The organism is Streptomyces sp. NPDC048416 (assembly GCF_043200435.1).
In the GTDB taxonomy this organism is placed as follows: Bacteria; Actinomycetota; Actinomycetes; order Streptomycetales; family Streptomycetaceae; genus Streptomyces.
This window is the reverse complement of the sequence record NZ_JBICXU010000009.1, coordinates 1-115,343: the sequence shown is the minus strand read 5'-3', so window position 1 is coordinate 115,343 and position 115,343 is coordinate 1. Positions and strand designations below refer to the sequence as shown.

Here is a 115,343-nt window from a genome sequence, read left to right as displayed (position 1 = left end):
CGCCGACGAGGATGGCGGCCCAGAAGGGGAAGTGGACGCCGAGGCTGGAGGTGCTTGCGCCGGAGACGAGGGCTGCGGCGTAGGCGCCGACGCCGAGGAAGGCGACGTAGCCGAGGTCGAGGAGGCCTGCGAGGCCGACGACGACGTTGAGGCCGAGGGCGACGGTGGCGAAGATGAGGATGTTGGCGCCGATGAGGGCGTATTCGTCGCTGGATTGGGTGAAGGGGAAGCAGATCGCGGCGGCGAAGGCGGCGCTGAGGGTGATGGTGCGGTGGTGTGCGGTGAGTGCGGCGAGGCGGGCGAGGAGGCCTGCTTGGGTGAGGGCGGCGAACGTGAATACGGCGGTGATGAGGAAGCCGATGAACAGTTCGGTGTAGGCGGTGTCGATGCCGTAGGCGAAGACGTAGAGGCCGATGGCGAAGGCGGCGACGATGATGAGGATGCCAGCCCAGTCGGGGATGTTTTTGGCGGTGCGGGGGCTGGGGGCGGTGAGGGTGTGGCGGATGCGTTGCCAGGGGTTGTCGCCGGTGGTGTCGGTGCCGGGTGTGTCGCCGGGGAGGGCGAAGGCGGCGATGAGGGCGATGAGGGAGCCGGTGCCGGAGACGTAGGCGCCGGGTTCGAGGTTGACGATGCCGCCGAGGTCGCTGGAGATCGCGCCGAGGGTGTAGCCGGTGGTGGCGAAGGTGGCGAGGGCCAGCAGGCGCAGGGGGGCGTTGGTTCCGCCGGGGGTGAGCCAGCGCAGTCCTTGGATGCCGTAGGTGGAGAGGGTGAAGAGGAGGGTGAGGGCTGCGGCGGTGAGGGTGAGGAGTTGGAGGCCGCCGGGGTAGCCGGTGACGGTGAGGTCGCCGGGGAAGTCGCTGGTCCAGGTCCAGGCCATGAAGGTGCCGATGAGGGCGATGGTGGCGCCGGCGGTGAGGGTGTGCCGGGCGAGGCTGGTGGGCAGCGGGATGAGTGGGGTGCCGCTGTCGCGGTGGGTGGTGTTGGTGGTCATGGTGTTCACGCCCTGTCCGCGACGCGTTCGCCGAGCAGGCCCTGGGGTCGCACGAGGAGGACGACGATGAGGAGGACGAAGGCCCATACGTCCTTCCAGGCGCCGCCGCCGAAGAGTTCCATGCTGGGGATGTTGCCGACGTAGCCGACGGCGAGGGCTTCGGCGAGGCCGAGGACGATGCCGCCGAGCATGGCTCCGTAGATGTTGCCGATGCCGCCGAGTACGGCTGCGGTGAAGGCTTTGAGGCCCATGATGAAGCCCATGCGGAAGCCGACTTGGCCGTTGTGGAGGCCGTAGCCGACGGCGGCGACGGCGGCGAACGCGGCGCCGATGGCGAAGGCCATGACGATGATGCGGTCGGTGTTGATGCCCATGAGTTTGGCGGTGTCGGGGTCCTGGGCGGTGGCTTGCATGCCGCGGCCGGTGCGGGTTTTGGCGACGTAGAACCCGAGGGCGATCATGCAGACGGGGGCGGCGATGAGGATGAAGAGGTCGCCGCGTTGGATGTTGGCGCCCAGGACGTGGAAGGGGGTGCCGTCGAACTGGGGGAAGGAGCGGTCCTTCTTGGCGTCGGGGTACCACTTCCATACGGCCTGTTGGAGGGCGAGGGAGAGGCCGATCGCGGTGATGAGGGGGGCCAGGCGGGGGGCGCCGCGCAGGGGCCGGTAGGCGAAGCGTTCGGCTGCGGTGGCGACGAGTACGGAGATGATGACGCCGCCGATGATCATGAGGGGGATGGCGGCGAGGAGGGAGAAGCCTGTGGGGAGTGCGAGGAAGACGGTGAGAGCCCCGAAGCCCCCGACCATGAATATCTCGCCGTGGGCGAAGTTGATGAGCTGGACAATGCCGTAGACCATCGTGTAGCCGATCGCGATGAGTCCGTACATCGCGCCGAGGATGAGTCCGTTGGCCAGCTGTTGCGGCAGTTCGTGCACCGCGGGGCCTCCGTGAATGTGAGCAGATATGGCGCCGCGCGGGAGCGCTGGTGGCGCTCCCGCGCGGTCCTTGGGTTGCGGTGGGGCGGGATTCGCCGGGTTACGGCTTGTAGGCCTCGCTGAGCTCGGGCTTCCAGGCGCCGTCGGTGACCTTGTAGGCGGTCATCATGGTGTTGGTGGTGTCGCCGTACTCGTCGAAGGAGACGGGGCCGGTGACTCCGTCGAACTTGACCTTGCCGACGGCGTCGAGGACCTTGGCGCGCAGGTCGCCGCTGGGGAGCTTGCCGTTGTTGGCGGTGACGACGTCCTTGACGGCCTGGATGATGGCCCAGGTGGCGTCGTAGGTGCCGCCCCCGTAGGCCTCGTAGGCGTCCTTGAAGTTGGCTGCCTTGTAGTTGGCGATGAACGTCTTGGCGGAGTCGAGCTGCTCGACGGGCTTGCCGACGGAGGTGGCGAGGTCGCCCGTGGCTTTCTTGTTGAGCTTGATGAAGTCGGCGCTGTAGATGCCGTCGCCGCCCATGAGTGGGATGTTGGTGCCGCTGTCCTTGAGCTGCTGGGACAGGGGGCCGGCGGCGGGGTATTCGCCGCCGTAGTAGAGGGCCTTGGCGCCGGTGGACTTGACCTTGGCGACGATGGCGTTGAAGTCGCGGTCGTCGGGGTTGATGTGGTCGCTTCCGACGATCTTGCCGCCGAGCTTGGTGAAGGTGTCCTTGAAGGACGCGGCGAGGCCGGCGCCGTAGGTCTTCTGGTCGTCGATGAGGTAGACCGAGTCGATCTTGGCGTTGTTGAACAGGTACTTGGCGGCGAAGGCGCCCTGGACCTGGTCGGTGGTGGCGGTGCGGAAGAAGGTCTTGTAGGGGCGCTTCTTCGTGCCGGTCTTCCAGCCGTCGCCCTGGGTCAGTTCGGTGCCCGTGTTGGCGGGGGATATCTGGGTGAGGCCGGCGTCGTTGAGCGGTTTCTGCATGGACTGCGAGACGCTGGAGTTCAGGGGGCCGACGACGCCGACGACGCTCTTGTCGCCGATGAACTTGGTGGCGTTCTGCTGGCCGACGGAGGGCTGGGCCTGGTCGTCGAGCGGCTGGGTCTTGAACTCGACGCCGGGGACGAGGTTCTGCTTGTTCGCCGTCTGTGCGGCGAGGTCGGCGGAGTTCTTGATGCCGAGGCCGAGGGCGGACAGGTCACCCGTGAGGGGGGCGTCTACGCCGATGACGACGGTCTGCTTCTTGCCGCTGCTGTCGCCGCCGCCTTTGTCGTCGCGCGAGCCGCAGGCGGTGAGGGTGAGTGCGCCTGTGGTGAGCACTGTGGTGAGGATGAGCAAGGAACGGTGTCGCACGATGGGTCCTTTCCCTGGCGCGGCCTCCTCGTGAATGAGGTGCCGTGTCGGTCGCCGGGCCGTACTGGGTGGTAAGGGCCGTGCAGCAGTCGCACCCGGCGGCGCGGTGACTGGCCGTGACTCTAAGCGCAGCCGGGGAGGGTGGGGAGCAGCCGGGACAGGATGTGACTTTCTTGTTATGCCAAGGCCAAACCTTGGTGGTGCAGGGCGGACAATTTGTACGTTTCATGACACGGGGATTTCTCGCATGATGAGAACCCGCAGTTCCGCTAAGGGGCTTGAGGGGATCATGGTGCTGACAGGGCCCTCGCTGTCCGGAAGCCGGTCGATGGCCGGGAAGGCGCCGCCCGAGGGCCGGATGTCACTCCCGGACCCCCGCCCGATTGTCACGCAGCGTCACGATGATCGGGTGGGGGTGGGCAGCTTCGTCTGGGCCCAGGGGCCCGTCGTGGGCGTGCCGTTGCGATAGCGCTCGGCGCAACCGCGCTGCGCGCTCTGCCCGATGACCCGGTCGCCGGCGGCCGCGCCGTGGGCCGCGCGTTCTCGGCGTGCGGCGGCCAGTGTGGTCAGGAGGATGGCGTTCTGTCCGTCGGACAGGCCTTTCTCCTGATAGTCCAGGCCGGAGCCCTTTCCCTGGTCCAGCTCCTGCTGCGCCCAGTAGGTGACCAGGTGGGTGCAGAGCTCGGTGGGCGAAGTGACGTGCGGGGACGGCGAGTTGACCGAGGAGGCGGCGGGGGTGGCGGCGCCGGAGGGTTCCACGTGCCCGTCGTCGCAGCCGGTCAGTACGGCCGCCACGGCGAGGGCGCCCGACAGGACGAGGCGTGCCCGTGGCCGTCCTTGGGTCCTCATGGCACGAAGTTAGGGCGCGGAGCGTGAGGTGACAATGGCCGACGAGTCGTCAACTCGTCGGCCATGAAACGGACTTGGGCCCTCCGCGCGGGGCTTCCGGGCGGGGGCGGTCGGGCGGAGTTGCCAGGCGGGGCTTCCGGGCGGGGGCGGTCGGGCGGAGTTGCCGTGCCGGGTTGCCCGCCGGGGCGGGGTCACCGGGGGGGGCACCGGGGGGGTGCCCCGGGGCGGGGTCACCGGGGGGTGCCCCGGGGTGGGGTCACCGGGGGGTGCCCTGGGGCGGCCCGGGCCCCCCGGCGGGTTCAGTCCTTGAGGCCCGCGGCGTCACGCAGCAGGCAGGTCAGGCGGGCCGTGCAGACCCGCTTGTCCTGCTCGTCGGTGATGACGATCTCGTACGTGGCCGTCGAGCGGCCGCGGTGCACGGGCGTGGCGACGCCGGTGACCAGGCCGCTCTTCACGCCCCGGTGGTGGGTGCAGTTCAGGTCCACCCCGACGGCGACCTTGCTGAGGCCGCCGTGGAGCATCGAGCCGACCGAGCCCAGCGTCTCGGCGAGGACCGCGGAGGCGCCGCCGTGCAGCAGCCCGTAGGGCTGGGTGTTGCCCTCGACGGGCATGGTGCCCACGACGCGCTCCGCCGAGGCCTCGACGATCTGCACGCCCATGCGTGTGCCCAGATGCCCGGCGGAGAACATGGCGTGCAGGTCGACGCCGAGGGCGGCGTACTCGTCGACGACTTCCTGCGGGAACTTCACGCTGCTCTGCTCGCCCATGGGCCACGGCTCCGTTCATCTGCGGGTACTGCGCTGTACTGGCGCTGTCCGCTCCGTCATACCAGATGGCTGAGCAAACGCTTAGGGCGCAGCTCTCATTCCCGCGGGCCGCCCTCCTGCCGCGTACGCTCGAAACGCACCACCACCGACTTGCTCGCCGGGGTGTTGCTGACATCGGCCGTGGAACCCAGCGGCACCAGCACGTTCGTCTCGGGATAGTAGGCGGCGGCGCAGCCGCGCGCGGTCGGATAGTGGACCACGCGGAAGCCGGGCGCGCGCCGCTCCACGCCGTCCCTCCACTCGCTCACCAGATCCGTGTACGCCCCGTCGGCCAGGCCCAGTTCGGCCGCGTCGGCGGGGTTGACCAGGACGACGCGACGGCCGCCCTTGATGCCGCGGTAGCGGTCGTCCAGGCCGTAGATGGTGGTGTTGTACTGGTCGTGCGAGCGCAGGGTCTGGAGCAGCAGCCGGCCCTCGGGCAGCTCGGGGAACTCGACGGGCGCCGCCGTGAAGTTGGCCTTGCCGGTGGCGGTGGGGAAGCGCCGCTCGTCGCGCGGGGCGTGCGGCAGCTGGAAGCCGCCCGCGTGCGCCGCGAGCTGCGCGTTGAAGTCCTCGAAACCGGGCACCACGCGGGCGATGCGGTCGCGGATCGTGGCGTAGTCCCGCTCGAACTCCGCCCAGTCGATCACGGACCTGGCGCCCAGGGTGGCCCGGGCCATGCGCGCGACGATGGCCGGCTCGGACAGCAGATGACGGCTCGCGGGAGCCAGGTTGCCGCGGGAGGCGTGCACCAGACCCATCGAGTCCTCCACCGTCACGAACTGCCGGCCGCTCTTCTGCACGTCCTTGTCGGTACGCCCCAGGGTGGGCAGGATCAGGGCGCGCCGGCCCGTCACCGCATGCGAGCGGTTCAGCTTGGTCGAGACGTGGACGGTGAGCGAGGCCCGGCGCATCGCGGCCTCGGTGACCTCGGTGTCGGGGGTGGCGCTCACGAAGTTGCCGCCCATGGCGAAGAACACCTTCGCCCTGCCGTCGCGCAGCGCCTCGATGGACCGCACGACGTCGAAACCGTGGTGGCGGGGCGGCGCGAACCCGAACTCCTTCTCCAGGGCGTCGAGCAGCGCGGGCGCGGGCCGCTCGAAGATGCCCATGGTGCGGTCGCCCTGCACGTTGGAGTGGCCGCGCACCGGGCAGACCCCGGCGCCGGGACGGCCGATGTTGCCGCGCAGCAGAAGGAAGTTGACGACCTCGCGGATGGTGGGCACCGAGTGCTTGTGCTGGGTCAGACCCATCGCCCAGCACACGATGGTCCGCCGGGAGGCCAGCACCATCGCCAGGGCCTGCTCGATGTCGGCGCGGCTCAGGCCCGTCGCGGTCAGCGTCCGCTCCCAGTCCGCCTCGCGCGCTGCGGCCCTGAACTCCTCGAACCCATGGGTGTGTTCGCGTACGAACAGCTCGTCGACGGCGCCCTCGGTCTCCAGGATCAGCTTGTTGAGGAGACGGAACAGCGCCTGGTCGCCGCCGATGCGGATCTGCAGGAACAGGTCGGTGAGAGCGGCGCCCTTGATCATGCCCTGCGGGGTCTGCGGGTTCTTGAACTTCTCCAAGCCCGCCTCGGGCAGCGGATTCACCGAAATGATCTTCGCCCCGGCGTTCTTCGCCTTCTCCAGGGCGGACAGCATCCGAGGATGGTTGGTCCCCGGGTTCTGCCCCGCGATCACAATGAGATCGGCCTGGTGGAGGTCGTCAAGGGACACACTGCCCTTGCCGACACCGATGGTCTCCGTGAGCGCGGAACCGGACGACTCGTGGCACATGTTGGAGCAGTCCGGCAGGTTGTTGGTGCCGAACTCCCGGGCGAAGAGCTGAAGCAGGAACGCGGCCTCGTTGCTGGTGCGCCCCGAGGTGTAGAACAGCGCTTCGTCGGGGGAGTCGAGCGCCGTCAGCTCCTCGGCGATGATCTCGAAAGCCCGTTCCCAGGCGACGGCCTCGTACCGGTCGGCGCCCTCGGGCAGATACATCGGCTGTGTGATCCGGCCCTGCTGACCCAGCCAGTACCCACTGCGCGTGGCCAGATCGGAGAGCGGATGCGCGGCGAAGAAGTCGGGCGTGACCCGGCGCAGCGTCGCCTCCTCAGCGACCGCCTTCGCCCCGTTCTCACAGAACTCCGCCGTGTGCCGCTTGTCGCCCTCCGGCCAGGCGCAGCCCGGACAGTCGAAGCCGTCCTTCTGGTTGACCTTCAAAAGCGTCTGCGCGGTGCGGCGCACACCCATCTGCTGCTGAGCCATGAGCAGGGTGTGACCGATGGCGGGGAGCCCGGCGGCGGCATGCTTGGGCGCGGCGACCTGCGGCGCGTCCTGGACCGGATCACCTGCGGGCGGCTTGCTGGCCATGGCGCTGCTCCCCTTCGAGCGAACACGAGATGCGTACATTCCCGATCCTGTCACGCGCCACTGACAGCCGCCCCACCGACGGCCCCCGCCGCCGAGGAGGCCGCGCGTCCAGGGCGGTCCCGTCGCCGAAGGGCCGCACGCCGGGGGGCCGGTCCCGGTGCCGAGGAGGCCGTGGGTCCAGGGGCCGGTCCCGGTGCCGAAGAGGCTGTGCGTGCAGGGGCCGGTCCCGGTGCCGAGGAGGCTGTGTGTCTGGGGGCGGTCCCCGGGACTGGCCAGGATTGTCAGTGGGGCGTGGCAGGATCGGGGTCATGGCTGAGACAGCATCGAAGAAGACCCCGGACAACCGACCGCGCCTGCTCCTCATGGACGGGCACTCCCTGGCGTACCGGGCGTTCTTCGCGCTGCCCGCGGAGAACTTCACGACCGCGACGGGCCAGCCCACCAACGCGGTCTACGGCTTCATGTCCATGCTCGCGAACACCCTGCGTGACGAGGCGCCCACGCACTTCGCGGTCGCGTTCGACGTGTCCCGCAAGACGTGGCGCTCCACGGAGTTCCCCGACTACAAGGCGAACCGGTCCAAGACCCCCGACGAGTTCAAGGGCCAGGTCGAGCTGATCGGCGAACTGCTCGACGCGATGCACGTCGACCGGTTCGCCACCGACGGCTTCGAGGCCGACGACATCATCGCCACCCTGGCCACGCAGGCCGAAGCAGCCGGCTACGAGGTCCTGATCGTCACCGGCGACCGCGACTCCTTCCAGCTCGTCTCCGACCACGTCACCGTCCTCTACCCCACCAAGGGCGTCTCCGAGCTGACCCGCTTCACCCCGGCGAAGGTCGAGGAGAAGTACGGCCTGACCCCCCAGCAGTACCCGGACTTCGCGGCGCTGCGCGGCGACCCGTCGGACAACCTGCCGGGCATCCCCGGCGTCGGCGAGAAGACCGCCGCGAAGTGGATCAACCAGTTCGGTTCGTTCGCCGAGCTCGTCGAGCGCGCCGAAGAAGTCAAGGGCAAAGCCGGGCAGAACCTCCGCGACCACCTGGACGCGGTCAAGCTCAACCGCCGCCTGACCGAAATGGTCAAGGATGTCGCACTGCCCAAGGGCCCGGCCGAGCTGGAGCGCGCCGCCTACGACCGCGCCGCCGTGACCGGCGTCCTGGACGTCCTGGAGATCCGCAACCCGTCGCTGCGCGAGCGGCTGCTCGCCGTCGACCCGGGCGCGGCCGAGGCACAGGCCCCCGAGCCGGCCGCCGGGGTCGACGTCGACGGCACCGTCCTGGGCGCGGGCGACCTCGCCCCGTGGCTGGCCGAGCACGGCGGGCAGCCGCTCGGCGTGGCGACCGTCGACACCTGGGCGCTCGGCTCCGGCAGCGTCACCGAGGTCGCGCTCGCCGCGGCCGGCGGAGCGGCCGGCTGGTTCGACCCGGCACTGATCGACGAAAGCGATGAGCGGGCCTTCGCCGCCTGGATCGCCGACCCCGCCCAGCCCAAGATCATGCACAACGCCAAGGCCGCGATGCGGGTCTTCCCCGAGCACGGCTGGAGCATCGCCGGCGTCACCATGGACACCGCGCTCGCCGCCTACCTCGTCAAGCCGGGCCGCCGCTCCTTCGCCCTGGACGCCCTGACGATCGAGTACCTGGGCCGCGAGCTGGCCCCCGCCGGCGCCGCCGACGGACAGCTCGCCTTCGGCGCGGACGACGAGGCCGAGGCAGCCGCCCTGATGACGCAGGCCCGAGCCGTCCTCGACCTGGGCGGCGCGTTCACCGAGCGGCTGAAGGAGGTCGGCGCGACCGATCTGCTGCACCACGTCGAACTGCCCACCTCCCTCCTCCTGGCCCGCATGGAGCGGTACGGCATCGCCGCCGACCGCGCCCACCTGGAAGCCATGGAGCAGCAGTTCGCCGGCGCGGTGCAGCAGGCCGTGAAGGAGGCCCACGCCTCGGTCGGCCACGAGTTCAACCTGGGCTCGCCCAAGCAGCTCCAGGAAGTCCTCTTCGGTGAACTGGCCCTGCCCAAGACGAAGAAGACCAAGACCGGCTACACGACGGACGCCGACGCGCTGGCCTGGCTCGCCGCCCAGACCGAACACGAACTGCCCGTCGTCATGCTGCGCCACCGCGAGCAGGCGAAACTGCGGGTCACCGTCGAGGGCCTGGTCAAGACGATCGCCGCGGACGGCCGCATCCACACCACCTTCAACCAGACGGTCGCCGCGACCGGCCGCCTCTCCTCCACCGACCCCAACCTGCAGAACATCCCCGTCCGCACCGACGAGGGCCGCGCCATCCGGCGGGGCTTCGTGGTCGGCGAAGGCTACGAGTCGCTGCTCACCGCGGACTACAGCCAGATCGAACTGCGCGTGATGGCCCACCTGTCCGAGGACGCGGGCCTCATCGAGGCGTTCACCTCCGGCGAGGACCTGCACACTACGGTCGCCTCCCAGGTGTTCGGCGTGGACAAGTCCCAGGTCGACCCCGAGATGCGCCGCAAGATCAAGGCGATGTCGTACGGCCTGGCCTACGGCCTGTCCGCCTTCGGCCTCTCCCAGCAGCTGAACATCGAAGCCGGCGAGGCCCGCGGCCTGATGGACACCTTCTTCGAGCGTTTCGGCGGCGTACGGGACTACCTGCAGCGCGCCGTCGAGGAAGCCCGCGCGACGGGCTACACGGAGACGATGCTCGGCCGGCGGCGCTACCTTCCCGACCTCAACAGCGACAACCGCCAACGCCGCGAGATGGCCGAGCGGATGGCGCTCAACGCCCCCATCCAGGGCACGGCCGCGGACATCGTCAAGGTCGCCATGCTGAACGTGGACCGCGCCCTGACCGAGGCGGGCCTCACCTCCCGGCTGCTGCTCCAGGTCCACGACGAAATCGTCCTGGAAATCGCGCCGGGCGAGCGCGAACAGGTCGAGGCCCTGGTGCGCCGCGAGATGGCGGGAGCGGTGTCACTGCGCGCCCCGCTGGACGTCTCGGTGGGCTCCGGCAACGACTGGGAATCGGCGGCACACTGAGGAAGGGGGCGGGGGACCCTTCCCTTCCGAGGGGGCCCCGCCCCGCCTCCGCTCCTGCCCCGGAGCTGCCCCGCCGTCGCCCTGCGCCGCCCCTGCCCCGGGCCGGCTCCTGCCCGGGGCCGCTCCTGCCCGGGGCCGCGCCCGGGAGGCGTCCGTTAGCCGTCCGTTAGCGGTGGGCCATTGAATGTGAGACGTCATCCGGACATCGGATGACCGATGACGGCTGTCCCGGAGCACGGGGCCGGTGACGTGCGACAGATGACCGCTACCCAACGTCAACCGACAGACATCAGTACCTGTCAGTGATCAACGGCGTTCGGTATGCGGAGCCGGTTCCTCTGTCGTCCGCCGGCACGGGGCACGTGGCGAATCAGTGAAATCCGGTCATGCGACGGTGTCATGGCGCCCTTGGTTGCCGTAGTGTCACCTGAGTTCTCGCGCTGGGGAGCGCGAAGGCCGAGTACCGGGGAGGGACTTGACGTATGGCACCGCAGCACATGGGCCGACGACTGCGCAAGGGAGCGGGGACCACGGCTGTGGCCGCGCTGGCGGTGGCGGCGCTTTCCGCATCGCAAGCGCCTGCGGTCGTGCACGCGAGCAGCCCGACGGACCAGTCGGCCTCGGACGTGACGCCGACCCCCACACCGAACGCCCCCGCCTCGGGCAACTCGCCGTACTACACGGACCTTCCGCCGCTCACCTCGCCGACCCCGCCGAACGCGGTGAACCCGCCCGCGGGGACGACGCTTGTCGGTGACCAGCAGGGCATACCCGCCACGGTGCTCGACGCGTACAAGAAGGCGCAGGCGGCGCTCGCGACGAGCCGGCCGGACTGTCACCTGCCCTGGCAGTTGCTCGGCGGTATCGGCAAGGTCGAGTCGGGCCACGCGAACGGCGGCCGGGTCGATGCCAACGGCACGACGCTCACCCCGATCCTCGGCCCGGTGCTCAACGGCGCCGGGTTCGCCAACATCACCGACACCGATGGCGGCGCGTACGACGGTGACAAGGTGCACGACCGGGCGGTGGGGCCCATGCAGTTCATCCCGTCGACCTGGGCGCACTCGGGCCGCGACGGCAACGGCGACGGCGTGAACGACCCGAACAACGTCTACGACGCCGCGCTCGCCGCCGGGTTCTACCTGTGCGGCAACGGCCGCGACCTCGCGGTCAAGGCCGATCTCGACAGGGCGATCCTGAGCTACAACCAGTCGCAGGAGTACCTGACCACCGTCACGACGTGGTTCGACTTCTACCGGCGCGGCAGCTTCGAGGTTCCCGACGGCACGGGCTCGCTGCCCGGGCACCGCAGCGACCAGACCCCGAGCACACGGCCCCCGGCCACGTCGAAGACGCCGCCCAGCACCACGCCGGCCCCCCGGCACACCACCAAGCCGACTCCGAACCCGACCCCCACGCCGCCGGCCCCGCAGACGAAGCCGCCGGTCGTTCCCACCAAGCCGGGCGGAGACGTGACGCCGACACCGGTGGCGCGGCCGACGACCCTGGAGGACGCGGGCACCAAGGAGCTGACGGCGTTCTCCGGTGGCGCCTTCGCCGGGCAGCCGACGGCGCGGGTGAAGGACGGGGCCGGCAAGGCCATGGCCCAGGTGACGGTGAAGTTCGAGATCGTCGGCGACACCGACACCCGGTTCGCCAACGGCTCCACCACCGCTTCCGCGCCGACCACGGCGGACGGTACGGCGGTGGCGCCGGCGCTGAAGGCGGGCGAGAGGACCGGCACGTTCACGGTGCGCGCCACCGTCGTCACGTCCGCGCTGCCCGCCGTCGAGTGGAAGGCGACGGTCCTCGCCCGGCAGGCCGATGGGCTGGTCCGCGGCGACGCCAAGGAGTTGACGGCCGCACCGAACGGTGAGTTCGCGAACGCGGTGTCGGTCAAGGCGACCTACAAGGGCGCCGCGGCCTCCGGTGTCGCGGCATCCGCGACGATGATCGCGGCGCCGGCCGCGGGCGCCGACGCGAAGGCCGCGCCCAAGGTCAACGACAAGGGCCCCTACTTCAAGGACGCCAAGAACAATCCGGTCCGCGAGCTGAAGGATCTGAAGACCGACGCGAACGGTGTTCTGGTCCTGCCGAAGATGTACGCGGACGGCGAGACCGGCACGTTCCTGCTCCGCATCACCACCGAGGGCGGCGCCACGCTGACCCTTGAACTCAAGGTGGCCGCCACTTCCTGAGGGCAGTCCCTGTCCCGTACTTCGGCGTCCCGTACTTCAGCAGCCCCTTTGCCGTCCGACGGCAGAGGGGCTGTTCGACGTGTTCTCATCTGCGCCGGGCGTTGCTACCGTGCCCCTTCCTGACGGCCCATCAGTTCACTGGAGGTCGAGCATGCGCGCCCTCATAGCCGCCGCGATCGGGCTGGCCGCCGCCCTCGCCCTCGTCCTGACCGTCTCGGCCATCGGCGCCCCCGACGGCACGACCTCGCCGAAGCCGCTGCTCACCACCGTGCCGAGCGCCCCGGGGAAGATCACCCAGACCAAGTAGAGGAAGAGCAGGTCCATGCGCCGCAAAGCCAGTCTCGTCCTGCTCGCCCTTGCCGTGTTCTTCGCCGCCCTGTCGCCCCTGCTCCGCTGGTACGCCTTCCCCCGGCTGGCCAAGATCCCGCCCGGCCAGTACCAGGAAGCGGTCCTCGAAGCGAAGAACGCCACCCTCATCGACTACGCCACCATGCAGTCCAGAACGGTCCCCAAGGTGACGGTCGTCCAGACACTCAAGGGCAATGTCGAGGCCGCCAAGCAGATCGAGAAGAGCGCGGGCAACGACGTCGTGGTGTGGGACACCCTCTCCTACATCCAAGGACCGGACGGCAAGATGGTCTCCGAGATACCCGAGCGCTACATCTTCGACGCGCACAGCCAGGCGCCCGTCCACGCCACCGGCGAGATGGTCGACGGCGACGCCGTCCAGCGCAAGGGCATCGAGTTCAAGTGGCCGTTCCTGACCGAGAAGCGGGACTACGAGTACTTCGACTTCCAGGCCCGCACCTCCGCGCCCATTCACTACCGGGGCACCCGGACGTTCCACGGACTCGACGTGTACTACTTCGAGCAGACGATCCCGTGGACCAAGGTGCCCTATCCGAAGAAGATGCCGCTGCCCGGTATCGACTCCAGCACCCTGGAGAAGACCACCGGAACCTCCCTCTGGTACACCACCACCCGCAAGTTCTGGATCGACCCGGTCACCGGCGCCCCCGTCAACGGCGAGGAGATGAACCAGGAAGAGATGCGCGGCGGCACCCTCCTCGGCGGCCGGGACAAGGTGACCGTGTTCGCGGGCGACGTGAAGATGCGTGCGGACTACGTCGACTACACCGTCGACCTGGTCAAGAAGAACCGCAGCCTGGTCCTGATGCTCACCTCCTATCTGCCCTGGGGATTTCTCGGCCTGGGGATCGCCCTGCTCGCGCTCTCCCTGTGGCTGGAGGCGCGCGCCCGCCGCCCCGGCGGGCCGCCGCCCGCCGTCACCGAACACCTCGATCCCGTCACTGCTTGAGCCGGGCCTTGGTGAACCGCGTCGCCTGCGCCGCCGTCGGATCCTCCGGCCACGGATGCTTGGGATAGCGCCCACGCAGCTCGGCCCGCACGGCGCGGTACCCCTCCCGCCAGAAGTTCGCGAGGTCGGCGGTGACGGCGGCCGGCCGGCCCGCCGGGGAGAGCAGATGGATGAGGACGGGCACGCCGGCGACCTCCGGTGTGCCGTCAAGGCCGAACATCTCCTGCAACTTGACCGCGAGGACGGGCTGTTCACCCCCGTATTCCACCCGTATCCGTGATCCGCTGGGCACCTGGATGCGTTCCGGAGCCAGCTCGTCGAGCCGGGCCGCCTCCCCGGTCGCCCACGGCAGCAGCCGGCTGAGTGCGGCGCCCGCCTCGATACGGCCCAGATCGGACCGGCGCCGGGCCCGCGAAAGCTCCGGCTCAAGCCACTGCGATGCCGCGTCGAGCAGCGCCGCGTCGGCCACATCCGGCCAGGGCTCCCCCCGCACCCGGTGCACGAACGCGAGCCGCTCCCGCAGCCCCTGTGCCTCACGGGTCCAGCGCAGAAGCCCGAGCCCTTCGCGCGTCAGGCCCTCCAGGAGCGCGTCCCGCACGAGTGCGGGGTCCGGGTTCTTCAGCGGCCGTACGGACAGCTCGACCGAGCCGAGCCTGGCCACCCGGCGGGCCACCACGTCGGTGTCCTCCCAGCGCACCTCCTCGCCCTCGCTCACCAGGTGCCCGGCGGCCAACCGGGCCGTCGGCTCGTCGATCACCGCGGCCAGCCGGATCCTGGCGGACGCCGCCTGCACGGGCCGGTCGGCGACGGCCACCGCCAGCCAGTCCGCCGTGCTCAGCCCCGAGCCCTGTGCCGCCTGCGCGCCGGTGCCGGACACCATGAGGAACGAGCCGCCGCCGCGCGCCCGCGCCACGCGCTCGGGGAACGCAAGGGCCGCGACGAGCCCGGCCGCCGCATCGGCCGAGCCCTTCTCGGGATGGCTCCCGGCGAACGCGGTGAGGCGCCGCACCTCCTGGAGCCAGCGCGCCGCGTACCCGTCGCCGCCCCGGCGTGCCGTGCGCCAGGCCGCCGCCAGCTCGTCCCCGTACTCGCGCGGCGGCTCCTCGCTCAGCAGGGCCACCATTTCCGCGGCGCGCCGGCCGCCGACCTCCGAAGCGCCGTCCAGGAGGGCCCGGGCGAGCCGGGGGTGCAGCCCGAGCCGGGACATCCGGGCGCCACGGTCGGTGGCGCGGCCCTGTTCGTCCACCGCCCCGATCGCCGTCAAAACGGTGCGGGCCGCGGCCATCGCACCCGCCGGAGGCGCGTCGAGCAGGGCGAGGCCTTGCGCCGACGGGTCGCCCCAGCAGGCGGCCTGCAGGGCGAACGCGCAGAGGTCGGCGACCTTGATCTCGGGGGCAGGGAAGCGCGGCAGCCGGCTGTTCTCCGCCTCGGTCCAACAGCGGTAGACCACGCCAGGGGCCTCTCGCCCCGCCCGCCCCGCGCGCTGGCGGGAAGCAGCCTGCGAGGCCCGTACGGTGGTCAGCGCGCCGAGCCCCCGGGCGTGATCCACCCGCGGCTCGCGGGCCAGCCCGCAGTCCACGACCACCCGCGCCCCCGGCACGGTCAGTGAGGACTCGGCGACCGACGTCGCCAGGACGACGCGTCGCCCTGCGGACCCGGTGAGCACCGCGTCCTGCACGGAAGCCGGGGCGCGGCCGTGGACCTGGAGGACTTCGATGCCGTCCAGATCGCTCAACTGCCGTGCCACCCGGGCGATTTCGCCCACGCCCGGCAGGAAGCAGAGCACATCGCCGTCCCGCTCGGACAGTGCCCGACGCACCGTGGCGGCCACATGGGAGAGCAGCGCGGGGTCCACCCGCATGCCGTGCGGGGGCCGCACGGGCTGGGTGGGCGGCGCCCACACCACGTCCACGGGGTGCGCCACTGCGGCGGCCTCCACGACCGGTGCGTCCCCGAGCAGCCGGGCCCAGCCCTCGGCGTCGGTCGTCGCGGACGCCGCCACCAGGCGCAGCTCGGGCCGCAGCGCGGTCCGTACGTCCATGAGGAAGGCGGCCACCGTGTCCGCGTCCAGGTGACGTTCGTGGCACTCGTCGATGACGACGACGTCGACACCCGCCAACTCCTGGTCGCGTTGGAGGCGTTGGAGCAGCACGCCGGTGGTGACGACCTCGACGACGGTGCCGGGCCCGACGGAGCGTTCGCCCCGCACGGTGAAACCGACCCGCTCGCCCGTCCGCTCACCGAGCAGCCAGGCCATCCGGCGCGCGGCCGCCCGGGCCGCTATCCGGCGGGGCTCGGCGACCACGACCCGGCGCACCGGGCCGTCGCCAAGCAGGCCGGCGAGGACCAGCGGCACCAGGGTGGTCTTGCCGGTGCCGGGCGGGGCGCACAGCACGGCCGTCCCGTGCCCGTCGAGCGCGGCCAGCAGCTCGGGCACGGCCTCGCGGACCGGGAGGGCGTCGAGTGCGTCGGTTCGGATCATGCGCTCAGTGTCGTACGTCCCGCCGGACCGTGCGGCGCCCTGTCCACAGGGCCGGTGGGCTTGTATGACCGGCCGGGATGGCGGGCGCCGGGCCGAGGCCGGGCGGGACCCGTCTCGTACGGCCGGTCCGGGCAGCGCCCCCGGACGCTCGGCTCCCCGGACACCGGGCCCCCTTGGCCCCGTCCGCAGACGCCGGGTCGCCTCAGTCCCGTGCTCAGACGCCGGACCCCTTCAGTCCCGTCCGCGCAGGCGCCGGGGCCCCCTCTTAGCCCCGTCTTCAGACGCCGGGCCGCCTCAGTCCCGTACGCACACGAAGATCGCGGTCCCGGGGATCAGGTTGCCGCGCAGGGGGGACCAGCCGCCCCACTCCTGGGAGTTCCAGGCCGGCCACTCCGGTTCCACGAGGTCTGCCAGGCGGAAGCCGCCCGCGACCACGTCCCGCACCCGGTCGCCCAGCGTGCGGTGGTGCTCCACATACAGGGCACGGCCGCTCTCGTCCTGCTCGACGTACGGCGTCCGGTCGAAATAGGAGGCGGCGACGGACAGGCCCTCGGGGCCGGGCTCGTCGGGGAACGCCCAGCGGATGGGATGCGTGACCGAGAAGACCCACCGGCCGCCGGGCCGCAGCACCCGTCGGACCTCGCGGAAGACCTTCACCGGGTCCGCGACGAAGGGGACCGCGCCATAGGCCGAGCACGCCAGGTCGAAGGAGGCGTCCGCGAAGGGCAGGGCGCCCGCGTCCGCCTCGACCAGGGCGAACGTGCCGCCGTCGATGCGCAGCGCGTGCTGGAGCTGCCGGTGCGAGAGGTCTAGGGCCACCGGGCGCGCGCCCTGGGCGGCCAGCCAGCGCGAACACTGGGCGGCGCCCGCGCCGATCTCCAGCACGTCGAGCCCCTGCAACGACCCCTCGGGGCCGAGCAGCCGGGCCTCCGCTTCGTCCAGGCCCTCGGGACCCCACACGAAGCGGTCGTCGCCGAGGAAGGCCCCGTGATCGCCCTGGTACTCGTCGGCGTTCCGGTCCCACCAGCCGCGGCTCGCCCGGCTGCTCTCCGTGTCCCCGGCGGCACGACGCGTCGCCTCCGGCTCGGATCCGGACCCGTTCTCGGACTCGTACGCTTGGATCTCTTGGCTCATCGTGTCCGTCGTTGTAGTTTGCGCGGAACGCGACCTCGTGTGCGCGCAGGTCTCGAAAGAGGTCGCGGGGGCCCATCGTGGCCTCGGGGAACCTTAGTTGTGCCGGGATTGCGGGGATCCGCCCCGGGTGTGCGCCTTCGCGCATTGACCCTGTCCGGCTGCCCCCGTATGCTACAAGTTGCGCTGCGAGCCTGCGCACCTCAGACCTAGCAGGCGCGCTTCCATCTGTTGTATGTCCCCTCGGTTTGTCGAGGCGCCATCCGGACCGACCCGGACAGGCGCTTCCCTGGCTGTCCGGCTTCTGCAGAGGCGATACGGGCTCTCGGCGTGGCAGTACCTACGACTTTCTGTCCGTAACCGGAGCCCTTTCCCACATGACGAGCAGCACCGAGACCACCTCTACCACTCCGCAGGTAGCGGTCAACGACATCGGTAACGAGGAAGCCTTCCTCGCCGCGATCGACGAGACGATCAAGTACTTCAACGACGGCGACATCGTCGACGGCGTCATCGTGAAGGTCGACCGGGACGAGGTCCTGCTCGACATCGGTTACAAGACCGAAGGCGTGATCCCGAGCCGTGAGCTCTCGATCAAGCACGACGTCGACCCGAACGAGGTCGTCAAGGTCGGCGACGAGATCGAGGCCCTGGTTCTCCAGAAGGAGGACAAGGAAGGCCGTCTGATCCTGTCCAAGAAGCGCGCTCAGTACGAGCGTGCCTGGGGCACGATCGAGAAGATCAAGGAAGAAGACGGCATCGTCACCGGTACCGTCATCGAGGTTGTCAAGGGTGGTCTCATCCTCGACATCGGCCTCCGTGGCTTCCTGCCGGCCTCCCTCGTCGAGATGCGTCGTGTCCGCGACCTCCAGCCCTACGTGGGCAAGGAGCTTGAGGCGAAGATCATCGAGCTGGACAAGAACCGCAACAACGTGGTCCTGTCCCGCCGCGCCTGGCTTGAGCAGACCCAGTCCGAGGTTCGCCAGACGTTCCTCACGACCCTGCAGAAGGGTCAGGTCCGCTCCGGCGTCGTCTCCTCGATCGTCAACTTCGGTGCGTTCGTGGACCTGGGTGGCGTCGACGGTCTCGTCCACGTCTCCGAGCTGTCCTGGAAGCACATCGACCACCCGTCCGAGGTTGTCGAGGTCGGCCAGGAAGTCACCGTCGAGGTCCTCGACGTCGACATGGACCGCGAGCGTGTCTCCCTGTCGCTGAAGGCGACGCAGGAAGACCCGTGGCAGCAGTTCGCCCGTACGCACCAGATCGGGCAGGTTGTCCCCGGTAAGGTCACCAAGCTCGTTCCGTTCGGTGCGTTCGTGCGCGTCGACGAGGGCATCGAGGGCCTGGTCCACATCTCCGAGCTGGCCGAGCGCCACGTGGAGATCCCGGAGCAGGTCGTCCAGGTCAACGACGAGATCTTCGTCAAGGTCATCGACATCGACCTTGAGCGTCGCCGGATCTCGCTGTCCCTGAAGCAGGCCAACGAGTCCTTCGGTGCCGACCCGGCGTCGGTCGAGTTCGACCCGACCCTGTACGGCATGGCCGCGTCCTACGACGACCAGGGCAACTACATCTACCCCGAGGGCTTCGACCCCGAGACCAACGACTGGCTCGAGGGCTACGAGACCCAGCGCGAGGCGTGGGAGGGCCAGTACGCCGAGGCGCAGTCGCGCTTCGAGCAGCACCAGGCCCAGGTCATCAAGTCCCGCGAGGCCGACGAGGCCGCCGCTGCCGAGGGCGCTGCCGCTCCGGCCGGTGCCCCGGCGGGCGTCTCCGGCGGTTCGTACTCCTCGGAGTCGGACGACAACTCCGGCGCCCTGGCGTCGGACGAGGCGCTGGCTGCCCTGCGCGAGAAGCTGGCGGGCGGCCAGAGCTGACGCTCCGACCCCAGCCGGTAGATAGCTGAACGTAAGGCCCGTTCCCCCTGGGGGAGCGGGCCTTACGCCATGTCGGGCGCCGTACGGCACACCCACGGCGAGGGCCCCCGGGCCGGGGCGAGGGCCCCAGGGCCACGGCGAGCCGCGGCCGGACGACGCCGCTGTAAGGGGGCGGTGCGTGAACGCGGCCGCGCCACGGCCCAGTTGACCGCCGACGTGGGCCGGCCCGCAGCGACCCGGCGGACCACGCGGGCGGCGCCGCCCGCGAGATCCCGCGTCCGGCCCGCGGCTTTCCGTCAAAGCGCCGGGGACGGGAATGCCCACGTCCTGAGCGTCGTTCTTCCTGGTGAACACGAGGAGGAGCGGTAATCGTGCTTGAAGCGCAGGATTTGTACGCATGGGAGCCCAAGGGCCTCGCCGTCGTCGACATGGCGCTCGCGCAGGAGTCGGCCGGCCTGGTCATGCTGTATCACTTCGACGGCTACATCGACGCGGGCGAAACCGGCGAGCAGATCGTCGAGAAGCTGCTGGAGACGCTGCCCCACCAGGTGGTGGCCCGCTTCGACCACGACCGGCTCGTGGACTACCGCGCCCGCCGCCCCCTGCTGACGTTCCGCCGGGACCGCTGGACGGACTTCGAAGTCCCCGCCCTGGAGGTCCGCCTGGTGCAGGACGCCACGGGCGCGCCCTTCCTGCTGATGTCGGGCCCCGAACCGGACGTCGAGTGGGAGCGCTTCGCGCTCGCCGTGCGCCAGATCGTCGAACGGCTCGGGGTGCGCCTGTCGGTCAACTTCCACGGCATCCCGATGGGCGTCCCCCACACCCGGCCCGTGGGCCTCACCCCGCACGGCAACCGCACGGACCTGATGCCCGGACACCGTTCGCCGTTCGACGAGGCGCAGGTGCCCGGCAGCGCCGAATCACTGGTCGAGTACCGCCTGATGGAGTCCGGCCACGACGTCCTGGGCGTCGCCGCGCACGTCCCGCACTATGTGGCGCGCTCGTCCTACCCCGACGCGGCGCTGACCGCCCTGGAAGCCGTCACGGCCGCCACGGGCCTGGTCCTGCCGAGCGTCGCGCACGGCCTCCGTACGGAGGCGCAGCGCACGCAGACCGAGATCGAGCGCCAGATCGGCGAGGGCGACGAGGAACTGGTCAGCCTGGTCCAGGGACTTGAGCATCAGTACGACGCGGTGGCGGGCGCCGAATCGCGCGGCAACCTGGTCGCCGAACCGGCGGACCTCCCCTCGGCGGAGGAACTGGGCAGGGAGTTCGAGCGTTTCCTCGCCGAGCGGGAGGGCGACGCCTGACGGCGGCGCCTAAGCTCGGCTCATGCTGAAGGTGGGTTTGACCGGCGGTATCGGCGCCGGCAAGAGCGAAGTGTCACGGCTCCTCGTCTCCTACGGGGCCGTATTGATCGACGCGGACAGGATCGCGCGGGAGGTGGTCGAGCCCGGCACTGCGGGCCTGGCGGCCGTGGTCGAGGCGTTCGGCCCCACCATCCTGTCCGAGGACGGCACCCTCGACCGGCCCAGACTGGGCGGCATCGTCTTCTCCGACCCCGACCGGCTCGCCACCCTGAACAAGATCGTGCACCCACTGGTCGGCGCACGGTCGATGGCGCTGGAGTCGGCGGCCGGCCCCGACTCGGTCGTCATCCACGACGTGCCCCTCCTGACGGAGAACGGCCTTGCGGCGCTGTACGACCTGGTCGTCGTCGTCGACGCCGCCCCCGAGACCCAGCTCGACCGGCTCGTGCGGCTGCGCGGCATGACGCCCGACGAGGCCCGCGCCCGCATGGCAGCCCAGGCCGACCGCGCCCAGCGCCTCGCCGTCGCCGACCTGGTCATCGACAACGACGGCGCCCTTGAGGCCCTTGAGCCGCAGGTGCGAGAGGTCTGGGCGGAACTGGTGCGGCGGGCCGGACGCTAGGCCCCGGCCCCTGAGCCGGTCGCCCCGAGCCGCCGCGAACCCCTCCCGCCGGGCTCCGGCGTACGGGTGCCCTACGAGGCCGAGTGCCCAGCGGACCATCGTGCTCATCGGCCGCGGACGCACTGCCGTGAGCCGGGCGTTCAGGGCTGCGGACGCACTGCCGTGGGTCGGGCGTTCGTGGCTGCGGACGCACCGCCGTGGGCCGGGAGTTCAGGGGCGTTCAGGGCCGCGGACGCACCGCCATGGACCGGGCGTACGTGGCCGCGGGGGCGGCCATCGCCCGCTGCTCGGGCCGACCCCGGCGGCGGCCGCGCGCTGAGCGTGCGCCCCCGCGCGCGACCGCCCCGGCACGCATACGGAATAGCCGGGCCGGGCATGGCGTTGACATCGCGCAGCAAGGGAAAGGACAGGCACGTGGGCGAGAGCACCCCCGAGACGCACGTCATTGATTTCCGCGCCGCCGAGCAGCTGCTGGCTGCCCGGGACCCGCGTGGTGCCGTCAGACTTCTCGACTCGGTCATCGCGGCGCACCCCGAGAACACCGCGGCCCGCCTGCTCCGGGCCCGCGCGTTCTTCGCCGCGGCCCAACTCCGTTCCGCGGAACTGGAGTTCCAGCTGGTCCTGGAACGCGAGCCGGACAACGCCTTCGCCCACTTCGCCCTGGCCCGCACCTATGAGCGCCAAGCCCGCCCCGACCAGGCCACTCGCCACTTCCGTCTGGCGGCGGCCCTGGACCCGAAGCCGGAGTATCTGACGGCGGCGCGGTTCGAGGACGACGCGCCGCGGTAGCCGGCGGGCGCGCAGGCGTGGCCTTGCCGGGCGCGGGGCGGCCGCGCGACGTCAGCGTGAGCGGGGCGGCTCGTACGGCGGGATGTCGCGGCCCGGCTGATAGTGCGGGCCCTGCCGGATATGGCGGATGATCATGACGAGGTCGACGACGATCAGCGCCGCCAGCACCGCGCAGGCCGCCATCCACCCCGGCCGCCCCTCCAGGGCGAAGCCCGCCGTGCCGCCGAGAGCCCAGATCAGGCCCCAGATGCTCAGCCACAGCCGCATCCGCAGGGGGCTGCGGGCGGTGATCGGTTCGTTACCGGTGCGCAGCATGATGATCGCCTCTATGGGGGTGTACCCGCTGGGACGGAGGTGAAGCCGCCGACGCCCCGCCGATCCACCGATCCGCCGCCCCGCCGATCCGCCGATCCGCTCATTCGCTGATCCCTAATGCGTATGCGACGAGACGTGGGCCTCGGGGCCGGGCCGAACGCCCAGGCGCAAGGTGCACGGGATGATTAGGGTGGCCGCATGCTGCCCGTCGACGACCTCCCCGAGACGCTGCTCGACCTCGCCGTGCCACACGAGGACATCAACGAACTGACCTCGCTGGCCGCCCGGTTCACCGCCGAACCCGAGCTCGGTGACCTCCTGGAGGAAGCGGTGCGAGCCCTCGTCGAGGACATCGGAAGCATCGGAGTCCGCCGGGAACCGCCGGCCCTGCCCGAGGGGATGGGCGACCTGGAGCGCTGGTTTCCCGTGTTCACCGCCGTCGCGGCGCTGCCCTACACCAAGGCGTACCACCGCGAGCGGGGCATTCCGCAAGACGTCTCACGCCGTACGCTCGCCGACCTCGGGCGGCACATCGCGCTGCACCACAGGCGGTACGGAATCGGCGGGCTCGCCGCGCCCCACTGGCTGCGGCTGCACGTGCGCGGGGAGATCTACCAGCTCGGCCGGCTCCAGTTCCAGCGCTCGGAGCTCGGGCAGCGCACGGGCCGCGCCGTGCGGGCTGCGGGCTTCGACGCCGGGCCCGGCGACCTCTGCCTGAACCTTCACATCCCCGACTGCAACGGCCCGCTGACGCCACGGGCGTGCACCGACTCCATCGCCCGGGCCAGAACCTTCTTCGCGCGTCACTTCCCCGAGGAGCGCCACCGGGTCGCCGTGTGCCACTCCTGGCTGCTCGACGAACAGCTGCGGGACCACCTGCCCCAGGACTCCAACATTCTTCGATTCCAAGGTTTGTTCCGCAGCGCCTACAAAGACGACGAGCCGGCCGACCGTGAACCCGTCGGCTTCGTCTTCGGCGACCCGGAGCTGCCCCTGGGGGACCTCCCGCAACGCACCACCGTGCAGCGTGCCGTCACCCAGCACCTCCTGCGCGGCGGCCACTGGTACCGGGGCCACGGCTGGTTCGCGCTGTAGACACCGGCACGGACGGCGGCCTGATCACCGCTCAGTGCACAAAGCTGTAGCTGCGCCAGGGCGCGGCCTTCGCCGCCACGTTGTTGGCGAGCCTGCTGCCCACGTACGTCGTGTCCTTGCCCGTGCAATCCGGCGTCCTGTACATGACCATGTCGACGAGCGTGTTGTTGGAGATCGCGGTCGTACCGGCCGGGGGCAGCCGATGGCAGCCCCTCACCTTGGGGCTGGTGAACGTGACGACGCGGTCCGGCCCCGCCGTATAGCTGATGGTGCCGATCGCCGTCCGCCCGAGGCTGGAGCAAGCGGTGGCGGCCAGGGTGAGCAGCACGGCTCCGGCGGCGATCCGGGTCCGGTGCCGGCGACGGCGGCGCGAGGTCGGGGCGGGGGACTGGGACGCGGGCACGGACATGAGCGGTCCTCGTCTGTACGGCATGGCTGCGGCGGTCAGTGCCGCCAGCCTGCCCCCTGTCCGCGTCCGCGGCATCCGGTGTGCCCCACGCATAGCCCGCCCGGGCGACCGCGCCCCTGTACCGGGCGATGACGCCCCTGCGCCGGGCCACCAAGGCCACGCCCCGGCTGCCCCGCGCCCCGGCCGCGCCGCCCCGCGCCCCGGCCGCCGCTTGTCCGGATCCGCCGTGTCCGGGGGCTTTACGCGAGAGCCGGCGGCAGGGTACGAGAGATTGCGGTGCCCGGAGCCGGGCACGCGGTACCTGTCGAACGCGCGAAGGATTGCGGCACGGCACTGCTCGAACCCCGTCGGAAGGCGCACGAAGCTGATGGAACCCATCCGTACGACCCGCCAGGGAGCGGTGCGAGGACGGCTCGTCACCGACGACGTGGCCGCCTTCCTCGGCATCCCGTTCGCCGCGCCCCCCTTCGGGGAGGCACGCTTTCGGGCACCGGCACCGGCCCTCCCCTGGGACGGTGTGCGAGACGCGCTCTCCTACGGAGTGAGCATGCCCAGGGCGCCCTACGCGCCGCCCTTCGACACCCTCATCCCGGACGACGGCCCCCAGGACGAGGACTGCCTCAACCTGAACATCTGGAGCCCGCACCCGGCGCCCGGCGGCGGGCTCCCGGTGATGGTGTGGATCCACGGCGGCGCCTTCGCCAACGGCTCGGGGTCCGCGTCCTCCTACGACGGAAGCGCCTTCGCGCGCGACGGCGTGGTCTACGTCAGCATCAACTACCGGCTCGGCGCCGACGGCTTCCTGAAGCTGGAGGACCGGCCGGACAACCGCGGGCTGCTCGACCAGATCGCCGCCCTGGAATGGGTCCGCGACAACATCGAGGCATTCGGCGGCGACCCCCGCCAGGTGACCGTCTTCGGCGAGTCGGCGGGTGCCATGAGCATCGGCGCCCTGCTTGCGCAGCCCCGCGCCCGCGGCCTGTTCCGGCGCGCGATCCTCCAGAGTGGCGCCGCCCACCACTTCCTGCGGCCCGCGTCCGCCCGGCTGATCACGGCCAGGCTCGCGGAAAAACTCGGCATCGAGGCGACCGCGGAGGAATTCGCCGCCGTCCCGCTGGAGAGGCTGCTGCCCGCCCAGGCCGAGCTGCGGGGCGAGATCGGGGCGCGCCCCGACCCGGCGCTGTGGGGTGAGGCGGCGCTCAACATGATGCCGTTCGAGCCGGTACTCGACGAGCTCGCGCCCCCGGCGGCGGACTGCGGGGTGGAGTTCCTTGTGGGCAGCAACCGCGAGGAGTACCGCCTGTTCCTCGTGCCCACCGAACGCATCGACGTCCTGCCGCAGTCCAAGCTCCGGCTGGCGACAGCGGCGTACGGGCTCGACCCCGACAAGGCACTGCCCGTGTACGCGGACCGCCGCCCGGACGCCGTGCCAGGCGAGCTGTTCGACGCGGTCACCACCGACTGGTTCTACCGGATCCCGGCCCTGCGCGTCGCCGAGTCGGTACCCGGCTCGTACGTGTACGAATTCGCCCGGCGCTCCCCGGCCCACGACGGCCGGCTCGGCGCCTGCCACGCCTCCGAGCTCGCCTACGTCTTCGACCGGCTCGACGACCCCGCCTACGCCCCGATGCTCGGCCCGCGCCCTGCGCAGCCGCTCGCGGACGCGATGCACGGCGCCTGGGTGGCCTTTGCGAAGACGGGCGATCCGGGCTGGGCTCCCTACGACGCGGAGCGCCGTACGACCCGAATCTTCGACACCGCCCCGAGCGTGGAGTGCGACCCGCGCGGCGACGAACGTGCCTTGTGGGAGGGGGTGCGCTGAGGCCGTGGGGCTCATTGTCAGACCTCGCCCGTAAGGTCGTAGACCAGTCGCGAAGCACGCGACGCGTCACGACCGCGCGGACGAAGGAGGTGACCGGCGATGGACCGGCCGACACCGATGCGGCACGCCGAGCGGGAGCCGGTGGCCTCCGGTGACCGGGCGCCCGCCCGGTGGGAGCAGCCCCACCGGGAGCCGGAGCGCCCGGGCATCGACCGGCGGACCGCGGCGCCCGCGGCCCGGGCCGCGGGCGGCGTCGAGCAGGCGGCCCCGGTCTGGCCCGGTGTCACGGCGGCCGCCGTGTTCCTGCCCGCCGGGCTGCCCCGCGACGGAAAAATCGCCTTCTGGGATCCGGACCTGGGGCCGCTGCCGCACGGCCCGTCCGGGGCGCCGGGAGAAGTGTCCGAGCTGACCGTGGTGCGCCGCCAGGGCGGCGGCGCCCGCAGCCGCACGGTCGCCGCCCTGCTCGTGCCGGTCGCCGACGCCCTTCCCCTGCTGATCGACGCCCGGCGCCACCCCGCCGCGCATCCGGCCGCCGCCTGCTGGGGCGCCGCGGCCCTGCACGCCCTGCACCTGGTCGCGCGCGGCCGGCTGCTGCCCGGGCTCACCCCCACAAGCCACGACGCCTGGCGGGCCGGCCCGCTGGACGCGGACGACATCGCCCAGCTGCGTGCCATCGCCGCCGCCATGCCGTACGAGGCGTACGGAGTCCCCGTCCCCGGCCGAGGCGCGCTTCAGCTGCCCGAGCCGCAGGCCCTGGTGCGCGCCTTCCTCGACGCGGTCGCCGACAGCCTGCCCCGCACCCCCGCCGCGGCATACGCGGCGGGGGCGCCCTTCGCGGCGCCCACCGCCCAGCACCTGCCGGCCGCCCACGCCTGGGCGGCGGAGGCGGCCGCCGGTATGGACGCGGGCGTACGCATCTCACTGCGTCTGGACCTCGCGGGACACGAGCTGTTCGACACCGCATCCGAAGAAGAGGGCGAGGCGCGGCGCGCGGGCTCGGCGATCGTCCAGGTGCACAGCCTCGCCGACCCCACCCTCGTCGTCGACGCCGCCCACCTGTGGTCCGGCGAAGCCCCCGCAAACCCGGCGGCCACCACGGCCGGACCAACGGGCGCCGCCGGAAGCGGAAATGAGGCCTTCGGGCCGCGCGCCCGCGTCGACGCGCTGCTCGCCCTGCGCCGCGCCGCCCGCGTCTGGCCGCCACTCGGGCTCCTCCTGGAGCGCGGCGTGCCGGACGTACTGGCGCTCACCGAGACCGAACTGTACGAGCTGCTGGGTGAGGCATCGGCGCGGCTGGCCGCGGCAGGCGTCGCCGTCCACTGGCCGCGCGAGCTGGCCCGCACGCTCAGCGCCACCGCCGTCATCCGCCCCGCCCCGGGATCGGCCACCGACGGCACGTCCTTCTTCGACGCCGGGGAACTCCTCGCCTTCAACTGGCAGTTGGCCCTCGGGGGCGAACCGCTCACCGACGCCGAGATGGACCGCCTCGCCGAGTCCCACCGCCCGATCGTGCGGCTGCGCGACCAATGGGTGATCGCCGACCCCGAGCTCGTACGCAAGGCCAGAAAGCGCGACCTCGGCCTCCTCGACCCGGTCGACGCCCTGTCCGTCGCACTCACCGGCACCGCCGACGTCGAAGGAGAGACGGTCGAAGCGGTGCCGACCGGAGCGCTCGCCGTGCTCCGCGACCGCCTCCTGGAAGGCCCCGCGACCGCCGGACAGCCGCCCGGGCTCGACGCGACCCTGCGCGACTACCAACTGCGCGGCCTGGCCTGGCTCGACATGATGACGTCCATGGGGCTCGGCGGCTGCCTCGCCGACGACATGGGCCTCGGCAAGACCATCACCGTGATCGCCCTGCATCTTCGCCGCGCCCGCCGCGAGCCCACCCTGGTCATCTGCCCGGCCTCGCTGCTCGGCAACTGGCAGCGCGAGATCGCCCGCTTCGCTCCGGGCGTTGCGGTACGCCGCTTCCACGGCAGCAGCCGCACCCTGGAAGCCGGCCAAGGAGGCTTCGTCCTCACCACGTACGCCACCATGCGCGGCAGCGCACCCCAACTGGCCGCACACACCTGGAACATGGTGGTCGCCGACGAGGCACAACACGTCAAGAACCCCTTCTCGGCGACCGCCAAGGCGCTCCGCACCATCCCGGCCCCCGCCAGGGTCGCGCTCACCGGCACCCCGGTGGAGAACAACCTCTCCGAGCTGTGGGCCCTGCTCGACTGGACGACCCCCGGGCTGCTCGGCCCCCTGAAGGCGTTCCGGGCCCGGCACGCCCGCCTGGTGGAGAACGGAGAGGACGACGACGCGGCGGCCCGCCTCGCCCGCCTGGTCCGCCCCTTCCTCCTCAGAAGGAAGAAGTCCGACCCGGGCATCGTGCCCGAGCTGCCCCCCAAGACACAGACCGACCACCTGGTGACGCTGACCCGCGAACAGACCGCCCTCTACGAGGCGGTGGTCCGCGAAGTGATGGCAGCGGTGGAGGCATCCGAAGGCATCGCCCGCCGCGCCCAGATCATGAAGCTGCTCACCGCACTGAAACAGATCTGCAACCACCCCGCGCAGTACCTGAAGGAGGAGTCACCGCGCCTGGTGGCCCGCTCCGGCAAACTCGCCCTGCTCGACGAACTCGTGGACACCATCCTCAGCGAGGACGGCTCGGTCCTCGTCTTCACCCAGTACGTCGCGATGGCCCGGCTGCTCAGCCGCCACCTCACCGCCCGCGGCGTGCCCTCCCAACTGCTCCACGGGGGAACACCGGTGGCCGAACGGGATCGCCTGGTCGACGCCTTCCAGGCCGGCGAGGCCCCCGTGTTCATCCTCTCCCTCAAAGCCGCCGGCACCGGCCTCAACCTCACCCGCGCCGGCCATGTCATCCACTACGACCGCTGGTGGAACCCGGCCGTGGAGGAACAGGCCACCGACCGCGCCTACCGCATCGGCCAGACCCAGCCGGTCCAGGTCCACCGCCTCATCGCCGAGGGCACCGTCGAGGAACGCATCGCCGACATGCTCGAACACAAGCGACGCCTCGCCGAAGCGGTCCTCGGGTCCGGCGAGAGCGCCCTGACCGAACTCACCGACCGGGAACTGGCCGACCTGATCGCCCTGCGGAGAGCCCCATGACCACACGCCCCGGCCACCGCACCCCGCGCCACGACGACCGCCGCCGCACCTACCCCGCCCTCGGCGCCCGCACCGAGCGCACCGGCACCTGGTGGGGCGACGCCTGGGTGCAGGCCCTGGAAGAACTCGCCCTGGACGCCGCCCGGCTGGCGCGCGGGCGCGCCTACGCACAAGCGGGCCACGTGGACGCGATCACCGTCACACCCGGCCGCATCACCGCCTACGTACACGGCTCACGCCCCCGCCCCTACCGTACGGAGCTGAGGCTGCGCACCCTGCCCGACCAGGCATGGGAAGACTTCCTCGACGCCGCGGCCCAAGCGCCCGCACACATCGCCGCGCTCCTCGACAAGGACCTGCCGCACGACCTGGCCGACGAGGCGGCGCTGCTGCCCGCCTCCGGCGACCTGATCCCCGACTGCTCGTGCCCCGACGACGGCTTCCCCTGCAAACACGCGGCGGCGCTCTGCTACCAGACCGCCCGCCTCCTGGACGAGGATCCGTTCGTGCTGCTGTTGATGCGCGGGCGGGGCGAGCAGGAAGTCCTCGCCGCGCTCACCCGGCGCAACGCCACCCGCATGGCCGTGGAGCGGGCGGCCCCGCTGCCCCAACTGCCCACCGTGCAGGCCCGCGTGGCGATCCAGCCACGCACCCGGCCGCCGCTGCCACCACCGTTCCCCACCCCGCCCAGACCCGGCCACCCACCCGCTTTCCCCGAGGTGCATGGCGGCCCCGACCCGCTGTCCCTGGACCTCCTCGCCACCGAGGCGGCCATCCGCGCCCACACCCTGCTCACCACCGGCCAGGACCCCATCGCGCCGCTCTCCACCTGGCAGGACGCGGTGCGCCTTGCCGCCGCACACCCCGGCTCCGGGCTCACCTCCACCACCCGCGCCCTCTACACCTCACTGGCCCGGGCCACCGACCGCACCCCCACCGACCTGGCGCGCGCGGTGGCCGCATGGCGCCAAGGCGGCACCGAGGCGCTGGCCGTCCTCGAAACGCCCTGGGACCCGCCGGCCGGCCCCTTCGACCGGGCCCGCCCGGCCCTCAGCGCCGCAGGCTTCCCCGGCTTCCGCCCCCGCCGCAACCACCTGTCCACCCCCACCATCCAGCTCCGCTACGGCCGCGACGGGCTCTGGTACGGATACGAGTCCGACCCGGACCGGGAGGACTGGTGGCCCCGGGGCAGCCCCGACCCCGACCCGGTCGGGGCGCTCACCGCCCGGCTGGGCTGACCCGCCGACGGCCCGGCCGCCCGGCGGGTCGGCCCAGCCCGGCGGCCGTGGCGTCAGACGGAAGCCCCCGGGGCGCCCGCCCCGCGCTGAGCCGCCCGCGGCCGCTCCAACCGCGTCACCACATGGGAGTGGAACAGATCAACGGCCGCGTCGACACCACGGATGAACCCGGTCTCGGCATTGCCGCGCGTACTGCCCACGCTCTTGGAGAGCGACAGCCGGAACCCCGTGATCACTTCCGGCCCCTTCGGCAGCAGATCACCGGGCTCGGGCCGCAGCTTCTCAAGGGTGCCGCGCGGACCGACCGCGTCCCCTTCGAGCAGCGTCTGCACATAAAGGTCGGCCGGCGCCTCCGCGAGCTGCCTCATCAGCCGCTTCACCCAGGACAGCGGATACCCCTGTTCGGGGGCCGGGATCTCGACGGACGTCCTCAACCGCCCCATCCGCAGATCGGCGACGACACCCAGGATGCCCGGCGCCCCCTCCACCCGCATCTCCGCCCGCAGCTGGCCGTCCACACAGAGACGGTGCGCCAGCTCCGCCCGGCGCGAGTGCGGATCGGTGCCACGCTTGGCACGCTGCACCGGCACCACCTTCACGCCGAGTTCACCGCCGAGCCGCAGACAGACCTGGCGGATCAACCGCTCCCAGCTCTCGACGACCTGAACGGAACGGGGGTCGCCCGGCGTCAGCGTCTCCTCGTCGATCCCGTTGCGTACCGGAACCCAGGCCGGCCCCATGTTCTGGAAGCCGTGGCAGCCGGAGTTGTCGTGCTGGAGGTAGTGCAGGAGCTCCTGGAGGAGCCAGGCGTGCGCCTCGTTGCGTACGCCTTCGTGGCGGATGAGGAGCTGCGCCTGATGCGTCACCTCCGCCCAGGACAGGTGCCACAGCGCGACCTTGTGCTTGCGCCTCCCGTCGGTCTTCACCTCGACCAGGGAACTTCCCTCCAGGGCCACGTCGTTGGAGAGAGTGATGACCGCTTCGTAACCCCGGCGGGCAGCGATGTCCATATAGGCCTGGATCTGCTCGCTCTTCAGGGCGTTGCCGTTGGTCTTGGTCTCGACGAGAGCCGTCCACAGCTTTCCCGCGCGCTCCACGCGGATGACACCGTCGGGCCGCTTGGGGCTGTCGCCGTGGGGGAGCGAGACCTCCGTGAACGTCTCCATCCGCCCGGCCGGCGCACCGAAGGCCGCGGTGAGCCGCCGCCCGAACTCGGGCACCTGACTCATCACCGCCAGCAGCACGGACGTCGCCCGCACCTCACGCTCCCGGTCACTCTTCAGGGAGGACGCGGGGAACAGCCGCGCGGCGCGCCACGCGTCGTTCTCCGCGAGCGAGGCCTTGGGCGCCTTGGGCAGCGTGACCTTCTTCTTGGCCGTACGCAGGCGGCGCGCGGGGGCGGCAACAGCGGGCGGCCCCGCGGCGGCCACGTCGGCGCCGCGCTGGACGGGCACCCTGAGGATGGCGGCTGCGGCCGGCCCAACGGGCTGCTCCGGCACGGCAGTCGGGACCGCCGCCGCCTCGACGCCGAGCCCCGCGCCGTCGACGGATGCCGGGAACGCGCCGAGCCCTTCGGGCCCGGGGAGCCCGCCGGCCGCACCGGCCTCGCCGACGCCGCAGGCCGCACCCGGCGCGGCGGTTTCGCCGGACGGGGCGGCTCCGCCGGACTCGCCGACCTGGGAGCCGGCCTGAGGGCTGACCTGGTCGCTCTCCTGGTCGCTCTCCTGGTCGTCGTCCTCGTCGATGCCGATGCCGTAATCGGTCGCGAGTCCGGCGAGCCCGGAATCGTAACCCTGGCCGATGGCCCGGAACTTCCACGCCTCCTCACGCCGGTAGATCTCGCCGAAGACGAACGCGCTCTCCGTGCTCGCCCCGTCGATGGAAAAGCCGAGCAGCCCATCGCCCGAACCGTCCGTCACCACCAGGCGGATGTTCTCCAACTCCCCGAAAGGAGCCCGCCGATGGCGGCTCGCCGCGATGATGACGCGATCGACCTCCCCCGAAATCGCGGCCAGATCGAGCCGAATCCTGTCCTCGCTGCCGTTCTGCGTCGGGGCCGCGCCAAGGAGGTGCACCGTGCCGTCGGCGGCGGCAGGGTTGTTGTAGAAGAAGAAGTCCGCGTTGCCACGGACCTTGCCGTTGGCGCCGAGCAGCAGCACGGACACGTCCGCGTCGCCCTCACCGCTCGGACTGCTCCAGCTCAGGCTGACGATGACGGAGTCCGCGTTCTCGCTGAGCGCGGACAGCCCGACGTTGGCACCCTTGACCATTTCATGCATACGAGATCCCCCCACGGGATGGAGGGCGTCACGGGCAGGGCCGAACTGCCCTCTGTTCACGGAAAGTTATGGCTCTCCCCAAGAGCGCGACGTTCAGCCTACTGGTCGACGGCCGCGCCACCAGCGAGAAGAGGGGATTGACGTAGAAGAAACAGACGCCCCCGGCGTGGTATCGCTGCGCCGGGGGCGCGGACAGAAGGGGCCCCGGGGGAGCGGGCAGGCTCAGACCTCCGCGGCCCACCGGGTCAGCCTCGCGAAATCGGCCTCGCGCAGCCCCCGCCGTGGATGCACCCGCACCAGGAGGGCCGACGCATCGTGGTGATCGCGCACATACGCCTCGTCCAGATCGGTGATCATGTCGTCCACCCAGGCGAACGGGCGTCCGGCCGCCCACGTCAGCAGCGGTCTGGTCTTCCAGTAGAGGCCGTCCGGGTCGGTGGCGAAGAGTTCGGGCCAGGCGATGAAGGGGAGGCCGGGCGGAAGGCCGATGACGGGACCGATCATCTCGTTGGCCTCGTTCATCCAGGTGGTGGCCCACACCAGTTCGTAAGGCAGCGAACGGAGCCGGGAACCGTGCGCCGGGTTGAGGCGGACCCGCAGGCCGCGCCGGTGGGAGCGAGAGCCTGCCGCCTGGTGGGAGAGCCAGATCGACGGGTGGCACCGGTGCGCGCGATAACCGCGCAGGCGGGGCAGGCGGGCGGCATACGGGTTCAGGGGGCCATCCACGTCGAGGAGCAGCAGGGGACGGTCCGGCGGCGTAGTCGTCATGGAGGAGCCATACCCGTGGCGCAACAGCAACTCCCCTGCGGGGATGGGCTGTTGCGGAGCTCATCAGTCCACTGCGCTGCCCCGGAGGCCGCCGCTGCCCCGTGTGCCGTGCGTCGTGGGCCGTGCGTCGTGTGCCGTGAGCCGTGCGTCGTGAGCCGTCTGCACTCCGCCGTACCGTACGCCGCCCGCCCGGAACCTACGCGGCCGGAGGCAGGCGTTCCGAAACCCTGGACGGCACTTCTTCCGGCGCCCATGACGCCAGCACGGCGTCGATCGCGGCGGCGACCCTGGCACGCGCCCGGTTGTGCGGCACCCGCGCCATGAGCAGCGCGTCGTACTCCGTGTCCAGATGACGGACGGACGCGCGGACGGCCGCCGTCACCGCGGCCTCGTCCAGGGCCCGCCCCGCCGCCGACCGGCCCACCCTCCCGCTGCCGCGCACCGAGGCGTGCTCGGCGATGTCGCGGGCCCGCGCCGCCGGACAACGCGGAAAAAGCCGCAGGATCTCCTGCGCCATGGCCGCCGTGAACCGGACGTCCTCGGCGGCCCGCCGCTCGGCATCCCGGGCACGCCGACGGGCACGGGCCTCCCCGTCGGCCAGACAGGCGGCCTCGGCCGCGGCGAGGGCACGCTCCTCGACGAACACACCCTGGCGCTCGTAGCGTCGTCGGCGCCGGTTGAACCGGACGACGACGGCAGAAAGCGAACTACCGGCGCGGGCACGGCGGGTGAGGGCCGTGTCGCCGCGCGGCAGGAAGACCAGATGCCCCAGATCCGAGCAGTCGAGACATCGCGGGGAGCCGGACTCCAGGACCACATGCTTCAGCGGGCCGCGATCACACGCGGTGCAGCGATGGTGGCGGCGGGATTCGATGACGAGAATGGCGGCAGCCCTCCTTACGCGCCCCCCAGCCTCGGGCCGGCCCCGAACCGGGTCTTCCGGCGCCGGGCAAGGCGCCCCGGGATGCTTTCCTTTCTCTGATTCCCCGCCCGGCGACCAGCGGAACAGCCTGGACGGGGCCGCGTGGGTCGCACGGGGTGCGGTCGTGACCTGGCACCCTAGCGATCGCGTGCGGCCGTCCCTGAGCGGATTGTTCGAGGCTTCGGCCCGGGCGAGGAGGTCGCGCACACGCGAGGCCGCGCCCCAGGACCCGCGGGTTCCAGTACCGCGCATGATGGGGACGTGCGATTCGAAGCGATCACTTGGGAACGGCTGACCGACGCCCTCGCCGAACGGGCCACGCACGCGAAGCCCGCCGACGGCGGACCCTGGCTGCGCATCGGCGTCGACGGCGCCCCCGCGGCCGGCACGGCGGAGCTGGCGCGACGTCTGGCGGAAGCGCTTCGTCTGCGCGGCAGGTCCGTTCTCGCCGTCTCCACCGAGGGCTTCCTGCGCCCCGCCTCGCTCCGTTACGAATTCGGGCGTCAGGATCCGGACACGTACTACGACGGCTGGTTCGACACCGGCGCCCTGTGGCGCGAGGTGTTCGGGCCGCTGGAGTCCGGCGGGAGCGGAAGGGTGCTGCCGGATCTGTGGGACCCGGTGACCGACCGGGCGACCCGGAGCCCCTATCAACTCCTCCCGGAGGGAGGGATACTGCTCGTGCACGGACCCATGTTGCTGGGCCGCTGGTTCCCCTTCGACCTCACCGTGCATCTGCGCGTCTCGCCGGCCGCCCTGCGTCGTCGGACCGAGGAGAGCGCCCGCTGGACGCTGACGGCCTTCGAGCGGTACGAGTCCGACGTGCGGCCGACGGAAGTCGCCGATGTCGTGGTGCGGGCCGACGATCCTCGTCATCCGGCGTGGCGGGAAGGCGGGGGAGGGGCGACGGACTTGGGGTGAGCGATGGCAGTCGGGGGCTGACAGAATCTGACCGCTGACCGCTGACCGCTGACCGCTGACCGCTGACCGCTGACCGCTGACCGCTGGTCGGCGACGGTCGGCCCCTGTCCTTTGTCGACTGTCCAGCCATCGGCCCCGGCCTCGCCAGGTGCCTCCCGGCCCCCGCCTCCCCCCTCACCCGACCGGTGGGCGTCCTCCCACCAGTGTCACCGCGAGCGCGCCCGCCCGGCACCCGGCCTCCGCCGCCTCCGTCGGGGTCGCGCCCCGTAGGCGGGCGGCCAGGAAGCCACCCGTGAAGGCGTCGCCCGCGCCCGTGGAGTCGAGGGCTTGCGCCCTCGGCGCGGGCACCGTGGCGACGGTCTTTCCGGCGGCGGCCACCAGCGCCCCGGCCGAGCCGAGGGTGACCACCACCAGGGGGAATTGTCTACTCAACTTGGCCGCCGCGTCCGCCGGTTCGGGCAATCCGGTCAGGAGACATGCCTCGGCCGCGTTGGGCAGCAGGACGTCCGTGCCGTCGGTCAGGGTCAGGAACCGTTCGATGCCCAAGTCGGTGAGGAAGCCCGCCGATGCCGGATCCAGGCTCACGGTGACTTTCGCCCGACGTGCCGATTGGCGCGCCAGTTCAGTGAGTTGGCGGCTCTGGTCGGCAAACAGCAGGTATCCCGAGAGGTGGAGATGGGCCACGCCGTCGAGGAGCCCGGGCGACCAGTCGGCGGGATTCATGCGGGTGACGGCGCCGCTGTCGGTGAGGAAGGTACGTTCCGCCGTCGCCGCGTCGACCAGCGCGATCACGGTCGAGGTGGGCGTGTCGGCGTCCGTGACCAGCAGGGGGCGTACGCCCGAGCGTCGCAGCCGCAGGTCGTGCCAGCCTGCCGCGTCCTGGCCCACCCGAGCGAGCAGCCGTACGTCCGGGCAGCCCGAATGGGCCGCCCAGCAGGCCGCGTTGGCGCCTGCCCCGCCCGGCACCGTACGAATGTCGGCGGCGGTGTCCGTGGCCGGCCAGAGCGGGCCGTGGTGCCGGGCGACCACGTCGGTGACCACGTCCCCGACGACGAGGAGGCCGCCCCCGGAGCGGTCGCGCCCGGCTTCGTTCACAGCGCCGCCGCGATGTCCGCCGCGAGCCGGACGTTGCCGCGCACGGCGGCCACATTGGCTTCCAGGGACGCGCCGTCCGTGTGCTCGACCAGATGGGCGAGCAGGAAGGGAGTCACCGCCTGGCCCGTGATGCCGGCGGCGCGGCAGGCGGCGAGACCGGACGCCAGCACCTGGTCGTGCAGCAGCGGATCGAGCTGTGCGGACTCCGGTACGGGGTTGGCGACGATCACGGCCGAGCCGAGTGCGAGCGAGCGATGGGCCCGCAGTACGTTCGCGGCTTCCTGGGGCGTTCGTACCGTCCAGTCGACCGGCTCGCCCGAACTGGACAGGTAGAACCCGGGAAAGCGGTCCGTGCCGTAGCCGACCACCGGGACCCCGAGTGTTTCCAGACGCTGGAGCGTGGCCGGTACGTCGAGGATCGACTTGACGCCCGCGCACACCACCGCGATCGGCGTCGTGGCGAGCAGCCGCAGATCCGCCGACTCGTCCTGCGTACGGTCCCATTCGCGGTGCACGCCGCCCAGCCCGCCGGTCGCGAAGACGCGCAGCCCGGCGCGCTCGGCCAGGAACGCGGTGGCCGACACGGTCGTCGCTCCGCTGGCTCCGGCCGCCAGTGCCATCGGCAGGTCGCGGTGCCCGAGCTTGCGCAGCTGCTCGTTGGCCACGCGCTCCAACTGCCCCGTCTCCAGGCCCACTCGGGGTCGCCCGTCGAGTACGGCGATCGTCGCGGGAACGGCTCCCGCGGCCCGTACCAGCTGCTCCAGTTCGTGCGCGACCCGCAGGTTGCGTGGCCGGGGCAGGCCGTGCGAGATGATCGTCGACTCCAGGGCCACGACGGGCCGGTCCTCCTCCAGGGCGGTCCGTACTTCTTCCGAGATCGCGGTCGCGTCAGATGCGTCGTCACAGGGCATGTCCCATCACTGGCGCGGCCGGACACCGGATAAACGCGTGCGGTGCGGGTGGCGGGACGCGCTGGACAGACTGTCGCGCCGGGACGCGCAGACGTGGCCGCACTGTCGGTCATGGCTTCGTCGCGACGCGGCTAGATTGACCGGCCATGAGCACCATGGACGAAGCCCCCGCCTCCGCCCCGGCACCCACGCCTGCCGCTTCCCTCCCTTCCGGGGCTTGCCCGGCCGCCCCCGCGGCCCCGGACCAGGGCCCCGTGGCCGGCCGGTCCGCGCAGCGGCCCGCGTCCTTTGCCGTGCGCGTTTCGGACGCCGAACTGGAGCCGGAGCCGCTGGACCCCGGCCAGATCGTCTCCGGCACCCCCGAGGTGACGGGGAAGGTGCTGTGGGAGTCCCCGGACGGCAAGCAGATCCGTGGCATCTGGCAGATCACCCCGGGCGTGGTGACCGACACCGAGGCCGACGAACTCTTCGTGGTCGTCAGCGGACGCGCCACCGTCGAGGTGGCGGGCGGCGACACCTTGGAGATCGGCCCGGGCGACGCCTGCGTGCTGCGCGAGGGCGACCGCACCACGTGGACCGTTCACGAGACGCTGCGCAAGGCCTACCACATCAGTTTGTAGCCCGGGCGGCTCATGGGCGCCCGGTCCGGACACGCGGGCGGAGCGCCACCGCTCAGAACAGAGGCTGCGGCAGAACACCTTCGAGCGCGAGCAGCTGCCGCTTGGTCTCCAGGCCGCCACCGAATCCGCCGAGGCCGCCGCCGCTCTCCACCACGCGATGGCAGGGCACCACCACCGGCAACGGATTCGCCCCCATCGCCGCGCCCACCGCCTGGGCCGCCTTGGCCTGACCGACCCGGCCGGCCAGATCGCCGTAGCCCACCACCGTCCCGTACGGCACTCCCGCGGCCAGCTCGCGCAGCACCTGCCGGTTGAATCCGGACGCCAGCGACCAGTCGAGGGGCAGGGTGAACGCGCGCAGCCGCCCGTCGAAGTAGGCCGCGAACTGGCGTATGGGCTCCTCCAGGAGGACCGTGCGGCCGGGCACGGCCCGGACGGGCTCGGTGCCGAACCGGGCGGCGAGCGCCCGCACGGCCCGGTCCCGCACCGCTTCGTCGGCGTGGAACACCACGTTCACCAGACCCTGGCCCGTGGCGGCCAGGAGCAGCGGGCCGATGTCGCTCCCGACCACGGCCCACTCGACGAACTGCGCGTTGCTGTCCATGCCGACCACGGTACGGCCGCCCACTGACAACGCGTCCCGGCCGACCACCCCGCCGGCCCCGGCGGCCACCCTGCCGCCGGCTCCCCCGGCTACTCCGCCGGCCCCGGCGGCCACCGTGCCGGCCTCCCCGGCCGCCCCCTCGGCCGGCCGGCCGCCCCTCCTCGGACCCGCGCCCATCGGGCGCCCTCGCGCTCGAAACGAGGTCCCCAAAGCGACCAAACCACTCCACATCGGGCGCCCAGCGGCCCCGGGGTCGATAAATTGCCCGGAAAATGTTTGCCTGTCGCGCGGTGAGCCCTAATGTCGCCCCGAACCAGGGCCGCAACAGGAGTAGGGCCTCTTCAGTCGGTACGGGGTGAAGGGCACACGGGTATGCACGGGACGGTCGACGGATTCAGCTATGGCCTTGTGACGCCGGTGGCGGCGTTCATCATGGCCTGTCTCGGCGGGGCGCTCGGGCTGCGCTGCACCGCCCGGTCGGTGCTGAGCGGGCGGTCCTTCAAGGCCGCCTGGCTGGCGCTCGGCGCCACCTCCATAGGCTCGGGCATCTGGACCATGCACTTCATCGCGATGATGGGCTTCACGGTCCACGAGATGCCGCTCGGCTACGACCGGGGCATCACCTTCGCCAGCCTCGTCGTGGCGATCGTGATGGTCGGCATCGGCGTCTTCATCGTCGGCTACCGGGGCGCCACGCCCATGGCCCTGGTCACCGGGGGCACCATCACGGGGCTCGGGGTGGCCACCATGCACTACCTGGGCATGGCCGGGATCACGATGAACGGGGAGTTCGAGTACAACACCTTCGTCGTCAGCGTGTCCGTGGTGATCGCGGTGGTGGCCGCCACCGTGGCGCTGTGGGCGGCCGTCTCCGTGCACGGGTTTCTGGCGAGCCTGGGGGCCAGCCTGGTCATGGGCGTCGCGGTCAGCGGCATGCACTACACCGGCATGGCCGCGCTCAGCGTCCGGCTGCACGGCGGTGCCTCCGGCACGGCGACCGGCGGCGAGTCGCCCGCCGCCCTGCTCGCGCCCATGCTGATCGGCCCCGTCGCCTTCCTGGTGCTGGCCGGGGTGGTGGTGATGTTCGACCCGCTGGTGGTGATGGGCAAGCCGGACTGGGACAAGCGTCCGCCGCGCCAGATCCCCGTGCCCCGGCACCGCCCGTCCTTTCCCGAGCGCACCAGCTGGGCGGCGTCGGAGCCGCCGCGCGAGGGCTCGGCCTCGCCGCACGACTGGTGACCTGGAGGCGATCGGACGCCGGTTGTCAGTGGCGGGTCGTACGGTGGTTGCATGCGGCCCGTTTCAAAGATCGAACGTACGGTGGCGCCTTTCGAGGTCGTCAGTCCCTACCAGCCCAGCGGTGACCAGCCGGCGGCCATCGCCGAGCTGGAGAAGCGCATTCGTGCAGGTGAGAAGGATGTCGTCCTGCTCGGCGCCACCGGCACCGGAAAGTCGGCGACGACTGCCTGGATGATCGAGAAGCTGCAGCGCCCCACGCTCGTCATGGCGCCGAACAAGACGCTCGCCGCCCAGCTGGCGAACGAGTTCCGTGAGCTGCTGCCCAACAACGCCGTCGAGTACTTCGTGTCGTACTACGACTACTACCAGCCCGAGGCGTACGTCCCGCAGTCGGACACCTACATCGAGAAGGACTCCTCGATCAACGAGGAGGTCGAGCGGCTGCGCCACTCGGCGACCAACTCGCTGCTGACCCGGCGTGACGTGATCGTGGTGGCGTCCGTCTCCTGCATCTACGGTCTCGGCACCCCGCAGGAGTACGTCGACCGGATGGTGCAGCTCAAGGTCGGTGACGAGATCGACCGCGACCAGCTGCTGCGTCGCTTCGTCGACATCCAGTACACCCGCAACGACCTGGCGTTCGCGCGCGGCACGTTCCGGGTGCGCGGCGACACCATCGAGATCTTCCCGGTCTATGAGGAACTGGCCGTCCGCATCGAGATGTTCGGGGACGAGATCGAGGCGCTGTCCACCCTCCACCCGATCACCGGCGAGATCATCAGCGAGGACCAGTCGCTCTACGTCTTCCCCGCGAGCCACTACGTGGCGGGCCCCGAGCGCATGGAGAAGGCCGTCACCGGCATCGAGAAGGAGCTGGAGCAGCGCCTGGCGGAGCTGGAGAAGCAGGGCAAGCTCCTGGAGGCGCAGCGGCTGCGCATGCGCACCACGTACGACCTGGAGATGCTGCGCCAGATCGGCAGCTGCTCGGGCGTCGAGAACTACTCGATGCACTTCGACGGCCGCGACCCCGGCACCGCGCCGAACACCCTGATCGACTACTTCCCGGAGGACTTCCTGCTGGTCCTCGACGAGTCGCACGTGACGGTGCCGCAGATCGGCGCGATGTACGAGGGCGACGCCTCCCGCAAGCGCACCCTCGTCGACCACGGCTTCCGTCTGCCCTCGGCGCTGGACAACCGGCCGCTGAAGTGGGAGGAGTTCCTTGGCCGGATCGGGCAGACCGTCTACCTGTCGGCGACGCCGGGCAAGTACGAACTCTCCCGTGGCGACGGCTTCGTGGAGCAGATCATCCGCCCCACCGGCCTGGTCGACCCGGAGGTCGTGGTCAAGCCCACCGAGGGCCAGATCGACGACCTGGTGCACGAGATCCGCAAGCGCACCGACAAGGACGAGCGCGTCCTGGTCACCACGCTGACCAAGAAGATGGCGGAGGACCTGACCGACTACTTCCTGGAACTGGGCATCCAGGTGCGGTACTTGCACAGCGACGTCGACACCCTGCGCCGTATCGAGCTGCTGCGGGAACTGCGGGCCGGTGAGTACGACGTGCTGGTCGGCATCAACCTGCTGCGGGAAGGCCTCGACCTGCCCGAGGTCTCCCTGGTGGCGATCCTGGACGCCGACAAGGAGGGCTTCCTCCGCTCGGGCACCTCCCTGATCCAGACCATCGGCCGTGCGGCACGCAACGTCTCCGGTCAGGTCCACATGTACGCCGACCGCGTCACCCCGGCGATGGAGAAGGCCATCGAGGAGACCAACCGGCGTCGCGAGAAGCAGATCGCGTACAACAAGGAGAAGGGGATCGACCCGCAGCCCCTTCGCAAGAAGATCAGCGACATCGCCGCGAGCATCGCGCGCGAGGAGGTCGACACCGAGCAGCTGCTCGGCACCGGATACCGCCAGGGCAAGGACGGCAAGGCCGCCAAGGCGCCGGTGCCCTCGCTCGGCGGCAAGGCGACGAAGGCCGCCAAGGGGGCCAAGGGCGCCAAGAAGGAGCTCACCGACCGGCCGGCGGCCGAACTGGCGGGCATCATCGAGGAGATGACCGACCGGATGCGGGCCGCGGCAGCGGACCTGCAGTTCGAGGTGGCGGCCCGGCTGCGTGACGAGGTCGGCGAGCTGAAGAAGGAGCTCCGTCAGATGAGGGAGGCCGGGCTCGCCTGACCGGCGGGCCGCGGGGCGGCCGCGTGGTGTGCCTGTGTTGCAACACCGCCACAAAAAAGCCCTCGTGGGAGCGCGCGGCCCGCGCCACTGCGTAGGGTCGGGCCGGAGAACGTGCAACAACGCAAAGCGTGTCAAGAACGACACATGGGGAGAGGGGACAGCGCGTGACGGTCAATCTGTCCAAGGGTCAGGCCATCAGCCTGGAGAAGCAGGGTGGCGGCACCCTGACCGCCGTGCGGATGGGGCTCGGCTGGCAGGCGGCGCCGCGCCGGGGCCTGTTCGGCAAGCGGACGCAGGAGATCGACCTGGACGCGTCGGCGGTGCTCTTCGCCGACAAGCAGCCCGTGGACGTGGTCTTCTTCCGCCACCTCGTCAGCGACGACGGCTCGGTGCAGCACACCGGTGACAACCTCGTGGGCGGCGCGGGCCAGGGCGGTGACGACGAGTCGATCCTGGTCGACCTCTCGCGCGTGCCGGTCCACATCGACCAGATCGTCTTCACGGTGAACTCGTTCACCGGCCAGACGTTCCAGGAGGTGCAGAACGCGTTCTGCCGGCTGGTCGACGAGACCAACGGCGAGGAGCTGGCCCGCTACACGCTGGACGGTGGTGGCCAGTACACCGCGCAGATCATGGCCAAGGTGCACCGCTCGGGTGCCGGCTGGCAGATGACGGCCATCGGCAACCCGGCCAACGGCCGCACCTTCCAGGACCTGATGCCGGCGATCCTGCCCCACCTCTGACCGCGCCGGCCCGCGACACCGCAGCTCCCGGAGGCAGGACGCCGCCGGGAGCTGCACCGCACCCGCGTACGCACCACGCGCACGACCCATCGACCACCGCACGCGCCGCATGCACCAAACGCGCCGCATGCACCACACGTGCCGCATGCACCACACGTGCCGCATGCACCACAGGCGTCGCATGCGCGCCGCACGCACCTCACGCGCGCACGCGCCACACACGCACACGTACCACCATCAACTCGACGAGGGGACAGAGGCGATGACGGCCGAGTTGGTACGGGGACAGAATCATCCCCTGCCCCAGACCCGCCTGGAGATCCGGGTGTCGGCCGGCACCCCGGTCGTGGCGGGTGCCACGCTCGGCGACGAGCAGGGCAGGGTGCGCGGCGTGGAGCGGGTCGCCCACCCCGGCTCGCCGACCCTGCCCGGCATCGAGGTCTCCCGGCAGGCGGCGGCCGACCACCGCCTCGCCGTGGACCTGGAGGCGCTGGGCCAGACCGTGCATCGTGTCAGCGTGCTCCTCGCGCTGCCGCTCGGGGCGTCGGGGCCCAGCCGTTTCGCCGCGGTCGCCGCTCCCTTCGTCGCGGTCACCGCCCTTGACGGCACCGAGATCGCCAGCTTCACCCTCACCGGCCTCGGCGCCGAGACCGCCGTCGTCGCCCTTGAGCTCTACCGTCGCCAGGGCGCCTGGAAGGTCCGTGCCGTCGGCCAGGGGTATGCGGGCGGCCTGCCCGCCCTGCTCGCCGACCAAGGGCTGCCCGAGGCGGGGCAGTTGGCCGCAGTCGTCCAGGAGGCGATCGCGCTCGGCGTCTCCCGTTCGGTGGCGGCGCCCCCACCCCGTACGAGTGATGACGCCCGGGTGCGCGCCCCGGGTCCCGGTGTGTCCGGCGGGCCCGAGCCGGACGGCGCCGCACCTGCCGCGGTGCCCCAGCAGCCGGTCCGTGACGGCGCCCCCGTCAACTACGCCCATCCGCGGCGCCACACCGCCACTGCCACCACCACCCCGCCGCCACCGCCGCCCATCGCGCCGACCGGAGCCCCCGGCGAGCCGGCCCCGCCGGTCGCGGGGGACGCCGGCGGCTGGTCCATGGACGAGCGGCTCTACAACCAGGTGTGGGGCATGTTCGAGGACCTGGCCCGCACCGTCGCCGCCTACCGCAGCGCCGTCGACTTCGCGGACTCGCGCCGGGAGCAGGAACTGGACCGGGCCCTGTCCGACCCGCGCGGCCGCATGGGCTCCGCCGGGGAGCTGGCGCGCGAGCAGGCTCACGCCAAGCGCGAGGACCTTGTCGCGCGGGCCAGGGAAGTGCTCGACCGCGACCTCGTGCAACTGGCCGCCGAGTCGGAGGTCGTCGAGCCCGCGCTGCCGCCCGCGTACGCCCGCTGGGACAACCCGGTGTGGCACGCCTACCGGGTGCCGATGGAGATCCCCATGGCCTTGCGGATCGGCGATGTCCACCTGCCCGAGCGGCCGGAGTTGCGCATCCCCATGCTGGTGCGGCTGCCGCTGGAGCGAGGTCTGTGGATCGACGCGGGACGCACCGGCTCCGAGGCGGCCGCGTTCATGGACTCCGAGCAGGTCAAGGGCCTCGCGGTGGACACCGCCGTGGCGATCGCGGCCCGGCTGCTCGCGGTCTACCCGGCGCACGAGTTCGCCGTCCATGTCATCGACCCCGCCGGCTCGGCCGCGGCTCGGCTGGCGCCGCTCACCCGGGCCGGGGTGCTCGCCGCGCCGCCCGCCGCGGGCGCCGCGGGAGTGGCCGAGCTGCTGACTGGGCTCACCGAGCGCGTGGACCTCGTGCAGATGGCGGTGCGGGGCGGCGCGGGCGCGGACGCCCTGCCGCCCGGCATGGACACATCCGAGCAACTGCTGATCGTCAACGACTTTCCGCACGGCTTCGACGACCGCGCCCTCAACCAGCTGCGCTACCTCGCCGACGAGGGGCCTTCGGTGGGTGTCCACCTCCTGATGGTCGCGGACCGCGAGGAGGCGAGCGCGTACGGGCCGGTCCTCCAGCCGCTGTGGCGCTCGCTGCTGCGGCTGACGCCCGTCCAGGACGATCACCTCGCCGACCCGTGGGTGGGTCACGCCTGGACGTACGAGCCGCCGCTGGCGCCACCGGACAGCCGGATCCTGGAGCAGGTGCTCGGCCAGGTCGGCGAGGCCCGCGCGGCCTGGCCCCGCTAGTACGGGCCTCCAGGGCCAGCCGCCGCCGACGGCGCTACCAGTACGCGCTCCAGAGAGCTCCAGCGCCACGCGGCCTGCGAGGCCCGAGCTACGTGGCCCGAGCTACGTGGCCCGCGCCGCTCGGCCCGCGCCGCTCGGCCCGCGCCGCTCGGCCTGCGCCACGTGCCCCGCGCCGCCCGGCCCCGCCCGTACGCGTCTCCACGGCCCGCCGCCACCGCGCGGCTCTGCTCCACAAGGGCGGCTGAAAGGGCGGCCGACCACCGGCCCCACCTGGCAATTTGGCTTACCTTTACCAATTTCTTTACCTTCTCTTGGTTATTCGGTAGGCTACCTCCAGCGGAGGGGAGTACTCCCGACTGCGGCGTTCCCGTCAATACGGACCCACCGAACGGGCCCCGGGGCGCCGGCCCGCGGCGCGAGGCAAGCGCTCGGGTGGAAGAGACCTCCGGCAGCGACGACGCTGATCAGTAGCCGTACGACGCCGGAGGCGCAGTGGACGTTTCAATGACCTTGTGGGTGCTGACCATTCTCGGTCTGTGTGCCCTGATCGCGGCCGACTTCTTCATCGGCCGCAAGCCGCACGACGTATCCGTCAAGGAAGCCGGCGTCTGGACCGTGGTCTGGATCGTGCTGGCCGCGCTCTTCGGCGTCGGCCTGCTGTTCTTCGGCGACAGTCAGGCCTCGGGCGAGTTCTTCGCCGGGTTCATCACCGAGAAGTCGCTGTCCGTCGACAACCTCTTCGTCTTCATCCTGATCATGGCGAAGTTCTCGGTGCCCTCGCACCTCCAGCAACGGGTGCTGCTTTTCGGCGTGTTGATCGCCCTGGTGCTGCGGGCCATCTTCATCGCGGCCGGCGCCGCGGTCATCGCCAACTTCTCGTGGGTCTTCTACATCTTCGGCGCGTTCCTGATCTACACGGCCTGGAAGCTCATCCAGGAGGCGCGCTCGGACGACGAGGAGGAGGAGTTCGAGGAGAACCGCCTCCTGAAGTCCGTCGAGAAGAAGTTCGGCGTCGCCGACAAGTACCACGGCACCAAGCTGTTCGTGACGAAGAACGGCAAGAAGATCATGACGCCGCTGATGGTCGTCATGCTCGCCATCGGCACCACCGACGTGCTCTTCGCGATGGACTCGATCCCCGCGATCTTCGGCCTCACCCAGGACCCGTACATCGTCTTCACCGCCAACGCCTTCGCGCTGATGGGCCTGCGCCAGCTGTACTTCCTGATCGGCGGGCTGCTCAAGAAGCTGGTCCACCTCAGCTACGGCCTCTCGGTGATCCTTGGGTTCATCGGCGTGAAACTGGTGCTGCACGCCCTGCACGAGAACGGGGTGAACGTTCCGGAGATCTCCATCCCGGTCTCGCTGGGCGTCATCTGCGGCGTGCTGGTCATCACCACGATCACCAGCCTTGTCGCCGCCAAGAAGCAGACGGGCGCCGAGACGCCCCAGAAGGACAGCATCGGCGCCTGACGGCGTGCGTCGGGGCGGACCCCGCCCTCGCGCGGCGGGACGGTCTTCGGCCCGGACCCCGCCCGCGCGGGACGGATCGGTCCTCGGCCGGCGCGACGAGGCGGCTCCCTACGCGGGGGCCGCCTCCGATCCGGCCCCGGCGGCGGGCGTGATCAGCGGCTGGGGGCGGGTCTCCGGCAGCAGCGCGAAACAACCCAGACTCAGCAGCGCGAGCCCCGTCAGATACGCGGCGACACCCCACGGAGGGCCGTCACCGCGCGACAGGGCCGTCGCCACGATCGGCGTCAGCGCGCCGCCGAGCACCCCGCCCAGGTTGTAGCCGACCGCGGCGCCCGTGCAGCGCACCCTCGGCTCGTACAGCTCCGGCAGATACGCGGCGATCACCGCGAACATCGAGATGAACGCCAGCATCGCGCCCAGGAACCCGAGGAACATCAGCAGCGGCTCCGCCGTCGCGAGCAGCGCCACCATCGGGAACATCCAGACCGCCGTCGCCGCGCAGCCGGCCAGGCACAGCGGGCGCCGTCCGTAGCGGTCGCCGAGCAGCGCGGCGAGCGGCGTCAGCGCACCCATGATCGCGACCGCGGCCAGCACGCAGGTCAGCATCACGGTGCGGTCGACGCCGAGCCGTTCGGTCGCATAGGCGAGTGACCAGGTGGAGACGGTGTAGAAGACGGCGTATCCGACGGAGAGGGCTCCCGCGGTCAGCAGGACCAACCGCCCGTGGCCGCGCGCCACTTCGAGCAGGGGCAGCCTGACCGGCTCACCCATCGCGCGGAACTGCGGCGTCTCCGCCAGCGAGGTCCGCAGCAGCAGCCCGGCCAGCGCCAGCAGCCCCGCGCACCAGAACGGCACCCGCCACCCCCAGTCGCGGAACTGGGCGTCGCTCAGGCAGGCGGACAGGGTGAGCACCGTCCCGTTGGCGAGAAGGAAGCCTACGGAGGGGCCGATCTGCGGGAAGCTCGTCCACAGGCCGCGCCGGTGGGCGGGGGCGTGCTCGGCGGTGAGCAGCACGGCGCCGCCCCACTCGCCACCGAGCCCGAGCCCCTGGAGGAAGCGCAGCACCAGGAGCAGGACGGGCGCCGCGATGCCGATGGTGGCGTACGAGGGCACACAGCCGACCGCCACCGTCGCGAGCCCGGTGAGGGTGAGCGAGGCGAACATGACCGGGCGTCGCCCGTAGCGGTCCCCGATGTGCCCGAAGACGACGGATCCGAGTGGCCGGGCAAGGAAGCCGGCGCCGAAGGTGCCGAAGGCGGCCAGGGTTCCCGCGAGCGCGGAGAACGTCGGGAAGAACAGGGGGCCGAGCACGAGGGCGGCGGCCGTCCCGTACACGAAGAAGTCGTAGAACTCGATGGCGGTGCCCGCGAGCGAGGCGGCCGCGAGGCGGAGCATGGACGGGGGACCGGGGGCGGGTGTGGTGCTGGTGCGCATGGAGCGCCAACTACCCACGGTGATCAACCGTTACGGGGGCGCGCGGGAGCTCCGGGGGCGGGGCGGCGCCCTGGCAGCAGGGCGGACGCTCCGCGCGCCGGAGGCGCACAGGCCGGGCGGGCGCCGCCTGCGGACCCGATTGTCAGTGGCGGGTGCCACGATCGAGGCATGGACTTCCACGGCGCGACGAACGGACGGGTCTCCCCGGCAGGGGCGGTGGCGGGTGCGGATGCCACCGCCGTGCGGCTACCAGCCCCGTGCGTGCCACTCCGGCAGGTGCGGGCGCTCGTCACCGAGCGTGGTGTCGTTGCCGTGCCCGGGATAGACCCAGGTCTCGTCCGGCAGGGCGTCGAAGAGCTTGGCCTCGACGTCGCGGATGAGGTCGGCGAAGGCCTGCGGATCCTTCCAGGTGTTGCCCACGCCGCCGGGGAAGAGGCAGTCGCCGGTGAACACATGGGGGTGGCCGTGCGGGTCGTCGTAGATCAGGGCGATCGAGCCCGGCGTGTGGCCGACGAGGTGGCGCGCGGTCAGGGCGACGCGGCCGACGGTGATCGTGTCGCCGTCCTCGACGGCGACGTCGGTGGTCACCGGGATGCCCTCGGCGTCGTACCGCCCCGCATAGGTGCGCGCGCCCGTCGCCGCGACGACCTCGGCGAGCGCCTGCCAGTGGTCGCCGTGGCGGTGCGTGGTGACGACGGACGCGATGCCGTCGTCACCGATCAGCGTCAGGAGCGTCGCGGGGTCGGCGGCCGCGTCGATCAGCAGTTGCTCGCCGGTGTTCCGGCAGCGCAGCAGATAGGCGTTGTTGCCCATCGACCCGACCTGGACCTTGGAGATCATCAGGTCCGTCAGTTCGTGCACATCGGCGGGACCGCCGGCCTTCACCGCTCCGCTGTACGTCATGGGCTCAGCCTAGGGCCTTTCGTTTGGATCATGCCAGGCTCGCAGGCGTCGGCACCGCTCCCTGGTCCGGCCTCATCCCGACGAAAGACCCCAGGGCCGGGGTCACAGGGGGGGCAGGGCGGGCAGCGCCCCGCCGGTCGCCTTGAGGGCCGCGCCGTCACGCCGGCCCGCGAGCCATCCGACGAGGTCGGCGGCGGGGCCGCTGATCTGGACGGGGCCGGTGTCGGCGCCGCCGCCGGTGGTCCAGGTGCGGCCCGCGTGGTCGGTCAGGGTGACCGGCGGAAGGTCCTTGTGTCCGGCGAACCGTTCGGTGAGGAAGTCCGTCTCGCGGCGGACGAAGTCCTCGGAGAGATCTTCGAGTTCATAGCCGATGCCGAGGTCGACGTGGTGCAGCTCGACCTCGACGAGCCGCCGGAAGGGCACCCGGGCCGCGGCGTCGGTCACGCCGTTGCGCAGCTCGACCGTGCGCGACCAGTCGGCGGGCCGCTCGCCCTGTGCGAGGAAGGCGGCGGCGCTGTCGCGCACGTCCGCGAGCTGGACGTCCAGCGGGCGGGGCGCGTCGCGTGCGATGTCGGTGTCCCGGGCCTCGGCGCTCGCATACATGGGCCGCCCCGCCAACACCTCGGCGAGCGCGTCCGCGTTCCGTGCGACATGGGCCAGCACATGGCCGCGGCTCCAGCCGGGAAGCCGTGACGGCTCGGCGACGGATGCGTTGTCCAGTGCGGCGGCTGCGCTGAGCAGTCGTTCGGTGGCTTCGCGTACAGAGGCCAGGTCGCGTGCGTGATCAATCATGGCGCCGACGATAGCCCCGCCACTCGATCGGGTGAAGGTGGCTGGACGAGTCCGTAAATCGAATGTGCGTGCTATACGCTCGGGAATGACTCCCCTCTCGAAACCGTTGTGGAAGCTGGCAGAACCCTTCGGAACCTGTCCGGGGTTCATCCAAGAATCAACGACATCACCGTGGCGCCCCCCATACCCTGGGACGGGGGCTCCTGGAGCCCCCTGCTCTCTCTAGAAAGGTGCGGACCGGCGTGGCCGACCGTCTCATCGTCCGTGGCGCGCGCGAGCACAATCTCAAGAACGTCTCGCTCGATCTCCCGCGTGACTCCCTCATCGTCTTCACGGGTCTGTCCGGGTCGGGCAAGTCCTCGCTCGCCTTCGACACGATCTTCGCCGAGGGCCAGCGGCGGTATGTCGAGTCGCTCTCCTCGTACGCCCGCCAGTTCCTGGGCCAGATGGACAAGCCGGACGTCGACTTCATCGAAGGTCTCTCGCCCGCCGTCTCCATCGACCAGAAGTCGACCTCGCGCAACCCGCGCTCGACGGTCGGCACCATCACCGAGGTCTACGACTACCTGCGTCTGCTCTTCGCGCGCATCGGCAAGCCGCACTGCCCCGAGTGCCGCCGTCCGATCTCCCGCCAGTCGCCGCAGGCCATCGTGGACAAGGTGCTCGAACTCCCCGAGGGCAGCCGTTTCCAGGTGCTCTCGCCACTGGTGCGCGAGCGCAAGGGCGAGTTCGTCGATCTCTTCGCCGACCTCCAGACCAAGGGCTACAGCCGGGCGCGGGTCGACGGCGAGACCATCCAGCTCGCCGAGCCGCCCAAGCTGAAGAAGCAGGAGAAGCACACCATCGAGGTGGTCATCGACCGCCTCACCGTGAAGGACGGCGCCAAGCGCCGCCTCACCGACTCCGTCGAGACCGCGCTCGGTCTGTCCGGCGGCATGGTCGTGCTCGACTTCGTCGACCTGGCGGCCGACGACCCCGAGCGCGAGCGGATGTACTCGGAGCACCTGTACTGCCCGTACGACGACCTCTCGTTCGAGGAGCTGGAGCCGCGCTCCTTCTCCTTCAACTCACCGTTCGGTGCCTGCCCCGACTGCACCGGCATCGGCACCCGCATGGAGGTCGACCCCGACCTGATCGTGCCGGACGAGGACAAGTCGCTCGACGAGGGCGCCATCCACCCCTGGTCGCACGGCCACACCAAGGACTACTTCGCCCGCCTGGTGGGCGCGCTCGCAGGCGAACTGGGCTTCCGGACCGACATGCCCTGGGCCGGCCTCCCGCAGCGCGCCAGGAAGGCACTGCTGTCCGGCCACAAGACGCAGATCGAGGTCCGCTACCGCAACCGGTACGGCCGGGAGCGGGCGTACACCACCGCCTTCGAGGGCGCGGTGCCGTTCGTCAAGCGGCGCCACTCCGAGGCGGAGAGCGACGGCGCCCGTGAGCGCTTCGAGGGCTATATGCGCGAGGTGCCCTGCCCCACGTGTGAGGGCACGCGTCTGAAGCCCCTGGTCCTCGCGGTCACCGTGATGGAGAAGTCCATCGCCGAGGTCGCCGCGATGTCGATCAGCGACTGCGCCGACTTCCTCGCCGAGCTGCGGCTCAACGCCCGCGACAAGAAGATCGCCGAGCGGGTCCTGAAGGAGGTCAACGAGCGGCTGAAGTTCCTGGTCGACGTCGGCCTCGACTACCTCTCGCTCAACCGCGCGGCCGGCACGCTCTCCGGCGGCGAGGCCCAGCGCATCCGGCTCGCCACCCAGATCGGCTCCGGCCTCGTCGGTGTGCTGTACGTCCTGGACGAGCCGTCGATCGGCCTGCACCAGCGCGACAACCACCGTCTGATCGAGACGCTGGTGCGGCTGCGCGACATGGGCAACACCCTGATCGTCGTCGAGCACGACGAGGACACCATCAAGGTGGCCGACTGGGTCGTCGACATCGGCCCGGGCGCCGGTGAGCACGGCGGAAAGGTCGTCCACAGCGGCCCCTTGAAGCAGCTCCTCAGCAACAAGGAGTCGATGACCGGCCAGTACCTGGCGGGCAAGAAGTCGATCCCGCTGCCCGACCTGCGGCGCCCCACGGACCCCAAGCGCCGGCTCACCGTGCACGGCGCGAAGGAGAACAACCTCCGCGACATCGACGTGTCGTTCCCGCTGGGCGTGCTGACCGCCGTCACCGGGGTCTCCGGCTCCGGAAAGTCGACGCTGGTCAACGACATCCTGTACACGCACCTGGCCCGCGAGCTGAACGGTGCGCGCAGCGTGCCCGGCCGGCACACCCGGGTCGCCGGTGACGACCTGGTCGACAAGGTCGTCCACGTCGACCAGTCGCCCATCGGCCGCACCCCGCGGTCCAACCCGGCGACGTACACGGGCGTCTTCGACCACGTCCGCAAGCTGTTCGCCGAGACGATGGAGGCGAAGGTCCGGGGTTACCTGCCCGGCCGGTTCTCCTTCAACGTCAAGGGCGGCCGCTGCGAGAACTGCTCGGGCGACGGCACCATCAAGATCGAGATGAACTTCCTGCCCGACGTGTATGTGCCGTGCGAGGTCTGCCACGGGGCGCGCTACAACCGGGAGACCCTGGAGGTCCACTACAAGGGCAAGTCCATCGCCGAGGTCCTGGACATGCCGATCGAGGAGGGCCTGGAGTTCTTCGAGGCCGTCCCGACCATCGCACGGCACCTGCGGACGCTCAACGAGGTCGGGCTCGGTTACGTCCGTCTCGGGCAGTCCGCGCCGACGCTCTCGGGCGGTGAGGCCCAGCGGGTCAAGCTGGCCTCCGAGCTCCAGAAGCGCTCAACCGGCCGCACGGTGTACGTCCTCGACGAGCCCACCACCGGGCTCCACTTCGAGGACATCTCCAAGTTGATCAAGGTGCTTTCGGGCCTTGTCGACAAGGGCAACACGGTGATCGTCATCGAGCACAACCTGGACGTCGTCAAGACGGCGGACTGGGTCGTCGACATGGGACCCGAGGGCGGCAGCGGCGGCGGCCTCGTCATCGCCGAGGGCACGCCCGAGGAGGTGGCCTCGGTGCCGACCAGCCACACCGGCAAGTTCCTGCGGGACATCCTCGGGGCTGACCGGATCAGTGACGCGGCGCCGTCGCCGGCGCGCAAGGGCGTGAAGAAGGCGACGGCCAAGAAGGCGGTGTCCGCCGCGAAGGCCGCGCCCGCCAATAAGGTGGCGTCCAGCCGGACGGGGGCTGCCACGAAGACGGGGGCTGCCACGAAGAAGGCGGCTCCGGCGAAGAAGACGGTGCGGGCCCGCAAGGCCTGAGACCTGAGCCTCGCCCAGCCGGGTCCCACCCCGCCCCTTTCCCGGCCCCTTCCGGGGGCCGGGGGCGGGATCAGGGGGCGGGATCAGGGGACGGGGGGTCAGGGGCGGGCGGCCAGTTCGGCCGCTGTCGGGGGCTGGGCGCCCTCCCTCGCGCAGGTCAGGGCCGCCGCCCTCGCCGCGTAGCGGAGTACCGCGGGCCAGTCCGCGGCGGGCAGGTCCTCGGGGCGGGGCGGCAGGCGGTGGAGCAGGGCCGCGTTCACCGTGTCGCCGGCGCCGATCGTGTCCGCCACCTCCACCGGCTCGGCCGGGACCGAGTGCTCGGCGCCTTCCGCGGTGTACACCGTCAGGCCGGCTCCGCCCCTGGTCAGGACCACCGCCCCCGGGCCCGCCGCGAGCCACTGCCGGGGCGTCCCGCCCAGCCACTGCGCGTCCTCCTCCGACAGCTTCAGGAGCGAGACGTACGGGAGCCTGCTCCAGAACCGGGCCCGGTAGGCGTCGGCATCCGGGACCAGGCCCGGGCGGATGTTGGGGTCCAGCAGGGTGAGCACGCCACGGGCCGCCTCCCTGCGCAGCAGAGCCTCGTACGCGCTCGCCCCCGGCTCCAGCACGAGGGAGCAGCTTCCCAGCGCCAACCCGCTGACCGAGGGCGGGAGTTGGGGCGGGAGCGCGAAGAGGCGGTCGGCGGTGCCGTCCATGTAGAAGCCGTACCCGGCGGAGCCGTCCGCGGCCATCGTCGCCACCGCGAGCGGCGTCGGCTCCGGGCCGCGCTGGACCAGGGACGTGTCCACCCCGGCCGCATGCAGCCCACCCAGCAGGGCCTCGCCGAAGCCGTCCGTGGACAGCCGGGAACAGAAGGCGGCCCGCGCACCGAGCCGCCCGAGGGCCACCGCGGTGTTGTACGGGCCGCCTCCCAGCCGTGGTGCCAGCGGCCCCAGCGGATCCTCGGGGTGCTGCGGCACCAGGTCGATCAGGGACTCTCCGGCGACGACGATCACGGGCCAGAACGTAACCCATCCGCGCCTCGCGCGGGCAGCCCCGGCGAAGGGCGGCCCGGGTGCGCCGGTATCGTCGAAGGCGCAACCCGGTCCGGTTGCGACGGCCGGGTCGGCCGCGCGCCGGGCCGCGCGAGAACCAGTGACAAGTATCAGTGACAAGTACCAGTGATCAGTGGAGAAGCCATGACCGGCCAGCCCGCCGCCCGTCGCACCGTGCTGAAAGGCGCCGCCCTCGCCGGGGCCGCGGGGGTCGGCGTGGCCGCCTGCTCCACCGACTCCAAGCTCGGCCACGCCCAGAACCCCACGCCGACCGCTCCCGAGCCGCTCGGCTCGCCCGATGCGGTGCCCGTCGGCGGCGCCAAGCTCTACCGCGAGCAGCGGGTCATGGTGTGCTGCCCGGCGAAGGGTGAGTACAAGGCGTTCAGCGCCCAGTGCACGCACGCCGGCTGTCTCCTGGAGAAGATCGAGGACGGCCACGCGAACTGCCCCTGCCACGGCAGCCGCTTCAACGTGATGACCGGCAAGGCCGTCCGGGGGCCGGCCACCGTGCCGCTGCCCTCGGTGCCGGTGAAGCTCAAGGACGGCCAACTGGTGGCCGGCCCCGACGCCTGATCCCGGGAGGCTGAGCCCGGGCGCGGGACCCGGGCCCGGGATGCCCGGGCCCGATGCGCCCAGGGGCGGGACCCGAGCCCGATGCGGCCGGGCCCGATCCGCCCGGGCCTGATGCGCCCGAACCGCCGGGCCCGATGCGCCCAGGCGCGGGACCCGGGCCCGATGCGCCCGGGCCCGATGCGCCCAGGCGCGGGACCCGGGCCCGATACACCCGAACCCGATGCGCCCGGGGCTTTCGCAGGCGCGGGGCACCCGGGACCGTGCGGATGCCGGCGTGCCCAGGAGGCGGAGGCGTCACTCCCAGTCCCAGTCGATTCCCAGGATCCCGGGCCGCACCCCTTGCTCCACCAGGTGCACCGACCGGTGCCGTCCGCTGAGCGTGAGGTCGCTGCGCCCCGACCGGGCGGCGCCCGTGGAGGTCTGCGCGAAGCGGCGGCAGCGGGCCGGCAGGGCGTGCTCGTCGAACCGCACCTGGAGGACGTACTGCCCGCCGCCGAAGGCGAAGCCGCGTACGTACTCATGACTCGGGCCGCCCGTGCCGTCCTCGAAGCCGTAACCGAACAGGAACGTCTCGCCCGCCCGCAGCCGGGTGTCGAAAAGCAGCTCGGCGACCACGACTCCGCTGGCGGCGTCCCAGCGCACCCGTCCGGTGCGGCAGTTCTCGCCCGCGCGGACCTCGACCCGTGCCGGATCGCAGCCGACGTCCCCGCGATGGATGGCCAGGTAGCGGTCGACGCCGTCGCGGTGGGCCCGTACGACGTGCTGCGAGGCGCGGCCGAGGAGTTCCCGGGCGCCGCCGATGTGAATCCTTTCGTGGTGGCCGACGGTGTGCAGTCCGCCGTCCACCGGTGATTCGAGCCCCGCGATGAGCTGTTCCACCACCCCCGACGCCTCGACGAGGGAGCGATAGGAGCGCCGCCCTGCGGGCCGGTCGGCCTCGGCCGCCGCGGCGTCGTCGAGGAGGCGGAGCAACGAGTTCGCGGGCAGGCCCAGGACGTCTTCGAGCCCGCGCACCGCGCGCAGCGACTCGGGCCGCTGCGGCCGGCGCGCCCCCTGCTGCCAGTAACTCAGGCTGGTCACGCCGACTTTGATGCCGCGCCCGGCGAGATGGTGCTGGACCCGCTGGAGCGGCAGACCCCGTACGGACAGCGCGGCGCGCAGCGCCAGGTGGAAGGGGCCGGTGTGCAGCGCCTGTTCCAGGTCGGACTCGGTGTGGAGCATGAGGGGACTCCTCAGTGAACGTTCACGGTGGGGGGTGGGCGCGGCGCGGCGGCAGGTCGGGGAAAACCTGGTGGCGGGGAAGGAGCTGTTCACACTCCGGCCACTTCGTTCACACCCGCGTCCCATCCCGCATTGAAGCGCGTTGACCTGCTCTCGACAACGTCCGATGCTCAACAACAAGCGTCCGGACGCGATCTCCCACCCATCCCCACCCCCCACCCCGCCATGGGAGGAACGCGATGCGCGACAAGAAGAGACGGTTGTCGGCCCTCACCCTCGTGGTGGCGGCCCTGTTCGCCGCCCCCACGGCAACAGCGACCGCCGCCCCGCACAGCGACAAGCCGGTGCCCGCCGCAGCCGCCGCGGCGAGCACGGCCAGTTCCAAGCGCCTCAACATCACCATGCAGTCGCAGCAGAAGGACAATTGGTGCTGGGCCGGCAGTGGCAACACCATCGCCACCTGGTTCGGCCGCTCCTACACCCAGAACCAGTTCTGCAACGCCGCCTTCGGCCGCACCCAGGGCTACGACTGCCCCAACTGGCAGGCGGACCTGGGCAATGTGCAGAACGCACTGAACTGGGCGGGCATCAGCTCGGGCTCGTACGTGACCGGTTGGCTGCGGTACTCGACCGTACAGACCGAGATCAACAACAACCGCCCGATCGAGACGCGGATCCAGTGGTCGAGCGGCGGTGGCCACATGCACGTCGTGTACGGCTACGACGACGCCAACAGCTGGGTGTACTGGGGCGACCCCTGGCCCTCCAGCACCCGCTACAACTGGGCCTCGCACGACTGGTACGTCAACAACGACTCCTTCTCCTGGACCCACTCGCTGTACCGGATAGGGGCGTGAGGACCATGAAGCCGACCCGTCTCGTCCCCGCCGCCCTGGCCGTCGCGCTCGTCGGCCTCGGCGCCCCGCACGCCGTCGCCGACCAGGCGCCGCCCGCCTCCGCCTCCGCCCAGTCCAGGGCCGCGGCCGGCCAGGCCGCGTCCGCCCCCGCCACCCTCGACACGCTCTCGCGCTTCTTCGCCCGGGACGGCAAGGTGGCCCTGAAGGCCGCCGCCCCGCACATCGAGGGCGACGCGGTGCCGGTCTACACGCTGTCCCCGCAGTTCGTGGCGGGGAAGACGGGCGCCCCCGTCGCACAGCTGGAATACCTGGCCTCCACGGCCGTCTCGTCGGACGGTCAGAAGGCCTCGCTGTGGACGGTCCCGCAGGGCTCGTCCTGGAAGGTGGTCAACATAGCCACCGGCGACGACGAGTCCCGTTACGCGGCGGCCGGCGCCGCGAAGCTCCCCGGCGGCACCGTGTTCCAGGAGCCGCAGATCAACGCCTGGTACGTGGAGAAGGGCAGCAAGGTGCTGCCGCTCGACGAGGACGCCGTCAAGGCCATCGGCACCGACGGCACCACGCTGGCCCGCTACCAGAAGCGCGTCGCCACGGCGTACGGGGACAAGCTGCCGGGCTCGGCGTACGACAGGTCGGGCAAGGCGGGCGGCTATGCCGAGACGGCCCAGGAGACGCGGGCCCAGGCGGCCCAGGCGGGCGCCGTGGCCGCGGGCGGCACCGGGGGCGATTCCTCGCTGACGGTGGTGTCCGGGGCGGGCGCGCTGCTCGTACTCGGTCTCGGCGGGGCGGGGGTGCTGCGCCGGCGGAGGCGGGCGCGGCAGTAGCCCGGCGCCGGTGCGGGGCCCGGGTCACCCCGCCTCGCACCGGCTGCCCCGGCGCCCCCTTGGTCCCGGTCGCATTACACCGCGGGCCGGGTGGGCGCCGTTCGCCGTTCCTCGCGCCCCCGGACCCCGGTCGTCCGCAGGCCGTGCCCGCTTCCCGCGCAGTACCCCGCGCCCCTGGCGGTACTGGTGCCGGGCGGCGTGCCCGCTTCCGGTTGCCCGGGCCGGGCCGGGTTGTCAGTGCGCGACAGTAGGGTGGTGGGCATGGCAGACCCCTCCACCTACCGCCCCAAGCCGGGACAGATCCCCGACTCGCCGGGGGTCTACAAATTCCGCGACGAGCACCGCCGGGTGATCTACGTCGGGAAGGCGAAGTCCCTGCGCCAGCGGCTCGCCAACTACTTCCAGCCGTTGACGAGTCTGCACCCCCGCACGGCCACGATGGTCACCACGGCCGCGTCCGTGGAGTGGACCGTCGTCGCCACCGAAGTCGAGGCGCTTCAGCTCGAATACTCCTGGATCAAGGAGTTCGACCCCCGCTTCAACGTCAAGTACCGCGACGACAAGAGCTATCCGTACCTCGCGGTGACCATGAACGAGGAGTTCCCGCGCGTCCAGGTCATGCGCGGCGCCAAGAAGAAGGGCGTGCGCTACTTCGGTCCGTACGGGCAGGCCTGGGCGATCCGCGAGACCGTCGACCTGATGCTCCGCGTCTTCCCGGTACGCACCTGCTCGGCCGGTGTGTTCAAGCGCTCGGCCCAGATCGGCCGCCCCTGTCTGCTCGGCTACATCGGCAAGTGCGCGGCCCCCTGCGTCGGGCGCGTCACCCCCGAGGAACACCGCGAACTGGCCGAGGATTTCTGCGACTTCATGGCCGGGCGCACCGGCGCCCACCTCCGCCGCGTCGAGCAGGACATGATGGCCGCCGCCGAGGACATGGAGTACGAGCGGGCGGCGCGGCTGCGCGACGACCGGGAGGCGCTGCGCAAGGCGCTGGAGAAGAACGCGATCGTCTTCGCCGACGCCACCGACGCCGACCTCATCGCGGTCGCCGAGGACGAGCTGGAGGCGGCCGTCCAGATCTTCCATGTGCGCGGCGGCCGGGTGCGCGGCCAGCGCGGCTGGGTCACCGACAAGGTCGAGGCCGTCGACACCGCCGGCCTGGTCGAGCACGCGCTCCAGCAGCTGTACGGGGAGGAGACCGGCGACTCCGTGCCCAAGGAGGTCCTGGTCCCGGCGCTCCCCGAGGACGCGGAGGCGGTGAGCGGCTGGCTCGCCGCCCGGCGCGGCTCCAACGTCTCGCTGCGCATTCCGCAGCGCGGCGACAAGAAGGACCTGATGGTGACGGTTGCGCGCAACGCGCAGCAGGCCCTCATGCTGCACAAGACCAAGCGTGCCTCGGACCTCACGACGCGTTCGCGGGCCCTTGAGGAGATCGCCGCCGCCCTGGAGCTGGACAGTGCGCCGCTGCGCATCGAGTGCTTCGACATCTCGCACCTCCAGGGCGACGACGTGGTCGCCTCGATGGTCGTCTTCGAGGACGGCCTTGCGCGCAAGAGCGAGTACCGGCGCTTCCAGATCAAGGGCTTCGAGGGCCAGGACGACGTCCGGTCCATGCACGAGGTGATCAGCCGCCGCTTCAAGCGCTACCTGGCCGAGAAGGCGCGTACGGGGGAGTGGGTCGAGGAGGACGAGGACGGGGGGAGCGGCGAGGCCCCCGCTCAGCTCCCCGAGGCGCCCGCCCCGGCCCCCGGAGAGCTGCCGACGGCCGTATCCGCACCAGGGCCGGACCGGGCGCCCGGCCCGATGCCCGGCCCCGCGTCGGCGGACGCACTCGGGCCGATGTCCGGGCCTGTATCTGGTGCCGGGTCTGCACCCGCTGCCGAGCCGGCACCTGGTGCCGTGCCCGTACCCGCTGCCGAGCCTGCACCCGCTGCCGGACCCGTACCCGGAGCCGGGCCCGTACCCGGAGCCGGGCCCGTGCCCGTACCCGTGCCCGGGGACGCCTCCGGTGAAGAAACCCCGCTCAGGCCGACCTCCGGGGAAACGGCCCCGTCCAGGCCGGCCTCCGGCGAGGAGTCCCCGCTCAGGCCGACCTCCGGGGAAACGGCCCCGTCCAGGCCGGCCTCCGGCGAGGAGACCCCGCTCAGGACGGCGTCCGGGGAGGTGTCCGCGTTTCAGGAGGAGGACGGCCGTCCCAAGCGGTTCGCCTACCCGCCGCAGCTCCTCGTCGTCGACGGCGGCCAGCCCCAGGTCGCCGCGGCCAAGCGGGCCCTCGACGAGCTCGGCATCGACGACATCGCCGTGTGCGGCCTCGCCAAGCGGCTCGAAGAGGTGTGGGTGCCCGGGGACGACGACCCCGTGGTGCTGCCCCGCTCCAGCGAGGGCCTTTACCTTCTCCAGCGCGTGCGCGACGAGGCCCACCGGTTCGCGATCACCTACCAGCGGGCCAAGCGGACCAAGCGCTTCAAGGCGGGCCCCCTCGACGCCGTGCCGGGCCTCGGTGACACCCGCAAGCATGCTCTGATCAAGCACTTCGGCTCGGTCAAGAAGCTCCGGTCGGCGACAATCGACGAGATCTGCGAGGTCCCCGGCATAGGCCGCAAGACGGCCGAGACCGTTGCCGCGGCCCTCGCCGGAGCGGCCCCGGCCGCGCCCGCCGTGAACACGGCGACAGGAGAGATCATTGAAGAGGACGACGGGGGCAGTACGACATGAGTGAGCAGCACGATGAAGACCGAGACGCAGGAGTACACGTGAGTACGGGCACGACGACCGAGGCCGGCGGGGCCGATGCGCCCATCCCCGAGCTGGTGATCATCTCCGGCATGTCGGGCGCCGGGCGCAGCACCGCCGCGAAGTGCCTGGAGGACCTGGGCTGGTTCGTCGTCGACAACCTGCCGCCCGCGCTGATCCCCACCATGGTGGAGCTCGGCGCCCGCTCCCAGGGCAACGTGGCACGCATCGCCGTGGTCGTCGACGTGCGCGGCCGCAGGTTCTTCGACAACCTGCGCGAATCGCTCGCCGATCTCGACGCCAAGGAGGTCACCCGCCGGATCGTCTTCCTGGAATCCTCCGACGACGCCCTGGTGCGCCGCTTCGAGTCGGTGCGCCGCCCGCACCCCCTCCAGGGCGACGGCCGGATCGTCGACGGCATCGCCGCCGAGCGCGACCTGCTGCGCGAGCTGCGCGGCGACGCGGACCTGGTGATCGACACCTCCAGCCTCAACGTCCACGAGCTGCGCGCCAAGATGGACGCCCAGTTCGCGGGCGACGAGGAGCCGGAGCTGCGCGCCACCGTCATGTCGTTCGGCTACAAGTACGGCCTGCCGGTCGACGCCGACCTGGTGGTCGACTGCCGCTTCCTGCCCAACCCGCACTGGGTGCCGGAGCTGCGTCCCTTCACCGGCCTCAACGAGGAGGTGTCGGGCTATGTCTTCAACCAGCCCGGCGCCAAGGAGTTCCTTGACCAGTACAGCGAGCTGCTGCAACTGATCGCGACGGGCTACCGCCGCGAGGGCAAGCGGTACGTGACGGTCGCGGTGGGCTGTACCGGTGGCAAGCACCGCTCGGTCGCCATGTCCGAGAAGCTGGCCGCCCGCCTCGCCTCCGAGGGGATCGAGACCGTCGTCGTCCACCGGGACATGGGGCGCGAGTGAAGGTGTACCGCCGGCGCACCGTCGGGCCAGGTCTTCGTACCGGCCGCAAGCGGGGCGCCCAGCCCAAGGTCGTCGCGCTCGGCGGCGGCATGGGCCTTTCGGCCTCGCTCGCCGCGCTGCGCCGCATCACCGGAGACCTCACCGCCGTCGTCACCGTGGCCGACGACGGCGGCTCCAGCGGCCGGCTCCGTGACGAGCTCGGCGTGCTGCCGCCCGGCGACCTGCGCAAGGCGCTGGCCGCCCTGTGCGGCGACGACGACTGGGGCCAGACGTGGTCCCGGGTCATCCAGCACCGCTTCCAGTCCAAGGGCGAGCTGCACGAGCACGCCGTGGGCAATCTGCTGATCGTCGCCCTGTGGGAACAGCTCGGCGACCATGTGCAGGCCCTGGACCTGGTCGGCAAGCTGCTCGGCGCCCAGGGCCGGGTCCTTCCGATGTCGGCCGTCCCCCTGGAGCTCGAAGCCCTCGTACGGGGGCACGACCCGCAGCGCCCCGAGGACGTCGACACCGTGCGCGGCCAGGCCACCGTGGCCCTCACGCCCGGTGAAGTGCTCTCCGTGCGGCTGGTCCCGCACGACCCGCCGGCCGTCCCCGAAGCGGTCGCCGCGGTGCTCGACGCGGACTGGGTGGTGCTCGGTCCCGGCTCCTGGTTCTCCTCCGTGATTCCGCATCTGATGGTGCCCGAACTGCTCGACGCGCTCACCGAGACCAAGGCCCGCCGGGTCCTCTCGCTGAACCTCGCGCCACAACCGGGTGAAACCGATGGGTTCTCTCCGCAGCGTCATTTGGAGGTTTTGGGACGACACGCCCCTAAACTCGCCTTCGACGTGGTGCTGGCCGATGTGGCCGCCGTGCCCGACCGGGGGAGCCTGACCGAAGCCGCGAAACGGCTCGGAGCCGAGGTCGAGCTGGCGCCCGTGGCCAGGCTCGATGGTTCTCCGAAGCACGATCCGGAGCTGTTGGCCGCCGCGTACGACCGTATTTTTCGGATGCATGGAAGGATCGGCCCATGGCGATGACGCCGGCGGTGAAGGACGAAATTTCCCGGCTGCCCGTCACCCGGACCTGCTGCAGGAAGGCGGAGGTCTCGGCGATTCTTCGGTTCGCGGGCGGGCTGCACCTGGTGAGCGGCCGCATTGTGATCGAGGCGGAGCTGGACACCGCGATGGCGGCACGCCGGCTGAAGCGGGACATTCTGGAGATCTTCGGGCACAGCTCCGAGCTGATCGTGATGGCTCCGGGCGGCCTGCGCAGAGGTTCGCGGTTCGTCGTACGGGTCGTGGCGGGCGGCGATCAGCTGGCCCGCCAGACCGGGCTCGTCGACGGCCGCGGCCGTCCCATCCGCGGCCTGCCGCCCCAGGTGGTCTCGGGGGCCACCTGTGACGCCGAGGCCGCCTGGCGCGGCGCGTTCCTGGCGCACGGCTCGCTGACCGAGCCGGGCCGCTCCTCGTCCCTCGAGGTGACCTGTCCGGGCCCGGAGGCGGCCCTCGCCCTGGTCGGCGCCGCGCGGCGGCTCCAGATCGCGGCCAAGGCACGCGAGGTCCGCGGTGTGGACCGGGTGGTCGTCCGCGACGGTGACGCGATCGGGGCCCTGCTCACCCGGCTCGGCGCGCACGAGTCGGTGCTGGCCTGGGAGGAGCGGCGGATGCGCCGCGAGGTCCGCGCCACCGCCAACCGCCTCGCCAACTTCGACGACGCCAACCTGCGCCGCTCCGCGCGGGCCGCGGTCGCCGCCGGTGCCCGCGTCCAGCGCGCCCTGGAGATCCTGGCGGACGAGGTTCCCGAGCACCTGGCCGCCGCCGGCCGGCTGCGCATGGAGCACAAGCAGGCCTCCTTGGAGGAGCTGGGCGCGCTCGCCGATCCGCCGCTGACCAAGGACGCGGTCGCCGGCCGGATCCGGCGGCTGCTGGCGATGGCCGACAAGCGGGCCCAGGACCTCGGGATCCCCGGGACGGAGTCCAACTTGACGGAGGAGATGGCGGACGGGCTGGTCGGCTGAGCCAGGCCGTCGCCGCCCCGGGCCCCGTCGCCGCCGCGCGCCGGCCGTCCCTCAACTCGCCTCAACCGGCGCCCACTTGGTGGGCGCCGGTTCCGTTTTCGGCAGGCGCGGCCAAGGCGCGGCCAAGGCGCGGCCCAGGTGCCGCCCAGGCGCGGCGCACCGGCCGCGCCCGTACCGCGCGCCGGCGACATGCGCCGGTGACATGCGCCGGTGACATGCGGTATTGACATGATCATGAAGAGTCATGAGCCTGGCGTCTGTCCACGTCCGTGGCACACACCAGCAAGGGGGGCTCATGAGACGCAGAGCGAGAGCGATCCTCGCCGCTGCATCACTCCTGACGGCAGGCCTGGTGGCGGCGCCCGCCGCCCAGGCCCGGCCGAGCGGAGCGGACGGCGAGGGCATCGTCGTCTGGAACGCCCAGGTCAGCCGCGCACAGCTGCCGCTGCTCCTGGAGGCGGGCGCCGACGCCCAGGAGTTGGGCGCCGGCCTGCCCGCCAAGGGCTCGGCGGGAGTCGAGCTCTACCTCACCAGGTCCCAGGCCGCCGCGCTGCGCGGCAAGGGCGTCGACCTCACCGAGCACAAGGTCTCCGCCCAGGCCCAGAACCGTCTCAAGGCCGCAGGGGACGGGGTGTTCCGCCCGTACAGCGGCACGAACGGGCTGAAGCAGGAAATCCTCGACACCGGCAAGGCCAACCCGTCCCTCACCAAGGTCGAGTCGATCGGCAAGACCGTCGACGGCCAGGACATCCTCGCGCTCAAGCTCACCAAGGGCGCCAACAAGTCCAAGGACGGCTCCAAGCCCGCCACGCTGTACATGTCCAACCAGCACGCCCGGGAGTGGATCACCCCCGAGATGACCCGGCGGCTGATGCACTACTACCTCGACAACTACGGCAAGGACCCGCGGATCACCAAGATCGTGGACTCCACCGAGCTGTGGTTCGTGCTCTCGGCCAACCCGGACGGCTACGACTACACCTTCACCCCCGGCAACCGGCTGTGGCGCAAGAACCTGCGCGACAACAACGGTGACGGCAGGATCACCTCGGTCGACGGCGTCGACCCGAACCGCAACTTCCCCTACAAGTGGGGCTACGACAACGAGGGTTCGTCCGCCGACCCCTCGAACGAGACCTACCGCGGCCCGAGCGCGGGCAGCGAGCCCGAGACCAAGGCGCTCGACTCCTTCGAGAAGCGCGTCCACTTCAACTACGCGATCAACTACCACTCCGCGGCCGAGCTCCTGCTGTACGGGGTGGGCTGGCAGGTCGCCACGCCCACCCCCGACGACGTCATCTACAAGTCGCTGGCGGGCACCCCCGACAAGCCGGCCATCCCCGGTTACCTCTCGGAGGTCTCCTCCGCGCTCTACACCACCAACGGCGAGGCCGACGGCCACGCGGCGAACGTCAACGGCACGATGATGTTCACCCCCGAGATGTCGACCTGCACCACGGCCTCGAACGCGGACCCCGACGACGAGTGGAACGCGGCCGACTGCCCCTCCGACTTCACCTTCCCCGACAGCGAGAAGCTGATCCAGGCCGAGTTCGAGAAGAACATCCCCTTCGCGCTCTCGGTCGCCGAGACCTCGGCCCACCCCGACCGGCCCTCCTCGTCGGTCGGCATCGAGGCCCCCGACTTCACGCCGGACACCTTCGCCACCTCCTACACGCGCGACGACGACCAGGAAGTCGCCGTCACCGTACGCAAGTCGGTGCGCGACAAGACCCTCAACTACCGCATCAACGGCGGACGCAGGCAGACCGAGGAGCTGGCACCCTGGAAGGGCGGTGACGTCTTCGGCGGCGAGGACAACATCCGCTTCGACCAGTACCGCGCCAAGGTCGAGGGCGCCGACGCCGGCGACAAGGTCGAGGTCTGGTTCACCGGCAGGACCGCCGCGGGGCAGAAGACGTCCAGCACCCCGTTCACGTACACCGTCGCCGACCGGCCCAAGGGCGACACCCTGGTCATCGCCGACGAGGGCGGCACCGCGCCGGCCAAGAACGTCGCGCTCTACACCAGGGCGCTCGCCGACAACGGCAAGAAGGCGGCGGTCTGGGACGTGGCGACCCAGGGCGCCCCGAGCGCGCTCGGTGTGCTCAGCCACTTCACCGACGTCCTCTGGTACACCGGCGGCGACCCGTCGAGAGCGCCGTCGGCCGCCACCACGTTCGCCGTACGCGACTTCGTCAACGAGGGGGGCAAGCTGATCAACGCCGGTGAACAGGCCGGCGGCAGCGTCGACCTCGGCGGCGGCGCCCTGTCCGACGACTTCTCGCAGTACTACCTCGGTGCCTACAACAAGGCCGGGCTCAAAGCGCCGCCCGCCTTCGCCGGGGCCGGGAAGCTCACCGGCGCCAAGGCCCCGCTGGGCGCCGCGCCCGGCAGCCCGCTGACCGCGGCCGGCACCTACACCGTCACGTCCGACACCCTCAAGCCGCAGCAGTTCCCGCAGTTCGCGAGCGCGCCCGCCGGCGACTACCCCGGAGTGCGCACACCCTTCGAGCCCGCCGAGGGCTCCTGGTTCGCCGCGGCGAAGCACCGCGACGACGCGTACATGCGGCTCGCCCGCACCGTCGACCTGACCGGGACGACGGCCGCGCAGAAGCCGGGCCTGGACTTCCGGCTCAGCTACGACACCGAGCCGGGCTACGACCAGGTGATCGTCGAGGCGCATACGGTGGGCCACGACGACTGGACGACGCTGCCCGACCTCAACGGCGCCAGCACCACCAGCGTGCCAAGCCAGTGCGAACAGGGCTTCCTGCTCAAGGAGCACCCGTTCCTGGCGCACTACCTCTCGGCCGGCTCGACCGCCTGCACGGCATCCGGCACCAGCGGCGCCTGGAACCGCTTCACCGGCTCCTCCAACGGCTGGCAGCAGGTCTCCGTCGACCTGGGCGCCTACGCGGGCAAGCAGGTGGAGATCGCCGTCGCCTATGTGTCCGACCCCGGCACCGGAGGGCTCGGCGCCTTCGTCGACGACACCCGGCTGGTCGTGGGGGGCGCCGCATCGCAGGCGGAGGGCTTCGAGACCTCGCTCGGACCCTGGAGCGTGCCCGGGCCGCCGGCCGGCAGTCCCGGCAACAGCGGCGACTGGGCCCGTTCCCAGGCGCTCTTCCACTCCTCGGCCGCCGTCACCACCCGAGACACCGTCCTGCTCGGTTTCGGCCTGGAGAACGTCACATCGGCCGCCGACCGCACCCAGGTCGTCGCGAAAGCACTCAGCGCACTGCACCGCTGACACCGAGTAGTAATCGCAGGCTTCGGAGGCCCGTATCGTCGACGGATACGGGCCTCCGGGCCGGTCCGGGCGTGATTTCGGAACCATACGGGCGCTCTGATGTCACTTCGCGGGCGCTGGGGAGGTAGGGTCGTAAGCGGTCGGGGACATCCCATACAACTCGCCGGCGTCGAGTACCCGGCGTACCTAACGAGGAGATCGGTTCGTGACGATCCGCGTAGGCATCAACGGCTTTGGCCGCATCGGGCGCAACTACTTCCGCGCGCTCCTTGAGCAGGGTGCGGACATCGAGATCGTGGCTGTCAACGACCTGGGTGACACTGCGACCACCGCCCACCTGCTGAAGTACGACACCATCCTGGGTCGCCTCAAGGCCGAGGTCACCCACACCGCCGACACCATCACGGTCGACGGCCACACCATCAAGGTGCTCTCCGAGCGCAACCCGGCGGACATCCCCTGGGGCCGGCTGGGCGTCGACATCGTCATCGAGTCGACCGGCATCTTCACCAAGAAGGCCGACGCCGAGAAGCACATCGCGGGCGGCGCGAAGAAGGTCCTCATCTCGGCTCCGGCCAAGGACGAGGACATCACCATCGTGATGGGCGTCAACCAGGACAAGTACGAGGCGGCCAACCACCACGTCATCTCCAACGCCTCCTGCACCACCAACTGTGTGGCGCCGATGGCCAAGGTCCTCGACGAGAACTTCGGCATCGTCAAGGGTCTGATGACGACGGTCCACGCGTACACCAACGACCAGCGCATCCTGGACTTCCCGCACTCGGACCTGCGCCGCGCCCGCGCCGCAGCCGAGAACATCATTCCGACCACGACCGGTGCCGCCAAGGCCACCGCCCTGGTCCTGCCGCAGCTCAAGGGCAAGCTCGACGGCATCGCGATGCGCGTGCCGGTCCCGACCGGTTCGGCCACCGACCTGGTCGTCGAGCTGCAGCGCGAGGTCACCAAGGACGAGGTCAACGCCGCGTTCAAGAAGGCCGCCGGCGACGGCGACCTGAAGAACATCCTTTACTACACCGAGGACCCGATCGTGTCCTCGGACATCGTGGGCGACCCGGCCTCCTGCACCTTCGACTCCTCCCTGACCATGGTCCAGGAGGGCAAGACGGTGAAGATCCTCGGCTGGTACGACAACGAGTGGGGCTACTCCAACCGCCTCGTCGACCTGACCGTCTTCGTCGGCGGCCAGCTCTGACCTGGTCCGGCAGGCACCTGATGTGAGCTACAGGGCTCGGCAGCGCGATGATGCGCTGTACGGGCCCTGTCGCCTGTCCTGACCGCCCTTCCGTACCTCCCAAGGAGAGCCACCCGTAATGAAGACGATCGACGAACTTCTCGCCGAAGGGGTCGCGGGCAAGCGGGTATTCGTCCGCGCCGACCTCAATGTGCCGCTGGACGGCGCCGCCATCACCGACGACGGCCGCATCCGCGCGGTGCTGCCCACCGTCAAGGCGCTCGTCGCCGCCGACGCCAAGGTCGTCGTGGCCTCGCATCTGGGCCGCCCCAAGGGCGCCCCGGACCCGCAGTTCTCGCTGCGGCCCGCCTCCGAGCGGCTCGCCGAACTCCTCGGCGCCCCGGTCGCGTTCGCCGAGGACACCGTGGGCCCCGCCGCCCACGACGTGGTGAACGGCCTCGAACCCGGCCAGGTCGCCGTCATCGAGAACCTGCGGTTCAACGCGGGGGAGACGGCCAAGGACGACGCCGAGCGCGCCGCCTTCGCCGACCGGCTCGCCGCCCTCGCCGATGTCTACGTCGGCGACGGCTTCGGCGCCGTGCACCGCAAGCACGCCTCCGTCTTCGACCTCCCGGCGCGCCTTCCGCACTACGCGGGCTACCTCATCGCCACCGAGGTCGGCGTCCTCAAGAAGCTGACCGAGGACGTCAAGCGCCCCTACACCGTCGTGCTCGGCGGCGCCAAGGTCTCCGACAAGCTCGCCGTCATCGACGAACTGCTCGGCAAGGCCGACCGGCTCCTCATCGGCGGCGGCATGGCGTACACCTTCCTCAAGGCCAAGGGGTACGAGGTCGGCATCTCCCTGCTCCAGGAGGACCAGATCCCGGTCGTCACGGAGTACATGGAGCGCGCCGAGAAGAGCGGCGTCGAGCTGGTGCTGCCGGTCGACGTGCTGGTCTCCAAGGACTTCCCGGACCTGAAGACCAAGGCTCCGGCCACCTTCCGGACCGTCGACGCGGACCGGATCCCCGCGGACGAGGAGGGCCTGGACATCGGCCCCAAGTCCCGTGAACTGTTCGCTTCCAAGATCACCGACGCCGAGACCGTCTTCTGGAACGGCCCCGTCGGCGTCGCCGAGCATCCCGACTACGCCGGCGGCACCACCGCCGTCGCGCAGGCCCTGCTCGACAGCAAGGGCTTCACCGTGGTCGGCGGTGGCGACTCCGCCGCCGCCGTCCGTAACCTGGGCTTCGACGAGACGAAGTTCGGCCACATCTCGACCGGTGGCGGCGCCAGCCTCGAATACCTCGAAGGCAAGGCGCTTCCCGGCCTCGCCGCACTGGAGGACTGAACACCCGTGAGCACCCGCACCCCGCTGATGGCGGGCAACTGGAAGATGAACCTCAACCACCTTGAGGCCATCGCGCACGTCCAGAAGCTCGCCTTCGCGCTCGCCGACAAGGACTACGACGCCGTCGAGGTCGCGGTCCTGCCGCCCTTCGTCGACCTGCGCTCCGTGCAGACCCTCGTCGACGGAGACAAGCTCAAGATCAAGTACGGCGCCCAGGACATCTCGGCGCACGACTCCGGTGCCTACACCGGTGAGATCTCGGGATCGATGCTGGCCAAGCTGAAGTGCGCCTACGTCGCCGTGGGCCACTCCGAGCGCCGTCAGTACCACGCCGAGAGCGACGACATCTGCAACGCCAAGGTGAAGGCGGCCTACCAGCACGGCCTGACCCCGATCCTCTGCGTCGGCGAAGGCCTGGACATCCGCAAGGCCGGACAGCAGGTCCCGTACACGCTGGCCCAGCTCGACGGCGGCCTCAAGGACGTCCCGGCCGAGCAGGCCGAGTCCATCGTGATCGCGTACGAGCCGGTCTGGGCGATCGGCACCGGCGAGGTCGCCACCCCCGAGGACGCCCAGGAAGTGTGCGGAGCGATCCGCGCGCGCCTGGCCGAGCTGTACTCGCAGGAGCTCGCCGACAAGGTGCGCATCCAGTACGGCGGCTCGGTGAAGTCCGGGAACGTGGCCGCGATCATGGCCCAGCCCGACGTCGACGGCGCCCTGGTCGGCGGCGCGGCACTGGACGCCGACGAGTTCGTCAAGATCGTCCGCTTCCGCGACCAGTAAGTATGCGGTAGCGCGGATCCGTCGTACCCTTGCGGGGGCCGGGACTGGGATTGTGGAATGTCCCCCCGGCCCCCGTCGCCATATCAGTCCTAGGAAGTTGGTCCAGCCGTGATTGTCGGGTTCTCGATTGCCCTGATCGTCTTCAGCCTGCTGCTGATGCTGCTGGTGCTGATGCACAAGGGAAAGGGCGGCGGCCTTTCCGACATGTTCGGCGGTGGCATGCAGTCCTCCGTCGGTGGCTCCTCGGTCGCCGAACGCAACCTCGATCGCATCACGATCATGATCGCTGTGTTGTGGTTCGCGTGCATTGTCGTACTTGGTCTGCTGATGAAGCTCAAGTAAGCCGCTGTCGTTCGGCGTTTCGGGGGTGGGGTGTAACTCCAATCGCTGGACGCGCGTTGGGCCTTACGTAGACTGGGGCATCTTCGAGCACCATCACGCAGGGAGTTACGACCGTGGCAAGTGGCAACGCGATCCGGGGAAGCCGGGTCGGAGCGGGGCCGATGGGGGAGGCCGAGCGGGGCGAGTCAGCACCGCGCCTCCGCATCTCCTTCTGGTGCTCGAACGGGCACGAGACGCAGCCGAGCTTCGCCAGTGACGCACAGGTTCCGGACACGTGGGACTGCCCGCGCTGCGGATTCCCCGCAGGACAGGACCGGGACAACCCGCCGGACCCGCCACGCACCGAGCCGTACAAGACGCACCTCGCGTACGTACGGGAGCGGCGCACCGACGCGGACGGGGAGGCGATCCTCGCCGAAGCACTCGCCAAGCTCCGGGGCGAGATCTGACAGTTGAAGGGCCCACTGGGTGAACTCGGTTCATTCGCGGGGCCCTTCCGTGCATCCGGGCACTCCCGGCGTGCACAACCCCACCCCGAGGGGTGAACGCGCAGGTCACGGACGATTGTCAGTGGTGCCCCCTACGGTGTGAAGCAGTCGATCACCAGGGGGAGTTGTGGCAGCTGTGCAGGCCCTTGAGGGCGCGCCGCCGACGCGGCCCGCCTGGCGCGGCGGGTTCGGAAGGCTGTGGACGGCAGCGGTTGTCAGCCGTTTCGGTGATGCGCTGCGCACCGCCGCGCTGCCTCTGCTCGCCACCACCCTCACCTGCGACCCCTTTCTCATCGCGCTCGTCACCGCCTGCGGCTATGTGCCGTGGCTGCTGTTCGGGCTGCTCGGCGGCGCGATCGCCGACCGGGTGGACCAGCGCCGCGCCATGGGGGCCGTGGACCTGCTGCGCGGCGCCCTCGTCGCCGCCTTCGCCCTGGCCGTCGCCGCCGGCCACGCCTCGATGGTCCTGCTGATGGTGCTCGCCTTCGCACTGACCACCCTCGGGACCCTCTTCGACAACGCGGCCACCGCCCTGCTGCCCTCGCTCGTGCCCGCCGACGCATTGGGCAGCGCCAACGCCCGGGTGATGACCGGGCAGCAGATAGCGGGGAGCTTCCTGGCGGCCCCGCTGGTGCCGGTGCTGCTCGCCGTGTCGATCGCCGCGCCCTACGGAGTGGACGCGGCCAGTTACGTACTCGCCGCGGCCCTCGTGGCCTCGCTGCGGCCCGCGGCCCCGGAGCGGGCGGCCAGAAAACCCGGATCCACCCTGCGGGCCGAGACGGCCGAGGGACTGCGCACGCTGTGGTCCGACCGGGCGCTGCGCGGGCTGTGCGTGGCCACCACCGTCTGCAACATCGGCATGGGCGCCCTCATCGCCACCCTCGTCCTGCACATCACCGGCTGGCTGGCCGCCGGACAGGGCGGCTACGCCGCGACCATCACGGCGTACGGAGCCGGCAGCGTGGCCGGCGGGCTGCTCGCCCAGCGGCTCGCGCGCCGGCTCGGGCGGATACGGAGCGTGCTGCTCGCCGGGATCGTCCAGACGGGCTGTCTCGCGGCGATCGGCACGGTCCGCGCGCTGGGCGTGACGGTCGCGGCCATGGGCCTGTTCGGCCTCATGGGGATGGTGTGGAACGTCAACCTGACGACGCTCATGCAGAAGCGCGCACCGGCGGCGATGCTGGGGCGGGTGAGCGCTGCGTTTCGGACGCTGGCCGTGGCGGGCGCGCCGCTGGGCGCCCTCGCGGGCGGCGCGGCGGCGGCGTCCTGGGGCCTCAACACCCCGGCCCTGCTGGCTTCCGGCTTGTTCGTCGCCGCCGTCACCGCGCTGATTCCTGCCCGCGCCGCCTGATCAATTAGGTTGGAGGGGCAGCGGGGCAAGGTACGCAAGTACGAGAAGAAGTGGGCTGATGCCGCAAATGAACGCAGGAAGCCGTACCAGGCTCAACCAGATGCCCGAGTGGACCGCGCTGGGCAAGCACCGGGAGCAGATGGGCGACACCCATCTGCGTGAGCTGTTCGCCGCCGAACCCGGCCGCGGCACCGCATACACCCTGCGGGTCGGCGATCTCCATCTCGACTACTCCAAGCACCTGGTGACCGACGAGACCCTGGCGCTGCTGCGCGAGCTGGCCTCGGCCACCGACGTCGCGGGGCTGCGGGACGCCATGTTCCGCGGCGAGAAGATCAACACCACCGAGGACCGCGCGGTCCTGCACACCGCGCTGCGCGCCCCCAGGGACGCGGTGATCGAGGTCGACGGCGAGAACGTGGTGCCGGGCGTCCACGAGGTGCTCGCCAAGATGGCCGCCTTCTCCGACAAGATCCGCTCGGGCCGGTGGACCGGGCACACGGGCAAGCCCATCAAGAACGTCGTCAACATCGGCATCGGCGGCTCCGACCTCGGTCCTGCGATGGCGTACGAGGCCCTGAAGTCGTTCGCCGACCGGGAGCTGACGGTCCGTTTCGTCTCCAACGTGGACGGCGCCGACCTCCACGAGGCGGTCCGCGACCTGGACGCCGCCGAGACGCTGTTCATCATCGCGTCCAAGACGTTCACCACCATCGAGACCATCACCAACGCCACCTCGGCCCGCGACTGGCTGCTCACCGAGCTGAAGGCCGATCAGGACGCCGTCGCCAGGCACTTCGTGGCCCTGTCGACCAACGCCGAGAAGGTCGCCGACTTCGGCATCGACACGGCCAACATGTTCGGCTTCTGGGACTGGGTCGGCGGCCGTTACTCCTTCGACTCCGCCATCGGCCTCTCGCTGATGATCGCCATCGGCGCGGACCGGTTCCGCGAGATGCTGGACGGCTTCCACCTGGTCGACGAGCACTTCCGCACCGCGCCCGCCGAGTCCAACGTGCCGTTGCTCATGGGCCTGTTGGGGGTCTGGTACGGCGCGTTCTTCGACGCCCAGTCGCACGCGGTGCTGCCGTACTCGCACTACCTGTCCAAGTTCACCGCGTACCTCCAGCAGCTGGACATGGAGTCCAACGGCAAGTCGGTGGACCGCGACGGCAACCCGGTCGACTGGCAGACCGGCCCCGTCGTATGGGGCACCCCGGGCACCAACGGGCAGCACGCCTACTACCAGTTGATCCACCAGGGTACGAAGGTCATCCCCGCCGACTTCATCGGTTTCGCCGAGCCGGTGGCCGACCTGCTGCCGGGCCTTGTCGCCCAGCACGACCTGCTGATGGCCAACTTCTTCGCCCAGACGCAGGCGCTCGCCTTCGGCAAGACGCCGGACGAGGTGCGCGCCGAGGGCGTGGCCGAGGACCTGGTGCCGCACAAGACGTTCAAGGGCAACCACCCCACGACCACGATCCTGGCCAAGGAGCTGACCCCCTCGGTCCTGGGCCAGCTGATCGCGCTCTACGAGCACAAGGTGTTCGTGCAGGGCGCCATCTGGAACATCGACTCGTTCGACCAGTGGGGCGTCGAGCTCGGCAAGGTCCTCGCCAAGCGCGTCGAGCCCGCCCTGACCGAGGGCGCCGACGTGCCGGGGCTCGACGGGTCCAGCAAGGCGCTGGTCGCCAAGTACCGCTCGCTGCGCGGCCGTTGAGACTCAGGGGTGCCCGTGCCGTGGGGCGCTTGTGCCCCTGAGGCACCCGTACCGCGAGGCACCCGTACCCCTGAGGCACCCGTACGGCGAGGCACCCGTGCCGCGAGGCACCCGTGCCCTGAAGTACCCGTGCCCTGAAGTACCCGTGCACTGAAGCACGCGCACCCCGAGGTACCCGTACGACGAACGGCCCGGTCCACCTCCGAAGGGGCGGGCCGGGCCGTTCGCGTGGGGCGTCAGGCGGACGCCGGAGGATACAGCGACCTGGGCAGCCGGGACGCGGCCGCCGCGTCCAGGAGCCACAGGGTACGGGCGCGGCCGTAGGCGCCCGCGGCCGGAGCCTGCACCTCGCCCGCGCCCGACAGGGCGATCTCGGCCGCGCGCGCCTTGTCCTCGCCCGCCGCGAGCAGCCACACCTCACGGGCCGCCCGGATCGCCGGAAGGGTGAGGGAGATGCGGGTGGGCGGCGGCTTGGGAGCGCCGTGCACCCCCACCACCGTCCGCTCGGTCTCCCGCACCGCGGGCAGCTCCGGGAAGAGCGAGGCCACATGGGTGTCGGGCCCGACACCCAGCATCAGCACGTCGAACGTCGGCACCGGACCGTGGTCCTCGGGCCCGGCCGCCGCCGCGAGCTCCGCCGCGTAGGCCGCGGCCGCCGCGTCCGCGTCCTTGCCGTACACCCCGCCCGACGCGGGCATCGCGTGCACCCGCTTCGGGTCGAGCGGCACCGCGTCGAGCAGCGCCTCGCGCGCCTGCGTGTAGTTGCGCTCGGGGTCGCCCTCGGGCACGAACCGCTCGTCGCCCCACCACAGATCGAGCCGCGACCAGTCGATCGCGTCCCGGGCCGGCGAGGAGGCGAGGGCCGCGAGGAGCCCGTTGCCGTTGCGGCCGCCCGTGAGGACCACGGACGCCGAGCCGCGAGCGGCCTGGGCGTCCACGATCTTCGTGATGAGGCGGGCCGCCGCGGCCTGGGCCATCAGTTCCTTGTCGCGGTGGACGACGAGCTGCGGCGTGCTCACTTGGCCGCGGCCTTCTTGGCCGGAGCCGCCTTCTTCGCGGCAGCCGGCTTGGCCTGGGCCTCGTCGGCGTCGTCCTTGCCTTCGGCGCCGCCGGAGGTCTCCTTGCCGGCCGACGCGGACTTCTCCTCGACGCCCACGCCGAGCTTGTCGACTCCGTACCTCAGCGCGGAGGCATAGGTGTCGTCCGGGTCGAGACGGCGCAGCTCCTCCGCGATGAGCTCGGAGGTCTCACGGCGCTTGAGGGCGACCGCGCGGTCCGGCTGGCCCCGCATGGACAGCGTGGCGAGCGAACCGTCCGCCCGGTCGAGGACGATCTGGCCGCCGTCCGTCTCCAGCCGTACGGCGGTCAGGCCCGGGCCCTGCGACAAGGAGCGCTTGACCGGCACGTCGAGGCGGTCGGCGAGCCACATACCGAGCAGTTCGCAGCTCGGGTTGAACTCCTCGCCCTCCACCTCGGCGCCGGTGACCCTGCAGGCCACCTGGTCGAGGGCCGCGGCCAGCATCGAGCGCCACGGCGTGATGCGGGTCCACGACAGGTCGGTGTCGCCGGGGGTGTAGGCCTCGGCGCGGGCGGTCAGCTCCTGGACGGGGTGCTCGGCGGTGTAGGTGTCGGTCACCCGGCGCTGGGCCAGCGCGCCCAGGGGGTCCTGGGCCGGGTCGGTCGGCGCGTTCACCGGCCACCAGACGACGACCGGCGCGTCCGGCAGGAGCAGCGGCAGGACCACCGACTGGGCGTGGTTGAGCACTTCGCCGTACATCCGCAGCATCACCGTCTCACCGGTGCCCGCGTCCGCGCCGACCCGTACCTCGGCGTCGAGGCGGGAGCCGGTGCGGTCGCGGGGCGAACGCGAGACGCGCTTGATGACGACGAGCGTGCGCGAGGGGTGCTCGCGCGAGGCGTCGCTCGCCGCGCGCAGGGCGTCGTAGGCGTTCTCCTCGTCGGTGACGATGACGAGCGTGAGCACCATGCCGACCGCGGGGGTGCCCACGGCCCTGCGACCCTGCACGAGCGCCTTGTTGATCTTGCTGGACGTGGTGTCCGTAAGGTCGATCTTCATGGCCGACGCCAGCTCCGTCCGTCTCGTGCGAGCATTTCGTCCGCCTCGGCGGGACCCCAGGTCCCCGAGGCGTACTGGGCGGGCTTGCCGTGGGCGTCCCAGTACTGCTCGATCGGGTCGAGGATCTTCCAGGACAGCTCGACCTCCTCCACGCGCGGGAAGAGGTTGGAGTCGCCCAGCAGGACGTCCAGGATGAGGCGTTCGTAGGCCTCCGGGCTGGACTCCGTGAACGACTCGCCGTACGCGAAGTCCATCGAGACGTCCCGGACCTCCATGGAGGTGCCCGGCACCTTGGAGCCGAAGCGCACGGTCACACCCTCGTCCGGCTGCACCCGGATGACCAGGGCGTTCTGGCCCAGCTCCTCCGTCGCGGTGTGGTCGAAGGGGGAGTGCGGGGCGCGCTGGAAGACCACCGCGATCTCGGTGACGCGCCGGCCGAGGCGCTTGCCGGTGCGCAGGTAGAACGGGACGCCCGCCCAGCGGCGGTTGTCGATCTCCAGCTTGACCGCGGCGTAGGTGTCGGTCTTCGACTTGGGGTCGATGCCGTCTTCCTGGAGGTAGCCGACGGCCTTCTCGCCGCCCTGCCACCCGGCCGCGTACTGGGCCCGCACGGTGTTCTCGCCGAGGTCCTTGGGCAGCCGGACCGCGCCGAGCACCTTGGTCTTCTCCGCCGCCAGCGCATCCGCGTCGAAGGAGGCGGGCTCCTCCATCGCGGTCAGCGCGAGCAGCTGGAGCAGGTGGTTCTGGATGACGTCACGGGCCGCGCCGATGCCGTCGTAGTAACCGGCCCGGCCGCCGATGCCGATGTCCTCGGCCATCGTGATCTGCACGTGGTCGACGTACGAGCGGTTCCACAGCGGCTCGAACATGGTGTTCGCGAACCGCAGGGCCAGGATGTTCTGAACGGTCTCCTTGCCCAGGTAGTGGTCGATCCGGAAGACCTCGTCGGGCGGGAAGACCTCGTGCACGACCTGGTTCAGCTCCTCGGCGGAGACCAGGTCGTGGCCGAACGGCTTCTCGATGACCGCACGGCGCCAGGCGCCGTTCTTCTGGTCGGCGAGGCCGTGCTTCTTGAGCTGCTGGACGACCTTGGGGAAGAACTTCGGCGGCACCGAGAGGTAGAAGGCGAAGTTGCCGCCCGTGCCCTGTGCCTTGTCGAGTTCTTCGATGGTCGACTTCAGCGTCTCGAACGCCTCGTCGTCGTCGAAGTCGCCCTGGACGAAGCGCATCCCCTGGATGAGCTGCTGCCAGACCTCCTCGCGGAACGGCGTACGGGCGTGCGCCTTGACCGCGTCGTGGACCTCCTGCGCGAAGTCCTCGTCCTGCCACTCGCGGCGGGCGAAACCGATGAGGGAAAAGCCCGGCGGAAGCAGACCCCGGTTGGCGAGGTCGTACACGGCGGGCATCAACTTTTTACGGGACAAATCGCCCGTGACGCCAAAGATCACCAGGCCCGACGGCCCCGCGATGCGCGGGAGCCGTCGGTCTGCGGCGTCACGAAGCGGATTCGCTTGGCGAATCGCGGTCAAGATTTACGCCTCCGAGGGTGCGAGGCGCTTGAGCTCCGCCTCGGTGGACTTGAGCAGGTCGTTCCAGGCGCCCTCGAACTTCTCGACGCCCTCGTCCTCCAGGAGCTGCACGACCTCGTCGTAGGAGATCCCCAGCTTTTCGAGCGCATCGAGCTCGGCACGCGCCTGCTCGTAGGTGCCGGTCACCGTGTCGCCGGTGATCTGCCCGTGGTCGGCGGTCGCCTCAAGGGTGGCCTCCGGCATGGTGTTCACCGTGTTCGGGGCGACCAGGTCGTCCACGTACAGGGTGTCCTTGTACGCCTTGTCCTTGACGCCGGTCGAGGCCCACAGCGGGCGCTGCTTGTTGGCGTGCGCCTTGTCGAGGGCGGCCCAGCGGTCCGAGGAGAAGACTTCCTCGTACGCCTGGTAGGCGAGCCGCGCGTTGGCCAGACCCGCCTTGCCGCGGGCGGCCTTCGCCTCGTCGGTGCCCAGCGCGTCGATCCGCTTGTCGATCTCGGTGTCCACGCGGGACACGAAGAAGGACGCCACGGAGTGGATCTTCGACAGGTCCAGGCCGCGCTCCTTGGCCTTCTCCAGGCCGGAGAGGTAGGCGTCCATGACCTTGCGGTAGCGCTCCAGCGAGAAGATCAGCGTGACGTTGACGCTGATGCCGAGACCGATGGTCTCGGCGATCGCCGGCAGACCCGCCTCGGTGGCCGGGATCTTGATGAGCGTGTTCGGCCGGTCGACCAGCCACGCCAGCTGCTTGGCCTCGGCGACCGTGGCCCGGGTGTTGTGCGCCAGGCGCGGGTCGACCTCGATGGAGACCCGGCCGTCCTGGCCCTCGGTGGCGTCGAAGACCGGGCGCAGGATGTCGGCGGCGTCCCTCACGTCAGCCGTCGTGATCATGCGGATGGCTTCTTCGACGGTGACCTTGCGGGCCGCGAGGTCGGTCAGCTGGGTGTCGTAGCCGTCACCCTGGCTGATCGCCTTCTGGAAGATCGACGGGTTGGTCGTGACGCCCACCACGTGCGACTGGTCCATCAGCTCGGCCAGGTTGCCGGACGTGATGCGCTTGCGCGACAGGTCGTCGAGCCAGATCGCGACGCCTTCGTCGGAGAGGCGCTTGAGTGCGTCTGTCATGAGAAATGCATCTCCTACTAGTTCGTATACCGGCGTCAGCGCGCGGCGGCTTCCAGAGATTCCCGGGCGGCGGCGGCCACATGGTCGGCGGTGAAGCCGAACTCCTTGAACAGGACCTTGGCGTCCGCGGAAGCGCCGAAGTGCTCCAGCGAGACGATGCGGCCCGCGTCACCCACGTAGCGGTGCCAGGTCAGACCGATGCCGGCCTCGACCGCGACCCTCGCCCTGACCGACGGGGGCAGCACGCTGTCCTTGTAGGCCTGGTCCTGCTCCTCGAACCACTCCACGCACGGCATGGAGACCACACGGGTCGGGATGCCGGCGGCCTGAAGCTGCTCGCGGGCGCCGACGGCGAGCTGAACCTCGGAGCCGGTGCCGATGAGCACGACCTGCGCCTCTGTGCTCTGCCCAGAGGGCCCTTCGGCGTCGAGCAGCACGTAACCGCCCTTGGTGACGCCCTCGTTGACCTCGTAGGTCGGCACACCCTGGCGGGTCAGCACGAGGCCGTGCGGGGCCCCCTTGCCGAACTCCTTGGTGTAGCGCTTGAGGATCTCGCGCCAGGCGATGGCGGTCTCGTTCGCGTCCGCTGGGCGGACCACGTTGAGGCCGGGGATCGCGCGCAGCGAGGCCAGGTGCTCGACCGGCTGGTGCGTCGGGCCGTCCTCGCCGAGGCCGATCGAATCGTGCGTCCACACGTACGTCACCGGCAGGTGCATCAGCGCGGACAGGCGCACGGCGTTGCGCATGTAGTCGGAGAACACCAGGAAGGTGCCGCCGTAGATGCGGGTGTGGCCGTGCAGCGCGATGCCGTTCATCTCCGCGGCCATGGAGTGCTCGCGGATGCCGAAGTGCACGGTGCGGCCGTACGGGTCGGCCTCGGGCAGCGGGTTGCCGGCCGGCAGGAACGACGACGTCTTGTCGATGGTCGTGTTGTTCGAGCCCGCGAGGTCGGCGGAGCCGCCCCACAGCTCGGGCATGACCGCGCCGAGCGCCTGGAGGACCTTGCCGGACGCGGCGCGGGTCGCGACCGCCTTGCCCGTCTCGAAGACGGGGAGGTGCGACTCCCAGCCCTCGGGCAGCTCGCCCGCGTTGATGCGGTCGAACTCGGCGGCGCGCTCCGGGTTGGCGGTGCGCCAGGCGGCGAACGTCTTCTCCCACTCGGCCTTGGCCTCACGGCCGCGGTCAAGCGCCTCGCGGGTGTGTGCCAGGACCTCGTCGGCGACGCCGAAGGACTTCTCCGGGTCGAAGCCGAGGACGCGCTTGGTGGCGGCCACCTCGTCGTCGCCCAGCGCCGAACCGTGCGCGGCCTCGGTGTTCTGGGCGTGCGGGGCGGGCCAGGCGATGATCGAGCGCATCGCGATGAACGACGGCCGGTCGGTGACCGCCTTCGCCGCCTCGATCGCGTCGTACAGCGCCTCGGGGTCCAGGTCGCCGTCGGGCTTGGGCGCGACACGCTGGACGTGCCAGCCGTACGCCTCGTACCGCTTGGCGGTGTCCTCGGAGACCGCGGTCTCGGTGTCGCCCTCGATCGAGATGTGGTTGTCGTCCCACAGCAGGATCAGGTTGCCGAGCTTTTGGTGGCCGGCCAGCGAGGACGCCTCGGAGGAGATGCCCTCCTGGAGGCAGCCGTCACCGGCGATCGCGAACACGAAGTGGTCGAACGGGGAGGTGCCGGGGGCCGCCTCCGGGTCGAACAGGCCGCGCTCGTAGCGGGCGGCCATCGCCATGCCCACCGCGTTGGCGACGCCCTGGCCCAGCGGGCCCGTCGTCGTCTCGACGCCGGTGGTGTGGCCGTACTCCGGGTGCCCGGGGGTCTTGGAGCCCCAGGTCCGGAAGGCCTTGAGGTCATCCAGCTCCAGGCCGAAACCGGCCAGGTACAGCTGGATGTAGAGAGTCAGGGACGAGTGGCCCGCGGAGAGAACGAAACGGTCGCGTCCGACCCAGTCGGCGTCCGCCGGGTCGTGCCGCATCACCTTCTGGAAGAGGGTGTACGCGGCCGGGGACAGGCTCATCGCCGTACCTGGATGGCCGTTGCCGACCTTCTGTACGGCATCCGCGGCCAGTACGCGGCCGGTGTCTACGGCCCGCTGGTCCAGCTCGGTCCACTGGAGGTCTGTGGTGGTCGGCTTGGTGCTCACCCTGAGTCAGGGCTCCTCTCCACATGTCGTATCCCGGTGACTGAGGGCGCACCGGGCGTTGTCGAGCCTACCCCCGCAGGAACACTCATCTTTTCGACCGACTGCACGGTGAGACGGCCAGCTCCAGGGTGCGGGGGAGCGGCGAAATCCGCCTCCCGGCGAACCGTCCCCAACACGAGGCCACCCCCGGGGATGGCGGCGTATGGGCAACGTCTACAGTGGCGTGGTACGCGCAAGTCTTTACCGGGCCTTCACGTCCGGGAACGACCCGGAACACCGGGGACTTGCTGGGAATTCTCTGTCAGGGGTGTGCGTGACGGCCGTCGAGTCCCGACCCGCAGGGGTCGTCTTGACTCCCAGCCCGGGGGGCCATCGGCCATTCGGGGCCCGCGTCAAGGCCTTTGTGGCGCTGACCAAGCCACGGATCATCGAACTGCTCCTCATCACCACCATTCCGGTGATGTTCCTGGCCGAACAGGGCGTTCCCCCGCTGTGGCTGGTCTTCGTCACCACACTGGGCGGGTACCTCTCAGCGGGCGGCGCAAACGCCCTGAACATGTACATCGACCGCGACATCGACGCGCTGATGGACCGCACCTCGCAGCGTCCGCTGGTGACCGGCATGGTCTCGCCGCGCGAATGCCTGGTCTTCGGCATCTCGCTCGCCGTCATCTCGACGCTGTGGTTCGGCCTGCTGGTCAACTGGCTCTCGGCCGCGCTGTCGCTGGGCGCCCTGCTCTTCTACGTCGTCGTGTACACGATGATCCTCAAGCGCCGGACCTCGCAGAACATCGTGTGGGGCGGCATCGCGGGCTGCCTGCCGGTGCTCATCGGCTGGTCGTCGGTCACCGACTCGATGTCCTGGGCGCCGGTCATCCTGTTCCTCGTGATGTTCTTCTGGACGCCGCCGCACTACTGGCCGCTGTCCATGAAGGTCAAGGAGGACTACGCCCGGGTCGGCGTGCCGATGCTGCCGGTGGTCGCCTCCAACAAGGTCGTGGCCCGCCAGATCGTCCTCTACAGCTGGGTGATGGTCGCCGTCTCGCTGCTGCTGACCCCGCTCGGCTACACGGGCTGGTTCTACACGGCCGTCGCGCTCGTCTCCGGCGGCTGGTGGCTGTGGGAGGCGCACGCGCTCCAGTCCCGCGCCAAGCACGAGGCGACCGGCACCAAGCTCAAGGAGATGCGCCTTTTCCACTGGTCGATCACCTACGTGTCGCTGCTGTTCGTGGCCGTCGCGGTGGACCCGTTCCTGCGCTGACGTCCGGCCTACGCACCAAGAGGGGCCAGTGGCGCAAGCCACTGGCCCCTCTTGTCGCTCCCGGATCTACCCGCTAGTAGCATCGCGGCATGGCAGACACCCAGGTTGACGAGAAGCAGGCCGCCCGGGCCGAACGCCGGGCCGACAAGCTGGCCCGGCAGATCGGTTCCTTCGCCAAGGAGCACGGCGGCGCCGAGGGCCAGGTCGCGTACCTCGGCGAGCGCGGCGCACGCATCGCGCTGGTCGGCGAGGACGGCGCGTGGGGCAATCTGGTGGCCCCGACCCACGCCGTCGCACTGAGCGCCGTGCAGAAGTCGGGCATCACCGTCCACGAGGACTTCGACGGGGAGTTCGCGGCGAAGGTGAAGACCGGCCCGTACGAGTGGTCCCGCATGGCCGGCATCCAGCTCGGCGGTCCGAAGAACAGCTGAGCGGGAGCCGAGCAACACCGATCCGGGGCTCACCCGTTAGGAGGGTGCAAGCGCGTCCACCGCTGGGAGCCCCGGATGATCGACACCCCGCCCCTGGTGGATCAGTACTGCCACGGCATCCTGCGCACCGAGCTGGGCCTCGGCACCTTCGAGACGGCGCTGGGCCGCACCGGGACGCTGCCCGCGCCCGGCACCACCTTCTTCGACACCCAGACCGGCTTCGCCGTGCGCCGCTGGTGCCCGCCGCTGCTCGGCCTTGAGCCGCACTGCGCCCCGGCCCGCTATCTGGCCCGCAGACGCGAACTCGGCGCACTGGAGGCGGGCAGACGGCTGTTGCGGGGCTCGGGGATCTCGACCTACCTGGTGGACACCGGGCTGCCGGGCGACCTCACCGCCCCGCACGAGATCGCCGCGGCCGGCGCGGCCGACGCCCACGAGATCGTCCGCCTGGAACTCCTCGCCGAGCAGGTGGCCGACACCTCGGGCACCGTCGAGTCCTTCCTCGCCAATCTCGCCGAAGCCCTCCACACCGCGGCCGTCTCGGCCGTCGCCTTCGCCTCGGTCGCGGGTGTACGCGACGGGCTCGACCCCGAGCCGCCGGGCCCGGGGGAGGTGCGCGGCGCGGCCGGACGGTGGCTCGCGGGCCGCCGCACACACGACCGGCTCGACGACCCGGTCCTCCTGCGCCATCTGCTGTGGAGCGCCGTCGCGTGCGGGCGCCCGCTCCAGCTCCAGCTGGGCATGGCCGACCCGATGCTGCTCGCCGAATTCGCGGACGCGACGTGCGGGCTCGGCACCGATCTGGTGCTGCTGCACGGCTATCCGTACCACCGCCAGGCGGCCCATCTGGCCGGTGTGCACCCGCATGTGTACGCCGATGTGGGGCCCGCCCTGGTGCGCACGGGGGCACGGGCCGGCGCCGTCCTCGCGGAGATCATGGAGCTGGCGCCGTTCGGGAAGCTGCTCTACTCCAGCGGGGCGCGCGGGCTGCCCGAGCTGCATGTGGTGGGTGCCCGGCTGTTCTCCCAGGCGCTGGCCCGGGTGCTCGGCGGCTGGGTGGGCGAGGGCGCCTGGTCGCGCGCGGACGCGCAGCGGGTGGCGGGGATGATCGCGGCGGGCAACGCCCGCCGCGTCTACGGTCTGGCCGGCGCGGCGTAGCGCGCGGGCCGGCCGGGTGGTCCGTCAGGCGTGGGTGAGGGCCGAGTCCGCCGGGGCCGGGGCCTGGACCGGGTCCGCCGGGCGCTCGCGCAGCGACAGCAGCACCCGCAGCGCACCGATCCACACCAGGCACGAGCCGAGCATGTGCAGACCGACCAGGATCTCGGGCGTCTTGGTGAAGTACTGGACGTAGCCGATCACGCCCTGGGCCATCAGGATCAGGAACAGGTCGCGGGCCCGGGCGCGCGGCCCGCTGGGAGCGTCGACGGCCTTCAGGACGAACCAGGTGGCCACGGAGAGCGCCACCACGACCCAGGCGAGGTCCGCGTGCAGCTGCGTGATCATCGTCCAGTCGAGCGGGATGCGCGGCACGTCCTTGGAGTCGCCGGGGTGGCGCCCGGTGCCGGTGACGATGGTGCCGACCGCGATGAGCGCGGCCGACGCACCCACCAGGAGCCAGGTCAGCTGCACAACCGCCTTGCCCACCAAGGGCCTTGGTGGGCCGTCGCCCTCCTGGGTGCGCTGCCAGGTCACCACCGCGACCGCGATGAGCGCGCTGGAGAGCAGGAAGTGGGCGGCCACCGTGTACGGGTTGAGGCCGACCAGGACGACGATGCCGCCCAGGATCGCGTTGCCCATGACCACCCAGAACTGCACCCAGCCGAGCCGGGTCAGGGAGCGCCGCCAGGGCTTCGCCGAGCGGGCCGCGATGATCGCCCAGCCGACCGCGGCGCACAGCACGTACGTCAGCATCCGGTTGGTGAACTCGATGGCGCCGCGAAAGCCCATCTCGCTGGTGGCGGTCAGGCTCTCTTTGGTGCACTTGGGCCAGGTGGGGCAGCCGAGGCCGGAGCCGGTGAGCCGGACCGCGCCGCCGGTCACGACGATGGCGACGGCCATGGCGAGGGCGCTGAGGGCCGCGCGCCGCACGACCGTGGGGGAGGCGGTCCACCGCTCCGCGATGAAGAGAAGCGGATTGCGGGCCGCCGCGGTCACGTCGGCACGGGTCACTTTCGGCATGGGCCCTATCGTAGGCGCCCGTTTGTGCATGTTTTCACTAGGGGGGTGCGGCAAGCCGTACCGGGAGGAAAGTCACCCCCGGCCCGGGGTGCGGCTCACTCCCAGCGGAAGAACTTCGCGGCCGCGCCGAGGCCGAGGACCGACCACACCGCGAGGATCCCGAGGTCGCCCCACGGCATCGAGGCGCCGCTCGCGAGCACATCGCGCAGCCCGTCGGACAGGGCCGAGATGGGCAGCAGGTTCAGCACGGACCGGACGCCGCCGGGGAACTTGTCCATCGGCACGATCACCCCGCCGGCCACGAGCAGCAGCAGGAACACCAGGTTGGCCGCGGCGAGCGTCGCCTCGGCCTTCAGGGTGCCGGCCATGAGCAGCCCGAGCCCCGAGAACGCGGCGGTGCCGAGCACCATCAGGAGCAGGACCGCGAAGGGGTTGCCGTGCGGGGACCAGCCGAGCGCGAAGGCGATCACGGTGAGCAGGACGACCTGAAGGACCTCCGTGACGAGCACGGCCAGCGTCTTGGAGGTCATCAGCGCCCAGCGCGGCAGCGGCGAGGCGCCGAGCCGCTTGAGCACCCCGTACCTGCGCTCGAACCCGGTCGCGATGGCCTGGCCGGTGAACGCGGTCGACATCACGGCGAGTGCGAGAACGCCCGGCGTGAGGAAGTCGACGGACTTGCCCGCGCCGGTGTCGATGATGTCGACGGTCGAGAAGAGGACCAGGAGCAGGCTCGGGATGATCACGGTGAGCAGCAGCTGCTCACCGTTGCGCAGCAGCATCCGCGTTTCGAGCGCGGTCTGCGCCCCGATCATCCGCCCCACGGGGGCCGCGCCGGGCTTCGGTGTGTATGTGCCGGCGCTCATGCGCGCAACTCCCTGCCGGTGAGCTCCAAGAAGACGTCCTCAAGTGTGTGGCGTTCGACCGAGATGCCGTCCGGCATCACGCCGTGCTGGGCGCACCAGGAGGTGACGGTGGCGAGCAGCTGGGGGTCGATGGCGCCGCTGATGCGGTACGCGCCCGGGGTCAGCTCCGCCGCGGCGGAGCCGTCCGGCAGCGCCTTGAGGAGCGAGCCGAGGTCGAGGCCGGGGCGGCCGGTGAAGCGGAGCGTGTTCTCGGCGCCGCCTCTGCACAGCTGCTCGGGGGAGCCGTGGGCGACGACCTTGCCGGCGTCGACGATGGCCACGTCGTCGGCCAGCGACTCGGCCTCGTCCATGAAGTGCGTGGTGAGGACCACCGAGACGCCGTCGGCCCGCAGTTCGCGCACCAGGTCCCAGGTGGCGCGGCGGGCCTGCGGGTCGAGGCCTGCGGTGGGCTCGTCGAGGAAGACGAGTTCGGGGCGGCCGACCACGGCCATCGCGAGCGCGAGGCGCTGCTGCTGGCCGCCGGAGAGCCTGCGGTAGGTCGTGCGTCCGCAGCCGGTCAGCCCCAGGCGTTCGATGAGCGCGTCCACGTCCAGCGGGTGCGCGTGCAGCTTCGCCATGTGGCGCAGCATCTCGTCGGCGCGGGCGCCGGAGTAGACGCCGCCGGACTGGAGCATCACGCCGATGCGTGGCTTGAGCCGTTCGCCGTCGGCGACCGGGTCGAGGCCGAGGACGCGGACCGTGCCCGCGTCGGGCCTGCGGTAGCCCTCGCAGGTCTCGATGGTGGTGGTCTTGCCGGCGCCGTTGGGGCCGAGGACGGCGGTCAGGGTGCCCGCGCCGACCGTGAGGTCGAGGCCGTCCACGGCGGTCTTGGCCCCGTACCGCTTGACCAGGCCGGTGACCTGGACGGCAGGCTCGCTCTTCATGACCGGCAAGTCTAGGCGGCACGCGGGGCCCCTCCGGCGTGGGGGCCCTCCGGCGCGGGGCCCCTCCGGCGTGGGCCCCCGGCGCGGGGGCCCGCTCGCCGTGTGGCCGTCGGTGACGGCGCGAGGAGCCGGGGACGTACGGGTTCGACCTGCGGGGCGCCGTGGGCGACGCCCCGCCCTCACTCCTCGCCCGGGCGGTGCACGGGCAGCCACCGCCGCGCGTAGGCGACCGCGTCGCGCACCGGGAAGAGGCGGCAGACCGCGGCGCCCACCGTGCCGCGCACCACGTTCGTGTCCCGCTCGAAGTCGGCGCCAAGCTCGCCGAAGCCCTCACTGTCGAGGTCGACGTCGCGCACCGTGAGCCACTGCCGGCCCCCTTCAGGAGTGTTCACCGCGAACGACACGTCCGCCATGGGCCCGGGCACGCGGTACTCCGCGAGGTGGAAGGAGGTGCAGGAGTCGAAGCCCGCGCCCAGCAGCAGCACCCGGGCGCCCGCCTCCTCCAGGCGGGCCAGCGGGCTGCGCTCGCCGAGCCGGCAGTCGCGGGCGTGGCCCGCGGTGATCCGCGACGCGCCCGGGCCGATCGCGGCGAAGGAGGTCTGCGGGTGGGCGCTGCGCAGCGCGCCGGGCCAGGTGCGCACGGCCTCCGGAACCACCCCGACGCCGCGACTCGGCGTGATCGGCGGGTCGTACGCGGGCAGCGCGGCCCGGATCGGCTCCCACCACTCCTCGGGCACGGCCGGACGGCCCCAGTGCGCGGGGTCGGAGTTGTCGTTGGAGAACGCGGGGACCACGAGCGTGCCCGTTTCGCCCAGCGTGTCGAGAAGAGATCCAACGACGGTGACGGCGCCTCCGCAGACCCAGCCGAGCGACTTCAGGGAGGAGTGCACGAGCAGCGTTTCACCAGGTCGTACCCCCAGCGTGCGCAGGTCGTCCGCGAGCGTGTCGCGCGTACACAAAGGGCCGGTCACAGGCGGTGTGGGCATGGTGCGTGAGTCTGCCGCAGGGCTTCGCCGAGGGCCAGTGAATTACGCCGGGACCGATCGATCAAAGATCGTTTCCGCAGGTCACCTTAGGTATGCCTAAGTGATGCACCGCACCGGCCGGTGATCGGGACGTGGGTTGTCAGGCCCTGAGGAATTACGCAACAATGGTGTTGTGAAAAACGTCGGTGAGGCTCCACAGGAGGAACTCGCGACCGGTGAGCGGTCCACCCGCAACCGGGTCGCGCGCTCCATCCTGGACCACGGGCCCTCGACCGCACAGGACCTCGCGAACCGCCTCGGCCTCACCCAGGCCGCCGTCCGCCGCCACCTCGACGCGCTCGTCGCGGACGAGGTCGTCGTACCGCGCGAACAGCGCGTGTACGGCGCGCGGACCCGTGGCCGCCCGGCCAAGGTCTTCGCCCTGACCGACTGCGGCCGGGACGCCTTCGAGCAGTCCTACGACAAGCTCGCCGTCGACGCCCTGCACTGGATCGAGCAGTCCGCGGGCGGCGGCGCGGCCGGCGAGGAAGCCGTCGCGGCGTTCGCGCGGGCCCGCGCCGAGGCGCAGGCCGGCGCGTACCGGGACGCGATCGAGGCCGCGGGGCCCGAGGAGCGCACGCAAGCCCTGGCCAGGGCCTTGAGTGCCGACGGGTACGCTGCTACGGCGCGCAGCGCGCCGCTTCCGCAGCGGGGCGAGCAGCTGTGCCAGCACCACTGCCCGGTCGCCCACGCCGCCGAGCGGTACCCGCAGCTGTGCGAGGCGGAGACGGAGTTCTTCTCCCGCCTCCTGGGAACGCATGTGCAGCGCCTGGCGACGATCGCCCACGGCGACGGCGTCTGCACCACGTTCATCCCGCACGGCGCGCCACCACAGACCACACATCAGCAAGCATCCGCAAGCACGGCCGGGAGGAACCCCGCATGACGCTCCCCACGGAGACTGCCCACCCTGAGCTCGATGGCCTGGGCACGTACGAATACGGCTGGGCCGACTCCGACGCGGCCGGCGCCGCTGCCAAGCGCGGTCTCTCCGAGGCTGTCGTCCGCGACATCTCGCAGAAGAAGAACGAGCCGGAGTGGATGCTGAAGCTGCGCCTCAAGGGCCTGCGGCTGTTCGACAAGAAGCCCATGCCCAACTGGGGCTCCGACCTCTCGGGCATCGACTTCAACAACATCAAGTACTTCGTGCGCTCGACCGAGAAGCAGGCGGCGTCCTGGGAGGACCTGCCCGAGGACATCAAGAACACGTACGACAAGCTCGGCATCCCCGAGGCGGAGAAGCAGCGCCTGGTGGCCGGTGTCGCGGCCCAGTACGAGTCCGAGGTCGTCTACCACCAGATCCGTGAGGACCTGGAGGAGCAGGGCGTCATCTTCCTCGACACCGACACCGCCCTGAAGGAGCACCCCGAGCTCTTCCAGGAGTACTTCGGCACCGTCATCCCGGTCGGCGACAACAAGTTCGCGTCGCTGAACACCGCGGTGTGGTCCGGCGGCTCGTTCATCTACGTGCCCAAGGGTGTCCACGTCGACATCCCGCTCCAGGCCTACTTCCGCATCAACACGGAGAACATGGGCCAGTTCGAGCGGACGCTGATCATCGTCGACGAGGACGCCTACGTCCACTACGTCGAGGGCTGCACCGCCCCGATCTACTCCTCGGACTCGCTGCACAGCGCCGTCGTCGAGATCATCGTGAAGAAGGGCGGCCGCTGCCGCTACACGACGATCCAGAACTGGTCGAACAACGTCTACAACCTGGTCACCAAGCGCGCCGTGGCGTACGAGGGCGCGACCATGGAGTGGATCGACGGCAACATCGGCTCCAAGGTCACCATGAAGTACCCGGCCGTCTACCTGATGGGCGAGCACGCCAAGGGCGAGACGCTCTCCATCGCCTTCGCGGGCGAGGGCCAGCACCAGGACGCCGGCTCCAAGATGGTCCACATGGCGCCGAACACCTCCTCCAACATCGTCTCCAAGTCGGTGGCGCGAGGCGGCGGCCGCACCTCCTACCGCGGTCTCGTCGAGATCGGCGAGGGTGCCCACGGCTCCAAGTCGAACGTGCTCTGCGACGCCCTGCTCGTCGACACGATCTCCCGCTCGGACACCTACCCCTACGTCGACGTCCGCGAGGACGACGTGTCCATGGGCCACGAGGCGACCGTCTCCAAGGTCTCCGAGGACCAGCTCTTCTACCTGATGAGCCGCGGTCTGACCGAGTTCGAGGCGATGGCGATGATCGTGCGCGGCTTCGTCGAGCCGATCGCCAAGGAGCTCCCCATGGAGTACGCCCTTGAGCTCAACCGGCTGATCGAGCTGCAGATGGAGGGCTCGGTCGGATAACGACCGTTCCCCGTCCGGCAGTTGAGCAGATTCTGATTCAGGAAGAGAGCACTACGACAGCCATGGCTGAGGCTACGAATATCCCGGTGGGCTCCACCACCGCCGGCTCCATCGCGGTGGCCGCCGAGTCGACCGTCGCCACCCGCATGAGCGCCCCTCCGTCCTTCGACGTCGGTGACTTCCCGGTCCCGCACGGCCGCGAGGAGGAGTGGCGGTTCACGCCGCTTGAGCGGCTGCGCGGGCTGCACGACGGCACCGCCGTCGCCACCGGCGAGGCCCTGAAGGTCACCGTGGACGCGCCCGAGGGCGTCACCGTGGAGAGGGTCGGGCGCGACGACGCCCGCCTCGGCAGGGCCGGAGCGCCGGTGGACCGCGTCGCGGCCCAGGCGTACTCGTCCTTCGAGCAGGCCGGTGTCGTGAGTGTCCCCAAGGACACGGTGCTCACCGAGCCGATCCGGATCGCCGTGCACGGCGAGGGCGGCGTGGCCTACGGCCACCAGGTCATCGAGCTCGGCGCGTTCGCCGAAGCCGTCGTGGTCATCGACCACACCGGTGACGCGGTGCTCGCCGCCAACGTCGACTACCTCCTGGGCGACGGCGCCAAGCTGACCGTCGTCTCCGTCCAGGACTGGGACGACAAGGCCGTCCACGTCGCCCAGCACAACGCTCTGATCGGCCGCGACGCCACCTTCAAGTCGTTCGTGGTCACCTTCGGCGGCGACCTCGTACGTCTGCACCCGCGGGTCGCCTACGCGGGCACCGGCGGCGAGGCCGAGCTGTTCGGTCTGTACTTCACCGACCACGGGCAGCACCAGGAGCACCGCCTCCTGGTCGACCACAACACCCCGCACTGCAAGTCCAACGCCGTGTACAAGGGCGCCCTCCAGGGCGAGGACGCGCACGCCGTGTGGATCGGCGACGTCCTCATCCAGGCTTCGGCCGAGGGCACGGACACCTACGAGATGAACCGCAACCTGGTTCTGACCGACGGCGCCCGGGTCGACTCCGTGCCGAACCTGGAGATCGAGACCGGCGAGATCGCCGGCGCCGGTCACGCCTCGGCCACCGGCCGCTTCGACGACGAGCAGCTCTTCTACCTGATGTCCCGCGGCATCCCGCCGATGGAGGCCCGCCGCCTGGTCGTGCGCGGCTTCTTCGCGGAGCTCGTCCAGCAGATCGGTCTGCCGGACGTCGAGGAGCGCCTGCTCGCCAAGATCGAGACGGAGCTGGAGGCGTCCGTCTGATGGCCTTCGTCAAAGTCTGCGCGCTGAGCGAGCTGGAGAGCGACACCCCCAAGCGGGTGGAGATCGACGGCACGCCGGTGTCCCTCGTCCACACCGAGGGCGAGGTGTTCGCGATCAACGACATCTGCTCGCACGCGAACGTCTCCCTCTCCGAGGGCGAGGTCGAGGACTGCGCCATCGAGTGCTGGCTGCACGGTTCGAGCTTCGACCTGCGCACCGGCAAGCCGTCCGGCCTCCCCGCGACGCGCCCCGTCCCCGTATATCCCGTAAAGATCGAAGGGGACGATGTGCTCGTCTCCGTATCCCAGGAGAACTGAAGTCCCCATGGCAACGCTTGAAATCCGCGACCTGCACGTCTCCGTGGAAGCCGAGAACGGCCCCCGGGAGATCCTCAAGGGCGTCGACCTGACCGTGAAGCAGGGCGAGACCCACGCCATCATGGGCCCCAACGGCTCCGGCAAGTCCACCCTGGCGTACTCGCTGGCCGGGCACCCCAAGTACACGATCACCAGCGGCACCGTCACCCTCGACGGCGAGGACGTCCTGGAGATGTCCGTCGACGAGCGCGCCCGCGCCGGCGTGTTCCTCGCCATGCAGTACCCCGTCGAGGTCCCCGGCGTCTCGGTCTCCAACTTCCTGCGCACCTCGGCCACCGCGATCCGCGGCGAGGCGCCCAAGCTGCGCACCTGGGTGAAGGAGGTCAAGTCCGCGATGGAGCAGCTCCAGATGGACCCGGCCTTCGCCGAGCGCAACGTCAACGAGGGCTTCTCCGGCGGCGAGAAGAAGCGCCACGAGATCCTTCAGCTGGAGCTCCTGAAGCCGAAGATCGCGATCCTCGACGAGACGGACTCCGGCCTCGACGTCGACGCGCTGCGCCAGGTCTCCGAGGGCATCAACCGCGTCCGTGAGAACGGCGAGGTCGGCACCCTCCTGGTGACCCACTACACGCGCATCCTGCGCTACATCAAGCCCGACTACGTCCACGTCTTCGCGGGTGGCCGCATCGTCGAGTCCGGCGGCGCGGAGCTCGCCGACAAGCTCGAAGCCGAGGGCTACGAGTCGTACACGAAGGGCGGCGCTTCCGAGTGACATTGCTGCCGGGCCTCCTCACGGGGACATCTCAACTACTCGACGAGGCGATCCGCAAGGACTTCCCCTTGCTGGACCGCGTGGTCCACGACGGGAAGAAGATCGTCTACCTCGACAGCGCTGCGACCTCGCAGAAGCCGCGCCAGGTGCTCGACGCGCTCAACGAGTACTACGAGCAGCACAACGCCAATGTGCACCGTGGCGTGTACCTGGTCGCCGAGGAGGCCACGGCGCTGTACGAGGGCGCCCGTGACAAGGTCGCCCGCTTCATCAACGCGCCGAGCCGCGACGAGGTCATCTTCACCAAGAACGCCTCGGAGTCGCTGAACCTCGTCGCCAACATGCTGGGCTGGGCCGACGAGCCCTACCGCGTGGACAACGAGACCGAGATCGTCATCACGGAGATGGAGCACCACTCCAACATCGTGCCGTGGCAGCTGCTCGCGCAGCGCACCGGCGCGAAGCTGAAGTGGTTCGGTCTGAGCGACGACGGCCGGCTCGACCTGTCGAACATCGACGAGATCATCACCGAGAAGACGAAGATCGTCTCCTTCACGCTGGTCTCCAACCTGCTCGGCACGCAGAACCCGGTCGAGGCGATCGTGCGCCGCGCGCAGCAGGTCGGCGCGCTGGTCTGCATCGACGCCTCGCAGGCCGCCCCGCACATGCCGCTCGACGTGCAGGCGCTCCAGGCCGACTTCGTGGCCTTCACCGGCCACAAGATGTGCGGCCCGACCGGCATCGGCGTCCTGTGGGGCCGCCAGGAACTCCTGGAGGACCTGCCGCCGTTCCTGGGCGGCGGCGAGATGATCGAGACGGTCTCGATGCACTCCTCCACCTACGCTCCCGCGCCGCACAAGTTCGAGGCGGGCACGCCCCCGATCGCGCAGGCCGTGGGCCTGGGCGCGGCCGTGGACTACCTCTCCGCGATCGGCATGGACAAGATCGCCGCGCATGAGCACGCGATCACCGAGTACGCGGTCAGGCGCCTCCTTGAGGTGCCCGACCTGCGGATCATCGGCCCCACCACGGCCGAGGACCGCGGCGCGGCGATCTCCTTCACGCTGGGCGACATCCACCCGCACGACGTGGGCCAGGTCCTCGACGAGGAGGGCATCGCGGTCCGCGTGGGCCACCACTGCGCGCGCCCGGTCTGCCTGCGCTACGGAATTCCCGCGACCACGCGAGCGTCTTTCTATCTGTACTCCACGCCCGCCGAGGTCGACGCCCTGGTGGACGGCCTGGAGCACGTACGAAACTTCTTCGGCTAGGAGTCGACACGTGAAGCTGGATTCGATGTACCAGGACGTCATCCTGGACCACTACAAGCACCCGCACGGCCGGGGCTTGCGGGACGGTGACGCCGAGGTGCACCACGTGAACCCGACGTGCGGCGACGAGATCACCCTGCGGGTGAAGTACGACGGTTCGCGCATCGAGGACGTCTCGTACGAGGGCCAGGGCTGCTCCATCAGCCAGGCCAGCGCCTCGGTCCTCAACGACCTGCTGGTCGGCAAGGACCTGGCCGATGCCCAGCGGATCCAGGAGGCCTTCCTGGAGCTGATGCAGTCCAAGGGCCAGCTGGAGCCCGACGACACGATGGAGGAGATTCTTGAGGACGCGGTGGCCTTCGCCGGCGTCTCCAAGTACCCCGCCCGCGTGAAGTGTGCTCTGCTGAGCTGGATGGCGTGGAAGGACGCGACGGCCCAGGCTCTGGGCGACGTCGCCGAAAGGAAGACGGCATGACCGAGAACGCACAGGCGGCGATCAAGCCGGCGACCGAAGAAGAGATCCGCGAGGCGCTGTACGACGTCGTCGACCCCGAGCTGGGCATCGACGTCGTCAACCTCGGCCTCATTTACGGCATCCACGTCGACGACTCCAACGTCGTCACGCTGGACATGACCCTGACGTCGGCGGCCTGCCCGCTGACCGATGTGATCGAGGACCAGGCGAAGGCCGCGACCGACGGCATCGCCAACGAGCTGAAGATCAACTGGGTCTGGATGCCGCCGTGGGGCCCGGACAAGATCACCGACGACGGCCGCGAGCAGTTGCGCGCGCTGGGCTTCAACGTCTGAGCCCTGCTCGCCGGCAGAGCCGGTCCGCCCGGAGGGGCCCTCCGCACCGAATGGTGCCGAGGGCCCCTTCGCGTGCTATCTCGCCTCGGCCCGCTGCCGCATCATCGCCACGGGCAGTGCGGGGTTGGCGGCCGCCGCGTGGGCGAGCTCCTTGTCGTCGAGCAGCTCCATCAGGCGGGAGAGCGGCAGGTTCGGATGGCGGGCACCGGCCTCCCGTACCTCCGTGTCCGCGTCGCGGGTGAGCCGGTCGCTCGCGCGGGCGTCCAGCTCCGGGTCGCGCGCGGCGAGGGCCCGCACGGCCGGGTCGGGGTGGTTCGCGTACCGGGCGAGCCCGTACGTCGGGAAGCCGGGCCGCTCCAGCAGGCACGCGCGGCCCGGGCCGCTGTAGGTGAGGAAGCAGCGCAGCAGCAGCGAGGGCGGGACGCCCGGCTGGTGTTGGGCCAGCAGCACACGCACACCGAGGTCGGGGTCGCCAAGGAGCCCGGCGACCAGGTCCGGGGGGAGGTGTTCGGCCATGGCCGCGCGGCGGCGCAGCAGGGGATGGCCGGAGTGTGCCAGGGCACGTAGCTGCCCGGGGTCCCGGGGCGGCGCCGGGGTCACCGCCGTGCGGAACGGGCCATCCTGGCTCACCTCGTAGTCGATGGCGGCCCGCTCCTTTTCCGACAGGGCCGGGTGCTGCGAGGCGGCGAGCCGCACGGACGGGTCGGGGTCTTTGCCCAGGGCTTCGATCTGAGGCAGTGTCACATCGGCCCGCAGGGCGATGTGTTGGCGCACCACCGCGTCGGGGTGGACGGCGAGCTGGGCGACGATGTCGGCGGGGAGGGTGGGGTTGCGCGCGATGGCGGACCGTTCGTCGGGCCGCGCCGGGGCGGTGAGCACCGACGCGATGACCGAGCGGCTCAGGGCGCCGTACAGCAGGAGATGGCTTCGGTAGTGGCAGGCGTGCGACGGCAGGTCCGCCTCCACGCGGGCGGGATCGCGCTCGAAGTCGTACAGGCCCTTCGTCGAGAGAGCCTGCGCGCGCACCACCTCGGCGGGGTCGTCGAGCAGGGCGGCCCGCTCCCCGTCAAAAAGGGCGGCCCAGTCCGACGTGGCGGCCCCGTAGGCACGGATCTTCGGCTCCGGGTGAGTGAGCAGCGAGGCGCGGAACTCGGGCGAGAACCGCGAGGGGAAGCGGTAGTCCGCGAGGCAGTCGTTCTCGTACGTGGTGATCATGCGGGCCGCGGCCCAGTCGGGAAGCCGGTCGACGGTGCCGCCGAGGGGCGTGGCCGGCCCGTCGGCGAGATGGGCGCGCACCCGCCAGTCGGGGTCGTCCACGAGTCGCAGTCGCTCGGCCACGTCGACATGCGGATTGGCCGCGAAGGCGGCCCGGGCGCGCCAGTCCGGGTGGGATGCCGCGGCGTCCACCACCGCCGCGGGCAGCCGGCGGTCCCGGCACAGGGCCTTGCGCACCTCGACGGGTCCCGAGGCGAGCAGCCGCAGCAGCACGTCCTCGGGGGCCGCGGGGTTGAGGGCGAGGCCGCACAGGCGGCGCACGACGAGGCCTGCCGTGTCCTCGGGGGCTTCGGCGGCCTCGGAAGCCGCGGGGGCTTCGGGGTTCTCGGGGTTCTCGGGTTCGCGATCCGTGCGCGCGCGGGGGCTCACCGGGCGGCGCACACTGCGCGTACGGCCGTTTCCATGGACCACCTCGTCGTAGACGCTCACGAACTGCCCGCCCTCGCGCGGTTCCGGTGTCAAGTCCTGGACTGGAAGGTCCTGTTCGAGGACCCGCAGGAGATCGTCATCGGGGCGGACGAGACAGCGTATCCGGGGATGTGCTTCCTCGCGGTGCCCGAGCGCAAGAGCGTCAAGAACCGGCTGCGCATCGACCTCAACGCCGACGACCAGGGTGCCGAGGTCGAGCGACGACGACCAGGGTGCCGAGATCGAGCGGATCATCGGGCTCGGGGCGCGCAAGGTGGACGCGGGGCAGGGCGAGGGCGCCACCTTCGTGGTGCTCGCGGATCCCGAGGGGAACGAGTTCTGTGTGTTGCGGCCCAAGCGCAGCCTGATCGGCTGACGTTCGCCCGCCGTACCGATCGTGTATGCCTGCGCTTGGCGAAGCGACCGCAACCTACTCGACGACAGCCCGCCGACGAGAGGCCGACCCCGTGCCCCATCACCCTCCGCTCCGCCGTGCCAGGGCCCTCGCGGCCGCGTCCGGCGTTCTCACGTTGGCCGTGCTGGGCGCCAACGCCCCCGCGCAGGCCGCGAGTTACGGCACGCCCACCATCGCGCTGTCGGCGTCCTACCTCTCCGGGGCCGTCGGGGCCACCGGCGACCCCGTGGTCACGGTGACCGTCGCACAGAGCGGGGCCGACGCCTCGGCGCTCACCGTGGCCGCGTCCGCCAGCAGCAGGAGCGCGGTGGCCGGGACCGGGGACGTCGGCGTCACCGGGAGCGGCGGCAGCCGCCGGCTGGCCGTCACCGCGCACGCCCGTGGGTACACGGACCTCACCGTCAAGGTGACCGGCCTCGGCGGCAAGAGCGCCACCAAGACGCTGCACTACGCCGCGTCCGCCGCCGTGCAGAACGCCACAGGCACCCGCTACTTCACCGGCTCCAGCGACGCATCGGCGGCCGTGGACGTGGGCGGCGGGTATGCCGTCGTCGCCGACGACGAGTCCAACACGCTGCGCCTGTACGACCGTTCGGCCTCCGGCGCGCCCGTGCGGACCTGGGACTTCAGCTCGAAGCTCGGCGTCTCCAAGGAGATCGACATCGAGGGCGCCGCCCGCGTCGGCAACACGATCTACTGGACGGGCTCGCTCGGCAACAACAAGGACGGCGAGTACAAGGCGGACCGCGACACCGTCTTCACCACCACCGTCACCGGCTCGGGTGCCTCCACCCAGCTCTCGCTTGGCGGCTCGTACAAGAAACTGCGGGAGTCCCTGGTCGCCTGGGACCACGCCAACGGGGACCGTTTCGGGTTCGCCGCCGCGACCGCCGACGGGCAGGTGCCCAAGCAGATCGACGGGTTCAACGTGGAGGGCCTGGAGTTCGCGCCGGGCTCCACCAGCACCGCGTACATCGGGTTCCGGGCGCCGCTGGTGCCCCCGGCCGACGGCGGCAAGGCCCTGATCGTGCCGGTCACCAACTTCGACAAGGTGGTGGCCGGCGGCGCCCAGCCGGTCTTCGGCGCCGCCATCCAGCTCGACCTCGGCGGCCTCAGCATCCGCGACATCCGCAAGAACGCCGCCGACCAGTACCTGATCGTCGCCGGTTCGTGGGCCGCGGACGACAACTCCGACCCGTACGCGGTCTACTCCTGGGACGGCGTCGCCGGACACACCCCCGTCAAGCGGGCCGACCTGCCGACCAGCGACCCGGGCGGCTGGGAGGCCGTGGTGGACGTGCCCGACCTCGACCAGGCGGGCGCACGCGCCCAGTTCATCACCGACGACGGTTCCGCCGACCTGTACGGCGACGGCACCGAGGCCAAGGACCTCACCCACGCCGAGTGGAAGAAGTCCCGGGCCACCTGGTTCACGGTGACCGGCTGATCCGGCATCGACGGGGTCGCGCTGCCCGGCCCCGGGTACGCGGCGCACGGGCAGCGGGGGCGCAGGCGCCCGGAGGGCCGGCTTGGAGCATGGCAGTGCGATCTGTACGGGCGTGCAGGCCACGGCCGTGCGGCATGCCCGGCAGTCCGTTCCCCTGGGGGGCCTGCTCGTTACGGGTGCGACGGGAGCGGGAGTTCCGTGCCGTGGTCCTGGCGCATGTGCCGCCTGATCCGCACCCGCGCATCGACCTCGGCCGACTGGTCCCGTTCCTGTACGGCGTGCCGGAGCTGCGCGCTGAGGACGGAGCACGGTCCGCACCCTTCCGTGCCCTGGACCGGCGCTGCGTCGGGCGCCATGGAGCAGCAGCCGTTCCCTGGCGGTTGGATCGCGAACATGGTGCCGCTCCCGTCGTTGCCCACTCGTCTGTGTACTAGTTCAGTCTCCGGAGTGTTGGAAGCACTCGACAAGGGTGGTCAGTGCACTAGTGTGCCGAGCGCCAGGAGTGCTCAACTCCCATGAGGGGAACGGCAGATGCCCGGAGAGAAGACGTTTGCGAAGATCGCCGACCACTTCCGCGAACGGATCATGTCCGGGGAACTCGAACCGGGGGCCAAGCTCCCGACCAACCGGGAGATCGCGGGCAGCTGGCAGACGGCTGCGGCCACGGTGTCGCGCGCACTGCAAGCACTCCAGGTGGAGGGGTACATCAGGGCCACCCCGCGCGGCACGTTCGTGGAGGACACCCCCGTGTGGACCCTGACGCCGAAGGACCGGTTGGAGCGCGTCCAGCGGGTCAAGAGCTTTCTCGCCGTGGGGGAGACGTCCCGGGTGACCGCGGCAGAACTGGTCAAGCCTCCGCTGTACGTCGCGGACATCCTGGACCTTGCGGCCGGGGACCAGGCGGTCCGGCGCGAATGGCTCGCCGGGCGCGGCAGGGCTCGTACCGTGTTCGCCGTGACCTGGTATCCGGCCCCGTTCGCCGCTCTGGTGCCGGATCTGCTCAACACGTCGCCGGGCCGGAACCACGGGCTCACCGCCCGGGTCCTGGAAGCGACGAGGCGCACCATCACGCATGCCAGGGACGACATGCATGCCCGCGAGGCCGACGCCCGCGAGGCAAGCGCCCTGGGCCTCCCGGTCGGGGCTCCTGTGCTGGCGGGCGTCCACCGGTGGTCCGACGCCGAGGGGGTCATCGAGTACGGGGAGTGGTGCCTGCCGTCGCGGTTCACGGTCGGCTACGAGTACACGCCCTGAGCCTGGTGCCGCGGACCCCCGAGTCGCCGCGGGGAGCCCCGAGGGCCATGGAGGCGAGCCACGGCGATGGCGTGGGGCAGCGCGCCACCGGTGTCGGCTGTCGGGGCGGACGGCGCCCGGGGCGCGGGGCGCGGTGGCTGTCCGGGGCGCCGACCGGGGCGTATGCGGGCCCGTCACATGAGACCGGTTCGCTCCGGCGGGCCGTGGCCGGTTAGGTTTTGGGTCATGACCGACACGACTGCTCCTGCTTCGACCGGCGCCGCGGCCGCCGGACTCGCCACCATCGCCGCCGACGGCACCATCCTGGACACCTGGTTCCCCGCCCCCGAGCTCGTGACCGTCGCCGAGCCCGGCCCGGCCGGCACCGAGCGGCTTTCCGCCGAGCGCGCCGCCGAACTGCTCGGCGCGGGTGCGCTCAACGCCGTCGGCGCCGACGAGCGCCGCGGGGTCGAGGTCGTCGCCGTCCGTACGGTCATCGCCTCGATCGACGACAAGCCCCTGGACGCGCACGACGCCTACCTGCGGCTGCACCTCCTCTCGCACCGGCTCGTCAAGCCGCACGGCCTCAACCTCGACGGCCTCTTCGGAGTGCTCGCGAACGTGGCCTGGACCTCGCTCGGCCCGGTCGCGGTCGACGACGTGGAGACCGTCCGGCTCAACGCCCGCGCCGAGGGGCTGCACCTCCAGGTGACGTCCGTCGACAAGTTCCCCCGCATGACGGACTACGTCGCACCCAAGGGCGTACGCATCGCCGACGCCGACCGGGTGCGCCTGGGCGCGCACCTCGCCGAAGGCACCACCGTCATGCACGAGGGCTTCGTGAACTTCAACGCGGGCACGCTCGGCACGTCCATGGTCGAGGGCCGCATCTCGGCCGGCGTCGTCATCGGGGACGGCTCCGACATCGGCGGCGGCGCGTCCACGATGGGCACGCTGTCCGGCGGCGGCAACGTCCGCATCGTCATCGGCGAGCGGTGCCTCGTGGGGGCCGAGGCCGGGGTGGGCATCGCGCTCGGCGACGAGTGCGTCGTCGAGGCGGGCCTGTACGTCACCGCCGGTACGCGCGTGACGATGCCGGACGGGCAGATCGTCAAGGCGCGGGAGCTGTCGGGGGCGTCCAACATTCTGTTCCGGCGGAACTCGGTGACGGGGGCGGTTGAGGCTCGGCCGAACAATGCGGTGTGGGGTGGGTTGAACGAGGTGCTGCACGCCCACAACTAGCCGTTGGGGTGTTTTCCCGCCCGCCGGCCCGTGACGGATGCGGAACGGTCACCCCCGGGGGTTGTCCCACCCGCCCGCCCGTGGCAGATGCCGGGAAGGTTGCCCCCCCCGGGGCTGCGCCCCGGACCCCGGGCGTTGTCCCACCCGCCCGCCCGTGACGGATGCCGGGAAGGTTGCCCCCCGGGGCTGCGCCCCGGACCCCGGGGGTTGTCCCACCCGCCCGCCCGTGACGGATGCCGGGAAGGTTGTCCCCCGGGGCTGCGCCCCGGACCCCGCGGGTTGTCCCACCCACCCGCCCGTGACGGATGCCGGGAAGGTTGCCCCCCGGGGCTGCGCCCCGGACCCCCCCCGGGGGCTCCGCCCCCTGCACCCCCGTCGCGCGGTCCGGCTCGCGCACGCCACGCCGCGAACGCCACCTCCCCAGGGGCGCGGGGAACTGCGCGACCAGCCCCGCACGGTCCGCAGTCGAACGGATCGCGTGGTGGCGGGTCCCGCGAATGGGGCGCCTGTCGCCATCCGCCCGGGGCGGGATCACCTCCCCAGGGGCGCGGGGAACTGCGCGACCGGCCCCGCACGGCCCGCAGCCGAACGGATCGCGTGGTGACGGGCCCGCCGAACGGATCGCCTCCCAGGGGCGCGGGGAACTGCGCCACCGGCCCCGCACGGCCCGCAGCCGAACGGATCGCCTGGCGGCGGCGGGCCCCGCCGAATGGGTCGCCTCCCAGGGGCGCGGGGAACTGCGCAATCCGCCCCGCAACCCCAGCCCGGGGCTGGGTCTGGGCGGCGTGGGGCGGCCCGGCTGGGACGGTTACGTGGCGCGCGCAGTCTCAAGTGCCGCCCGCAGGCGAGACGCCTCCGCCTCGGGCGCCGCCCGCAGTGGCCCCCTCACCGGGTAGCCCAGCAGCGCCTTCGCCGTGACCGCACCCGGCAGACCCGCTGCCATCATCAACTCCGTCAGGGGCAGGGCCAGTTGGTTGAGGCGGGCCGCCTCGGCCGGGGCGGCGGCGTCGTACGCGTCCAGGACCGCCCGCATCGCGCGCGGCGCCACGTTCGCCACCGTGCTCACGTACCCCGCTCCGCCCACCGCGTACAGCGGGAGGTTCAGCTCCTCGCACCCCGAGTAGTACGCAAGCGACGTACGGCCCATGACCTTGGTCGAGCCCAGCAGGTCGTACGCGCAGTCCTTCACCGCCACGATCCGCTCGTGCTCCGCGAGCCGCAGCATCGTGTCGACCTCGATCCGCGTACCCGTGCGGCCCGGGATGTCGTACAGCATCACCGGGAGCGCGGTGCTGTCGGCGACCGTACGGAAGTGGGCCTCAAGGGCGTCCTGCGGCGGTCTGCTGTAGTACGGGGTCACCACCAACAGGCCGTCCGCGCCCGCCTGTTCGGCCGCCCGGGCCAGCGTCACGGTGTGGGCGGTCGACGCGCTGCCCACCCCGGCCACCACCACCGCACGGTCGCCGACCTCCTCGGCCACGGCCCGTACCAGCGCGGTCTTCTCCTCGTCGGAGGTCGTCGGCGACTCCCCGGTCGTGCCGTTCAGGACCAGACCGTCGCACCCGTTGTCAGCCAGGTGGCGCGCCAGCTTCCGTGCGGCGTCGAGGTCGAGCGCGAGAGACCGCGTGAACGGCGTGACCATGGCGCACAGTGCCCGGCCGAACGGGCGGTGGGAGGGGAGGGGGCGAAGGAGTGAGGTCATGCGGCAGTCTCCCCGCCACCGACCGTCAACGTCTACTTAGGTTTGGTGGGGGGCGGCATAAGCTCTGCTTAATGGATGGTGCTGGATGGTGCTAAGTGTTGTGGGGTGGTGTTGGGTGGTGCTGGATGGCGCCCCGACCGGGCCGGTCGCACCGGGGGCGCGGTCACCACAGGTTCCGTTTCGACCACGTCGGATCCCCCGCGTACGGGTGGAAGGAATCCAGGTTGTCCTTCGCCGGGTGCGTGCGCCCCGCCGGGCCCGCCGCGAAGACCCGCAGCAGGTTCTCCGTGACCCGCGACGTGAACCTCGCCGTCGTCCCGTCGATGCCGTGCCCGCCCGCGCCCACCGTCGACTGCACCCACCGCATCGTCCCCGTGTTGAAGACCCCGGCCCCCGAACTCACCGTGTAATACGCCGAGTTGGCGAAGGAGTGGACGCCCCGGCAGGTCAGGGGCGAGTGGGATATGACCTCCATCGGGCGCGGCGTCGTCCCGATTCCGTTCGCCCGGTCGTACTCCGTGCCCACCAGGCCGGGGAACTTCGCGCCCTGGGTGACGCCCGTGCCCTCGAACAGCCAGTGGCCGGGCGAGGTGACCACATAGTCGGCGGTGGTCGGGTTCGACTCGTACAGCGTGCCGGTCAGGGAGTTCTCCGGCTGGGCGTGCGGAGGCTCGCGGAAGTTGGTGGTCGGGGGCTCGCCCTCGCGGCGGCCCGGGTCCTTGGGCCAGTCGTTCTTGTAGCAGACGATCAGGCGCCGGTCACCCAGGGGCGTCTTCTCCAGGCGTATGCGGCGGAAACAGGCGTTCGCGCCGAGGAAGGCTATGTTCGTGCCCCGGTCGCGCACGGCCGTGACCCGGTCGCGCATCGCCTGGGTCCAGTATTCGTCGTGGCCCAGGGACAGCACGGCGCTCGCCCCGTCCAGCAGATGCGGGTCCCGGTCCAGGTCCATGTTCGTGACGTACGCCGGTTCCAGGCCCAGTTTCTCCGCCAGCGCGACGACCGGCTGCTCGTACGTGAGGAACAGGCCGTCGCCGTTCTGGTCGTAGGGGCGGTCGCAGCTCACCGCGCGTGCGCGGTCCGCGTCGTCGCCGGTCGGCCCGTTGTAGAGGCTGTGGCCGCCCCATTCGTTGTACGCCTGCCATGTCGCGACCGCGTTGACGATCACCACCCGGCCCCTGGTGGTGGCCGATCGGACGGTGATCGGGACATGGCGCTGGCCGCCGCTGTCGGCGGTGAGGCGGATCAGGTAGGAGCCCTCGGGCCAGTTGCTGGTGGTGATCTCGGGGCCGGGCGTCCAGTTGGCCGTCACCGTGTAGGTGTCCGGCGCGACCTGCGCCGCGGGCTGCCGGATGCCGGGCAGCGATCCCGACTCCCACACCTTGCGGGCCAGCGCGCCCCCGTACCAGCCCATCCGGAACGCCTCGGCGTGGAACGTCGGCGCGGTGGTGTGCACATGGAGGCGGAAGGTGTCGCCCGACGCGACACTCGTACGGTCCGCGTACCCCTCTACCTCGTGCTCGGCGCCGCGCTTCGTGAGCCGCCAACTCGCGTCGCCCGGGCGGTCGTTCTCCTTCGCGGGCGGCTTCGGGCCCGAGGAGTGCGGGTCGGTGGTCCTGGCGTCCGGACCGTCACCGGGTGCGCAGCCCGCCGCGGCGGCCGCCCCTGCCGCGGCGAGGAAGGCCCTGCGACTGAATGCCGTGCGGTCCATCGCACAACTCCGCTCTGCCGGTGGGTGCCCGAAGGGTCTCGCGTCGGGCCCCTGGAGGGTCCAGTGTGCGCCGGCCGGGTGTCCTTCCCGGACCCGGGTCCCGGCTGCCCGGAGTCACTGGCGCGTGGTGCGCTCCGGGCGTACCACCAGGACCACGCGGTCCTCGGCGTCGCCCACGGGCGCCTTGTACTCCAGGCCGTACCGCCTGGTCAGGACGTCGAAGAACGCGCCCGTCGGGTCGGCGTCCACGCGCTCGACGGAGTTGCTGCGGTCGCTGCTCGGGCGGGCCGTGGCCGCGATCCGCGACCGCGAGGCCGACCGAGCCCCGGCCGGTCGAGGTGGCACGCCGCCACCCGGGCCGACTGAGCCCCGGCCGGTCGAGGTGGCACGCCGCCGCCCCGGCCGACGGCAGTCGGTGGGCCCGGCCGGGAAGGGGCGTGCCCGCCCCGGCCCGGGCCGGCACCGCTACGGGTGGAAGCGGATGATCTGCGGGTCGTGGTCGCTCGTCTGGTTGGCGAACTCCGCGTTGATGTGCACGCTGTCGTAGGCGAAGCCGCGGATCGCCGGGCTGGTCAGGACCTGGTCGAGGACCTGGGTGTTGCCCTGGTAGACGTAGGAGTAACGCTCCTTCTTCGGCAGCGTGCGGTAGGCCGAGCGCAGCGCGCCGCCGTCCTCCAGGGCCTTGGTCGTGCCCGAGAAGTCGAAGTCGTTGATGTCGCCGACGGCCAGCACGTCCGCGTGCTTGTCTACCGCGAGCAGCTGCTTGACGAAGGCGTTGACGGCCTGCGCCTGCTGGAGCCGCTTGGCCTCCGAGGAGCGCGGCACCGGCTGGTGCTGCGAGACCAGGCCCTCGTCGCCGCCCTTCGACGCGAAGTGGTTGGCGATCACGAAGACCGTCCTGCCCTTGAACACGAACTCGCCGGCCAGCGGCTTGCGGCTGTCCTCCCACGCCGGGTTGGCGGGGTCGATACGGCCGGGGGAGAGGGTCAGGGCCGGGTGACCCTTGGCGCCCGTGACGGCGACGGCGGTCTTGTAGTCGCCTCCGGCACGGTCGGTGAAGGAGACCCTTGCCGGGTTGAACAGGAAGCCCTGGCGGATGTTGCCGCCGGGCTCGCCGCCGTCCTTGTTGTTCTCCGGGTCGATGGAACGCCACTGGTAGGCGGGGCCGCCCGCCGCGACGATCGCGTCCGTGAACTTCTTGACGGTCGCCGATGCGTCCACCGTGCCGTCGTTCTTCGCGCCGTTGTTGTCCTGGATCTCCTCCAGGGCCACGATGTCCGGCGAGGCGAGGTTGGTCACCACGCCCTGCGCCAGCGCGTCGAACTTCGACTGCGGGTCGCTCGGGTCCAGGTTCTCCACGTTGTACGTGGCCACCGCCAGCTCGCCGGTGCGCTGCTTGCGGGTGACCTCGCGCTTGAGGCCGTTGTCCTTGACCGTGCCGAGCGTGCGCGCGGTGAGGGTGTAGCCGCCGAACTGGTTGAAGTCCAGCGGGCCCTCGGTGGTCCCGGTCAGGGTGTCGCCCACGTTCGCGGTGGGGAAGGCCTGCTGAGCGGTCGGGATCAGGCTCTGGATCTGGAGACGGCCGGTGTTCTGGTCGTTGTACGAGGAGTACAGCGAGCCGCCGCGCGCAGTGCGGTTCTCCTGCGGCTTCACCGTGACCCACAGCTCGGAGTACGGGTCCGTGGCGCCGACGACCCGCGAGGTGCCGATGCGGACGTTCATGCCCTCAAGGGACTCGTAGTAGTCCGTTGCGTACTTCTTCGGCTGGAGGGTCAGGGCGTTGACGCTGTTGCCGGCGGCCGGGTCGCCGTTCGGCGTGTAGCGGTCCGGCACCGAGCGCGAGGTGATCACGACGGGGGCGGGCACGGCGTTGCCCGAGGAGACGACCGTGACGGTCGGCTTGGAGAGCTCGGTCACCGACTGGTTGCCCGAGGACAGGCCACCGGGAACGAACTCGCTGACGGTGGCGGAGACCTCCACCGCGTCGCCCACCGCGACCGTCGGGTTCGAGCCGGTGAAGACGAAGACGCCCTCACTGGTGGCGGGGTTCTTGTCGGGCGCGGTGTCCTGGAACCAGAAGCCCTTCGAGGAGCCGTAGGCGCGCACACCGGTGACGACGCCGGTCACACCGGTGACCTGCTGACCCGCCAGCGGGGATATCCGGGTGGTGCCCTGGATGTCGTGGATCTTCGCCTGCACGGGTACGGCGGGCGCGGCCTGCGAGGAGGCGGCGCAGACCAGGCCGGCCGCGAGCGCTGCGGCGACCACGGCGGACACGGCGGCGGTTCTGGGAACGGGCATTCAGGTACTCCGGTGTGATGAGGGAGGAGGTGCGTGCGGCGGTGCAGTTCTACGCGCGTCAATCTCTTGTCTGGGGTGGGGAGTTGTCAAGAGTCGCCGGGTGTCGGAAAACCGACAGGCACATGAACCTCCGCGGGTGGGGTGCGGAGCGCCCCCGGGGTGGACCGCCGGGGGCGGGAACGAGCCGCGGGGCGCGGGGGCCGGCGACGGGTGCGCACGGCCGGCGCAACGAAACCCGCTGAAATACGTCTACGCTGGGTGCCGCTCATCCAGCGCTGACCCGGCGCGACCGGAGCGCCCAGACCGTACGGCCGAGGAGTACCCCCAGATGTCCGGAGACCGCCCCACCCTGCCGCCGGTACGGCTGAACTCCGAGGCGGAGCTGGCGCGGGACGCGCTGTCCGCCCCGCTGCTCGCCCGCGCGGTGCGGCTCGCCCGCTGGGCCGGACCCGAAACCAGGGTCGGCGCCGGCGGTGAACTCGTCGAGGAGCAACTGCCCGCGGCCGCCGCCGAACTCGGCCTGGCCGACGACCAGGACGGCCCCGCGTACGCGAGCGAGGCCTGGCGGGTCGCGGTCGACACCGGCCTGGTCGACATCGAGGACGCGGACGAGGCGGACGAGGCGGACGACGCGGCGGGCCAGAAGGACCAAGGCAAGGACCAGGGCAAGGACCAGAACGAGGACGAGGACGCCCTGGGCACGGCCCGGGCCGGCGACAACCTCGCCGTGCTCACCTCGGGCTCGCCCCAGGACGTCCTCGCGATCTGGGCCGACGCCTTCGATGTGGTCTTCGCCGACGCCACCGCCCCGATGATCGACGATTTCGCGGACCTGGTCGGCGAGGACGGCGAGATCGACTTCGAGCGCCTGGAGTGGGACCCGGAGGAAGAGGCCGAGTTCCTTGAGGGCGTCCTCGGCAATCTGTATCTGCTGACCGTCAGCGAGGCCGGCACCTCCGAAGGGCCCGTGCCGCTGCCCGCGCTCGCCGCCTCGATGATCGTCCCGGACGACATGGGCGAGCCGACCGACGACATCCTGGAGCAGGTCTCCGACGCGATGATGCGCCTCGACGACCAGTTCCGGCTCCTGGAGCCGATCGGTCTGGTCGAGTACGAGCCCGTCGACGAGGCGCTGATGGCCGAGGTGGGCGACGAGCCCGCGCCGCCGGTCGAGGACGAGGACGTCTCCCGCTACGGAATGGTCCGGCTGACCCCCCTCGGCCTCTACGGCGTACGCGCCCGGATGCTGGACGCGGGCGTGGACGCACCGGCCGTCGGCGACCTGGCGGCCAAGGGCGCGGACGCGCTGCTCGACGGCATCGCCTACTTCCCCGAGCTGTCGGCGCGCGCCGAGACCGAGCAGTGGCTGGCCCGCCGTGAACCGGCCGACGCGGCAAGGGAGTTGCTGGCCGCGGCGCGGGGTGCCGACGCGGGCGGGCCGCTGCGCCGGCTGCACTGCCAGCAGGCGCTCGCCCTGACCGGCGCCTCCGCGGAGCCGGCCGTGCGCGAGGTGCTGCCCGACCCCGAACTCGGCGGCCTCGCCCGGGTCTGGCTCGCCGAGCGCGGCGCCCCCGACGTGCCGCCGCCCGCCGAGACCATGATCTTCTGGCTGGCCGTTGACACCATCGCCGCACAACTGGCGGTGGAGGGCGACCTGGAGGAGCTGCAAGACCTCGTCGAGGGCCTGGTCGGCCGGCACAGCGGGTTCTTCGACGCGGCCTGGCGGGTGGACCACCCCGCGACCGCCGACGTCCTGGAGGCGATGGGACGGCTGCACCCGGACAAGGCCACCGCCAAGGAGGCCCGCAAGGCCGCCTTCAAGGCCCGCTCCCGCGCCTGACCCACCCGCGGCCCCTGACCCCACCCCCTCCCGAGGGCCCACCCGCCATCCTCCCGAGCCCGGCCACCTGCCATCCACCCGAGCCCGGCCCACCCGGGCTCCACCCACGCCCGACCCCGCCCGCGCCTGCCCCCTCCGATCCTGCTCGCTCCGACCCCGCCCGGCGGCCGCACGGCTGCCGGGCGGCGGCGCGTCCGACGCTCCGTCAGCGCTCCGAACCGCCGCTGCCCGGCGCCCAGTTGGGGAGGGGGATGGACCCGAGCCGACGTCTGCGCGCGCGGGCCCGGGAAAATACCTGGCGTGCCGTCGGCCCCCGCGCCTATGGTCGTTCTTGTCCAGGTGCGCAGGCAGGACCTACTTCCACTGCTAACGGGGAGGTCGCGGGTTCGAATCCCGCCGGCGGCATTCGTGCCGGTGTAGCTCAGGGGCAGAGCACCAACTGTCGGTTCCGCCGCCCTGATCTCTGGACACCCACACTTCATTCGCTCGTGCACCTCCCGGTGCGCAGGCCACGGCTCCTTCTTCCACGAAATCGCCGTTGCCGACTTTGATCTCGGGAGGCCATTCACCATGGCTCGATTCAACACGCGCGCCGCCAAGGCGCCCGTCTCGTCCCCGGTGGCGACCACCGGCGCCGTCGCCAGCACCCATGAGGGCGGTCTCGGCCGGCTGCGGGACGCCAAGTCGGAGCTCTTCCTGCTCGCCGTCGCCAACTTCGTTGCCCAGCAGACCTTTTACGAGAGCGGCGACGACCGCGACGACCGTTTCGCCACGCTCGTGCGCCGGCTCGCCGTCGAGGATGCCGAGTGGACCGCGGGGCTGCTCGGCTGGCTGCGCGGCGAGGGCGGAATGCGTACCGCCTCGATCGTCGGCGCCGCCGAGTACGTCAAGGCGCGCCTCGACGCGGGCGCCGAGGACGGGCCCGCCAACCGGCACGTCGTCGCCTCGGTGCTGCTGCGCCCCGACGAGCCCGGCGAAATGCTCGGATACTGGACCGCGACGTACGGCCGCAACGTGCCCAAGCCCGTGAAGCGGGGGATCGCCGACGCCGTACGCCGCCTCTACAGCGGCAAGTCGCTGCTCAAGTACGACACGGCGTCCAAAGGGTACCGCTTCGGCGACATCCTCAACCTGGTGCACGCCTCGCCCGACCCGGCCAAGCCGTGGCAGGGCGAACTGTTCCGGTACGCACTCGATCGCCGGCACCACCCCGACACGGCGCGGCCGCCGGCCGGCGACCGGGTGCTGAACGCGCACCGGGCGCTGATGGCGCTCCCGGTCGAGGAGCGCCGGGCGGTCGTGCTCGCACCCGACGGGTCCGACCGGCTCGCCGCCGCGGGTCTGACCTGGGAGGCGCTGGCCGGCTGGCTCCAGGGGCCGATGGACAGGGCGGCCTGGGAAGCCGTCATCCCGTCGATGGGCCCGATGGCGCTGATGCGCAACCTGCGCAACTTCGACGAGGCGGGCGTCTCGGACGAGGTGGCGGCGCGGGTGGCGGCGAAGCTCTCCGACCCCGAAGTCGTCGCGGCCTCCCGCCAGTTCCCGTTCCGCTACCTCGCCGCGTACCAGCACGCGCCGTCGCTGCGCTGGGCGTACGCACTGGAGCGGGCGCTCGGTCACTCGCTGGCCAACGTGCCCGCGCTCGGTGGCCGCACGCTGATCCTGGTCGACCGGTCCGGCTCGATGTGGTCGCCGCTGTCGGAGCGTTCGAAGCTCAACCGGGCCGACGCCGCCGCGATCTTCGGCACTGCGCTCGCGCTGCGGGCCGGCGCGGCAGACCTCGTGCAGTTCGGCTCGGGCAGCGCCGAGGTGGCGTACCGGGCCGGCGAGTCCGTCCTGAAGATCCTCGGGCGCTTCGGTGACCTGGGCGGCACCAACACCACCGAAGCGGTCCGCAGGCACTACCGGGGCCATGACCGGGTGCTGATCGTGACGGACGAGCAGACCACGGGCCACTGGAGCGGAGGCCCGACGGAGCAGATCCCGGAGAACGTGCCGGTCTACACCTGGAACCTCGCGGGGTACCGGGCGGGGCACGGCCCGTCGGGCCAGGCCAACCGTCACGTCTTCGCGGGCCTCACGGACGCGGCGTTCCGCATGGTGCCGCTGCTTGAGGCGGGCCGCTCGGCCACCTGGCCGTGGCTGCGGGGCTGATGCGTGCGATGCCTCGGTCACCTGGGGGCGCCTGGCCGTGGCTGCGCGGCTGATGAGCGCGATGCCTCGGTCACCTGGCCGTGGCTGCGCCGCTGATGCGTGCGACGGCTCCCGCCATCCCGGGGCCGGGGCCGATCGGGGTCTGAGGGCCGCCCGGGTCCGGGGCTCATGGCCGGGCGGTGCTGAGGGCCGCCCGGTCCTCAGGCCCGCGTCAGTACCAGGCTCACATTGTGTCCGCCGAACCCGAAGGAATTGGCCAGTGCGGCGTCCCAGGACCCCGTGCGGTTCTCTCCCGCGACCACGTCGAGGGTGACCTCCGGGTCGAGCCGGTCCAGGTTCCGTGTGGCCGGCACCGTGCCGTCCCGCAGGGCCAGCAGCGCCGCGATCGCGCCCACCGCTCCGGATGCGCCCAGCATGTGACCGGTCATCGACTTGGTGGCCGTGACCACGGGACGTGTGCCGAGCGCCTTGGCCACCGCCTGTGCCTCGGCGAGGTCGCCCGAGGGGGTGGAGGTGGCATGGGCGTGCACCACGCCGATGTCAGGACCGCTCAACTCGGCGTCCCGCAGCGCCGATTCGATCGCACGGACCTGGCCCGCCACGTCCGAGGCGGTGATGTGGTCCGCGCTGGACGTGACGGCCGCCCCGGCGACCGAGCCGTACACCCGGGCCCGCCGGGCCCGCGCGAACTCCGCCCGCTCCAGGACGAGTACACCCGCGCCCTCGCCCATCACGAAACCGCTGCGGTCCACATCGAACGGACGCGACACCGCCTGCGGGTCCCCGTCCGCGGTGGACAGCGCCTTCATCTGGGCGAACGCGGCGATCGTGAACGGATGCAGACAGGCCTCGGTGCCGCCCGCCACCACCACATCGGCCCGGCCCGCGCGGATCAGGTCGAGGCCCATCGCGATCGCCTCCGCACCGGAGGCGCAGGCACTGACCGGGGTGCGGGCGCCGCCCTGCGCGCCGAGTTCCATGGACACCCAGGCGGCCGGCCCGTTCGGCATGAGCATCGGCACGGCGTACGGGGAGAGCCGCCGGGCGCCGCTCTTCTCGAACGTGTCGTCCTGGCCCAGGGTGCTCAGCACGCCCCCGGTGCCGGTGCCGATCACCACGGCAAGCCGCTCCGGCGCGACCTGTGGGGCGCCCGCGTCCCGCCACGCCTCGCGCGAGCCGATCATCGCCAGTTGTTCACACCGATCAAGTTTGCGGGCCTCGACCCGGTCGAGCAGGGAGACCGGGTCGATGGGCAGCCCGGCGGCCACCCGTACCGGCAGCCCGGCCCCCCACTCCTCCTCGATGGGGCCGGCCCCGGATGTGCCCGCCAGCATGCCCGCCCAGGTCGTGGCCGCGTCCGCGCCGAGCGGGGTGATCGCGCCGAGCCCGGTGACGAGTACTTCTCGTACTTCTCCAAGATCGCTCATGCTTCGACCCTGCCAGCCGGGGGTGGCTCGCGGGGATGGCGGGGACGCAGCGATTTGTCCGGGGGGTGTTGTGGAGATCCCACAGTGCTCCCGGTGCCCTGGGCCGGGCGTGGGACGCGGCGGCCCGGCCGGGACGGGTGGGCTACAGGGCCTCGGCCGAGGGCTTGACCATGCCGCGCGCCGTGCGGGACTTCACGAAGGCGCCGACCCCGGTCATCTCCCACTCCCCGGAAAACTGCTTGATCAACTTCGCCATGATCACCCCGGTCTGCGGCTCCGCTCCCGTCAGGTCGAAGCGCACCAGCTCCTCGCCGCTCGCCGCGTCGATCAGCCGGCAGTATGCCTTGGCGACCTCGTTGAACTTCTGGCCCGAGAAGGAGTTGACGGTGAAGACCAGGCCGGTGGCCTCGGCGGGGATGCGGCCGAGGTCGACCACGATCACCTCGTCGTCACCCGCGCCCTCGCCCGTCAGGTTGTCGCCGGAGTGCTTGATGGCGCCGTTCAGGATGGAGAGCTTGCCGAAGTAGCACGTGTCCAGGTGGTTGCGCTGCGGGCCGTAGGCGATCACCGATGCGTCCAGGTCGATGTCCTTGCCGCGGAAGGCGGGCTCCCAGCCGAGCCCCATCTTGACCCGGGAGAGCAGCGGACGGCCGCCCTTGACCAGCGAGACCGTCTGGTTCTTCTGGAGGCTGACGCGGCCCTTGTCCAGGTTGATCTTCCCGCTGCCCGCAGGGGTGGGGGCGGGGGCTGCCGGTGCCGCGGGGGCCGGCGCAGGTGCGGCAAGGCGCGGGTCGGCGGGCGGGGCGGACGGCATGGGGGGTGCCGCGGGGGGCGTCGTGGCGGCGGGCTCCTCCACCGAGACGCCGAAGTCCGTCGCGATCCCGGCCAGCCCGTTGGCGTACCCCTGGCCCACCGCGCGGGCCTTCCAGGCGCCGCCGCGCAGATAGATCTCCATGACCACCAGGGCCGTCTCCGAGCCGAGCCGCGGCGGGGTGAAGGAGGCGATCACGCTGCCGTCGTCGCCGTTGCGCAGGGTGGCGGTGGGCTCGATGCCCTGGAAGGTCTGGCCCGCCGCATCCGGACTCGCGGTCACCACGATCTTCTCGATGCCCGGCGGCACGGCCGACGTGTCCACGGTGATCGCGTCGGGCGCGGTGCCGCCTCCGGGGCGGTGGCTGACACCGGGGCCCTGCGGCTGGTTGTAGAAGATGAAGTCGTCGTCCGAGCGCACCTTGCCGTCGGCGGTGAGCAGCAGGCCCGAGACGTCGAGCCGCACGGGGGCGGCGACGTCCACCGTCACGCGGGCGGTCGGGAGCGGGAGGTTCGAGCCGGGGGTCATTGCGGTCATGCCCCGGAAACGAGCGGCACCGCTTTGCGGTTCCTTGAACCTCGGCCGAATGTCGGCGCCGGGTTCCGCGTGCGGGACCCGGTCAGTGCGGCCAGATCGGCGGGTCGGTGACGAAGTGGCCGCCGAGGCGGGCGTGCTCGGGCCTGTCCGGGTCGAGTTCGCCCTGCTCGGCGACGAGCTCGGCGGCGTACCGCTCGGAGTCGTCCTGCGGCTCGTAGCCGAGCGCCCGCGCCGAGGAAAGGTCCCACCACAAACGGGTGTTGGCCGAGGATCCGTACACCACGCTGTGCCCGACCCGCTCGGCCGTGAGCGCGGCGTGGAAGAGCCGTGCCCCGTCGCCGGGGCTCAGCCAGATCGACAGCATGCGTACGGATGTGGGCTCGGCGAAGCAGGAACCGATGCGGACCGAGACGGTCTCCAGGCCGTGCTTGTCCCAGTAGAACTGCGCGAGGTCTTCTCCGAAGGCCTTGGACAGGCCGTAGAACGTGTCGGGGCGGTGCGCGGTGGCGACCGGCACGAGCGGGTCGGCGCCCTGCGGGCGGGGCGTGAACCCCACCGCGTGGTTGGAGGAGGCGAACACGATCCGACGCACCCCTTCCGCGCGCGCGGCTTCGTAGAGGTTGTAGGTGCCTTCGATGTTGGCCCGAAGGATCTTGTCGAAGGAGGCTTCGAGCGAGATCCCCGCGAGGTGCAGGACGGCGTCGGCCCCGCGCACGGCCGCGCGCAGCGCGTCCTTGTCCGCCAGATCGGCGGTGATCGCGTCCGGCTCGCCGGGGATCGGCGCCATGTCCAGGAGCCGCAGCCGGTATCCGTACGCCGGGAGGAGCCCGCGCATCAGGGTGCCGAGCCCGCCGGCGGCGCCGGTGAGCAGGACGGTGCGGGGTGCGGGCATGGGCTCTCCTTGGGATGGGGGGCGGGGCGCGGGTGGCGGTGCGGGGAGCGGGGGTGCGGGGGTGCGGGGAGCCATACGGCGATGCGCGCGTATGGCATGCACGCGTACGGCATGCACGCGTACGGCATGCACGCGCACGGCCATGCATCCATGGACACGGTTCACATGCGTGGACACGCTAGGGAGCGGGGGCGAACCGCGTCAAGTGGCGCGCGGAGGCGTGCAATTCGCCCGCGCCCCGGGGTTGTTCGGCTTGACCGCCGCCACGGTGCTGACCTAGCGTGGTCGTGTTCAAGAGTATGGACGACAGTCAGAATTGTGCACGACGGTTCTTGCCCAGGGAGCAGCCCGTGACCTCAGCCCCGCTAGCCGCCCGTCTCGCTCACGTCAGCGGACCGCTGTTCTTCCCCGTGACCGCGTACGGGCCGGACGGCAGCCTCGACCTCGATGTCTTCCGCGCGCACGTGAGGCAGGGGATCGAGGCCGGAGCGGCCGCGGTGTTCGCGTGCTGCGGGACGGGGGAGTTCCATGCCCTGACCCCCCAGGAGTTCCGGGCGTGCGTCGCCGCGGCCGTCGAGGAGAGCGCGGGGCGCGTCCCCGTGGTGGCCGGCGCCGGATACGGCACCGCCCTTGCCGTCCAGTACGCCCGGCTCGCCGAGGAGGCAGGCGCCGACGGGCTGCTCGCGATGCCTCCCTACCTCGTCGTCACCGACCAGGCGGGCCTGCTCGACCACTACACCGAACTCGCCGCGGCCACCCGGCTCGACATCATCGTCTACCAGCGCGACAACGCGGTCCTCACCCCCAAAACGGCGGTCGCGCTCGCCCGCGTGGACGGCGTCATCGGCTTCAAGGACGGCCTCGGCGACCTCGATCTGATGCAGCGCATCGTCAGCGCCGTACGCTCGGCGGGCCTCGACCCGCTGTACTTCAACGGGCTTCCCACCGCCGAACTCACCGGCCTCGCCTATCGCGGCATCGGCATCACCCGCTACTCCTCCGCCGTCTTCTGCTTCGCCCCCGACATCGCTCTGGCCTTCCACCGCGCCCTGGAATCGGGCGACGACGCCACGGCCAACCGCCTCCTCGACGGCTTCTTCGTGCCGCTCGTGGAGCTGCGCAACCTGGGCCGCGGGTATGCCGTTTCGCTGGTCAAGGCGGGGGTGCGGCTCGGAGGTCTGGACGTCGGCGAGGTCCGGCCGCCGCTGAGCGAACCCGACGCCGCCCACGTCAAGCAGCTGGCCGCGCTCATCGAGCGGGGCCGGGCCCTGCTGGCGGCGGACGGGACCGTGAAAAAGGAAGACGGTTCGCCCGCGCCCGGCGTCGACGGGGGCGGCCCACGCCCGAGCGGGCCGGGCCGGAGTGGGCCGGGCCGGAACGGCTCGCAGACGGACGGGGCGGGCGCGTGAAGGCGTCCGCGTTCCTCTACCCCTGGGACGTCACGGGCGACCCGGACGCACCGTCCCGCATCGCGGACCTCGGCGTCCGCCAGGTGACCCTCGCCTCCGCCTACCACTCCACCCGCGCCCTGACACCGCGCCACCCGCGCCACCGCGTCGTCACGGCCGAGTACACCGCGCTGCTGTACCCGCCGGACGAACTGTTCTGGCGCAGACGTGAGTTGAGGCCGTACCCGCCCGGCCCCTGGGCGCCCGGCGACGCCTTCGGCCGGGCCGCCGACGCGCTGGCCGCCGCGGGGCTCGACGTCCACTCCTGGGTGGTGCTCGCCCACAACTCCCGGCTCGGCACGGAGCGCCCCGAGACCTCGGTGGTCAACGCGTACGGCGACCGCTACCCCTGGGCGCCGTGCATAGCCCAGCCCCACGTCCGCGCGTACCTCGTCGCCCTGGCGGCCGAGGCCGCGGTGCGCCCGGGCGCGTCCGGTACGGAACTGGAATCCTGCGGCTGGTACGGGCTCGCGCATCCGCACGCGCACGACAAGATCGCGGGCTTGGCGCTCGACGACACCGCGCAGTATCTGATGTCGCTGTGCTTCTGCGGCTCCTGCGCGCAGGGCTATGCCGAAACCGGCCTGGGGGCCGAGGAGTTGCGCACCCGCGTGCGGCGGGCGCTGGAGCCGGTGTGGCGCGGGGGGCCGGTGGCGCATCCGGGCGCGGACCTGTTCGCCGCGACCCTGTCCTTCCGCAGGCGCGCCGCCCGTGAGCTCCAGGAGTCGGCCGTCTCGGCGGTACGAGGACGCGCCCACGCGGGGTTCCAGGTGCTGCTGCACGCGGATCCGCGTCCGGAGCGGTGCGGGGCGAACGTGGGCGTCGACCCCAAGCACGTTCTCGGCGTGGCCGACGGGGTGGTGGTGCCCTGCGCGGGCGGGCCGGAGCTGTTGCGCCCCTTCGCGGCGTGCGGTGCCCGGGCGGCCGTACTCGCGGCGAACCTCACGGTGGTGTCGGGGATGGGGGGCCGACCGGAGGCACTGGCGGACGAGGCGGCGCGGGCGGCGGAGCTGGGGGCGACCGAACTGCGCCTGTACCACGCGGGGTTGGCGTCCGACGCGGATCTCGCACAGCTGCGAAACTCAGACGCGCTGACCTAGGGGGTGTCTGGTGGATCAGGGCCGGGGGTGCGGCGCCTGGCACGGCACCTCGCGGCGTTGCCGAAACGCCCCGATAGCTCCGCTATCACGACGTTCCGGCGCCTTGCGATG

The 115,343-nt window shown here is 71.4% G+C and carries 92 protein-coding genes and 1 pseudogene (1 of these 93 running past the window's edge); 54 read left to right on the top strand and 39 right to left on the bottom strand.

What is annotated here, in order from left to right:
* From ACGFW5_RS14530 to ACGFW5_RS14505, 6 genes are all read right to left on the bottom strand, one after another.
* On the bottom strand, window positions 1–991 hold the 5' portion of the coding sequence (locus ACGFW5_RS14530; RefSeq protein WP_393834547.1) for a branched-chain amino acid ABC transporter permease. Its footprint begins 803 nt before the window's first position; 991 of the gene's 1,794 nt are visible here — the first part of the coding sequence; the start codon lies at window positions 989–991; the stop codon falls past the left edge of the window.
* Window positions 992–996: 5 nt separating this feature from the next.
* Window positions 997–1,926 carry a branched-chain amino acid ABC transporter permease gene (locus ACGFW5_RS14525; RefSeq protein WP_393834546.1) on the bottom strand — a complete coding sequence of 310 codons (930 nt, stop codon included), beginning with the start codon at window positions 1,924–1,926 and terminating at the stop codon, window positions 997–999.
* A 100-nt stretch (window positions 1,927–2,026) separates the two neighbouring features.
* A complete protein-coding gene (locus tag ACGFW5_RS14520; protein ID WP_393834663.1) occupies window positions 2,027–3,244 on the bottom strand; it encodes a branched-chain amino acid ABC transporter substrate-binding protein in 1,218 nt (405 codons plus the stop codon).
* Window positions 3,245–3,655: 411 nt separating this feature from the next.
* On the bottom strand, window positions 3,656–4,108 hold the full coding sequence (locus ACGFW5_RS14515; RefSeq protein ID WP_393834545.1) for a hypothetical protein: 453 nt from the start codon (window positions 4,106–4,108) through the stop codon (window positions 3,656–3,658).
* 299 nt (window positions 4,109–4,407) lie between these two features.
* Window positions 4,408–4,875, bottom strand: coding sequence for a PaaI family thioesterase (locus tag ACGFW5_RS14510; protein WP_393834544.1), 468 nt, complete (start codon window positions 4,873–4,875; stop codon window positions 4,408–4,410).
* Window positions 4,876–4,970: 95 nt separating this feature from the next.
* On the bottom strand, window positions 4,971–7,268 hold the full coding sequence (locus ACGFW5_RS14505) for an FdhF/YdeP family oxidoreductase (protein ID WP_393834543.1): 2,298 nt from the start codon (window positions 7,266–7,268) through the stop codon (window positions 4,971–4,973).
* A 308-nt stretch (window positions 7,269–7,576) separates the two neighbouring features.
* On the opposite strand from ACGFW5_RS14505, the gene polA reads away from it, so the two are divergent.
* The 4 genes from polA to ACGFW5_RS14485 all read left to right on the top strand — a co-directional run bounded on the left by polA (window position 7,577) and on the right by ACGFW5_RS14485 (window position 13,804).
* Complete coding sequence (gene polA, locus ACGFW5_RS14500) at window positions 7,577–10,288, top strand: DNA polymerase I (RefSeq protein ID WP_393834542.1); 2,712 nt, start codon at window positions 7,577–7,579, stop codon at window positions 10,286–10,288.
* Between the two features lie 482 nt (window positions 10,289–10,770).
* Complete coding sequence (locus tag ACGFW5_RS14495) at window positions 10,771–12,486, top strand: lytic transglycosylase domain-containing protein (protein WP_393834541.1); 1,716 nt, start codon at window positions 10,771–10,773, stop codon at window positions 12,484–12,486.
* A 151-nt stretch (window positions 12,487–12,637) separates the two neighbouring features.
* Window positions 12,638–12,793: an SPW_0924 family protein gene (locus ACGFW5_RS14490; RefSeq protein WP_393834540.1), complete on the top strand. Its 156-nt coding sequence runs from the start codon at window positions 12,638–12,640 to the stop codon at window positions 12,791–12,793.
* 15 nt (window positions 12,794–12,808) lie between these two features.
* Entirely contained in the window at window positions 12,809–13,804 is a 996-nt protein-coding gene (locus ACGFW5_RS14485) for a DUF3068 domain-containing protein (RefSeq protein ID WP_393834539.1), read from the top strand.
* Here ACGFW5_RS14485 and hrpB read toward each other — a convergent pair.
* Together hrpB and ACGFW5_RS14475 are read right to left on the bottom strand one after the other, a co-directional pair.
* The gene (hrpB, locus tag ACGFW5_RS14480) at window positions 13,794–16,286 is read right to left on the bottom strand and encodes an ATP-dependent helicase HrpB (RefSeq protein WP_393834538.1); all 2,493 of its coding nucleotides are present in this window, start codon (window positions 16,284–16,286) and stop codon (window positions 13,794–13,796) included. The two genes, ACGFW5_RS14485 and hrpB, sit on opposite strands and share 11 nt — an antisense overlap.
* A 294-nt stretch (window positions 16,287–16,580) precedes the next feature.
* Window positions 16,581–17,420, bottom strand: coding sequence for a class I SAM-dependent methyltransferase (locus ACGFW5_RS14475; protein ID WP_393834537.1), 840 nt, complete (start codon window positions 17,418–17,420; stop codon window positions 16,581–16,583).
* 374 nt (window positions 17,421–17,794) lie between these two features.
* On the opposite strand from ACGFW5_RS14475, the gene rpsA reads away from it, so the two are divergent.
* The 4 genes from rpsA (at window position 17,795) to ACGFW5_RS14455 (ending at window position 22,015) form a co-directional block, all read left to right on the top strand.
* Entirely contained in the window at window positions 17,795–19,294 is a 1,500-nt protein-coding gene (gene rpsA, locus ACGFW5_RS14470) for a 30S ribosomal protein S1 (RefSeq protein WP_053729297.1), read from the top strand.
* 428 nt (window positions 19,295–19,722) lie between these two features.
* Window positions 19,723–20,604, top strand: coding sequence for a PAC2 family protein (locus ACGFW5_RS14465; protein WP_393834662.1), 882 nt, complete (start codon window positions 19,723–19,725; stop codon window positions 20,602–20,604).
* Between the two features lie 22 nt (window positions 20,605–20,626).
* Complete coding sequence (gene coaE / locus ACGFW5_RS14460) at window positions 20,627–21,226, top strand: dephospho-CoA kinase (protein WP_393834536.1); 600 nt, start codon at window positions 20,627–20,629, stop codon at window positions 21,224–21,226.
* Between the two features lie 375 nt (window positions 21,227–21,601).
* Window positions 21,602–22,015, top strand: a complete 414-nt coding sequence (locus tag ACGFW5_RS14455; RefSeq protein WP_393834535.1) for a tetratricopeptide repeat protein — start codon at window positions 21,602–21,604, stop codon at window positions 22,013–22,015.
* Window positions 22,016–22,066: 51 nt separating this feature from the next.
* On the opposite strand, the gene ACGFW5_RS14450 is transcribed toward ACGFW5_RS14455, so the two are convergent.
* Window positions 22,067–22,330 carry a DUF6343 family protein gene (locus ACGFW5_RS14450; protein WP_393834534.1) on the bottom strand — a complete coding sequence of 88 codons (264 nt, stop codon included), beginning with the start codon at window positions 22,328–22,330 and terminating at the stop codon, window positions 22,067–22,069.
* Window positions 22,331–22,528: 198 nt separating this feature from the next.
* On the opposite strand from ACGFW5_RS14450, the gene ACGFW5_RS14445 reads away from it, so the two are divergent.
* Window positions 22,529–23,425, top strand: a complete 897-nt coding sequence (locus tag ACGFW5_RS14445; RefSeq protein ID WP_393834533.1) for an acyltransferase domain-containing protein — start codon at window positions 22,529–22,531, stop codon at window positions 23,423–23,425.
* A gap of 31 nt (window positions 23,426–23,456) precedes the next feature.
* Here the strand turns inward: ACGFW5_RS14445 and ACGFW5_RS14440 are convergent, their stop codons facing one another.
* Entirely contained in the window at window positions 23,457–23,834 is a 378-nt protein-coding gene (locus ACGFW5_RS14440; protein WP_393834532.1) for a hypothetical protein, read from the bottom strand.
* Between the two features lie 367 nt (window positions 23,835–24,201).
* Between ACGFW5_RS14440 and ACGFW5_RS14435 the strand changes: the two genes are divergently transcribed.
* The 3 genes from ACGFW5_RS14435 (at window position 24,202) to ACGFW5_RS14425 (ending at window position 30,023) form a co-directional block, all read left to right on the top strand.
* Window positions 24,202–25,656 carry a carboxylesterase/lipase family protein gene (locus ACGFW5_RS14435; protein ID WP_393834531.1) on the top strand — a complete coding sequence of 485 codons (1,455 nt, stop codon included), beginning with the start codon at window positions 24,202–24,204 and terminating at the stop codon, window positions 25,654–25,656.
* Between the two features lie 99 nt (window positions 25,657–25,755).
* Window positions 25,756–28,785 (top strand): DEAD/DEAH box helicase, encoded by a 3,030-nt coding sequence (locus ACGFW5_RS14430; RefSeq protein WP_393834530.1) that lies wholly within the window; start codon window positions 25,756–25,758, stop codon window positions 28,783–28,785.
* Window positions 28,782–30,023, top strand: a complete 1,242-nt coding sequence (locus ACGFW5_RS14425) for an SWIM zinc finger family protein (RefSeq protein ID WP_393834529.1) — start codon at window positions 28,782–28,784, stop codon at window positions 30,021–30,023. Before ACGFW5_RS14430 ends, ACGFW5_RS14425 begins: the two co-directional genes overlap by 4 nt.
* Window positions 30,024–30,076: 53 nt before the next feature.
* Here ACGFW5_RS14425 and ACGFW5_RS14420 read toward each other — a convergent pair whose 3' ends face one another.
* The 3 genes from ACGFW5_RS14420 to ACGFW5_RS14410 all read right to left on the bottom strand — a co-directional run bounded on the left by ACGFW5_RS14420 (window position 30,077) and on the right by ACGFW5_RS14410 (window position 33,953).
* A complete protein-coding gene (locus tag ACGFW5_RS14420; protein ID WP_393834661.1) occupies window positions 30,077–32,293 on the bottom strand; it encodes a TerD family protein in 2,217 nt (738 codons plus the stop codon).
* Between the two features lie 231 nt (window positions 32,294–32,524).
* Window positions 32,525–33,070 carry a hypothetical protein gene (locus ACGFW5_RS14415; protein WP_393834528.1) on the bottom strand — a complete coding sequence of 182 codons (546 nt, stop codon included), beginning with the start codon at window positions 33,068–33,070 and terminating at the stop codon, window positions 32,525–32,527.
* Between the two features lie 196 nt (window positions 33,071–33,266).
* Window positions 33,267–33,953, bottom strand: a complete 687-nt coding sequence (locus ACGFW5_RS14410; protein WP_393834660.1) for a DUF2293 domain-containing protein — start codon at window positions 33,951–33,953, stop codon at window positions 33,267–33,269.
* A 300-nt stretch (window positions 33,954–34,253) separates the two neighbouring features.
* On the opposite strand from ACGFW5_RS14410, the gene ACGFW5_RS14405 reads away from it, so the two are divergent.
* On the top strand, window positions 34,254–34,913 hold the full coding sequence (locus ACGFW5_RS14405) for a uridine kinase (RefSeq protein ID WP_393834527.1): 660 nt from the start codon (window positions 34,254–34,256) through the stop codon (window positions 34,911–34,913).
* A gap of 174 nt (window positions 34,914–35,087) precedes the next feature.
* Here ACGFW5_RS14405 and ACGFW5_RS14400 read toward each other — a convergent pair whose 3' ends face one another.
* Window positions 35,088–36,008, bottom strand: coding sequence for a carbohydrate kinase family protein (locus ACGFW5_RS14400; RefSeq protein ID WP_393834526.1), 921 nt, complete (start codon window positions 36,006–36,008; stop codon window positions 35,088–35,090).
* Window positions 36,005–36,919: a pseudouridine-5'-phosphate glycosidase gene (locus tag ACGFW5_RS14395; protein ID WP_393834525.1), complete on the bottom strand. Its 915-nt coding sequence runs from the start codon at window positions 36,917–36,919 to the stop codon at window positions 36,005–36,007. The genes ACGFW5_RS14400 and ACGFW5_RS14395 overlap by 4 nt, the downstream gene beginning before the upstream one ends.
* A gap of 254 nt (window positions 36,920–37,173) precedes the next feature.
* On the opposite strand from ACGFW5_RS14395, the gene ACGFW5_RS14390 reads away from it, so the two are divergent.
* Window positions 37,174–37,539 (top strand): cupin domain-containing protein, encoded by a 366-nt coding sequence (locus ACGFW5_RS14390; protein ID WP_393834659.1) that lies wholly within the window; start codon window positions 37,174–37,176, stop codon window positions 37,537–37,539.
* Between the two features lie 52 nt (window positions 37,540–37,591).
* Here ACGFW5_RS14390 and ACGFW5_RS14385 read toward each other — a convergent pair whose 3' ends face one another.
* A complete protein-coding gene (locus ACGFW5_RS14385; RefSeq protein ID WP_393834524.1) occupies window positions 37,592–38,143 on the bottom strand; it encodes a methylated-DNA--[protein]-cysteine S-methyltransferase in 552 nt (183 codons plus the stop codon).
* A 372-nt stretch (window positions 38,144–38,515) separates the two neighbouring features.
* Between ACGFW5_RS14385 and ACGFW5_RS14380 the strand changes: the two genes are divergently transcribed.
* From ACGFW5_RS14380 to ACGFW5_RS14360, 5 genes are all read left to right on the top strand, one after another.
* Entirely contained in the window at window positions 38,516–39,382 is an 867-nt protein-coding gene (locus ACGFW5_RS14380) for an MHYT domain-containing protein (protein WP_393834523.1), read from the top strand.
* A gap of 51 nt (window positions 39,383–39,433) precedes the next feature.
* Window positions 39,434–41,566 (top strand): excinuclease ABC subunit UvrB, encoded by a 2,133-nt coding sequence (gene uvrB / locus ACGFW5_RS14375; RefSeq protein WP_393834522.1) that lies wholly within the window; start codon window positions 39,434–39,436, stop codon window positions 41,564–41,566.
* A 164-nt stretch (window positions 41,567–41,730) separates the two neighbouring features.
* Window positions 41,731–42,309, top strand: a complete 579-nt coding sequence (locus ACGFW5_RS14370) for a TerD family protein (protein ID WP_393834521.1) — start codon at window positions 41,731–41,733, stop codon at window positions 42,307–42,309.
* A 262-nt stretch (window positions 42,310–42,571) separates the two neighbouring features.
* A complete protein-coding gene (locus ACGFW5_RS14365) occupies window positions 42,572–44,500 on the top strand; it encodes a TerD family protein (RefSeq protein ID WP_393834658.1) in 1,929 nt (642 codons plus the stop codon).
* 492 nt (window positions 44,501–44,992) lie between these two features.
* Window positions 44,993–45,973, top strand: coding sequence for a TerC family protein (locus tag ACGFW5_RS14360; protein WP_393834520.1), 981 nt, complete (start codon window positions 44,993–44,995; stop codon window positions 45,971–45,973).
* 108 nt (window positions 45,974–46,081) lie between these two features.
* On the opposite strand, the gene ACGFW5_RS14355 is transcribed toward ACGFW5_RS14360, so the two are convergent.
* From ACGFW5_RS14355 to ACGFW5_RS14345, 3 genes are all read right to left on the bottom strand, one after another.
* Window positions 46,082–47,368 (bottom strand): MFS transporter, encoded by a 1,287-nt coding sequence (locus tag ACGFW5_RS14355; RefSeq protein WP_393834657.1) that lies wholly within the window; start codon window positions 47,366–47,368, stop codon window positions 46,082–46,084.
* A 285-nt stretch (window positions 47,369–47,653) separates the two neighbouring features.
* Entirely contained in the window at window positions 47,654–48,310 is a 657-nt protein-coding gene (locus ACGFW5_RS14350; RefSeq protein ID WP_393834519.1) for an MBL fold metallo-hydrolase, read from the bottom strand.
* A gap of 102 nt (window positions 48,311–48,412) precedes the next feature.
* Window positions 48,413–49,102, bottom strand: a complete 690-nt coding sequence (locus ACGFW5_RS14345; RefSeq protein ID WP_393834518.1) for a maleylpyruvate isomerase family mycothiol-dependent enzyme — start codon at window positions 49,100–49,102, stop codon at window positions 48,413–48,415.
* Between the two features lie 242 nt (window positions 49,103–49,344).
* Here ACGFW5_RS14345 and uvrA point away from each other — a divergent pair, with 242 nt between their 5' ends.
* On the top strand, window positions 49,345–52,380 hold the full coding sequence (gene uvrA, locus ACGFW5_RS14340) for an excinuclease ABC subunit UvrA (protein ID WP_393834517.1): 3,036 nt from the start codon (window positions 49,345–49,347) through the stop codon (window positions 52,378–52,380).
* 98 nt (window positions 52,381–52,478) lie between these two features.
* Here uvrA and ACGFW5_RS14335 read toward each other — a convergent pair whose 3' ends face one another.
* On the bottom strand, window positions 52,479–53,375 hold the full coding sequence (locus ACGFW5_RS14335) for a carbohydrate kinase (RefSeq protein ID WP_393834516.1): 897 nt from the start codon (window positions 53,373–53,375) through the stop codon (window positions 52,479–52,481).
* A 183-nt stretch (window positions 53,376–53,558) separates the two neighbouring features.
* Between ACGFW5_RS14335 and ACGFW5_RS14330 the strand changes: the two genes are divergently transcribed.
* Window positions 53,559–53,987: a Rieske (2Fe-2S) protein gene (locus ACGFW5_RS14330; protein WP_393834515.1), complete on the top strand. Its 429-nt coding sequence runs from the start codon at window positions 53,559–53,561 to the stop codon at window positions 53,985–53,987.
* Between the two features lie 294 nt (window positions 53,988–54,281).
* Here the strand turns inward: ACGFW5_RS14330 and ACGFW5_RS14325 are convergent, their stop codons facing one another.
* Entirely contained in the window at window positions 54,282–55,208 is a 927-nt protein-coding gene (locus ACGFW5_RS14325; RefSeq protein ID WP_393834514.1) for a hypothetical protein, read from the bottom strand.
* A 239-nt stretch (window positions 55,209–55,447) separates the two neighbouring features.
* Here ACGFW5_RS14325 and ACGFW5_RS14320 point away from each other — a divergent pair, with 239 nt between their 5' ends.
* From ACGFW5_RS14320 to pgi, 14 genes are all read left to right on the top strand, one after another.
* Entirely contained in the window at window positions 55,448–56,065 is a 618-nt protein-coding gene (locus tag ACGFW5_RS14320) for a papain-like cysteine protease family protein (protein ID WP_393834513.1), read from the top strand.
* Window positions 56,066–56,070: 5 nt separating this feature from the next.
* Window positions 56,071–56,889 carry a hypothetical protein gene (locus tag ACGFW5_RS14315; RefSeq protein ID WP_393834512.1) on the top strand — a complete coding sequence of 273 codons (819 nt, stop codon included), beginning with the start codon at window positions 56,071–56,073 and terminating at the stop codon, window positions 56,887–56,889.
* Window positions 56,890–57,150: 261 nt separating this feature from the next.
* On the top strand, window positions 57,151–59,604 hold the full coding sequence (gene uvrC / locus ACGFW5_RS14310; protein WP_393834511.1) for an excinuclease ABC subunit UvrC: 2,454 nt from the start codon (window positions 57,151–57,153) through the stop codon (window positions 59,602–59,604).
* The gene (gene rapZ / locus ACGFW5_RS14305; RefSeq protein ID WP_393834510.1) at window positions 59,601–60,545 is read left to right on the top strand and encodes an RNase adapter RapZ; all 945 of its coding nucleotides are present in this window, start codon (window positions 59,601–59,603) and stop codon (window positions 60,543–60,545) included. Before uvrC ends, rapZ begins: the two co-directional genes overlap by 4 nt.
* Entirely contained in the window at window positions 60,542–61,564 is a 1,023-nt protein-coding gene (gene yvcK, locus ACGFW5_RS14300; RefSeq protein WP_393834509.1) for a uridine diphosphate-N-acetylglucosamine-binding protein YvcK, read from the top strand. Before rapZ ends, yvcK begins: the two co-directional genes overlap by 4 nt.
* Window positions 61,555–62,544: a DNA-binding protein WhiA gene (gene whiA, locus ACGFW5_RS14295; protein ID WP_120724474.1), complete on the top strand. Its 990-nt coding sequence runs from the start codon at window positions 61,555–61,557 to the stop codon at window positions 62,542–62,544. Before yvcK ends, whiA begins: the two co-directional genes overlap by 10 nt.
* Window positions 62,545–62,839: 295 nt before the next feature.
* Complete coding sequence (locus ACGFW5_RS14290) at window positions 62,840–65,797, top strand: M14 family zinc carboxypeptidase (protein ID WP_393834508.1); 2,958 nt, start codon at window positions 62,840–62,842, stop codon at window positions 65,795–65,797.
* Window positions 65,798–66,002: 205 nt separating this feature from the next.
* Window positions 66,003–67,013, top strand: coding sequence for a type I glyceraldehyde-3-phosphate dehydrogenase (gap, locus tag ACGFW5_RS14285; protein ID WP_393834507.1), 1,011 nt, complete (start codon window positions 66,003–66,005; stop codon window positions 67,011–67,013).
* A 118-nt stretch (window positions 67,014–67,131) separates the two neighbouring features.
* Window positions 67,132–68,343 (top strand): phosphoglycerate kinase, encoded by a 1,212-nt coding sequence (locus ACGFW5_RS14280; RefSeq protein ID WP_393834506.1) that lies wholly within the window; start codon window positions 67,132–67,134, stop codon window positions 68,341–68,343.
* Window positions 68,344–68,349: 6 nt separating this feature from the next.
* The gene (gene tpiA / locus ACGFW5_RS14275; protein WP_393834505.1) at window positions 68,350–69,126 is read left to right on the top strand and encodes a triose-phosphate isomerase; all 777 of its coding nucleotides are present in this window, start codon (window positions 68,350–68,352) and stop codon (window positions 69,124–69,126) included.
* A gap of 108 nt (window positions 69,127–69,234) precedes the next feature.
* Complete coding sequence (gene secG / locus ACGFW5_RS14270) at window positions 69,235–69,468, top strand: preprotein translocase subunit SecG (protein WP_393834504.1); 234 nt, start codon at window positions 69,235–69,237, stop codon at window positions 69,466–69,468.
* Between the two features lie 113 nt (window positions 69,469–69,581).
* Entirely contained in the window at window positions 69,582–69,917 is a 336-nt protein-coding gene (locus ACGFW5_RS14265) for an RNA polymerase-binding protein RbpA (protein ID WP_267241347.1), read from the top strand.
* A gap of 166 nt (window positions 69,918–70,083) precedes the next feature.
* Window positions 70,084–71,307: an MFS transporter gene (locus ACGFW5_RS14260; protein ID WP_393834503.1), complete on the top strand. Its 1,224-nt coding sequence runs from the start codon at window positions 70,084–70,086 to the stop codon at window positions 71,305–71,307.
* 67 nt (window positions 71,308–71,374) lie between these two features.
* Window positions 71,375–73,027 (top strand): glucose-6-phosphate isomerase, encoded by a 1,653-nt coding sequence (gene pgi, locus ACGFW5_RS14255; RefSeq protein ID WP_393834656.1) that lies wholly within the window; start codon window positions 71,375–71,377, stop codon window positions 73,025–73,027.
* A gap of 236 nt (window positions 73,028–73,263) precedes the next feature.
* On the opposite strand, the gene pgl is transcribed toward pgi, so the two are convergent.
* The 5 genes from pgl to tkt are packed head-to-tail and all read right to left on the bottom strand — an operon-like array spanning window position 73,264 to window position 79,893.
* The gene (gene pgl, locus ACGFW5_RS14250) at window positions 73,264–74,046 is read right to left on the bottom strand and encodes a 6-phosphogluconolactonase (RefSeq protein ID WP_393834502.1); all 783 of its coding nucleotides are present in this window, start codon (window positions 74,044–74,046) and stop codon (window positions 73,264–73,266) included.
* A complete protein-coding gene (gene opcA / locus ACGFW5_RS14245; protein WP_393834501.1) occupies window positions 74,043–75,104 on the bottom strand; it encodes a glucose-6-phosphate dehydrogenase assembly protein OpcA in 1,062 nt (353 codons plus the stop codon). The genes pgl and opcA overlap by 4 nt, the downstream gene beginning before the upstream one ends.
* Complete coding sequence (gene zwf / locus ACGFW5_RS14240) at window positions 75,101–76,633, bottom strand: glucose-6-phosphate dehydrogenase (protein WP_393834500.1); 1,533 nt, start codon at window positions 76,631–76,633, stop codon at window positions 75,101–75,103. The genes opcA and zwf overlap by 4 nt, the downstream gene beginning before the upstream one ends.
* Window positions 76,634–76,636: 3 nt before the next feature.
* Entirely contained in the window at window positions 76,637–77,755 is a 1,119-nt protein-coding gene (gene tal / locus ACGFW5_RS14235) for a transaldolase (RefSeq protein ID WP_393834499.1), read from the bottom strand.
* A gap of 35 nt (window positions 77,756–77,790) precedes the next feature.
* The gene (gene tkt, locus ACGFW5_RS14230) at window positions 77,791–79,893 is read right to left on the bottom strand and encodes a transketolase (protein ID WP_393834498.1); all 2,103 of its coding nucleotides are present in this window, start codon (window positions 79,891–79,893) and stop codon (window positions 77,791–77,793) included.
* Window positions 79,894–80,200: 307 nt separating this feature from the next.
* On the opposite strand from tkt, the gene ACGFW5_RS14225 reads away from it, so the two are divergent.
* From ACGFW5_RS14225 to ACGFW5_RS14215, 3 genes are all read left to right on the top strand, one after another.
* Window positions 80,201–81,154, top strand: coding sequence for a heme o synthase (locus tag ACGFW5_RS14225; RefSeq protein WP_393834497.1), 954 nt, complete (start codon window positions 80,201–80,203; stop codon window positions 81,152–81,154).
* Between the two features lie 89 nt (window positions 81,155–81,243).
* A complete protein-coding gene (locus tag ACGFW5_RS14220) occupies window positions 81,244–81,585 on the top strand; it encodes a hypothetical protein (RefSeq protein WP_393834496.1) in 342 nt (113 codons plus the stop codon).
* A gap of 75 nt (window positions 81,586–81,660) precedes the next feature.
* The gene (locus ACGFW5_RS14215; RefSeq protein ID WP_393834495.1) at window positions 81,661–82,743 is read left to right on the top strand and encodes an amidohydrolase; all 1,083 of its coding nucleotides are present in this window, start codon (window positions 81,661–81,663) and stop codon (window positions 82,741–82,743) included.
* A 24-nt stretch (window positions 82,744–82,767) separates the two neighbouring features.
* Here ACGFW5_RS14215 and ACGFW5_RS14210 read toward each other — a convergent pair whose 3' ends face one another.
* From ACGFW5_RS14210 to ACGFW5_RS14195, 4 genes are all read right to left on the bottom strand, one after another.
* Window positions 82,768–83,763 (bottom strand): heme A synthase, encoded by a 996-nt coding sequence (locus ACGFW5_RS14210; protein ID WP_393834494.1) that lies wholly within the window; start codon window positions 83,761–83,763, stop codon window positions 82,768–82,770.
* Between the two features lie 95 nt (window positions 83,764–83,858).
* Window positions 83,859–84,626: an ABC transporter permease gene (locus ACGFW5_RS14205; protein WP_393834493.1), complete on the bottom strand. Its 768-nt coding sequence runs from the start codon at window positions 84,624–84,626 to the stop codon at window positions 83,859–83,861.
* Window positions 84,623–85,549, bottom strand: coding sequence for an ABC transporter ATP-binding protein (locus tag ACGFW5_RS14200; RefSeq protein WP_393834492.1), 927 nt, complete (start codon window positions 85,547–85,549; stop codon window positions 84,623–84,625). The genes ACGFW5_RS14205 and ACGFW5_RS14200 overlap by 4 nt, the downstream gene beginning before the upstream one ends.
* Window positions 85,550–85,728: 179 nt before the next feature.
* On the bottom strand, window positions 85,729–86,535 hold the full coding sequence (locus tag ACGFW5_RS14195) for an aminoglycoside N(3)-acetyltransferase (protein ID WP_393834491.1): 807 nt from the start codon (window positions 86,533–86,535) through the stop codon (window positions 85,729–85,731).
* Window positions 86,536–86,707: 172 nt separating this feature from the next.
* Between ACGFW5_RS14195 and ACGFW5_RS14190 the strand changes: the two genes are divergently transcribed.
* The 8 genes from ACGFW5_RS14190 to ACGFW5_RS14155 all read left to right on the top strand — a co-directional run bounded on the left by ACGFW5_RS14190 (window position 86,708) and on the right by ACGFW5_RS14155 (window position 93,292).
* A complete protein-coding gene (locus ACGFW5_RS14190; protein ID WP_393834490.1) occupies window positions 86,708–87,460 on the top strand; it encodes a helix-turn-helix transcriptional regulator in 753 nt (250 codons plus the stop codon).
* A complete protein-coding gene (gene sufB / locus ACGFW5_RS14185) occupies window positions 87,457–88,878 on the top strand; it encodes a Fe-S cluster assembly protein SufB (protein ID WP_393834489.1) in 1,422 nt (473 codons plus the stop codon). The genes ACGFW5_RS14190 and sufB overlap by 4 nt, the downstream gene beginning before the upstream one ends.
* A 62-nt stretch (window positions 88,879–88,940) precedes the next feature.
* Window positions 88,941–90,122, top strand: a complete 1,182-nt coding sequence (sufD, locus tag ACGFW5_RS14180; RefSeq protein WP_393834488.1) for a Fe-S cluster assembly protein SufD — start codon at window positions 88,941–88,943, stop codon at window positions 90,120–90,122.
* Window positions 90,122–90,439, top strand: a complete 318-nt coding sequence (locus ACGFW5_RS14175) for a bifunctional 3-phenylpropionate/cinnamic acid dioxygenase ferredoxin subunit (RefSeq protein WP_393834487.1) — start codon at window positions 90,122–90,124, stop codon at window positions 90,437–90,439. The genes sufD and ACGFW5_RS14175 overlap by 1 nt, the downstream gene beginning before the upstream one ends.
* A 7-nt stretch (window positions 90,440–90,446) precedes the next feature.
* A complete protein-coding gene (gene sufC, locus ACGFW5_RS14170) occupies window positions 90,447–91,211 on the top strand; it encodes a Fe-S cluster assembly ATPase SufC (protein ID WP_393834486.1) in 765 nt (254 codons plus the stop codon).
* Complete coding sequence (locus ACGFW5_RS14165) at window positions 91,208–92,482, top strand: cysteine desulfurase (protein ID WP_393834485.1); 1,275 nt, start codon at window positions 91,208–91,210, stop codon at window positions 92,480–92,482. The genes sufC and ACGFW5_RS14165 overlap by 4 nt, the downstream gene beginning before the upstream one ends.
* A 10-nt stretch (window positions 92,483–92,492) precedes the next feature.
* Window positions 92,493–92,957 (top strand): Fe-S cluster assembly sulfur transfer protein SufU, encoded by a 465-nt coding sequence (gene sufU, locus ACGFW5_RS14160; RefSeq protein WP_393834484.1) that lies wholly within the window; start codon window positions 92,493–92,495, stop codon window positions 92,955–92,957.
* On the top strand, window positions 92,954–93,292 hold the full coding sequence (locus ACGFW5_RS14155; protein WP_393834483.1) for a metal-sulfur cluster assembly factor: 339 nt from the start codon (window positions 92,954–92,956) through the stop codon (window positions 93,290–93,292). The genes sufU and ACGFW5_RS14155 overlap by 4 nt, the downstream gene beginning before the upstream one ends.
* A gap of 75 nt (window positions 93,293–93,367) precedes the next feature.
* On the opposite strand, the gene ACGFW5_RS14150 is transcribed toward ACGFW5_RS14155, so the two are convergent.
* Window positions 93,368–95,029: a hypothetical protein gene (locus ACGFW5_RS14150; RefSeq protein ID WP_393834482.1), complete on the bottom strand. Its 1,662-nt coding sequence runs from the start codon at window positions 95,027–95,029 to the stop codon at window positions 93,368–93,370.
* Here ACGFW5_RS14150 and ACGFW5_RS14145 point away from each other — a divergent pair.
* A pseudogene (locus tag ACGFW5_RS14145) lies at window positions 94,970–95,351 on the top strand (VOC family protein). The gene ACGFW5_RS14150 and the pseudogene ACGFW5_RS14145 sit on opposite strands and share 60 nt — an antisense overlap.
* 91 nt (window positions 95,352–95,442) lie before the next feature.
* Window positions 95,443–96,837, top strand: a complete 1,395-nt coding sequence (locus ACGFW5_RS14140; protein WP_393834481.1) for a hypothetical protein — start codon at window positions 95,443–95,445, stop codon at window positions 96,835–96,837.
* Between the two features lie 170 nt (window positions 96,838–97,007).
* Here the strand turns inward: ACGFW5_RS14140 and ACGFW5_RS14135 are convergent, their stop codons facing one another.
* A complete protein-coding gene (locus ACGFW5_RS14135) occupies window positions 97,008–97,193 on the bottom strand; it encodes a hypothetical protein (protein WP_393834480.1) in 186 nt (61 codons plus the stop codon).
* Between the two features lie 175 nt (window positions 97,194–97,368).
* On the opposite strand from ACGFW5_RS14135, the gene ACGFW5_RS14130 reads away from it, so the two are divergent.
* Together ACGFW5_RS14130 and dapD are read left to right on the top strand one after the other, a co-directional pair.
* Window positions 97,369–98,091, top strand: coding sequence for a GntR family transcriptional regulator (locus ACGFW5_RS14130; RefSeq protein WP_393834479.1), 723 nt, complete (start codon window positions 97,369–97,371; stop codon window positions 98,089–98,091).
* A gap of 225 nt (window positions 98,092–98,316) precedes the next feature.
* The gene (gene dapD, locus ACGFW5_RS14125) at window positions 98,317–99,312 is read left to right on the top strand and encodes a 2,3,4,5-tetrahydropyridine-2,6-dicarboxylate N-succinyltransferase (protein ID WP_393834478.1); all 996 of its coding nucleotides are present in this window, start codon (window positions 98,317–98,319) and stop codon (window positions 99,310–99,312) included.
* 808 nt (window positions 99,313–100,120) lie between these two features.
* Here dapD and dapA read toward each other — a convergent pair.
* From dapA to ACGFW5_RS14105, 4 genes are all read right to left on the bottom strand, one after another.
* Window positions 100,121–101,014 carry a 4-hydroxy-tetrahydrodipicolinate synthase gene (gene dapA, locus ACGFW5_RS14120; RefSeq protein ID WP_393834477.1) on the bottom strand — a complete coding sequence of 298 codons (894 nt, stop codon included), beginning with the start codon at window positions 101,012–101,014 and terminating at the stop codon, window positions 100,121–100,123.
* 163 nt (window positions 101,015–101,177) lie between these two features.
* Window positions 101,178–102,722 carry a N,N-dimethylformamidase beta subunit family domain-containing protein gene (locus ACGFW5_RS14115; RefSeq protein WP_393834476.1) on the bottom strand — a complete coding sequence of 515 codons (1,545 nt, stop codon included), beginning with the start codon at window positions 102,720–102,722 and terminating at the stop codon, window positions 101,178–101,180.
* A gap of 114 nt (window positions 102,723–102,836) precedes the next feature.
* Window positions 102,837–103,067, bottom strand: a complete 231-nt coding sequence (locus ACGFW5_RS14110; protein ID WP_393834475.1) for a hypothetical protein — start codon at window positions 103,065–103,067, stop codon at window positions 102,837–102,839.
* Between the two features lie 120 nt (window positions 103,068–103,187).
* A complete protein-coding gene (locus ACGFW5_RS14105) occupies window positions 103,188–105,023 on the bottom strand; it encodes an endonuclease/exonuclease/phosphatase family protein (RefSeq protein WP_393834474.1) in 1,836 nt (611 codons plus the stop codon).
* 328 nt (window positions 105,024–105,351) lie between these two features.
* On the opposite strand from ACGFW5_RS14105, the gene ACGFW5_RS14100 reads away from it, so the two are divergent.
* Together ACGFW5_RS14100 and ACGFW5_RS14095 are read left to right on the top strand one after the other, a co-directional pair.
* The gene (locus ACGFW5_RS14100; protein ID WP_393834473.1) at window positions 105,352–106,863 is read left to right on the top strand and encodes a hypothetical protein; all 1,512 of its coding nucleotides are present in this window, start codon (window positions 105,352–105,354) and stop codon (window positions 106,861–106,863) included.
* Between the two features lie 570 nt (window positions 106,864–107,433).
* Window positions 107,434–109,017: a TROVE domain-containing protein gene (locus ACGFW5_RS14095; protein WP_393834472.1), complete on the top strand. Its 1,584-nt coding sequence runs from the start codon at window positions 107,434–107,436 to the stop codon at window positions 109,015–109,017.
* Between the two features lie 200 nt (window positions 109,018–109,217).
* Here the strand turns inward: ACGFW5_RS14095 and ACGFW5_RS14090 are convergent, their stop codons facing one another.
* The 3 genes from ACGFW5_RS14090 to ACGFW5_RS14080 all read right to left on the bottom strand — a co-directional run bounded on the left by ACGFW5_RS14090 (window position 109,218) and on the right by ACGFW5_RS14080 (window position 112,684).
* The gene (locus ACGFW5_RS14090; protein WP_393834471.1) at window positions 109,218–110,444 is read right to left on the bottom strand and encodes a beta-ketoacyl-[acyl-carrier-protein] synthase family protein; all 1,227 of its coding nucleotides are present in this window, start codon (window positions 110,442–110,444) and stop codon (window positions 109,218–109,220) included.
* A gap of 142 nt (window positions 110,445–110,586) precedes the next feature.
* Window positions 110,587–111,792 carry a TerD family protein gene (locus ACGFW5_RS14085; RefSeq protein WP_393834470.1) on the bottom strand — a complete coding sequence of 402 codons (1,206 nt, stop codon included), beginning with the start codon at window positions 111,790–111,792 and terminating at the stop codon, window positions 110,587–110,589.
* Window positions 111,793–111,874: 82 nt separating this feature from the next.
* Window positions 111,875–112,684, bottom strand: coding sequence for an NAD-dependent epimerase/dehydratase family protein (locus ACGFW5_RS14080; protein WP_393834469.1), 810 nt, complete (start codon window positions 112,682–112,684; stop codon window positions 111,875–111,877).
* A 350-nt stretch (window positions 112,685–113,034) separates the two neighbouring features.
* Between ACGFW5_RS14080 and ACGFW5_RS14075 the strand changes: the two genes are divergently transcribed.
* Together ACGFW5_RS14075 and ACGFW5_RS14070 are read left to right on the top strand one after the other, a co-directional pair.
* Window positions 113,035–114,093, top strand: coding sequence for a 5-dehydro-4-deoxyglucarate dehydratase (locus tag ACGFW5_RS14075; RefSeq protein ID WP_393834468.1), 1,059 nt, complete (start codon window positions 113,035–113,037; stop codon window positions 114,091–114,093).
* A complete protein-coding gene (locus tag ACGFW5_RS14070) occupies window positions 114,090–115,232 on the top strand; it encodes a hypothetical protein (RefSeq protein ID WP_393834467.1) in 1,143 nt (380 codons plus the stop codon). The genes ACGFW5_RS14075 and ACGFW5_RS14070 overlap by 4 nt, the downstream gene beginning before the upstream one ends.
* Window positions 115,233–115,343 lie beyond the last annotated feature (111 nt).

Bases quoted from the DNA above. Each gene is read 5' to 3' on its own strand.
- ACGFW5_RS14515 (WP_393834545.1), bottom strand. From the start codon at position 4,108: ATGAGGACCCAAGGACGGCCACGGGCACGCCTCGTCCTGTCGGGCGCC.
- ACGFW5_RS14510 (WP_393834544.1), bottom strand. From the start codon at position 4,875: ATGGGCGAGCAGAGCAGCGTGAAGTTCCCGCAGGAAGTCGTCGACGAG.
- ACGFW5_RS14505 (WP_393834543.1), bottom strand. From the start codon at position 7,268: ATGGCCAGCAAGCCGCCCGCAGGTGATCCGGTCCAGGACGCGCCGCAG.
- polA (WP_393834542.1), top strand. From the start codon at position 7,577: ATGGCTGAGACAGCATCGAAGAAGACCCCGGACAACCGACCGCGCCTG.
- ACGFW5_RS14495 (WP_393834541.1), top strand. From the start codon at position 10,771: ATGGCACCGCAGCACATGGGCCGACGACTGCGCAAGGGAGCGGGGACC.
- ACGFW5_RS14490 (WP_393834540.1), top strand. From the start codon at position 12,638: ATGCGCGCCCTCATAGCCGCCGCGATCGGGCTGGCCGCCGCCCTCGCC.
- ACGFW5_RS14485 (WP_393834539.1), top strand. From the start codon at position 12,809: ATGCGCCGCAAAGCCAGTCTCGTCCTGCTCGCCCTTGCCGTGTTCTTC.
- hrpB (WP_393834538.1), bottom strand. From the start codon at position 16,286: ATGATCCGAACCGACGCACTCGACGCCCTCCCGGTCCGCGAGGCCGTG.
- ACGFW5_RS14475 (WP_393834537.1), bottom strand. From the start codon at position 17,420: ATGAGCCAAGAGATCCAAGCGTACGAGTCCGAGAACGGGTCCGGATCC.
- rpsA (WP_053729297.1), top strand. From the start codon at position 17,795: ATGACGAGCAGCACCGAGACCACCTCTACCACTCCGCAGGTAGCGGTC.
- ACGFW5_RS14465 (WP_393834662.1), top strand. From the start codon at position 19,723: ATGGCGCTCGCGCAGGAGTCGGCCGGCCTGGTCATGCTGTATCACTTC.
- coaE (WP_393834536.1), top strand. From the start codon at position 20,627: ATGCTGAAGGTGGGTTTGACCGGCGGTATCGGCGCCGGCAAGAGCGAA.
- ACGFW5_RS14455 (WP_393834535.1), top strand. From the start codon at position 21,602: ATGGCGTTGACATCGCGCAGCAAGGGAAAGGACAGGCACGTGGGCGAG.
- ACGFW5_RS14450 (WP_393834534.1), bottom strand. From the start codon at position 22,330: ATGCTGCGCACCGGTAACGAACCGATCACCGCCCGCAGCCCCCTGCGG.
- ACGFW5_RS14445 (WP_393834533.1), top strand. From the start codon at position 22,529: ATGCTGCCCGTCGACGACCTCCCCGAGACGCTGCTCGACCTCGCCGTG.
- ACGFW5_RS14440 (WP_393834532.1), bottom strand. From the start codon at position 23,834: ATGTCCGTGCCCGCGTCCCAGTCCCCCGCCCCGACCTCGCGCCGCCGT.
- ACGFW5_RS14435 (WP_393834531.1), top strand. From the start codon at position 24,202: ATGGAACCCATCCGTACGACCCGCCAGGGAGCGGTGCGAGGACGGCTC.
- ACGFW5_RS14430 (WP_393834530.1), top strand. From the start codon at position 25,756: ATGGACCGGCCGACACCGATGCGGCACGCCGAGCGGGAGCCGGTGGCC.
- ACGFW5_RS14425 (WP_393834529.1), top strand. From the start codon at position 28,782: ATGACCACACGCCCCGGCCACCGCACCCCGCGCCACGACGACCGCCGC.
- ACGFW5_RS14420 (WP_393834661.1), bottom strand. From the start codon at position 32,293: ATGGTCAAGGGTGCCAACGTCGGGCTGTCCGCGCTCAGCGAGAACGCG.
- ACGFW5_RS14415 (WP_393834528.1), bottom strand. From the start codon at position 33,070: ATGACGACTACGCCGCCGGACCGTCCCCTGCTGCTCCTCGACGTGGAT.
- ACGFW5_RS14395 (WP_393834525.1), bottom strand. From the start codon at position 36,919: ATGCCCTGTGACGACGCATCTGACGCGACCGCGATCTCGGAAGAAGTA.
- ACGFW5_RS14385 (WP_393834524.1), bottom strand. From the start codon at position 38,143: ATGGACAGCAACGCGCAGTTCGTCGAGTGGGCCGTGGTCGGGAGCGAC.
- ACGFW5_RS14380 (WP_393834523.1), top strand. From the start codon at position 38,516: ATGCACGGGACGGTCGACGGATTCAGCTATGGCCTTGTGACGCCGGTG.
- uvrB (WP_393834522.1), top strand. From the start codon at position 39,434: ATGCGGCCCGTTTCAAAGATCGAACGTACGGTGGCGCCTTTCGAGGTC.
- ACGFW5_RS14365 (WP_393834658.1), top strand. From the start codon at position 42,572: ATGACGGCCGAGTTGGTACGGGGACAGAATCATCCCCTGCCCCAGACC.
- ACGFW5_RS14355 (WP_393834657.1), bottom strand. From the start codon at position 47,368: ATGCTCCGCCTCGCGGCCGCCTCGCTCGCGGGCACCGCCATCGAGTTC.
- ACGFW5_RS14350 (WP_393834519.1), bottom strand. From the start codon at position 48,310: ATGACGTACAGCGGAGCGGTGAAGGCCGGCGGTCCCGCCGATGTGCAC.
- ACGFW5_RS14345 (WP_393834518.1), bottom strand. From the start codon at position 49,102: ATGATTGATCACGCACGCGACCTGGCCTCTGTACGCGAAGCCACCGAA.
- ACGFW5_RS14330 (WP_393834515.1), top strand. From the start codon at position 53,559: ATGACCGGCCAGCCCGCCGCCCGTCGCACCGTGCTGAAAGGCGCCGCC.
- ACGFW5_RS14325 (WP_393834514.1), bottom strand. From the start codon at position 55,208: ATGCTCCACACCGAGTCCGACCTGGAACAGGCGCTGCACACCGGCCCC.
- ACGFW5_RS14320 (WP_393834513.1), top strand. From the start codon at position 55,448: ATGCGCGACAAGAAGAGACGGTTGTCGGCCCTCACCCTCGTGGTGGCG.
- ACGFW5_RS14315 (WP_393834512.1), top strand. From the start codon at position 56,071: ATGAAGCCGACCCGTCTCGTCCCCGCCGCCCTGGCCGTCGCGCTCGTC.
- uvrC (WP_393834511.1), top strand. From the start codon at position 57,151: ATGGCAGACCCCTCCACCTACCGCCCCAAGCCGGGACAGATCCCCGAC.
- rapZ (WP_393834510.1), top strand. From the start codon at position 59,601: ATGAGTGAGCAGCACGATGAAGACCGAGACGCAGGAGTACACGTGAGT.
- whiA (WP_120724474.1), top strand. From the start codon at position 61,555: ATGGCGATGACGCCGGCGGTGAAGGACGAAATTTCCCGGCTGCCCGTC.
- ACGFW5_RS14290 (WP_393834508.1), top strand. From the start codon at position 62,840: ATGAGACGCAGAGCGAGAGCGATCCTCGCCGCTGCATCACTCCTGACG.
- ACGFW5_RS14280 (WP_393834506.1), top strand. From the start codon at position 67,132: ATGAAGACGATCGACGAACTTCTCGCCGAAGGGGTCGCGGGCAAGCGG.
- pgi (WP_393834656.1), top strand. From the start codon at position 71,375: ATGAACGCAGGAAGCCGTACCAGGCTCAACCAGATGCCCGAGTGGACC.
- opcA (WP_393834501.1), bottom strand. From the start codon at position 75,104: ATGAAGATCGACCTTACGGACACCACGTCCAGCAAGATCAACAAGGCG.
- tal (WP_393834499.1), bottom strand. From the start codon at position 77,755: ATGACAGACGCACTCAAGCGCCTCTCCGACGAAGGCGTCGCGATCTGG.
- ACGFW5_RS14220 (WP_393834496.1), top strand. From the start codon at position 81,244: ATGGCAGACACCCAGGTTGACGAGAAGCAGGCCGCCCGGGCCGAACGC.
- ACGFW5_RS14215 (WP_393834495.1), top strand. From the start codon at position 81,661: ATGATCGACACCCCGCCCCTGGTGGATCAGTACTGCCACGGCATCCTG.
- ACGFW5_RS14210 (WP_393834494.1), bottom strand. From the start codon at position 83,763: ATGCCGAAAGTGACCCGTGCCGACGTGACCGCGGCGGCCCGCAATCCG.
- ACGFW5_RS14205 (WP_393834493.1), bottom strand. From the start codon at position 84,626: ATGAGCGCCGGCACATACACACCGAAGCCCGGCGCGGCCCCCGTGGGG.
- ACGFW5_RS14200 (WP_393834492.1), bottom strand. From the start codon at position 85,549: ATGAAGAGCGAGCCTGCCGTCCAGGTCACCGGCCTGGTCAAGCGGTAC.
- ACGFW5_RS14195 (WP_393834491.1), bottom strand. From the start codon at position 86,535: ATGCCCACACCGCCTGTGACCGGCCCTTTGTGTACGCGCGACACGCTC.
- sufB (WP_393834489.1), top strand. From the start codon at position 87,457: ATGACGCTCCCCACGGAGACTGCCCACCCTGAGCTCGATGGCCTGGGC.
- sufD (WP_393834488.1), top strand. From the start codon at position 88,941: ATGGCTGAGGCTACGAATATCCCGGTGGGCTCCACCACCGCCGGCTCC.
- ACGFW5_RS14175 (WP_393834487.1), top strand. From the start codon at position 90,122: ATGGCCTTCGTCAAAGTCTGCGCGCTGAGCGAGCTGGAGAGCGACACC.
- sufC (WP_393834486.1), top strand. From the start codon at position 90,447: ATGGCAACGCTTGAAATCCGCGACCTGCACGTCTCCGTGGAAGCCGAG.
- ACGFW5_RS14155 (WP_393834483.1), top strand. From the start codon at position 92,954: ATGACCGAGAACGCACAGGCGGCGATCAAGCCGGCGACCGAAGAAGAG.
- ACGFW5_RS14135 (WP_393834480.1), bottom strand. From the start codon at position 97,193: ATGGCGCCCGACGCAGCGCCGGTCCAGGGCACGGAAGGGTGCGGACCG.
- ACGFW5_RS14130 (WP_393834479.1), top strand. From the start codon at position 97,369: ATGCCCGGAGAGAAGACGTTTGCGAAGATCGCCGACCACTTCCGCGAA.
- dapD (WP_393834478.1), top strand. From the start codon at position 98,317: ATGACCGACACGACTGCTCCTGCTTCGACCGGCGCCGCGGCCGCCGGA.
- dapA (WP_393834477.1), bottom strand. From the start codon at position 101,014: ATGACCTCACTCCTTCGCCCCCTCCCCTCCCACCGCCCGTTCGGCCGG.
- ACGFW5_RS14115 (WP_393834476.1), bottom strand. From the start codon at position 102,722: ATGGACCGCACGGCATTCAGTCGCAGGGCCTTCCTCGCCGCGGCAGGG.
- ACGFW5_RS14105 (WP_393834474.1), bottom strand. From the start codon at position 105,023: ATGCCCGTTCCCAGAACCGCCGCCGTGTCCGCCGTGGTCGCCGCAGCG.
- ACGFW5_RS14100 (WP_393834473.1), top strand. From the start codon at position 105,352: ATGTCCGGAGACCGCCCCACCCTGCCGCCGGTACGGCTGAACTCCGAG.
- ACGFW5_RS14095 (WP_393834472.1), top strand. From the start codon at position 107,434: ATGGCTCGATTCAACACGCGCGCCGCCAAGGCGCCCGTCTCGTCCCCG.
- ACGFW5_RS14090 (WP_393834471.1), bottom strand. From the start codon at position 110,444: ATGAGCGATCTTGGAGAAGTACGAGAAGTACTCGTCACCGGGCTCGGC.
- ACGFW5_RS14085 (WP_393834470.1), bottom strand. From the start codon at position 111,792: ATGACCGCAATGACCCCCGGCTCGAACCTCCCGCTCCCGACCGCCCGC.
- ACGFW5_RS14080 (WP_393834469.1), bottom strand. From the start codon at position 112,684: ATGCCCGCACCCCGCACCGTCCTGCTCACCGGCGCCGCCGGCGGGCTC.